Source organism: Sphingomonas phyllosphaerae, assembly GCF_029623345.1.
Classification (GTDB): domain Bacteria; phylum Pseudomonadota; class Alphaproteobacteria; order Sphingomonadales; family Sphingomonadaceae; genus Sphingomonas; species Sphingomonas phyllosphaerae_C.
Map to the genome: position 1 here is coordinate 1 of NZ_JAPYKH010000014.1, position 105,965 is coordinate 105,965.

102 protein-coding genes, 1 tRNA gene and 1 pseudogene are annotated in these 105,965 nt (G+C 70.1%); 50 read left to right on the forward strand and 54 right to left on the reverse strand.

The window, feature by feature from the left end:
- A partial coding sequence (locus QBJ89_RS13620; RefSeq protein WP_277981021.1) for a TonB-dependent receptor plug domain-containing protein occupies positions 1-1,607 on the reverse strand: 1,607 nt, incomplete at its 3' end.
- A 320-nt stretch (positions 1,608-1,927) separates the two neighbouring features.
- On the opposite strand from QBJ89_RS13620, the gene sppA reads away from it, so the two are divergent.
- From sppA to QBJ89_RS13655, 7 genes are all read left to right on the forward strand, one after another.
- Positions 1,928-3,805, forward strand: coding sequence for a signal peptide peptidase SppA (sppA, locus tag QBJ89_RS13625; protein ID WP_277981022.1), 1,878 nt, complete (start codon positions 1,928-1,930; stop codon positions 3,803-3,805).
- A complete protein-coding gene (locus QBJ89_RS13630) occupies positions 3,805-4,386 on the forward strand; it encodes a GNAT family N-acetyltransferase (RefSeq protein WP_277981023.1) in 582 nt (193 codons plus the stop codon). The genes sppA and QBJ89_RS13630 overlap by 1 nt, the downstream gene beginning before the upstream one ends.
- A gap of 290 nt (positions 4,387-4,676) precedes the next feature.
- Positions 4,677-5,102, forward strand: coding sequence for a DUF805 domain-containing protein (locus tag QBJ89_RS13635; protein WP_277981024.1), 426 nt, complete (start codon positions 4,677-4,679; stop codon positions 5,100-5,102).
- Positions 5,103-5,175: 73 nt separating this feature from the next.
- Positions 5,176-5,328 (forward strand): hypothetical protein, encoded by a 153-nt coding sequence (locus QBJ89_RS13640; RefSeq protein WP_277981025.1) that lies wholly within the window; start codon positions 5,176-5,178, stop codon positions 5,326-5,328.
- 70 nt (positions 5,329-5,398) lie between these two features.
- A complete protein-coding gene (locus QBJ89_RS13645) occupies positions 5,399-7,453 on the forward strand; it encodes a carbon starvation CstA family protein (protein WP_277981026.1) in 2,055 nt (684 codons plus the stop codon).
- The gene (locus QBJ89_RS13650) at positions 7,450-7,632 is read left to right on the forward strand and encodes a YbdD/YjiX family protein (RefSeq protein WP_277981027.1); all 183 of its coding nucleotides are present in this window, start codon (positions 7,450-7,452) and stop codon (positions 7,630-7,632) included. The genes QBJ89_RS13645 and QBJ89_RS13650 overlap by 4 nt, the downstream gene beginning before the upstream one ends.
- A gap of 149 nt (positions 7,633-7,781) precedes the next feature.
- The gene (locus tag QBJ89_RS13655; RefSeq protein ID WP_277981028.1) at positions 7,782-8,087 is read left to right on the forward strand and encodes a helix-turn-helix domain-containing protein; all 306 of its coding nucleotides are present in this window, start codon (positions 7,782-7,784) and stop codon (positions 8,085-8,087) included.
- A 78-nt stretch (positions 8,088-8,165) separates the two neighbouring features.
- On the opposite strand, the gene QBJ89_RS13660 is transcribed toward QBJ89_RS13655, so the two are convergent.
- From QBJ89_RS13660 to QBJ89_RS13680, 5 genes are all read right to left on the reverse strand, one after another.
- Positions 8,166-9,563: a Gfo/Idh/MocA family protein gene (locus QBJ89_RS13660; RefSeq protein WP_277981029.1), complete on the reverse strand. Its 1,398-nt coding sequence runs from the start codon at positions 9,561-9,563 to the stop codon at positions 8,166-8,168.
- Between the two features lie 334 nt (positions 9,564-9,897).
- On the reverse strand, positions 9,898-12,360 hold the full coding sequence (locus tag QBJ89_RS13665; protein WP_277981030.1) for a TonB-dependent receptor: 2,463 nt from the start codon (positions 12,358-12,360) through the stop codon (positions 9,898-9,900).
- 265 nt (positions 12,361-12,625) lie between these two features.
- Positions 12,626-13,645 carry an SMP-30/gluconolactonase/LRE family protein gene (locus tag QBJ89_RS13670; RefSeq protein WP_277981031.1) on the reverse strand — a complete coding sequence of 340 codons (1,020 nt, stop codon included), beginning with the start codon at positions 13,643-13,645 and terminating at the stop codon, positions 12,626-12,628.
- Positions 13,642-14,736, reverse strand: a complete 1,095-nt coding sequence (locus QBJ89_RS13675) for a Gfo/Idh/MocA family protein (protein ID WP_277981032.1) — start codon at positions 14,734-14,736, stop codon at positions 13,642-13,644. Before QBJ89_RS13675 ends, QBJ89_RS13670 begins: the two co-directional genes overlap by 4 nt.
- A gap of 57 nt (positions 14,737-14,793) precedes the next feature.
- Positions 14,794-15,228, reverse strand: a complete 435-nt coding sequence (locus tag QBJ89_RS13680) for a winged helix-turn-helix transcriptional regulator (RefSeq protein WP_277981033.1) — start codon at positions 15,226-15,228, stop codon at positions 14,794-14,796.
- A gap of 55 nt (positions 15,229-15,283) precedes the next feature.
- Between QBJ89_RS13680 and QBJ89_RS13685 the strand changes: the two genes are divergently transcribed.
- On the forward strand, positions 15,284-15,892 hold the full coding sequence (locus QBJ89_RS13685; RefSeq protein ID WP_277981034.1) for an NAD(P)-dependent oxidoreductase: 609 nt from the start codon (positions 15,284-15,286) through the stop codon (positions 15,890-15,892).
- A gap of 211 nt (positions 15,893-16,103) precedes the next feature.
- On the opposite strand, the gene QBJ89_RS13690 is transcribed toward QBJ89_RS13685, so the two are convergent.
- From QBJ89_RS13690 to QBJ89_RS13705, 4 genes are all read right to left on the reverse strand, one after another.
- Positions 16,104-16,415 carry a DUF6496 domain-containing protein gene (locus tag QBJ89_RS13690; protein WP_277981035.1) on the reverse strand — a complete coding sequence of 104 codons (312 nt, stop codon included), beginning with the start codon at positions 16,413-16,415 and terminating at the stop codon, positions 16,104-16,106.
- A 229-nt stretch (positions 16,416-16,644) separates the two neighbouring features.
- A complete protein-coding gene (locus tag QBJ89_RS13695; protein WP_277981036.1) occupies positions 16,645-17,829 on the reverse strand; it encodes an acyl-CoA dehydrogenase in 1,185 nt (394 codons plus the stop codon).
- A gap of 7 nt (positions 17,830-17,836) precedes the next feature.
- Positions 17,837-19,708, reverse strand: coding sequence for a PAS domain-containing sensor histidine kinase (locus QBJ89_RS13700; RefSeq protein ID WP_277981037.1), 1,872 nt, complete (start codon positions 19,706-19,708; stop codon positions 17,837-17,839).
- Between the two features lie 267 nt (positions 19,709-19,975).
- A complete protein-coding gene (locus tag QBJ89_RS13705) occupies positions 19,976-22,558 on the reverse strand; it encodes a TonB-dependent receptor (RefSeq protein WP_277981038.1) in 2,583 nt (860 codons plus the stop codon).
- A gap of 451 nt (positions 22,559-23,009) precedes the next feature.
- On the opposite strand from QBJ89_RS13705, the gene QBJ89_RS13710 reads away from it, so the two are divergent.
- The gene (locus QBJ89_RS13710; RefSeq protein WP_277981039.1) at positions 23,010-23,717 is read left to right on the forward strand and encodes a phosphatase PAP2 family protein; all 708 of its coding nucleotides are present in this window, start codon (positions 23,010-23,012) and stop codon (positions 23,715-23,717) included.
- A gap of 129 nt (positions 23,718-23,846) precedes the next feature.
- Here QBJ89_RS13710 and QBJ89_RS13715 read toward each other — a convergent pair whose 3' ends face one another.
- Together QBJ89_RS13715 and galE are read right to left on the reverse strand one after the other, a co-directional pair.
- Positions 23,847-24,680 carry an HpcH/HpaI aldolase/citrate lyase family protein gene (locus QBJ89_RS13715; protein WP_277981040.1) on the reverse strand — a complete coding sequence of 278 codons (834 nt, stop codon included), beginning with the start codon at positions 24,678-24,680 and terminating at the stop codon, positions 23,847-23,849.
- Entirely contained in the window at positions 24,677-25,687 is a 1,011-nt protein-coding gene (gene galE / locus QBJ89_RS13720) for a UDP-glucose 4-epimerase GalE (protein ID WP_277981041.1), read from the reverse strand. Before galE ends, QBJ89_RS13715 begins: the two co-directional genes overlap by 4 nt.
- A 67-nt stretch (positions 25,688-25,754) precedes the next feature.
- Between galE and msrA the strand changes: the two genes are divergently transcribed.
- Positions 25,755-26,300, forward strand: a complete 546-nt coding sequence (msrA, locus tag QBJ89_RS13725; protein ID WP_277981042.1) for a peptide-methionine (S)-S-oxide reductase MsrA — start codon at positions 25,755-25,757, stop codon at positions 26,298-26,300.
- 245 nt (positions 26,301-26,545) lie between these two features.
- On the opposite strand, the gene QBJ89_RS13730 is transcribed toward msrA, so the two are convergent.
- Positions 26,546-27,472, reverse strand: a complete 927-nt coding sequence (locus QBJ89_RS13730) for an L-threonylcarbamoyladenylate synthase (RefSeq protein WP_277981043.1) — start codon at positions 27,470-27,472, stop codon at positions 26,546-26,548.
- A gap of 36 nt (positions 27,473-27,508) precedes the next feature.
- Here QBJ89_RS13730 and QBJ89_RS13735 point away from each other — a divergent pair, with 36 nt between their 5' ends.
- Positions 27,509-29,179, forward strand: a complete 1,671-nt coding sequence (locus tag QBJ89_RS13735; protein WP_277981044.1) for an acyl-CoA dehydrogenase — start codon at positions 27,509-27,511, stop codon at positions 29,177-29,179.
- A gap of 171 nt (positions 29,180-29,350) precedes the next feature.
- Here QBJ89_RS13735 and QBJ89_RS13740 read toward each other — a convergent pair whose 3' ends face one another.
- From QBJ89_RS13740 to QBJ89_RS13755, 4 genes are read right to left on the reverse strand one after another with little or no spacing between them, the layout of a single operon-like run.
- Positions 29,351-29,839, reverse strand: coding sequence for a hypothetical protein (locus QBJ89_RS13740; RefSeq protein WP_277981045.1), 489 nt, complete (start codon positions 29,837-29,839; stop codon positions 29,351-29,353).
- A gap of 13 nt (positions 29,840-29,852) precedes the next feature.
- A complete protein-coding gene (locus tag QBJ89_RS13745; RefSeq protein WP_277981046.1) occupies positions 29,853-30,209 on the reverse strand; it encodes a GntR family transcriptional regulator in 357 nt (118 codons plus the stop codon).
- Positions 30,210-30,258: 49 nt separating this feature from the next.
- Positions 30,259-30,975 carry a SapC family protein gene (locus QBJ89_RS13750; protein ID WP_277981047.1) on the reverse strand — a complete coding sequence of 239 codons (717 nt, stop codon included), beginning with the start codon at positions 30,973-30,975 and terminating at the stop codon, positions 30,259-30,261.
- On the reverse strand, positions 30,972-32,543 hold the full coding sequence (locus QBJ89_RS13755; RefSeq protein WP_277981048.1) for a tryptophan halogenase family protein: 1,572 nt from the start codon (positions 32,541-32,543) through the stop codon (positions 30,972-30,974). The genes QBJ89_RS13750 and QBJ89_RS13755 overlap by 4 nt, the downstream gene beginning before the upstream one ends.
- Before the next feature lie 139 nt (positions 32,544-32,682).
- Here QBJ89_RS13755 and QBJ89_RS13760 point away from each other — a divergent pair, with 139 nt between their 5' ends.
- Positions 32,683-35,523 (forward strand): TonB-dependent receptor, encoded by a 2,841-nt coding sequence (locus QBJ89_RS13760; RefSeq protein ID WP_277981049.1) that lies wholly within the window; start codon positions 32,683-32,685, stop codon positions 35,521-35,523.
- 181 nt (positions 35,524-35,704) lie between these two features.
- On the opposite strand, the gene fghA is transcribed toward QBJ89_RS13760, so the two are convergent.
- The 3 genes from fghA to QBJ89_RS13775 form a co-directional block, all read right to left on the reverse strand.
- Entirely contained in the window at positions 35,705-36,535 is an 831-nt protein-coding gene (fghA, locus tag QBJ89_RS13765; protein ID WP_277981050.1) for an S-formylglutathione hydrolase, read from the reverse strand.
- Positions 36,536-36,548: 13 nt separating this feature from the next.
- On the reverse strand, positions 36,549-36,932 hold the full coding sequence (locus tag QBJ89_RS13770; RefSeq protein ID WP_277981051.1) for a VOC family protein: 384 nt from the start codon (positions 36,930-36,932) through the stop codon (positions 36,549-36,551).
- Positions 36,933-37,091: 159 nt separating this feature from the next.
- The gene (locus tag QBJ89_RS13775; RefSeq protein ID WP_277981052.1) at positions 37,092-38,198 is read right to left on the reverse strand and encodes an S-(hydroxymethyl)glutathione dehydrogenase/class III alcohol dehydrogenase; all 1,107 of its coding nucleotides are present in this window, start codon (positions 38,196-38,198) and stop codon (positions 37,092-37,094) included.
- Positions 38,199-38,310: 112 nt separating this feature from the next.
- Between QBJ89_RS13775 and QBJ89_RS13780 the strand changes: the two genes are divergently transcribed.
- Positions 38,311-39,456: a CaiB/BaiF CoA transferase family protein gene (locus QBJ89_RS13780; protein WP_277981053.1), complete on the forward strand. Its 1,146-nt coding sequence runs from the start codon at positions 38,311-38,313 to the stop codon at positions 39,454-39,456.
- Between the two features lie 152 nt (positions 39,457-39,608).
- Here QBJ89_RS13780 and QBJ89_RS13785 read toward each other — a convergent pair whose 3' ends face one another.
- From QBJ89_RS13785 to QBJ89_RS13845, 13 genes are all read right to left on the reverse strand, one after another.
- A complete protein-coding gene (locus tag QBJ89_RS13785; protein WP_183921815.1) occupies positions 39,609-39,821 on the reverse strand; it encodes a hypothetical protein in 213 nt (70 codons plus the stop codon).
- Entirely contained in the window at positions 39,818-40,030 is a 213-nt protein-coding gene (locus tag QBJ89_RS13790) for a hypothetical protein (RefSeq protein WP_277981054.1), read from the reverse strand. The genes QBJ89_RS13785 and QBJ89_RS13790 overlap by 4 nt, the downstream gene beginning before the upstream one ends.
- 165 nt (positions 40,031-40,195) lie before the next feature.
- Positions 40,196-41,095, reverse strand: coding sequence for a flagellin (locus QBJ89_RS13795; protein ID WP_277981055.1), 900 nt, complete (start codon positions 41,093-41,095; stop codon positions 40,196-40,198).
- A gap of 6 nt (positions 41,096-41,101) precedes the next feature.
- On the reverse strand, positions 41,102-42,439 hold the full coding sequence (gene flgK, locus QBJ89_RS13800) for a flagellar hook-associated protein FlgK (RefSeq protein ID WP_277981056.1): 1,338 nt from the start codon (positions 42,437-42,439) through the stop codon (positions 41,102-41,104).
- A complete protein-coding gene (locus QBJ89_RS13805) occupies positions 42,436-42,777 on the reverse strand; it encodes a rod-binding protein (protein WP_277981057.1) in 342 nt (113 codons plus the stop codon). Before QBJ89_RS13805 ends, flgK begins: the two co-directional genes overlap by 4 nt.
- Positions 42,777-43,877: a flagellar basal body P-ring protein FlgI gene (locus QBJ89_RS13810; protein ID WP_277981058.1), complete on the reverse strand. Its 1,101-nt coding sequence runs from the start codon at positions 43,875-43,877 to the stop codon at positions 42,777-42,779. The genes QBJ89_RS13805 and QBJ89_RS13810 overlap by 1 nt, the downstream gene beginning before the upstream one ends.
- Entirely contained in the window at positions 43,877-44,605 is a 729-nt protein-coding gene (locus tag QBJ89_RS13815; RefSeq protein WP_277981059.1) for a flagellar basal body L-ring protein FlgH, read from the reverse strand. The genes QBJ89_RS13810 and QBJ89_RS13815 overlap by 1 nt, the downstream gene beginning before the upstream one ends.
- A gap of 8 nt (positions 44,606-44,613) precedes the next feature.
- Positions 44,614-45,405, reverse strand: coding sequence for a flagellar basal-body rod protein FlgG (gene flgG, locus QBJ89_RS13820; RefSeq protein ID WP_277981060.1), 792 nt, complete (start codon positions 45,403-45,405; stop codon positions 44,614-44,616).
- Positions 45,406-45,419: 14 nt separating this feature from the next.
- On the reverse strand, positions 45,420-46,172 hold the full coding sequence (locus QBJ89_RS13825; protein ID WP_277981061.1) for a flagellar basal body rod protein FlgF: 753 nt from the start codon (positions 46,170-46,172) through the stop codon (positions 45,420-45,422).
- Between the two features lie 32 nt (positions 46,173-46,204).
- Positions 46,205-47,485 carry a flagellar hook protein FlgE gene (locus tag QBJ89_RS13830; RefSeq protein WP_277981062.1) on the reverse strand — a complete coding sequence of 427 codons (1,281 nt, stop codon included), beginning with the start codon at positions 47,483-47,485 and terminating at the stop codon, positions 46,205-46,207.
- 42 nt (positions 47,486-47,527) lie between these two features.
- Positions 47,528-48,250 (reverse strand): flagellar hook assembly protein FlgD, encoded by a 723-nt coding sequence (locus QBJ89_RS13835; RefSeq protein WP_277981063.1) that lies wholly within the window; start codon positions 48,248-48,250, stop codon positions 47,528-47,530.
- Positions 48,251-48,252: 2 nt separating this feature from the next.
- Positions 48,253-48,663: a flagellar basal body rod protein FlgC gene (gene flgC / locus QBJ89_RS13840; RefSeq protein ID WP_223011326.1), complete on the reverse strand. Its 411-nt coding sequence runs from the start codon at positions 48,661-48,663 to the stop codon at positions 48,253-48,255.
- A 4-nt stretch (positions 48,664-48,667) separates the two neighbouring features.
- The gene (locus tag QBJ89_RS13845; RefSeq protein ID WP_277981064.1) at positions 48,668-49,024 is read right to left on the reverse strand and encodes a flagellar basal body rod protein FlgB; all 357 of its coding nucleotides are present in this window, start codon (positions 49,022-49,024) and stop codon (positions 48,668-48,670) included.
- Positions 49,025-49,557: 533 nt separating this feature from the next.
- Here QBJ89_RS13845 and QBJ89_RS13850 point away from each other — a divergent pair.
- From QBJ89_RS13850 to QBJ89_RS13890, 9 genes are all read left to right on the forward strand, one after another.
- Positions 49,558-50,265: a motility protein A gene (locus QBJ89_RS13850; protein WP_277981065.1), complete on the forward strand. Its 708-nt coding sequence runs from the start codon at positions 49,558-49,560 to the stop codon at positions 50,263-50,265.
- A complete protein-coding gene (locus QBJ89_RS13855; protein ID WP_277981066.1) occupies positions 50,262-50,783 on the forward strand; it encodes a hypothetical protein in 522 nt (173 codons plus the stop codon). Before QBJ89_RS13850 ends, QBJ89_RS13855 begins: the two co-directional genes overlap by 4 nt.
- Positions 50,780-51,295: a flagella basal body P-ring formation protein FlgA gene (locus QBJ89_RS13860; protein WP_277981067.1), complete on the forward strand. Its 516-nt coding sequence runs from the start codon at positions 50,780-50,782 to the stop codon at positions 51,293-51,295. The genes QBJ89_RS13855 and QBJ89_RS13860 overlap by 4 nt, the downstream gene beginning before the upstream one ends.
- Positions 51,296-51,373: 78 nt before the next feature.
- Entirely contained in the window at positions 51,374-51,670 is a 297-nt protein-coding gene (gene flgM / locus QBJ89_RS13865; protein WP_277981068.1) for a flagellar biosynthesis anti-sigma factor FlgM, read from the forward strand.
- Positions 51,657-51,968, forward strand: coding sequence for a flagellar protein FlgN (locus QBJ89_RS13870; protein ID WP_223011331.1), 312 nt, complete (start codon positions 51,657-51,659; stop codon positions 51,966-51,968). The genes flgM and QBJ89_RS13870 overlap by 14 nt, the downstream gene beginning before the upstream one ends.
- 149 nt (positions 51,969-52,117) lie before the next feature.
- A complete protein-coding gene (locus QBJ89_RS13875) occupies positions 52,118-52,984 on the forward strand; it encodes a lytic transglycosylase domain-containing protein (protein WP_277981069.1) in 867 nt (288 codons plus the stop codon).
- A gap of 4 nt (positions 52,985-52,988) precedes the next feature.
- Complete coding sequence (flhA, locus tag QBJ89_RS13880) at positions 52,989-55,052, forward strand: flagellar biosynthesis protein FlhA (RefSeq protein WP_277981070.1); 2,064 nt, start codon at positions 52,989-52,991, stop codon at positions 55,050-55,052.
- Positions 55,049-55,828: a sigma-70 family RNA polymerase sigma factor gene (locus QBJ89_RS13885; RefSeq protein ID WP_277981071.1), complete on the forward strand. Its 780-nt coding sequence runs from the start codon at positions 55,049-55,051 to the stop codon at positions 55,826-55,828. Before flhA ends, QBJ89_RS13885 begins: the two co-directional genes overlap by 4 nt.
- A 62-nt stretch (positions 55,829-55,890) precedes the next feature.
- Positions 55,891-56,043 carry a hypothetical protein gene (locus QBJ89_RS13890; protein ID WP_277981072.1) on the forward strand — a complete coding sequence of 51 codons (153 nt, stop codon included), beginning with the start codon at positions 55,891-55,893 and terminating at the stop codon, positions 56,041-56,043.
- Positions 56,044-56,284: 241 nt separating this feature from the next.
- On the opposite strand, the gene QBJ89_RS13895 is transcribed toward QBJ89_RS13890, so the two are convergent.
- Complete coding sequence (locus QBJ89_RS13895) at positions 56,285-57,142, reverse strand: aspartyl/asparaginyl beta-hydroxylase domain-containing protein (RefSeq protein WP_277981073.1); 858 nt, start codon at positions 57,140-57,142, stop codon at positions 56,285-56,287.
- 176 nt (positions 57,143-57,318) lie between these two features.
- On the opposite strand from QBJ89_RS13895, the gene QBJ89_RS13900 reads away from it, so the two are divergent.
- A complete protein-coding gene (locus tag QBJ89_RS13900) occupies positions 57,319-60,267 on the forward strand; it encodes a M16 family metallopeptidase (RefSeq protein ID WP_277981074.1) in 2,949 nt (982 codons plus the stop codon).
- A gap of 210 nt (positions 60,268-60,477) precedes the next feature.
- Positions 60,478-61,995, forward strand: coding sequence for a fumarate hydratase (locus tag QBJ89_RS13905; RefSeq protein ID WP_277981075.1), 1,518 nt, complete (start codon positions 60,478-60,480; stop codon positions 61,993-61,995).
- 425 nt (positions 61,996-62,420) lie between these two features.
- Here the strand turns inward: QBJ89_RS13905 and QBJ89_RS13910 are convergent, their stop codons facing one another.
- Together QBJ89_RS13910 and QBJ89_RS13915 are read right to left on the reverse strand one after the other, a co-directional pair.
- A complete protein-coding gene (locus QBJ89_RS13910; protein ID WP_277981076.1) occupies positions 62,421-63,125 on the reverse strand; it encodes a class I SAM-dependent methyltransferase in 705 nt (234 codons plus the stop codon).
- Positions 63,126-63,737: 612 nt separating this feature from the next.
- Positions 63,738-64,277, reverse strand: coding sequence for a hypothetical protein (locus tag QBJ89_RS13915; RefSeq protein ID WP_277981077.1), 540 nt, complete (start codon positions 64,275-64,277; stop codon positions 63,738-63,740).
- Positions 64,278-64,380: 103 nt separating this feature from the next.
- On the opposite strand from QBJ89_RS13915, the gene QBJ89_RS13920 reads away from it, so the two are divergent.
- The gene (locus tag QBJ89_RS13920) at positions 64,381-64,749 is read left to right on the forward strand and encodes a PRC-barrel domain-containing protein (protein WP_277981078.1); all 369 of its coding nucleotides are present in this window, start codon (positions 64,381-64,383) and stop codon (positions 64,747-64,749) included.
- Between the two features lie 11 nt (positions 64,750-64,760).
- Entirely contained in the window at positions 64,761-64,898 is a 138-nt protein-coding gene (locus tag QBJ89_RS13925) for a hypothetical protein (protein WP_277981079.1), read from the forward strand.
- 186 nt (positions 64,899-65,084) lie between these two features.
- On the opposite strand, the gene rpmG is transcribed toward QBJ89_RS13925, so the two are convergent.
- Positions 65,085-65,252, reverse strand: coding sequence for a 50S ribosomal protein L33 (rpmG, locus tag QBJ89_RS13930; RefSeq protein ID WP_022687989.1), 168 nt, complete (start codon positions 65,250-65,252; stop codon positions 65,085-65,087).
- A gap of 175 nt (positions 65,253-65,427) precedes the next feature.
- Here rpmG and QBJ89_RS13935 point away from each other — a divergent pair, with 175 nt between their 5' ends.
- The 4 genes from QBJ89_RS13935 (at position 65,428) to QBJ89_RS13950 (ending at position 68,389) form a co-directional block, all read left to right on the forward strand.
- Positions 65,428-65,736 carry a hypothetical protein gene (locus QBJ89_RS13935; RefSeq protein WP_277981080.1) on the forward strand — a complete coding sequence of 103 codons (309 nt, stop codon included), beginning with the start codon at positions 65,428-65,430 and terminating at the stop codon, positions 65,734-65,736.
- A 307-nt stretch (positions 65,737-66,043) separates the two neighbouring features.
- A complete protein-coding gene (locus tag QBJ89_RS13940) occupies positions 66,044-66,541 on the forward strand; it encodes a Dps family protein (RefSeq protein ID WP_277981081.1) in 498 nt (165 codons plus the stop codon).
- Between the two features lie 28 nt (positions 66,542-66,569).
- A complete protein-coding gene (locus QBJ89_RS13945; RefSeq protein ID WP_277981082.1) occupies positions 66,570-66,755 on the forward strand; it encodes a DUF1328 family protein in 186 nt (61 codons plus the stop codon).
- Positions 66,756-66,787: 32 nt separating this feature from the next.
- Positions 66,788-68,389: a cisplatin damage response ATP-dependent DNA ligase gene (locus QBJ89_RS13950; protein WP_277981083.1), complete on the forward strand. Its 1,602-nt coding sequence runs from the start codon at positions 66,788-66,790 to the stop codon at positions 68,387-68,389.
- Positions 68,390-68,612: 223 nt separating this feature from the next.
- Here QBJ89_RS13950 and QBJ89_RS13955 read toward each other — a convergent pair whose 3' ends face one another.
- From QBJ89_RS13955 to QBJ89_RS13965, 3 genes are all read right to left on the reverse strand, one after another.
- Complete coding sequence (locus QBJ89_RS13955; protein WP_277981084.1) at positions 68,613-71,498, reverse strand: TonB-dependent receptor; 2,886 nt, start codon at positions 71,496-71,498, stop codon at positions 68,613-68,615.
- 253 nt (positions 71,499-71,751) lie between these two features.
- Positions 71,752-74,181 (reverse strand): ATP-dependent helicase HrpB, encoded by a 2,430-nt coding sequence (hrpB, locus tag QBJ89_RS13960; RefSeq protein WP_277981085.1) that lies wholly within the window; start codon positions 74,179-74,181, stop codon positions 71,752-71,754.
- A gap of 343 nt (positions 74,182-74,524) precedes the next feature.
- Positions 74,525-75,040, reverse strand: coding sequence for a ferritin-like domain-containing protein (locus QBJ89_RS13965; RefSeq protein WP_277981086.1), 516 nt, complete (start codon positions 75,038-75,040; stop codon positions 74,525-74,527).
- 153 nt (positions 75,041-75,193) lie between these two features.
- On the opposite strand from QBJ89_RS13965, the gene nusB reads away from it, so the two are divergent.
- Positions 75,194-75,649, forward strand: a complete 456-nt coding sequence (nusB, locus tag QBJ89_RS13970; protein ID WP_277981087.1) for a transcription antitermination factor NusB — start codon at positions 75,194-75,196, stop codon at positions 75,647-75,649.
- Between the two features lies 1 nt (position 75,650).
- Positions 75,651-75,860, forward strand: coding sequence for a DUF4169 family protein (locus QBJ89_RS13975; protein WP_277981088.1), 210 nt, complete (start codon positions 75,651-75,653; stop codon positions 75,858-75,860).
- Positions 75,861-76,047: 187 nt separating this feature from the next.
- On the opposite strand, the gene QBJ89_RS13980 is transcribed toward QBJ89_RS13975, so the two are convergent.
- On the reverse strand, positions 76,048-76,728 hold the full coding sequence (locus QBJ89_RS13980) for a M24 family metallopeptidase (protein ID WP_277981089.1): 681 nt from the start codon (positions 76,726-76,728) through the stop codon (positions 76,048-76,050).
- A gap of 41 nt (positions 76,729-76,769) precedes the next feature.
- Positions 76,770-77,144 (reverse strand): hypothetical protein, encoded by a 375-nt coding sequence (locus QBJ89_RS13985; protein ID WP_277981090.1) that lies wholly within the window; start codon positions 77,142-77,144, stop codon positions 76,770-76,772.
- A 96-nt stretch (positions 77,145-77,240) separates the two neighbouring features.
- Here QBJ89_RS13985 and thiL point away from each other — a divergent pair, with 96 nt between their 5' ends.
- The 3 genes from thiL to QBJ89_RS14000 all read left to right on the forward strand — a co-directional run bounded on the left by thiL (position 77,241) and on the right by QBJ89_RS14000 (position 81,984).
- A complete protein-coding gene (gene thiL / locus QBJ89_RS13990; protein ID WP_277981091.1) occupies positions 77,241-78,119 on the forward strand; it encodes a thiamine-phosphate kinase in 879 nt (292 codons plus the stop codon).
- A gap of 80 nt (positions 78,120-78,199) precedes the next feature.
- The gene (locus QBJ89_RS13995) at positions 78,200-80,380 is read left to right on the forward strand and encodes a sodium-translocating pyrophosphatase (protein ID WP_277981092.1); all 2,181 of its coding nucleotides are present in this window, start codon (positions 78,200-78,202) and stop codon (positions 80,378-80,380) included.
- A 164-nt stretch (positions 80,381-80,544) separates the two neighbouring features.
- Positions 80,545-81,984, forward strand: a complete 1,440-nt coding sequence (locus QBJ89_RS14000; RefSeq protein WP_277981093.1) for a DNA methyltransferase — start codon at positions 80,545-80,547, stop codon at positions 81,982-81,984.
- A gap of 350 nt (positions 81,985-82,334) precedes the next feature.
- On the opposite strand, the gene QBJ89_RS14005 is transcribed toward QBJ89_RS14000, so the two are convergent.
- Positions 82,335-82,847, reverse strand: coding sequence for a hypothetical protein (locus QBJ89_RS14005; protein WP_277981094.1), 513 nt, complete (start codon positions 82,845-82,847; stop codon positions 82,335-82,337).
- 165 nt (positions 82,848-83,012) lie between these two features.
- Between QBJ89_RS14005 and infA the strand changes: the two genes are divergently transcribed.
- From infA to QBJ89_RS20235, 6 genes and pseudogenes are all read left to right on the forward strand, one after another.
- Positions 83,013-83,258, forward strand: coding sequence for a translation initiation factor IF-1 (gene infA / locus QBJ89_RS14010; protein WP_022685627.1), 246 nt, complete (start codon positions 83,013-83,015; stop codon positions 83,256-83,258).
- A 44-nt stretch (positions 83,259-83,302) separates the two neighbouring features.
- Complete coding sequence (locus QBJ89_RS14015; protein WP_277981095.1) at positions 83,303-83,893, forward strand: Maf family protein; 591 nt, start codon at positions 83,303-83,305, stop codon at positions 83,891-83,893.
- Positions 83,886-84,809, forward strand: coding sequence for a ribonuclease (locus tag QBJ89_RS14020; protein ID WP_277981096.1), 924 nt, complete (start codon positions 83,886-83,888; stop codon positions 84,807-84,809). The genes QBJ89_RS14015 and QBJ89_RS14020 overlap by 8 nt, the downstream gene beginning before the upstream one ends.
- Positions 84,809-84,988 carry a DNA gyrase inhibitor YacG gene (locus QBJ89_RS14025; RefSeq protein ID WP_277981097.1) on the forward strand — a complete coding sequence of 60 codons (180 nt, stop codon included), beginning with the start codon at positions 84,809-84,811 and terminating at the stop codon, positions 84,986-84,988. The genes QBJ89_RS14020 and QBJ89_RS14025 overlap by 1 nt, the downstream gene beginning before the upstream one ends.
- Positions 84,989-85,019: 31 nt before the next feature.
- Positions 85,020-85,095: transfer RNA gene (locus QBJ89_RS14030), tRNA-Phe, on the forward strand.
- A gap of 284 nt (positions 85,096-85,379) precedes the next feature.
- Positions 85,380-85,616 (forward strand): annotated as a pseudogene (locus QBJ89_RS20235) (Arm DNA-binding domain-containing protein); the annotation flags it as partial.
- 39 nt (positions 85,617-85,655) lie between these two features.
- Here the strand turns inward: QBJ89_RS20235 and QBJ89_RS14035 are convergent.
- The 8 genes from QBJ89_RS14035 to QBJ89_RS14070 form a co-directional block, all read right to left on the reverse strand.
- On the reverse strand, positions 85,656-86,645 hold the full coding sequence (locus QBJ89_RS14035; protein ID WP_277981098.1) for an alpha/beta hydrolase: 990 nt from the start codon (positions 86,643-86,645) through the stop codon (positions 85,656-85,658).
- 302 nt (positions 86,646-86,947) lie between these two features.
- Positions 86,948-87,154 carry a hypothetical protein gene (locus QBJ89_RS14040; protein WP_277981099.1) on the reverse strand — a complete coding sequence of 69 codons (207 nt, stop codon included), beginning with the start codon at positions 87,152-87,154 and terminating at the stop codon, positions 86,948-86,950.
- A gap of 49 nt (positions 87,155-87,203) precedes the next feature.
- Entirely contained in the window at positions 87,204-87,542 is a 339-nt protein-coding gene (locus QBJ89_RS14045; RefSeq protein WP_277981100.1) for a hypothetical protein, read from the reverse strand.
- Complete coding sequence (locus QBJ89_RS14050) at positions 87,539-88,267, reverse strand: aspartate/glutamate racemase family protein (RefSeq protein ID WP_277981101.1); 729 nt, start codon at positions 88,265-88,267, stop codon at positions 87,539-87,541. Before QBJ89_RS14050 ends, QBJ89_RS14045 begins: the two co-directional genes overlap by 4 nt.
- Positions 88,267-89,649, reverse strand: coding sequence for an FAD-containing oxidoreductase (locus QBJ89_RS14055; RefSeq protein ID WP_277981102.1), 1,383 nt, complete (start codon positions 89,647-89,649; stop codon positions 88,267-88,269). Before QBJ89_RS14055 ends, QBJ89_RS14050 begins: the two co-directional genes overlap by 1 nt.
- A gap of 120 nt (positions 89,650-89,769) precedes the next feature.
- The gene (locus QBJ89_RS14060; RefSeq protein ID WP_277981103.1) at positions 89,770-90,351 is read right to left on the reverse strand and encodes a DUF308 domain-containing protein; all 582 of its coding nucleotides are present in this window, start codon (positions 90,349-90,351) and stop codon (positions 89,770-89,772) included.
- Positions 90,352-90,462: 111 nt separating this feature from the next.
- Positions 90,463-91,104, reverse strand: coding sequence for a DUF1109 domain-containing protein (locus QBJ89_RS14065; protein WP_277981104.1), 642 nt, complete (start codon positions 91,102-91,104; stop codon positions 90,463-90,465).
- Positions 91,094-91,597 (reverse strand): sigma-70 family RNA polymerase sigma factor, encoded by a 504-nt coding sequence (locus tag QBJ89_RS14070; RefSeq protein ID WP_277981115.1) that lies wholly within the window; start codon positions 91,595-91,597, stop codon positions 91,094-91,096. The genes QBJ89_RS14065 and QBJ89_RS14070 overlap by 11 nt, the downstream gene beginning before the upstream one ends.
- 254 nt (positions 91,598-91,851) lie before the next feature.
- Between QBJ89_RS14070 and QBJ89_RS14075 the strand changes: the two genes are divergently transcribed.
- A complete protein-coding gene (locus tag QBJ89_RS14075) occupies positions 91,852-92,289 on the forward strand; it encodes a LysR substrate-binding domain-containing protein (protein WP_277981105.1) in 438 nt (145 codons plus the stop codon).
- A gap of 134 nt (positions 92,290-92,423) precedes the next feature.
- Positions 92,424-92,885, forward strand: a complete 462-nt coding sequence (locus QBJ89_RS20240) for a hypothetical protein (RefSeq protein ID WP_431522541.1) — start codon at positions 92,424-92,426, stop codon at positions 92,883-92,885.
- 23 nt (positions 92,886-92,908) lie between these two features.
- Here QBJ89_RS20240 and QBJ89_RS14085 read toward each other — a convergent pair whose 3' ends face one another.
- A complete protein-coding gene (locus QBJ89_RS14085) occupies positions 92,909-94,144 on the reverse strand; it encodes a DUF1996 domain-containing protein (RefSeq protein ID WP_277981106.1) in 1,236 nt (411 codons plus the stop codon).
- A 480-nt stretch (positions 94,145-94,624) separates the two neighbouring features.
- On the reverse strand, positions 94,625-95,203 hold the full coding sequence (locus QBJ89_RS14090; protein WP_277981107.1) for a nitroreductase family protein: 579 nt from the start codon (positions 95,201-95,203) through the stop codon (positions 94,625-94,627).
- 118 nt (positions 95,204-95,321) lie between these two features.
- On the opposite strand from QBJ89_RS14090, the gene QBJ89_RS14095 reads away from it, so the two are divergent.
- Entirely contained in the window at positions 95,322-96,932 is a 1,611-nt protein-coding gene (locus QBJ89_RS14095) for a peptide MFS transporter (RefSeq protein ID WP_431522542.1), read from the forward strand.
- Between the two features lie 90 nt (positions 96,933-97,022).
- A complete protein-coding gene (locus QBJ89_RS14100; protein ID WP_277981108.1) occupies positions 97,023-98,717 on the forward strand; it encodes a long-chain-fatty-acid--CoA ligase in 1,695 nt (564 codons plus the stop codon).
- A gap of 145 nt (positions 98,718-98,862) precedes the next feature.
- Here the strand turns inward: QBJ89_RS14100 and QBJ89_RS14105 are convergent, their stop codons facing one another.
- Positions 98,863-99,957, reverse strand: coding sequence for a glycosyltransferase family 4 protein (locus tag QBJ89_RS14105; RefSeq protein ID WP_277981109.1), 1,095 nt, complete (start codon positions 99,955-99,957; stop codon positions 98,863-98,865).
- 133 nt (positions 99,958-100,090) lie between these two features.
- On the opposite strand from QBJ89_RS14105, the gene QBJ89_RS14110 reads away from it, so the two are divergent.
- From QBJ89_RS14110 to QBJ89_RS14130, 5 genes are read left to right on the forward strand one after another with little or no spacing between them, the layout of a single operon-like run.
- Positions 100,091-101,437 carry an oligosaccharide flippase family protein gene (locus tag QBJ89_RS14110; RefSeq protein ID WP_277981110.1) on the forward strand — a complete coding sequence of 449 codons (1,347 nt, stop codon included), beginning with the start codon at positions 100,091-100,093 and terminating at the stop codon, positions 101,435-101,437.
- Positions 101,428-102,417 (forward strand): glycosyltransferase family 2 protein, encoded by a 990-nt coding sequence (locus QBJ89_RS14115; RefSeq protein ID WP_277981111.1) that lies wholly within the window; start codon positions 101,428-101,430, stop codon positions 102,415-102,417. Before QBJ89_RS14110 ends, QBJ89_RS14115 begins: the two co-directional genes overlap by 10 nt.
- Entirely contained in the window at positions 102,414-103,625 is a 1,212-nt protein-coding gene (locus tag QBJ89_RS14120; RefSeq protein ID WP_277981112.1) for a glycosyltransferase family 4 protein, read from the forward strand. The genes QBJ89_RS14115 and QBJ89_RS14120 overlap by 4 nt, the downstream gene beginning before the upstream one ends.
- Positions 103,626-103,635: 10 nt before the next feature.
- Positions 103,636-104,361, forward strand: a complete 726-nt coding sequence (locus tag QBJ89_RS14125) for a hypothetical protein (RefSeq protein ID WP_277981113.1) — start codon at positions 103,636-103,638, stop codon at positions 104,359-104,361.
- Entirely contained in the window at positions 104,358-105,716 is a 1,359-nt protein-coding gene (locus QBJ89_RS14130; RefSeq protein ID WP_277981114.1) for an O-antigen ligase family protein, read from the forward strand. The genes QBJ89_RS14125 and QBJ89_RS14130 overlap by 4 nt, the downstream gene beginning before the upstream one ends.
- The last annotated feature ends 249 nt before the right edge of the window (positions 105,717-105,965 follow it).

Here is a 105,965-nt window from a genome sequence, read left to right on the forward strand (position 1 = left end):
TTCTGCTCGGGATGGACGAAGTCATAGGCGCCGGTGTTGATCGCCTGCAGCAGGCCGCCGATCTGGAGGAAGCCGTGCTGCGTGATGCTGAAATCGTCGCGCGCATAGACCCCGTTGAGCCGGAAGCTGAAACCCTCCCCCAACGTGCCCGAGATGCCCGCGGTGGCGCGGAACACGTCGACATAGCGCTCGGTCGACACCGGAATGTCCCCGAACAGATAATAGATGCGCGCTGCACCGGCGGCGGGAGCGTTGGCGTAAGCGGCGGCATAGGGATTGTTCGGGTTCAGCCTGCGGTCCGGCGCCGTGGCGCAGTTGACGCCGGTCGAGCAGACGTAGACGGGCAGCACGATCCCAGGATTGGCCGACGCGAGGTCGGGCGAGCCGCCGAACGGCTGCATCTGGCGGATTGGGGTCGGCGTGCTCGGGATGGTGAGATCGTCGTGCGAATAGCTGCCGCTCGCGAACATCTCGAGATGGTCACCCAGCCGCGCGGTGAGCCGCCCGGTCGTCGAGTAACGCTGCTGCCGCGGCTGGATGACCAGATACTCGTCGGGAAGGTCGTGCACGCACCCGATGCCGCGCGCGTCGCGCTCGGTCGAGGTGAAGGTGCCGCGGGGGCAGCCGTTCGGGTTGAGCAGCTGATATTGCTTGGTCGCCGGCGCACCGACCTGGCCGGCGAGCGGGATGTTGAGGTCGCTCTGGCTCACCCGCGTGACCACCGCCTCCGGGTTGGCGGTGGTCAGCGAATCATCGTTGCGGTTGTTGTCGAGCAGGCCGCTCCGCCGCAGATCGAGCGTGTTGACGGGGTAACCGCGCGAGTGATTGGTGATATAGCCGTCGGACGCATATTCGCCGTTGAGGTAGAAATTGAAGCCCTGGGTCTCATAATCGCCGACGCCCGCGGTCAGCGTGGCGCGGTAATGCGAACCGTCCCCATGCGCGGTGGTGCCGGCCTGGACCGAGCCGTCGATGCCCCGGACGTTCTTGCGGCTGATCAGATTGACCACGCCGCCGATCGCGTCCGCGCCATAAGTGGACGAGGCGCCGTCGGTCAGCACCTCGATATGGTCGACGACGCTGAGCGGGATCGAGTTGAGGTCGACATAGGCATTGTGGCCGTCGTCGTTGAGCGGAAAATTGGCCGAGCGAAGTCCGTCGATCAGCACCACCGTCGACGAGACGCCCAGGCCGCGCAGCGACACCGCGGCACCGCCGGCCGCGAGGCCGGTGCGGAAGCCGGTCGAGATCGAGCCGGCGCCATCGGCCGACACCGAACGGATCGCTTTCTCCGCCGTGGTGAAATTACCGCGCTGGAGCGTCTCCGACGTCAGCACGGTCGCGGGCGAGATCAGGTTCGTGTTCGAATCGCGGAACAAGGTGCCGGTGACGACGATCTCCTTGCGCGGTTCGGTTGTAGGCGCGGCCTGCGGCGACCCGGCCTCCTGCGGCGCGCCCTCCTGAGGCGTGACGGACGGCCCGGCAGCAGTCGTCACCGGGGTCGGCGCGAAGCTTTGCGCGTAAGCAGGGGCAGCGACCGCCGTCAGCAACGCAGCGGTCGAGATCCCGTAGCGCAGCGTTGCCCGCGCAGGATTGATCAACATCATCGAATATTTCCCTTTAACCCCCGCGCGACGTGCCGCTGTTGGTTCGCAGCTTGTCGTCACCCGCTTGCACGAGGCTCTGCCGTCCTCGGACAAAGCCATACCTTCAGGGCTACTTAGAAGCCGCGTGCGGCGCGGCGCCGATCGCTCACGGAATTTTTTTGAGCGGTGCGACCGCACGGTCGCGCAGTCTCGCCTCGGCGCGGACGAGGAAGGTCTGAGGCAAGGATCCGCCGCTACCCCCACCCAAAGCGTATTGCTCACTTGATACACGCCGGGCTACGCTCCACCCGCGAGACTCTCCCGCAGAAGGTATCGAGACGATGAAACTGGTGCGCGGCGCCTGGAAGCTGCTGGTGGGCATCAAGGACGCACTGGTCCTCGCGGCGATGCTGCTGTTCTTCGCTCTGCTGTTCGCGGCGCTCAACGCGCGCTCGCGCCCCGGCGCGATCAAGGACGGCGCGCTGCTGCTCGCGCTCGACGGTCCGATCGTCGAGCAGCCCGAGGAGATCCAGCCCACCGCGCTGCTCAGCGGCCAGCAGATCGGCAAGCAATATCGCCTGCGCGACCTGCTGCGCGCGATCGACTCGGCGGCCCAGGACGACCGCGTCAAGGCGATCGTGCTCGATCTCGACAAGTTCGGCGGCGGCTATCCCGCCGCGCTCGGCGAGGTGCAGGACGCGCTGCTGCGCGCGCGCAAGGCGGGCAAGCCGGTGCTGGCCTATGCCACCGCTTATACCGACGCGGGCTATCGCCTCGCCTCGGCGGCGAGCGAGATCTGGATGAACCCGCTGGGCGGCACGATCTTCGCCGGGCCAGGTGGCAGCCAGCTCTATTACAAGGGACTGCTCGACAAGATCGGGGTCAACGCGCACGTCTACCGCGTCGGCAAGTTCAAGTCGGCGGTGGAGCCCTATACCCGTACCGACCAGAGCCCCGAGGCGCGCGCCGCGAGCCAGGAACTGTACGGCACGCTCTTCCAGCAGTGGCGCGAGTCGATCGCGATCGCGCGGCCCAAGGCGCAGGTAGCGCCGTGGCTGGCGCAGCCGGCGCAGCTCGTCCAGCAGGCGCAGGGCGACGTCGCCCAGGCCAATGTCGCCACCGGACTGGTCGACAAGCTCGGCGACCGCGTCGCCTTCGGGCGCCGCGTCGCACAGCTCGCCGGCGGCGACGACAGCAAGCCAGCGGGCTGGTTCCGCACGATCAAATACCAGCCCTATGTCGACGCCGCGCCGCTGCCCAAGACCGGGCAGATCGGCGTGCTCACCGTCGCGGGCGAGATCGTCGACGGCGAGGCGCAGCCCGGCACCGCCGGCGGCGATACGATCGCCAAGCTGCTCTACCAGGGCATGATCGACAACAAGCTCAAGGCGCTGGTGCTGCGCGTCGACTCGCCGGGCGGTTCGGTGCTGGCGTCGGAGAAGATCCGGCTGGCGATCATGGAGGCCAAGCGCCGCGGGTTGCCGATCGTGGTGTCGATGGGCGGGCTCGCCGCCTCGGGCGGCTATTGGGTGTCGACCCCGGGCGACGTGATCTTCGCCGAGCCGGGCACGATCACCGGCTCGATCGGCATCTTCGGCATCATCCCCACCTTCGAGAACACGCTCGCCAAGATCGGGCTCTCGGCCGACGGGGTGAAGACCACACCTTTGTCGGGCCAGCCCGACCTGCTCGCCGGCACCACGCCGCAGCTCGACGCGGTGGTGCAGTCTGGCATCGAGCACGGCTATCGCGAGTTCCTGACGCGCGTGTCGCAGTCGCGCCAGCTGCCGGTCGAGCGAGTCAATGAGATCGGCCAGGGCCGCGTCTGGGTCGGCGGGATCGCGCACCAGCTCAAGCTGGTCGACCGCTTCGGCGGGCTCGACGCCGCGGTGCGCGAGGCGGCGCGTCGCGCCAAGCTCGACCAGGACAAGCCGCCGGTGGTCTATCTCGACAAGAAGCCGGGCTTCGCCGCGCAGATCGCGCAGCAGCTGGCCAGCCAGGAGGACGACGACGACGCCGGCGCCCCCGCCGACGCGATCGGCCAGCTGGCGTGGCAGCGCCAGCAGGCGTTCGCGGTCGCGCTCGGCGACGCGCAGCGGATGCTGACCGGCGCGACCGTGCGCGCGCAATGCCTCGAGTGCGCCGGGCTCGGCCCGGTGCGCGCCAGCGCGGCGGACCGGACGTTGCTGCAGCTCGTGCTCGCCAAGGTGGGGCTCTGATGCCCCCCGGTCCGATCGCGATCCGCGCCGCCACCGCCGACGACGCCGCCGCGATCGCCGCGATCTACGCGCCCTATGTGCTGCAGGGCACCGTCTCGTTCGAGAGCGAGGCGCCCGACGCCGCGGCGATGCGCGAGCGGATTCTCGAGTGGGATGGCTATTATCCCTGGATGGTCGCGGTCTCGCACGGCGAGGACGGCGGCGAGCGCGGACTGCTTGCCTACGCCTATGCCACGCGCTTCCGCGACCGTCCGGCCTATCGCTACGTTGTCGAGACCTCGATCTACGCCGCCGGCGCGACCCAGCGCCAGGGCGTCGGCCGGCTGTTGTACGAGGCGCTGGTCGACACGCTCCGCGCCCAGGGCTTCACTCAGGCGATCGGCGTGATCGCGCTGCCGAATGACGCCTCGATCACGCTGCACGAGGCAGTCGGCTTCCGTCGTGCCGGCGTGTACCGCGAGGTCGGCTACAAGCAGGGGCGCTGGATCGACGTCGGCCTGTGGCAGTGCGCGCTCAACGAGTCGGCGATCCCGCCGGTCGAGCCGCGCGCCTTTCGCGACGTAGGCGTGCGTCGCGACTGAGCGGCGGCGCGTGGCGGCGTGATTGATGGCGTGCGCGCGAGGCTGAACCAGCTCCGCTGAGCCACCATCGTGCTCCGGCGAACGCCGAAGCGTAGGGCCACCAACGTCGCCACCGGCGGGTCCGGGCTCCCGCGTGCGGGGGAGCACGGTTCGGCCTAAAGTAGTAAGTCAGTGAGGGTCGACCGGACCCCTCCGCCATAACGGGTCATCGCCCCGCTCGACTCCGCCGTTCTACCCCTTCTTCTCGCTAAGTCTCCCCTACGGCGCAGGCGCGTCGAGGGAGGCGAGCGATGGAGCATCTCACCCGGCCGTGGCGGCTCTATGGCGAGCTCGCCGGGCGCGCGACGCGGCGCGAACTCTTCGGCTTTGACCTCACGCTGCTCGCTGCGCTGGCGCTCGCCTGGCACGTGCCCGATCTCGCCGCGCCCTGGCTCGGCGCGCTCGACCTGCGCCCCGAGATGGCCAGAGGCGGCGTGCTGCTCGCGGCGCTGGGCTTCGTGCTGCTGTTCGGCGCCGCCCCCGGCGTCGCGGTGCACGCGCGCCGGTTGCACGACACCGGGCGCTCGGGCTGGTGGCTGCTCCTTCCGATCACCGCGCCGCTGCTGCTGCTGCCGGGCACGCGCGGCGCCAACCGCTACGGCACCGACCCGCGCGCGCCGGAGCACGCTGCCCCTGCCCCGGATAGCGCGCCCGAGCCGCTGCGGGTGGCGTGCTGAGCAAGGTCGGCCCAGCCGCGATGACGTGAGGACAAGTTCCTTGTGCCCTGGCGCAGGCCGGGGCTCAGGTACGATGACGGTCACGGGTGGATCGCTGCCGTTCCCACCTGGGCCCCGGCCGCCGCTGGGGCACCTGTTCTATCGCGAATATACCAGGCTGGTGGGGACTGGCGGCTTCTTCAACGAACGCCGCACGATCGGGCTCGAGCTGGGGCTGCGCTTCTGACGCTTGACCCGTTGATCGCGCCGGGCCTCAGCGCGCATAGCGGGAGGGTAAGGACGAGGAGCGAGCGACGATGACCAGGCACCTACCATGGATCCTGCTCGCGCTCGCCGGCGCCGCCTGCCTCGGCGTGGTGGCGTCAGTGCGCGGCGAGCCGGTCAACGCTTTGTGGATCGTCGCCGCGGCGCTCTGCGTCTACCTGGTCGCGTACCGCTATTATGCGCGCTACATCGCGCGCGTCGTGGTCGCGATCGATCCGGCGCGCGCCACGCCGGCGGTGCGACGCGCCGACGGGCTCGACTATGTCGCGACCGACCGGCGCGTGCTGTTCGGCCACCATTTCGCGGCCATCGCGGGCGCCGGGCCGCTGGTCGGCCCGGTGCTCGCCGCGCAGATGGGCTATCTGCCGGGCACCTTGTGGATCCTCGCCGGCGTGGTGCTGGCCGGCGCGGTGCAGGACTTCATGGTGCTGTTCATCTCGATGCGGCGCGACGGGCGCTCGCTCGGCGAGCTGATCCGCATGGAGATGGGCGCCGTGCCCGGCACAATCGCGCTGGTCGGCGCCTTCATGATCATGGTGATCATCCTCGCGGTACTCGCGCTGATCGTGGTGCGCGCGCTGGCGGAGAGCCCCTGGGGACTGTTCACCGTGATCGCGACCGTACCGCTGGCGATGGTGATGGGCGGCTACACGCGCTGGCTGCGGCCCGGCGCGATCGGCGAGGTGTCGGTGATCGGCGTGATCGGGCTGGTCGCGGCGATCCTGCTCGGCCAGTCGGTCGCGGCGAGCGCCACGCTGGCGCCGTGGTTCACGCTCACGCCCGTCGCGCTGTGCGTCGGGCTGATCACTTATGGTGCGGTGGCGTCGCTGCTGCCGGTGTGGCTGCTGCTGGCGCCGCGCGACTATCTCTCCACCTTCCTCAAGATCGGTGCGATCGCGGCGCTGGCGATCGGCATCGTGCTGCTGGCGCCGCCGCTGCGCATGCCCGCGCTGACCGACTTCGCCGCGACCGGGCGCGGGCCGGTCTGGGCCGGGCCGCTGTTCCCCTTCCTGTTCATCACCATCGCGTGCGGCGCGGTGTCGGGCTTCCACGCGTTGATCGCGAGCGGCACCACGCCCAAGCTGATCGCGAGCGAAAGTGACGCTGCCTTCATCGGTTATGGCGCAATGCTGATGGAGAGCGCGGTGGCGATCATGGCACTGGTGGCGGCGTGCATCCTCGACCCCGGCATCTATTTCGCGATGAACGCCCCCGCCGCGATCACCGCGGGCGATCCCGTCACCGCCGCCGCGGCGGTGAGCGCGATGGGCTTCCCCGTAGCGCCCGAGACGCTCACCGAAACCGCGCGCCAAGTCGGCGAGACCACGATCATCAGCCGTGCCGGCGGCGCGCCGACCTTGGCGGTGGCGATGGCGGAGATCTTCTCGCACGCGATCGGCGGCCCCGCGATGAAGGCCTTCTGGTACCATTTCGCTATCCTGTTCGAGGCGTTGTTCATCCTGACCGCGGTCGACGCGGGCACGCGCGCGGGGCGGTTCATGCTACAGGACCTGCTCGCGCTGGCGGTGCCGCGCTTCAAGGAAAGCCGCGGCCTCGTGCCGGGGCTGATCGCCACCCTGTTGTGCGTCGGCGCCTGGGGCTTCTTCCTCTACCAGGGGGTGACCGACCCGCTCGGCGGGGTGAACACCTTGTGGCCGCTGTTCGGCATTTCCAATCAGATGCTCGCCGCAGTGGCGTTGCTGCTCGCCACCGTCGTGCTGTTCCGGATGAAGCGTGCGCGCTACGTGGCAGTGACGGTGCTGCCGGCGACCTGGCTGGTGCTGTGCACCGGCACCGCCGGGGTGATGAAGCTGGCGCATCCCGATCCCGCGATCGGCTTCCTCGCGCACGCGCGCCGCTTCGCCGACGCCGCTGGGCGCGGCGAGGTGCTCAAACCCGCCAAGACGCTCGCCGAGATGCACCGGATCGTGCTCAACGACCGGATCGACGCGGCGCTGTGCGCGCTGTTCCTTGCGGTGGTGGCGGCGATCCTCGTCTATGCGGTGCGCACCTGCCTCGCGGTGCGGCGGCTCGACCGGCCGAGCGTCAGCGAGATCCCGCCGGCGGGCATGGGAGCGGCGGAGTGACCGCGCTGTGGCGGCGGCTGGCGCAGACCGCGCGGCTGATGGTGGGACAGCCCGATTATGACGCCTATCGCCGCCACCTCGCCGAGCATCATCCCGAGCGCGAGGCGATGACCCGCGTGCAATTCTTCCGCGAGCGCGAGGCCGCGCGCTATCGCGGCGGCGGCGGGCGTTGCTGCTGAGCGGCCGCCCGCCCCCCCCTGCCGAGACCTGAACTTCACGTGAAATGGTGATTAATAGTGCGTTGATCTGACCTATGGCACGGCTTAACCTGATGGCCGGTGATAGACGCGCCCCTCGGGGCCGTTCCGGTGCGGTGACAGGTGCTCGAATGAGTGTTCCGGACTGGCAGATCAGCGGCACGATGGCCGCGGCACAGCGCGATGCCATATTGGCGGCGCTGCTCGCTACGGACAATAATCTGACCCATGCGGCGCAGCGGCTGCGCATCGGGCGGACGACGCTATACCGGCTGATCAAGTCGTACGACATCATCATGACCGAGCGCGTGCCGCGCCGTCGCGTCGCCGTGGCGGGTGCGCCGCGTGCGATGGACGGTCACGACGGCGCGGCCTCGCGCGTGATCCTGGTGGACGGCGCGTGGTATCTCGTCCCCGGTGCGGCGCGGGCATCGTGAGGGGACGGGGCGTGAAAAGGTCCTCCCCTCGCGGGGAGGACGTTTCAGAACCCGTCGCCGTTATGCATCACCCGTGCGTCAGATCGTCCACCCGCTCCGATAGTCGCGCGTCAGCAGCGTGTTCGCGTCGGCGGCGTCGGTGATCCGCGCGGCGCTGCCATCATACGTGATCGGCCGCCCTGCACGTAGGGCGACCATGCCGAGCAGCATCGTCTCGTTGAGCGTCGTCGCATAAGCAAACGGGCACGACGCCTGCGTCTCGCCGCGGATCGCGGCGAGCCAGTTGCGTTCGTGCCCCTGCAACCCGCCCGCGATCCGCGGCAGCGAGCGTGGCACCGCCGCGGCGCGCTCGGCCGCGCCGGCGCCGAACACCACCGGCTTCTCGCCATAGGTTTCGTGCATCAGCATGCCCTGGTCGCCGACGTAGAGCACGCCGCCCTCGGGCGACATCACCGCCTCGGCGGGCAGGTCGCGCGGGCTCGGCGGCATCAGCCCGCCATCGTACCAGGTGAGCTTGACCGGACCGCCCTTGGCATTGCCGAACTCGAAGAAGGTCAGCCCCGCCAGTGGCCAGCTGCCCGGCTGCGCCGGCTGGTCGCGCGACGCCCAGCGCGAGTGGCGCGTCTCGACCCGCGTCGGCAGGCCGGGCTCGAGCGCCCACACCGGGAAGTCGAGCAAATGCGCGCCCATGTCGCCCAGCGCGCCGGTGCCGAACGGGGTCCAGCCGCGCCAGTTGAAGTGCGCATAATCGGGATGGTAGCCCCAGTCGACCGAGGCCGGCCCGAGCCACAGGTCCCAGTCCAGGCTGGCGGGCTTGGCCACCGGTTCGGGGCGCGCGATGCCCTGCGGCCAGATCGGGCGGTTGGTCCAGGCATGGACCTCGCGGACGGTGCCGATCGCGCCGCCGCGCAGCAGCTCCACGACGCGACGGCCGTCGTCGCCCGAGTGGCCCTGGTTGCCCATCTGCGTGACGAGCTTGGGGTTCTTCCGCGCCAGCTCGGCGAGCATGCGGCTCTCCGCCACCGTATAGGTCAGCGGCTTCTGGACATAGACGTGGAGCCCGCGCTCCATCGCCATCTTGGCCGCGACCGCGTGATGGTGGTCGGGGGTGGCGATCAGGACCGCCTCGATGTCCTTCCGCTTGTCGAACAGCTTGCGGTAATCGCTGAAATGCTCGGCCTTGTCATAGGCGGCGCGCAGCGCGATGCGCTCGGGGTTGGTGTTGCCGTCACGGCCGAGCAGCGACTTGGCGACATGATCGAAATCGACGTCGCAGGCGGCGACGATATTCTCGCCGGTCAGCCGCGAGGCGTTGGCGGCGCCCATGCCGCCCGCGCCGATTACCGCGACGTTGATCTTGTCGCCCGCCTTGCGCCGCCGCGCGGCCTGCGCGGCGCTTGGCAGCGCCCCCGCCATCGCCGTTGCCGCCGCGCCTGCCAGCCACGTGCGGCGGCTGATCCCCTCGCTGATCGTCATCGTCTCTCCTTCGCGTGCGTCGTTGCAGAGGCTTGCGCGCTCACCGCTTTCTTGCCGCGCTCCAAGCTGAGCTCCCGGCGTTGCGCCATTCGAAAGCAATTATCTTATTGTATGCGGCACGTAAGGAAGCCGGGCAAGCGGATACGTTAGCATCGCTGGCGTATACCGGGTGCAACTGCTCGACCGCCCCCCGCGACCGGCCGTCGCATCTTCCGCCGTCATCCCGGGCTTGACCCGGGATCCATGGTGCCGCGTAGGCCCGAGCCGTTGTCTCGGCGGCAACATCGATCCCGGCTCAAGGCCGGGATGACGGAAGGAAGAAGCGTCCCGCCCTTTAGAAGCTCAGCGCCGCACTGAAGCGCAGTGAGCGGCCGAGGATGGGGCGCGCCAGCACCGGCCCGGTCCCCTGCGAGCCGATGATGCGCGGATTGCCCTCGGTCAGCCCGATCTCGTTGGTGAGATTGTTGCCGGTCACCTGGAGCCGGATCCGCTCGGCGACTTCCACCGAGACGCCCGCGTCGAGCTGGTAGAAGCGCGGCAGCAGCTGCTGGTTCTCGGGATCGGAGAAACGGTCGCCGGTATATTGCAGCGTCGCGAACAGCGACGGGCGGAGGCTACCCACCGGCAGCTCGTAGGACGGCGTCACGCGCCACATCCAGCGCGGCTGGCGCTGCACGCGGTTGCCGGTGTTGTCGATCGCGCCGCCACCGGTGAAGAAGTCCTGGTAGGTGCCGTCGAGGAAGGTCCCCGCCGCCGCCAGGCTGAAGCCCGCGAACGGCCGCAGCGCGCCCTCCAGCTCGACGCCGGTCGCCTTGGCGCCGCCGACCTGGCTCAGCGCGACGTTGTTGATCAGCTGCGTCGTCGCCAGCCCGTCGAACTTGTTGTGGAACACGGTGGCGTAGAGGTTGAGCCACGGCATCGAGACCTTGAGCCCGCCCTCATAGGTGTCGACCTTGGCGACGATCGTCAGCCCCTCGCGCAGGTTGTCGAACTGCGGGAAGCTGTGGCCGCGGCTGTAGCGCGCGAACACGCCGACCTGCGAGGTGAAGTCGTAGTTGGCGCCCGCGGTCCACGACCAGCGCCCCTCGCGGAACGGGTCGAGCGCGCGGCGCTCACCGAACACGTTGACGGCATTGTCGTAGAGCGTGTTCGGATTGCCATCGAGGTTGACCTGGGTCGCCGCCGGGGTGCGTAGGTTACCGTCGACGATGTGCTTCTGATAGCGCAGGCCGCCGTCGACGCGCAGCTGTGAAGTGATCTGCAGCTCGTCGACCGCGTAGAAGGCGAGGTCCGATCCCTTGTAATAAGCGTCGACGAGGAAGCCGTCGCCGCTGGTGAAGCCGTTCTGCGTCGCGGTGCGCCCGCCGTTGAGCGTCAGGTTGAGCAGCCGCGTGCGCGGCTCGGCGGTGAGCAGCACCTGGTTGCCCAGCGCCCATTGGTCGCGCGTGGTGTAATCGGCGTAGTAGAAGCCGCCGGTCAGCTTGTTGCCGCCGACCTTCCACTCCAGCGCAGTGTCGGCGACGAAGGAGGTGATCTTCTTCTGCACGCTCCAGATGCCCGCGCGCATCACCTGCGTGTCCGCGCCCGAGGCGACCGCGCCCCCGCCGTTGACGTAGCTGAGCGCGGCGACCGTCGAGCCGGCGCCGCCGAGCGCGGTCGCGATGGCCGAGGCGGCGGTGGGCGGTCCGTCGGGGACGAGCCCGACCGTGTCGGCGCGCCCGCCGAGATAGCTCATCCGCTCGCGCACGCGCAGGCCGTCCGCCACCTCATAGTCGAAGGTGATGCCGGTGTTGATCACGTCGGCGCCGCGGCCGTTCTCGAGGTTGACGGTGTTGCCCTGGACGTTGCGCGTCAGCCGCGTCTCGGGCCCGAGCAGGGTGCCGGTGCCCGCGTCGAAGCCCGGATAGGCGCTGATCTTGCGCCCGTCCTGGATCACCGGGATCGGCAGCAGCCACTGGCCGCGGTCGTTGAGGTAGCGCGCGTAGACCTCGACCGAGCCGCGCCCCTCGAAATCATGGTGGACGTTGGCGGTGACCTGGCCGCCCTTCTCGGCGCGGAAGCCGGGGTCGCGGATGCCGTTGCCCTGCGCGTAGAAGCCGCCGATCATGAAGCCGGTGTTCTCGCCGAGCGGGCCCGACACCCAGGCGTCGCCGCGCGCCTCGTCATAGTCGGTGTAGGAGAATTTCGCGAGGCCGTGCAGCGCGCTGCCGCCCGTACGCGGCACGACGTTGACGGTCAGGCCGGGCTGGCCGTTGGAGAAGAGCGAGCCGGTGCCGCCGCGCACCGCCTCGACCCGCTGCACCGTCTCGTCGAGCCGGATCAGCTGCGAGTTCTCGAGGAACGACAGCGTCGAGGGCGGGAAGATCGGCACGCCGCCGAGCTGGAAGGTGACGAACTGCGCGTCGCCGCCCGAGGGGTAGCCGCGCACGAAGATGTTGGCGCCGTTCTGCCCACCCGAGCTCTCCGCCATCACGCCGGGAACGGTGCGGAGCAGATCGGCGGTGCTGTTCGGCGCGGCGCGCTCGATCGCGTCGTCGCTGAGCGTGGTGACCGCGAAGGCGGCGTCCTGCCGCCGCGTGCCGCCGCCCGCGGTGCCGACGACGATGATGTCGTCGCCGGTCGGCGCGGTCGTGTCGACGATGCCGGTGTCGGGCTGCGAGCGCTGCGCGGTGTTCTGGGCAGTGGTCTGGCTGGTGTCGGGCGCGATGTCGGACTGGGCGAGCGCGGGCGCGGCGAGCAGCGTCAGCGCGACGGTGGCGGCGCCGCTGAGCAGCCGCGTGGCGTGGGTGGACCGCATGCTTCTTCTCCCTCTGGTGCGGCGCTCGGGTGGCGCCGTTAACCGTAAATGTAAGGTGCGCACGGACTCGTGTCGACACGCGGCGGGCTGCGATGGATCGTTGATGTGGGATGGTTGCTTCTGCGCCACAGTGCGGAGGGCAAGCCCCTCGGCTTCAGGGGAGGGGTTGGGGTGGGGCGCTTCCGCGAGCGCCGCATGTGCGGCGAGGCCCCGCACCTGCCCCCCTCCTCCGGAACCAGAGCGTGGGCAACCCGCGCGTGCCTTCTTACCCCACCAGCGCGACGCGGCAGATCCGGTCCGAAGCGGTGAGGAACAGGCTGCGGCCACCCTCGCCCACGCAAGCGTTGGCGATCGGCCTGCCGTTGCCGATGATACCGAGCGGCTCCCCCGCCGGGCTGAGCACGTGCATGCCGCCCGGCCCGCTGACGAACAGATGCCCCGCCGCGGCCACGTCCATGCCGTCGGGCGCGCCCGCCCAGCCCTTCGCCTTGTCCGCGCGCATGTCGCTGAACACGCGCGAGCCGGTCGGCGAGCCGCGCGCGTCGAGCGTATAGGCCCACACCAGCGGCGCGGCGTCGTCCGAGCAGGACAGGTACAGCGTCCGCTCATCGGGCGAGAGGCCGACGCCATTGGGAAAGCGCCGCGCACCGTCGAGCAGCGTGACCGTGCCGTCGGGATCGAGCCGGTAGAGCCCCGTCACATCGAGCTCGCGCAGCGGCGAGTCGGGGCCGGCCGCGAAGCCATAGGTCGGGTCGGTGAAATAGATCGCGCCCGAGCGCGCCACCACCACGTCGTTGGGGCTGTTGAAGCGCTTGCCGCGATAGCGGTCGGCCAGCACGGTCCGCTTCCTGGTGGCGAGATCGACGCGGACGATCGCGCGCGTGCCGCTGTCGGCGACGATCAGCCGGCCGCGGTGATCGAGCGCGAGCCCGTTGGCGCCGGCCTCGCGGATCGCGGGCGGGATCGGCGTCTGCAGGCCCGAGGGATCGAGGAACGGCCGCGCGCCGTCGCGGCGCGACCAGCGATGGACGACGTTGGCGGGCACGTCGGAGAAGAGCAGATACTCGCCCTTGGCGACCCACACCGGCCCCTCGGCCCAGCGATAGCCGGTGGCGAGCGTCTCGATCGTCGCGCCGCGCGGGATGATCGAGTCGAGCCGCGGGTCGAGCCGCAGCACCCCCATCGGCGGCGGCTCGGCCGCGCGCGCGGCGCCGGCGAGCAGCGCCCCCGCGCCCAGCCCCGCCCCCAGTCCCGCCAGCGCGGCGCGGCGGGTGAGCGCGGTCATACCAGCCGCACGCGCTGGCCCTCGCGCGCCGAGCGGTAGATCGCCTCGATCACGCGCAGGTCCGCCAGTCCCTCCTCGCCGCCGGTCAGCGGCTCCTTGTCGTCGAGGATGCACTCGGCGAGATGGTCGAGCTGTCCGGCGTGCTGCGCCTTGCCCGCGGGCGGGTCGCGCGGCTCGGTGCGGCCGTCGCGGTTGATCCGCATCTTCTGCCCCTCGTACGAGGTGGCGGGCTCGAGCTCGATCCAGCCCTTGCTGCCGGTGACGCGATAGGCGTTGTGGTTCGAATTGTAGCTCGACACGCAGGTCGCCTCGATCCCCGAAGGGAAGCGCAGCAGGAAGGAGATCTTGTCCTCCACCGTGCGGAAGCGCGGGTCGGACCGGTCGGTCGACTCGATCGCGCTGACCTCGACCGGATTCTCGCCGGCGAGATAGCGCGCCGCGTTGAGGCTGTAGATGCCGATGTCCATCAGCGAGCCGCCGCCCGACAGCGGGCGGTCGAGCCGCCACTGGTTGGGCTGGATGGTAAAGCCGTGCTCGGAGGTGATGATCTGCGTCGGCCCGACGAAGCCGCTCTGCGCCAGCTGGATCGCGAGCTTGTTGTGCGGCTGGAAGCGCGAGCGATAGCCGATCATCAGCTTGCGCTTGGCGGCGCGGCAGGCATCGATCATCGTCTGGCATTCCGCTACCGAGACCGCCATCGGCTTCTCGCACATCACGTGCTTGCCCGCCTTGGCGGCGCGCACGACATATTCGGCGTGCATCGAGTTGGGCAGGATGACGTAGACCACGTCCACGTCGGGATTGTCGCGGATCGTGTCGAAATTGGCGTAGCTGTAGCGGTGGGTCTTGGGGATGTTGTACTGCGCGCCGAACTTCTCGAGCTTGGCCGGCGTGCCGCTGACCAGTGCGACCAGGCGCGAGTGGTCGCATTCGGCGAACTTGGACATGATCAGCTCGGCGTAGCGGCCCAGCCCGACCACGGCATAGCCGATCTTGCGATCGCGCGACGGCGCGGCGCAGGCGCCGCTCGCGGCGGCAGCAAGCCCCACCCCGAGCCCGGCGATGATGGTGCGGCGGTCGGCCTCGCGCATGTCCCTCTCCCTCTGCTGTCGACGCTTTCGGCGCCGTGGATCAGAGGGTTAACAGCATCACCCGGGGAGCGCTACCATCTCCGCCGCGGCCTCGTCGCGCGTGTCGTAGCGCGCCTGCGCGGCGGCGACCGCGACCATCCGCGTCTCTGCCCAGTCGATCATCTGGCGCAGCGCGCCGAGCAGCTCGCGCCCGAGCGGCGTGACGCGATAGACCACCTTGATCGGCACGCTGGCCTCGACCTCGCGAGTCACCAGCCCGTCGCGCTCGAGCGAGCGCAGCGTCTGGCTGAGCATCTTCTGCGACACGCCCGCGATGCGGCGCTTGAGTTCGCTGAAACGCCGCGGCGAGTCGCCGAGCAGCAGCAGGATCAACACGCTCCATTTGTCGCCGACACGGTCGAGCAGGCGCCGCGTCGGGCAGTCCGCGGCATAAACATCACCGCGCGCGGTATCGTCGAAGTAACCAGGTGAGATCGAAGTGCCGTCTTGCATGACGTCGCGCCCTAGCCAAGTAGGTCACCGTTGGAAACCACCCTCGGAGGGCGAGATGAAGGTAGCGGTGCTGGGCGCGAGCGGTCGCGCAGGCAAGGAGATCACGCAGGAGCTGGCGCGGCGCGGCCATCAGGTCACCGCGGTCGCGCGCCATCCGGAGGGCATCCCCGCGGACGACGGCGTCACCGCGATAGCGGGCGACGCGCATGACGCCGACGCTCTGGCCGGGCTGGTCCGCGGTCACGATGCGGTGATCAGCGCGCTCCACTTCGACGTTACCGCCGAGACGCTGCTGGGCGCTGTACGCGCCGCCGGCGTGCCGCGGCTGCTGGTCACCGGCGGCGCGGCGAGTCTTCGCAGCGCCGATGGCGGCCGGCTGATCGACTCGCCCGACTTCCCGGCGGCGTGGCGCGACATGGCGATGGGCGGGGTTCGCTTCCTCGACGCGCTGCGCGGGGTGGAGGACGTGGACTGGACCTTCTTCTCGCCCGCCGCGCTGATCGAGGAGGGGCCGCGCACCACGCAGTTCCGGCTCGGCAGTGACGAGCTGGTGGTCGATGCCGAGGGGCAGAGCCGCATCAGCTTTGCCGATTACGCGATCGCGATGGTCGACGAGCTGGAGCAGCACCGCCACCCGCGCGCGCGCTTCACGGCGGCCTATTGACGAGGCGGGCGGCAGGGTCGCGGCTTTGGTGGCGGTACGCGGGAGTGCTGTCGCCCCCCCACCCCCCGCCGTCACCCCGAACTTGGTCCGGGATCCACCGTGCCGCACATCCTGGCGCCGCTGCTCTCGCGGTGGGGTGAATTCCGGATCACGTCCGGGATGACGGCGGTGGATAGCGGAGCGGGGAAAAGGCCACTGCATCGCAGCACCCTCAACCGAGCGCTTTCTCCAGCTCGGCCTTGCTCATCGTCGAGCGGCCCGGCAGATCCGCCTTCTTCGCGCGCTCGTACAATTCGGCCTTGCTCGGCCCCTGCGCGCGCTCGCGCCGCTCGGCGTCATCCCTTCGGCGGCGATTCCGCGCGGGGCTCTGCTGGGTCGATGCGCCCGCCTCGCTCAGGCCGATCGCGATTGCCTGCTGGCGGCTGGTGACCTTGCGGCCCGCGCTGGTCTCCAGCTCGCCTTCCGCAAACTCGTGCATCACCCGCTCGACCGTCTCCTGCTGCGCCTTGCTCTGTTTGGCCATCTCGCACGCTCCTGAAGCGATGCGGCGAGAACCGGGGCGAAGCACGCCAGGTTCCCAGATCCTCCCCGTCACGGGGAGGGGGGCCATGCGCAGCATGGTGGAGGGGGTTCTCCGCAAGCGCTGCGGCACGTGGCGCGCGCCGCCACGAGCGTCGCGCCGAGCGGAGAGCCCCATCCACCACTCGCTTCGCGAGCGGTCCCCCTACCCGTGTCGGGGAGGATCTACAAGCTCAGAACGCCGCAATCCCCGTGATCGCGCGGCCGAGGATCAGCGCGTGAACGTCGTGCGCGCCCTCGTAGGTGTTGACCGTCTCGAGGTTCATCAGGTGGCGCATCACCTGATACTCGCCCGAGATGCCGTTGCCGCCGTGCATGTCGCGCGCCGCGCGCGCGACGTCGAGCGCCTTGCCGACGTTGTTGCGCTTGACCAGCGAGACCATCTCGGGCGCGAACCGGCCCTCGTCCATCAGCCGCCCCACGCGCAACGACGCCTGCAGCCCGAGCGCGATCTCGGTCTCCATGTCGGCCAGCTTCTTCTGGAACAGCTGCCGCCCGGCGAGCGGCGTGCCGAACTGCTTGCGATCGAGCCCGTATTGCCGCGCCGCGTGGAAGCAATATTCCGCCGCCCCCAGCGCACCCCAGCTGATGCCGTAGCGCGCGCGGTTGAGGCAGCCGAACGGCCCCTTCAGCCCCGCCACGTTGGGCAGCAACGCGTCCTCGCCGACCTCGACCTCGTCCATCATCACCATGCCGGTGATCGAGGCGCGCAACGAGAGCTTGCCCTCGATCTTGGGCGTGGCGAGCCCCTTGGCGCCTTTCTCCAGCACGAAGCCGCGGATCGCGCCGTCATGCGCGTCGCTCTTGGCCCAGATCACGAACACGTCCGCGATCGGGCTGTTCGAGATCCAGGTCTTGGCGCCCGAGAGCACGTAGCCGCCGTCGCTCTTGCGCGCGCGCGTCGTCATGCCGCCCGGGTCCGAGCCGGCGTCGGGCTCGGTCAGCCCGAAACAGCCGATCAGCTCGCCGCGCGCCAGCCCCGGCAGCCAGCGGTGGCGCTGCTCCTCCGAGCCGTACGCGTAGATCGGGTACATCACGAGGCTCGACTGCACGCTCATCATCGAGCGATAGCCCGAGTCGATCCGCTCCACCTCGCGCGCCACCAGCCCGTAGGCGACGTAGGAGGCGCCGACGCCGCCATATTCCTCCGGGATGGTCGGGCCGAGCAGCCCCAGCGCGCCCATCTCGCGGAAGATCGCGGGGTCGGTGTGCTCGTTGGCGAACGCCTCGACGATGCGCGGCGCGAGCTTGTCCTCGGCATAAGCGCGCGCGGTGTCGCGCACCATCCGCTCGTCCTCGCTCAGCTGATCGTCGAGCAGGAACGGGTCTGCCCAGTCGAACCGGCCCATCTGGGTCATGCGGTGATCAATCCTCTCCGATGTCGTGCCCGGCGCGGCCGGGTGCTGCCCCCGGCTCTAGCGCAGCGCGCGCGGTTTCGGAACCGCGCGAGGCGGGTAGCGCGATTTCGCAATGAACGCCGTCGTCGCGCAATGCGAAGCGCGTGCGCGCCCCAAGCTGATACGGCAGCGCATGCTCGATCAGCTCGCGCCCGTAGCCACCGCCCGGCGCCGGCGCGTCCGCGACCGGGTCGCGCGCCACGCCGCTCTCGTGCCAGGTGACGTGCAGCATCGGCACGCCGCCATCCTCCGAAACTCGCCAGTCGAGCGCGAGCCGCCCCCCGCGCTGCGACAGCGCGCCGTATTTGAGCGCGTTGGTGGCGAGCTCGTGGAGCGCGAGCGCGAAGGTCTGCACCGTGCTCGAGCGCAGCCGCACGCCGGTCGGCCCAGTCATGGTCACCCGCCCCGAGCCGAGCCAGTCGGCACCGCCGAGCGACTCGAGCTCGCTGCGCGCCAGCTCGTCGAAGGTGATGCGACTCCCCTCGCTCAGGCGCGCGAGCAACCCGTTGACCCGTGCCAGCGCGCGCAGCCGGTCATCGAATCGACCCGCGAAATCATCGAGCGAGGCGCTGCTCGCGATCAGCTGGTTCGACAGGCCGCGCACGACGCCGAGCAGGTTGCGCGTGCGGTGCTGCAGCTCGGCGACAAGCACCTCAAGCCGGTCCGAGCTCGCCTTGGTCGCGGTGGCGTCCTCACTGATCCCGCCGATGCGGTGGATCTGGCCCTCGCCGTCGCGGATCGGAAAAGCGGTGTCGCGCACCCAGCGCACCGCACCGTCAGCGGCACGGTGGATGCGGAACTCGGCGGTGACGGTCGCGCCCGCGCGGACGCGGCGCACCGCGTCGAGCGCGCCGGCGCGGTCGGCGGGCAGGATCAGCCGCGCCACGCGGCGCAGGTCGTCGCGGCCGTCGACGGTCGCGAGCGGCAGGCCGTACAGCCGCTCGAAGGCCGGGCTGGCATATTCGACGCGCAGGTCGCGCGCGTCGCGTACCCAGAGCGCGTCGGCCGACGCGGCGCCGAACTGCCGGAAGCGCGCCTCGCTCTCGCGCAGCGCCGCCTCGGCGCGCTTGCGCGCGGTGAGATCAATGGTGACGACGAGGAGCGAGCGCGTCGGCTCGCCCGGCCCGCCGAGCGGGGTGACGCTGCTGTTGGCCCAGACGTTGGCGCCGTCGCGGCGGCGGTAGCATTTGTCGAGCGTCGCGGTGCGCCCGCTCGCCAGCGCGCGCTCCACCGCGGCGAAGGAGGGCGCGAGATCGGCCGACTGAGTCACGTCGGCAACGCTGAGGCGCAGCAGCTCGGCCTCGTCGCGGCCGAGCAGGCGGCACAGCTCCTGGTTGACGCGCAGGAAGCGGCCCTGCTGATCGATCTCGGACAGGCCGACCGAGGCGGCGGAGAAGATCGCGCGCAGCCGCGCGTCGGTCGCGCCGCGCCGGGCGTCGCGTCGTCGTTCGGCGGTGACGTCGCGCAGCACGCCGATCCAGCCCTCGATCGCGCCCGCGTCGTCGCGGATCGGGTCGATTGTCCAGTCGACGACGTAGCGCGCGCCATCCTTGCGATAGTTGACCGTCTCGCCGGCATAGCCACGCCCGGCGCGGAGCGCGTCCTTGAGCGCGGCGAGCACCGCGCGATCGGTCTCCCGACCCTGCACAAGCCGTGGGGTGGCACCGAGCAGTTCGTGCTCGGCATAGCCGGTGAGCGCGCACATCGCCGCGTTGACGAAGCGGATCACCGGTCCCGGACGCTCGATCTCGGGCCCGGTGACGACGATGGCGTGCCCCGCCGCCATCATGGCGCGGCGGAACCAGCGGACGTCCTCCTCGTCGTGCGGCGATCCGGTCATCGCGCCGGCTTACCGAGCGTTATGCCCCACCGCCAGCGAGTTAACGGGCGGCGCGGTCGACGGTACGCGGCGAATACGGTCGCCGCGCCCGCACCACCGCACGCCGGATCCGCCGTGACGTGCGGGCGGCCCCTCTTACTGGCGGCACTCTGAACTTGTTTCAGGATCCACCGAACCCCTCCTCACGTGTGCGGTAAGTGAAGCGACGTGGATCCGAGAACGAGTTCAGGATGACGCTGCAGGGGATGACGGAAGCCGCGGCGACATTCAGAACTTCGCTCCCAGTCGCAGCCCGATCGTGCGCGGCGTGATCGGCACGGCATAGGGCCGCTGGTAGCAGGAGCCGCACTGGATGAAGCGCGCGATCTGACCGCGCTCGTCCCACAGGTTCCGCGCGAACAGCTCAAGCGTGTACTTGCCCCATTCCGCCCCCAGCGCGAGATTGCCCGTGGTGTAGGCGGGCAGCCGGCCGATCTCTTCCGACGGGTTGGCGAGGCGGCCGGTGCCGACCTCCACCACGCCGAGCCGGATGTCGGATGCGGCCGAACTCTGGTGCGCCACCAGCCCCTGGAGGTAGGCCTTCGCCGCCCCGATCGGGACGGTATAGCGGGCGGTGGCGCTCAGCTTGAAGCGCGGCGTGATCGGCAGGCGCCGGCCCGCCGCGGAGACCACGTCGCCGCCGTCCGGCGAGCAGGTCACCGCGCGGCACAGGTCGGTGCGCGTCTTGGCGTCGGTGTACGCGCCCGAGGCGGTGAAGGAGAGCGGCCCGGCGCTCACGTTGGCGTCCATCTCGATGCCGCGGATCCGCGCGTCGGGGCCGTTCTGGATGACGGTGAAGCTGTTCTCGCCCAGGAAGGCGAACTGGAACTGGTCCCAGTCCTGCTGGTACACCGCGCCGTTGATCCGCAGTCGACCGTCGAGCCACGTCGTCTTCCAGCCGAGCTCGTAGTTGGTGAGGAAGTCGGCGTTATAGTCGCCGACGTCGCCGCGCCGGTTGATCCCGCCCGGGCGGAATCCTTTCGACCAGGTGGCGTAGAGCAGCAGCAGATCGGTCGGCTTCCAGGTCGCGTTGAAGCGATAGGTCACGCCCTGACCGTCGGCGCGCTTGGGCACGACCTTGCCGTTGTCGACCACGCCAAGGTTGGCGCAGGGGATGCCGCCGACATCCTTGGTCGTCAGGAAGGCGCTGGTGTCGCCGCCGTTGAGATAGGCGTCGCGCAGCGTGCCGCCGCCCGCGAGATAACAGCTCGCCACGCCGGTGCGCGAGCTGCCCGCGGCGTTGAACGGCGACGCCGTATAGGGCCGACCGTCCTCGGGATCGACGCCGGGGTTGCGGCCGAAGCCGAAGAAACCGACGAGTGAATTGTCGTAGATGAAGGCGCGCGCGCCCGCGGTCAGCGTCAGCTTGGGCGTGAGGTCGTAGCTCGCCTCGCCGAACACCGCATAATCCTTGTCGACACGGTGCTGGCGGGTCAGCCACAGCGTGCCCGTATAGCCGTTGACCGACACGTCCGGTCCCAGGTTCGGGATCTGATAGTCCTGGAAGATCAGGTTGCTCTGCCGCTGGTAGAAGCCGCCGGCGACGATACGGAACGGCTGATCCGCGGGAGAGGCGACGCGCAGTTCCTGGCTGGTCTTCTTGAAATGGTCGCGCCCGACGACGCGCTGGCGCGGGTCGATCGTGTTCCCGGCGGCGTCCTGATAATAGAAATAGCCCGCCAGTCCGCCGACCGACGAGTAGAGCGAGTCATAGGCTTCCGAGTAGTCGGTATAGTCGGTCGACTGCTCGGCGCGGCGGTCGAGATAGGCGCCGGCATAGGTCACGTCCCAGTTGCCGAGCTGGCCTTCGATCGTCAGTGCCGCCTGAGCGAAACGGTCCTTGCGATATTCGGGGTAGAAATGCTGCACCTCGAGATCGCCGACCTTGGGATCATAGGCGTAGCTGCCGTGGCTGCGCTGCTCCTGGTAGAGCAGCGTCGGCGTCACGGTCCAATTGTCGTCGAGGTCGATCTTGAGCGCGGCGCGACCGCCGTAGGTCTCGGTGTCGTTATAGTCCTTCTCGACGAACTGGTCGTTGGTGACGGTGATGCCGCCGGGCTGCGGCAGGAAGCTGCGCGTGCCGGGCACGTTGTCGATGAAGCCGGCGTCGCGCTGGTAGAAGCCGACCACGCGCAGCGCCATCCGCTCGCTGAACGGGATGTTGAGCATCCCCTCGGTCGTGTAGCCGATTCCGCCCGAGCGGACGCTGTTCACCTCGCCGTCGACGCGGCCGTAGAAGCCGGCGGTGTCGGGCTTGTTGGTGATGATGCGGATTGTCCCCGCCTCGCTCGACGCGCCGTAGAGCGTACCCTGCGGACCGGCGAGGCTCTCGATGCGGGCGACGTCGTAGATATGGATGTCGAGCGTGCCGCCGATCGTGGTGACGGGCTGCTCGTCGAGATAGGTGCCCACCGAGGGCAGCGAGCCCGAGTGGTTGCCGTCCCCGCCCGAAGCGACGCCGCGCATGTAGACGGTGGTGACGCCGGGCTGCGACGACTGGAACGCCACCGACGGCAGCAGCTGAGTATATTCGTTGAAGTTCGAGACGTTGAGCTGATCCAGCCGGCGCGTGCCGATGGCCTGGATGCTGATCGGCACGTTCTGGATATTCTCGTCGCGCTTCTGCGCGGTGACGATGATGTCGCCGTCGGTGGTGCTGCTGTTCTGCGGCACGTCGGCCTGGGTGGTCTGGCCCGAGCTGGTCGGCGCGGCGGCGACCTGGTCCGGCGCGGCGCCCTGCGCCGCCGCCGGCGACGCGATGGCGGCCGACGCGAGAAGCTGCACCAGCATGCGACGCTTGAAGCTCACCACCACAATGCCCCCATTGTTTCTTATGTATGACGAGCATGCTGCGCTGCGGGGGGCTTCGTCAATCGCGGGTGCGCCGCGGCACGACATTTCGTTGCCGAGGCTGTGGCGTGGATGTCGCGTATGTGGCGATTGGTTCCAGCTTAGCGACACGAAAGGTCGGCGATGTGCGGGCGAATGATCTCGCGCCTTCCCCCTTCGCGTCATCCCTGCGAAGGCAGGCATCAAGACTTGCGGACCTTCGTAGGAGCCGCGACGTCCGCGTTTATGGATCCCCGCCTACGCGGGGATGACGGGGAGGGGAAGGCGAGGGCCAGAGGAGAGCAACGGGGCCGGCAATCACGCGTCCATCGCCGGTGACGCAGCCCCTCGCCAAGCTCGGACCGAGCTCCGCTCCCGAGGAATCTCACCACCCCGACGCAGCGCTCCCGCCACTCGCTCGTTGTCGCCGACCATGCAGACGATGATCGACCGCGCCGTCCCCGCCGAGGAGCCGCGCGATGCCCCGCCCGCCCCACCCGTCCTGTGGATCGCGCTCGGCCTCGCCGGGCTGGTCGGCGTGGGGCTGCTGGCGCTGCTGGTCGGGGGTGGCGCGCCGCTCGCATGGGACCGCGCGATCATGCTCGCGCTGCGTGTCCCCGGCGACCCGGCGCAGCCGATCGGCCCGGCCTGGCTCCACGCCGCGCTGGTCGACGTCACCGCGCTGGGAAGTGGCACGGTGCTGACCCTGGTGGTGGCGGGGACGATCGGCCTGCTGATGGTGCGGCGGCTGTGGCTCACCGCGGCGCTGTCCGCGGCGGCGACGATCAGCGGCTCGATCGTCGCGGCGCAGGCGAAACACTGGGTGGGTCGGCCGCGACCCGAGCTGGTCGACCATCTTGTCCAGGTCACCGGACTGAGCTTCCCGAGCGGGCACGCGACCAACAGCGCCTTGGTCTATCTCACGCTCGCCGGGCTGGTGGCGCAGGTCGCCGAGGGCCGTGCGGTGCGCAGCTACATCTTCGTGATCGCGATCCTGCTGACGGGGACGATCGGGGTGAGCCGCGTATATCTCGGCGTGCATTGGCCGTCGGACGTGCTGGCGGGCTGGTGTGCCGGGACGGGCTGGGCGGCCTTGTGGTGGTGGCTCGGCGCGACGCTGCGGCGCTCGCTGGCGCGCTAGCCTTTGATCCACCGACACGTGCTCGTGCTCCGGCGAACGCCGGAGCCAAGGCCACAAGGGTGACGGACGCGGCTCTGGGCTCCTGCGTCCGCAGGAGCACCGCGAGCCCAGGCGAGCTGGCCTAGCGCGCTAGTCCGCGCGCGCCGCCGCCAGCAGCCGCCGTGCCGCGGCGAGATGCGGCGCGTCGACCATGCGGCCGTCGAGCTGGAGGGCGCCCGCGCCAGGGTTGGCTTCGAACAGTGCGATCACGCGCCGAGCCGCGACGAGCTCCGCCTCCCCCGGCGTGAACGCGGCGTTGATCACCGCCACCTGCGCGGGGTGGATCGCCATCATGCCGGTGAAGCCGTCGCGCCGCCCGCGCGCGGCATAGGCGGCCAACCCGTCGAGGTCGCGGAAGTCGGGATAGACCGTCTCGATCGCGGGCACCCCGGCGGCGTGAGCGGCGAACAGCGCCAGCGCGCGCACCACCTTGTACGGGTCGGTATAGCCGCCGTCGGCCTCGCGCGACGACAGCGCGCCGATCGCGGCGGGCAAATCCTCGGCGCCCCAGGTCAGCCCCGCCAGCCCGCCGGTGTCATAGTCGCCGAGGGCGAAGACCGCGCGCGGCGTCTCGGTCGCGATCGGCAGCACCGCATAGTCGCCGGGCAGCGCGGCGCGCAGCGCGGCTACCGTGGCGCGCCCCTCCGCCTTGGGAAGCACGACCCCGGTCAGCGGCGCGCCCGCCAGCGCGGCCACATCGGCGGCGAACGCCTCGGTGGTGACAGGGTTGACCCGCACCAGCAGCGCCGGCCCGTCCGGCGCCCGCTCCACCAGCGCGCGCACCGCGTCGCGCGCGGCCGGCTTGGCGGCGGGCGCGACCGCATCCTCCAGGTCGAGGATCAGCGCGTCGGCGCCGAGCCCAAGCGCTTTCTCCATCCGCTCGGGCCGGTCACCCGGCACGAACAGGAGCGAGCGCCACGTCACCGCGCGCGTTCGGCGAGCCGGCGCTCCCACGCCAGCGCGTCGCGGACGATGCCCTCCAGGTCGTCGCGCTTCGGCGACCAGTCGATCGTGCGCAGGATCGCTTGATTATCGGCGACCAGCTCGGCCGGGTCGCCCGCCCGGCGCCCTTCGAGGCGGCGCTCGATCGGGTGGTTGGTCACGCGGTCGACCGCGTCGAGCACCTCGAGCACGGAGAAGCCGCGGCCATAGCCGCAGTTGAGCGTATGGCTCTCGCCCGGTTGCTCGATCAGCAGCTTGAGTGCGGCGACATGCGCCTCGGCGAGATCGCTGACGTGGATATAGTCGCGCACCCCGGTGCCGTCGTTGGTCGGAAAGTCGGTGCCGTAGACCGAGACCGCGGCGCGCTTGCCCGTCGCCGCCTCGACCGCGATCTTGATCAGGTGGGTCGCGCCGACGGTCGACTGGCCGCTGCGCCCGTGCGGGTCCGCGCCGGCGACGTTGAAGTAGCGCAGGCAGCAATGATTCATCGGGTGCGCCGCCGAGACGTCCTTGAGCATATGCTCGGTCATCAGCTTGGACATGCCATAGGGGTTGATCGGCACCTTGGGGTCGTCCTCGGCGACGGGGACCCGCTCGGGCGTGCCATAGGTCGCCGCGGTCGACGAGAAGATGAAGTGCGGCACGCCCTCGGCCACCGCGCTCTCGATCAGGCTGCGTGTCGCCGCGGTGTTGTTGCGGTAATATTTGAGCGGGTCGCTGACCGACTCGGGCACCACGACCGACCCTGCGAAATGCATGATCGCACGCACATTGTGCTCGCGGATGACGTCGCGGACGCGCGCGTCCTCGACCGCGACGTTGACGAAGGCGGCGCGCTCGTCGACCGCCCAGTCGAAACCGGTGACGAGATTGTCGATGACGACGACGTCATAGCCGGCGTCGAGCAGCGCGAGCACGGCGTGGCTACCGATATAGCCGGCACCGCCGGTTACCATTACCTTGCCGTCGAGCGTCGCGTCCTGCGTCATGCCTGTCTCCTGTGCCGTTGCCGCCGCCTAGCGGCTTCCTACATGACACGTAAAGGAGACGCTTTTCATGACGGACTATGCGACGCTGGCGGGTGGCTGTTTCTGGTGCACCGAGGCGGTGTTCAAGGACGTGATCGGGGTCGAGACCGTCGAGAGCGGCTATATCGGCGGCCACGTCCCCAACCCGACCTACAAGCAGGTGTGCGGCGGCGACACCGGCCACGCCGAGGCGATCCGCGTCGGCTTCGACCCCGCGCAGGTGAGCTATGCCGACCTGCTCGACATCTTCTTCGCGACGCACGACGCGACGCAGCTCAACCGTCAGGGCAACGACGTCGGCACGCAATATCGCTCGGCGATCTTCCCCGAGACGGTGATGCAGGAGGAGCAGGCCAACCAGGCGATCGCGCGGGCGCAGCAGGATGTGTCGGGCAAGATCGTGACGACGATCGAGGAGTTCGCCGACTGGTACCCGGCCGAGGGCTACCACCAGGATTATTGGGAGACCTCCGGCCGCTCAAACCCCTATTGCATGGCGGTGATCCCGCCCAAGCTGCAGAAGCTGCGCAAGAGCTTCGCCGCGCGCAGCAAGGCGAGCGCGCCGGCGGTGTGACGGGCTGGCGGCGCCACCTCCCTGACGGGGAGGGGATCGCACGCGCCGGCAGCGACGTGCCCGCCAAGCGACGGAGCGGGTGTCGTGGCCAGTCCACCCTGCCGTCAGCCGCACCGGCGAGTCCGCCTGAGCGACAGGCGGGACCTCTCGGGGGCAGTGACGCCGTGGCCCGCCTGGGGTGATGCCGACGGCGCGACCGGCGGCCTCGGCGAGGGAGCCGCCGCGCGCGAACACGTCGCGCGCGCCTACCGCCGCGCTGCGCGCCGCAGCCGGTCGTTGATCGCCACCCCCACGCCCGCCTCAGGCACCGGCGCCACCGCGATCCGCGCGCGGTCGCTCGCGTCGGCGCGGTGGAGCGAGTCGAACAGCCGCGCCGCCGCTTCGACTGGGTCGCCCGCCGCCGAGAGCGTATCATCGCCCGCCACCGCGCCGTAGCCGATGAGCCACTCGTCGGGCTCGGCGGTCACCGCCTCCAGCCGCAGCGGCTTGCGCGGCGCGTAATGGCTCGCGAGCTGGCCCGGCGCGCTGACGTGCGCGGTCGTGCCCGGCGCGACCGGCAGCACGTCGCGCAGCATCTCGGCGGTGACCGGGCCGGGGCGTAGGATCGTCCGCCCCGCGACGATCGTCGACTCCACCCCCGCCTCGGTCGCGCCGTCGTCGAGGATGAGCGGCACCGCTGCGCCGAGGCTCGCCGCGACATGCTCGGCGCGGGTCGGGCTGATTGCGTTGCTCGCATTGGCCGAGGGCGCCGCCAGCGGCGCGCCGCTCGCCGCCAGCAGCGCGCGCATCGCACGATGCGCCGGCACGCGCAGCGCGATCGTGTCGAGCCCGGCGGTGACCAGCGACGCCACCCCCGCTCCCGCACGCAGCGGCAGCACCAGCGTCAGCGGCCCCGGCCAGAAGCGCGCCGACAGCGCCCGCGCGTCGTCGTCGAAGATTGCCAGCGCCTCCGCCGCGGCGAGATCGAGCACGTGGACGATCAGCGGGTTGAAGCTGGGCCGCCCCTTCGCGGCGTAGATCCGCGCCACCGCGCGCGAATCACGCGCGTCGGCGGCGAGGCCGTAGACCGTCTCGGTCGGCACCGCGACGATCCCGCCGGCGCGGATCGCCGCCGCCGCGGCCTCGACCGCGGCCGTGCCGTAGCGTCTGATCTCGGGGAGTTGAGCACGCATCGTGGCGGGTATAGCGAGGGCGCACAGGAGAGAGAAATGACCTTCGTGCCCGCCATCGCCGACCAGCGCTTCGTCCTCGATCACGTCGTCGGACTGAACGAGATCGCGGCGCACGAGCGCTTCGCCGCCGCGAGCGCGGACACGGTCGAGGCGGTGCTCGAGGGCATCGGCGCGTTCGCGCAGGGCGAATGGGCGCCGCTCGCCCTTGCGGGCGACCGCGTCGGCGCGCGCTGGACCCCGGAGGGCGTGGTGATGCCCGAGGGCTATCGCGCCGCCTATCAGGCCTATGTCGCGGGCGGCTGGGGCACGATCGGGGTCGACGAGCGCTGGGGCGGCCAGGGGCTGCCCTTCGTGATCCAGGCCGCGGTGCTGGAGACGCTCGGCACCGCCAACATGGGCTTCGCGCTCGCGCCGATCCTCAGTGTCGGCGCGATCGAGGCGCTGGCGCATCACGGCACGCCCGAGCAGCAGGCGACCTATCTGCCCAAGCTGGCGACCGGCGAATGGACCGGCACGATGAACCTCACCGAGCCGCAGGCGGGCAGCGACGTCGGCGCGCTGCGCACCACCGCCACGCCGCGAGGCGACGGAACGTACCTGATCAGCGGCACCAAGATCTTCATCAGCTTCGGCGACCACGACCTCGCCGACAACATCGTCCATCTCGTGCTGGCGCGCACCCCCGACGCCCCCGCGGGGACGCGCGGCATCTCGCTGTTCCTCGTGCCCAAGGTGCGGCTCGACGGCACGCCCAACGACGTGCGCGCGATGTCGATCGAGCACAAGCTGGGGCTCCACGCCTCGCCCACCTGCGTGCTGTCGTTCGGCGATCACGGCGACTGCGTCGGCGAGCTGATCGGCCCCGAATATGGCGGGATCCGCGCCATGTTCACGATGATGAACAACGCGCGGCTCAACGTCGGCGTCCAGGGCGTGCAGGTGGCCGAGGGAGCGACGCAGAAGGCGGCGGCCTATGCGCGCGACCGCATCCAGGGCGCGCGCGACGGCGCCCCCGCGGCGATCGTCGAGCATGCTGACGTGCGCCGCATGCTGCTGCGGATGAAGGCGCAGACCATGGCGGCGCGCGCGCTCGTCTATTACTCCTGCGGCCAGGTCGATCGCGCCACGCTCGGCGACGCCAAGGCGCGCGAGCGGCTCGAGATGATGACCCCGCTCGCCAAGGCGCACGCCACCGATATCGGCAACGAGGTGGCGAGCCTGGGCGTGCAGGTCCACGGCGGGATGGGCTATGTCGAGGAGACCGGCGCGGCGCAGTTCTTCCGCGACGCGCGAATTACGCCGATCTACGAGGGCACCAACGGGATCCAGGCGGCCGACCTGGTCGGACGCAAGCTCGCGCTCGCCAACGGCGGCGCCTTCGCCGACCTGATCGCGGATCTGCGCCGCGACGCGCGCCATCCCGCGCTGGTGCGGCTGGTCGACGCCTGCGCGGCGGTCGGGCGGCGGCTCCAAGGGGCGAGCGCGGACGACCGCCAGGCGGCGAGCTATCCCTTCCTGACGATGCTGTCGGTGGCGTCGTGCGGCTGGCTGATGGAACGCCAGGCGGCGGTGCCCGCGGCCGACGCGGTGAAGCGCGCGGTCTGCGCCTTCTACCTCGACCAGATCGTGCCCGAGGCGCTGGGGCTGGAGGCCGCGGCGAGCGCGAGCGCCGCGGTGCTGTACGCGCTGCCGGCGGGGGCGTTCTAGGCCCAGACCGGAGGGTGACGGCGGCTACCCGGCGCTTCCCCGATAGCTCCACCCCGGCGCACGCCGGGGCGGTAGAAGGAAAACGCACCCGATGACCTCATCCGGGTGCCCCGGCGCAGGCCGGGGCACGAACGTGGCGGCAGCGGAGCACCTTAGCCTGCACTCGCCCGCTCACTCCCCCGACGGGCACCCGCCTGCCGGGTTCGGCCCCGCGCCATCAGGGTACCAGCGTGCCACCTTGCGGTCGGCGTCGAAATAGCAGGCCGCGCCGGTGCGCCCGTCCGGCGACATCGCGATCGCCCAATTGTGCGGCCCGCAATTGTGCGGCTCGCAGCCGTACGAAAGCACGCGCCCGTCCACCTCCGCGATCGGCGTGGCGGTGACGTCGCTGTCGAGCACGCGCGCGCGCACCGTCGCGTCGGGCACCGCCGCCGCGACCGCCGCCTGTACGGCCGGATCGGCGAGGAAGCTGCTGCCCCCCTCCACCGCGTCGGTCGGATAATGGCCGACGTACCGCGCCAGTGCCGCGACCGGAGTGGCGGCGACGCTGGGCGACGCGCTGGGCGTGGAGACAGGCGCCGTGTTGCCGGGCTGGTCGGGCTGCTGCTGGCAGGCGGCGAGCGCGGCGCAGGCCGCGAGGGAGATCAGGCGTCGCATCACGCCGGACAACGCCTCAGCCGGCGACTCGTTCGAGCAGGTCGGTCGCGTCGAGCCCGAGCAGCTCGATCCGCTCGCGGATGCGCGGCCATTGGTGCACGACGAAATCCTCGCGCTCGGCGCGGCGCAGCCGTTCCGCCGCCCCTGCCAGCACGAACATGCCGACGCCGCGGCGCACCTCGACATAGCCGTCGTCCTGGAAGCTCTGATAGGCCTTGGCGACGGTGAGCGGGTTGGCGCCGTGCTCGGCGGCGAGCGCGCGCACCGAGGGCAGCTGATCGCCCGCGGCATAGTCACCGCGCAGGATCGCCGCGGCGATCGTGCCGCGTAGCCGGAGGTAGACCGGCGAGTCGTCGCTGCTGAGCGCTGCCATGCTGCGTTAATACACTATGCAACGTGATTGTCGAGCCGAGCCGCGCGCGTCAGTCCTCCACTGGCAGCTCGTCCGCGACGATCCGGTCCTCCGGATGCGCCGCGTCATGGAGCTGGCGCAGCCGCTCGAGCTGGTGGCGCGAGGCGGCGATCACCGCCGCCGCGGCGAGCGCCCCGTCGCGGTGGAGCGCCACCACCGCGGCCTCGTCGAGCGCGGCGAGCGCCTCCTCGTCGATCGTGTAGAGTCCGTCGATGGCGTGCTCGCGCGCGTCGGCGCGGCGCAGCACCAGTCGCCACGGTCGCAGCAGCCGGTGCCGCGCGAGCGCCTTCGCCAACGCGTGCGCCGCGGCGACGTCCTCGACCAGCCGCCGCAGGGCACCGCGCAGCTCGTTCACCAGCGACGTCGCGGCGCCGCGCTCCATCAACGCCGCGCCGCGCGCGCCCAGCGACGCGTCGGCGGGATCAATCGCGAGCCCGGTCCCGCCCTCGGCGAGGCGGAAGGCGCCGAGCAGCACCGCCTGGGGCATGTAGGTGGCGTGGAAGCCGCCGGCACCGGCGAAGAGATTGTCGCCGCCCAGCGCCATCAGCGCGACCAGATTGAAGCGACCGGTGCCGCCGTCCTTGGCGAAGCACAGCGGCATGTCGCACGCCGCCAGCGCGATCTCGCCGCGCCCGAGCTGCGCGATCGCGCGCCCCCGCCCCGCCGCCGCCGCGTCGAAGCGCAGCGCCCCGTGGCGAGCCGGGTCGAGCGCGACCAGGCCGCTCAAACCGCCTGCAACCCGTGCTCGCGCACCGCACGGATCAGGTCGCGGTGGCGCGGCAGCCGCTGCACCGCCTCGGCGCGCGCGCGCTCGGCGCGGGCGAGATGGCGTCGTGCCAACGCACTCTCGGGCGCGGCCGGATCGATCGCGGCATAACGTGCGTCGAAGCGCATGCCGTGCAGTACATATTGGTAGCTCGGCCAGGAGAAGACCTCGCGCGCATGCTCGAAATCCTGCGGCGCGGGCGGCTGGGTGCGCCACAGCTCGAGCCGCTCGGCGAGCCCGTCGGGCCAGGTCGCGGGCGAGGCATTGTCGCGCCAGAAGTCAGTGTCGGTGCGCTTGGTGATCGCATAATGGAGCTTGAGGAACTCGATGATGCGCGCCCAATGGTGCGTGAAGGCGGCGTTGAACTGGCGCGCGGCGACATGCATTGCACCGCGCGTGCGCGGCAGCCGGTCGGCGATCGCATCCATCGACGCCTCGATCAGCATCAGCGCCGAGGCCTCGAGCGGCTCGATGAACCCCGCCGACAGGCCGACCGCGACGACGTTGTTCTGCCAGAAACGCTCGCGATGCCCGCCGTCGATCGTGATGCGGCGCGCGGAAAGCGCATCCGCGGCGGGCCCGACATAGCGGCGCAGCGCGGCCTCGGCCTCGTCGTCGCCGATATGCGCGCTGCTGTAGACATGGCCGACGCCGCGGCGCGTCCACAGCCCGATGTCCCAGATCCACCCCGCCGCCTGCGCGGTGGAGACGGTGTGGCAGGTGATCGGCGCGTCCTCGCTGTCGTACGGCACCTGCAGTGCGATCGCGCGGTCGGCGAACAGCACGTCGCCGCAGCGGCGGAACGGCACGCCATAGACGCCGCCGATCAGCAACGCCGCGAAGCCGGTGCAGTCGACGAACAGGTCGCCGGCGATCTGCTCACCGTCGGCGAGCACCAGCGCGGTGACGTCGCCGCCATCGGCTTGCTCGACCCGGGCGACGTCGCCGATCACGTGGCGCACGCCGAGCCGCTCGACCGCATGCTCGCGCAGCAGCGTCGCGAACTTGCCCGCGTCGAGATGGTAAGCGTAATTCGCCTGGCCGACCCACTCGGGCGTGGTGATCGACTTGGGCGCCAGCCCGGCGTCGCAGAGAGTTGCCTGGAAATCGACCCAGGTGGCGAAGTCCGCCGCCGCCGGCGCGTCCGACTGGGCGAGCCAGTGCGGCGCGAGGTCGAGCTCGGTCGCGCCCGCGGGCGGGTTGAGCGGATGATAATAGCCCTCGCCCGGCGAATCATCGGTCCAGCCAGCGAACCGCGCGCCCTGCTTGAACGCCGCGTCGCAGCCGCGGACGAAGTCGGTCTCGGAGATCCCGATCTTCGCCAGGGTGTTGCGCATCGTCGGCCAGGTGCCCTCACCGACCCCGACGGTGGGGATGCGGGCGGACTCCACCAGCGTCACCGCGACGCCGCTGCGCGTGCGCTGCGCCTGGGCGGCGAGTCGACAGGCCGCGATCCATCCCGCCGAGCCGCCGCCGACCACCACGACTTGGGTCACGGGCCCGTCGTCATGCCGTTGATTAGCCGACATTATCCTTCTCACACCTCTCCGCTGCGACGTCTTCGCGCCGTTTATGTAATCGATCCCACTTGTATTTGTCAGATATATCCGTGAGACTGTTTCAACAGCACACGCATAACAAGTGTGGCTGTGATAGGGGAGGATGACGGTGGCGACCAGCTTTCGGCAAGTGACGGCGCGTGCTTTTCTGTTTTCGGGGGGCATGGGATGTGCGATCGGCGCGTTGATCGCCGCGACTCCGGTGCTGGCGCAGGACGCGCCGCCTGCGGTGGCTGCCCCGCCGAGCCAGGCGGACGGCGACGCGGGCGAGATCGTCGTCACCGGCATCCGCGGCAGCATCGCCTCCTCCGCCGCGCAAAAGCGCGACGCGGTCGGCATCCTCGACGCGATCTCGTCGGAAGACCTCGGTAAATTCCCCGACGCCAACGTCGCCGAGTCGCTCCAGCGCATCCCCGGCGTCGCGATCGACCGCACCAACGGCGAGGGAGCGCAGGTCAGCGTCCGCGGCCTCGGGCCCGCCTTCAACACCGTGCTGTTCAACGGCCGCAGCTTCGCCAGCGACAATTACAACCGCGCCTTCTCGTTCGACCTGATCCCGGCCGAGCTGATCAGCGGCGCGCAGGTGTACAAGACCGCGCAGGCGCCGCTGCAGGGCGGCGGCATCGGCGCGACGATCAACGTGCAGACACCGCGGCCGCTCGCGCTCAAGGGCTTCAAGGTGATCGCCACCGGCAAGGCGCTGTACGAGAAGAACAGCGACAAGTTCACGCCGCAGGGCTTCGGGCTGATCAGCAACACCTTCGCCGACGGCAAGATCGGCCTGCTCGCCTCGGTGTCGTACCAGCGCCGCATCGCGCAGATCGCCTCGGTCAGCAACGACGGCTACCTGCCCAACAGCTCGGTCGGGCCGAACAGCAAGCCGATCGCGACGGGCGTCTATGCGCCGCGCAACTTCGACGTGAACACCGCACGCGACGACCGTACCCGCCTCGGCGCGACGGTGGTGGCGCAATATCAGCCCACGGACGAGCTGACCTTCACGCTCGACGGCCTGTACAACAAGTTCAAGAGCGATTCGAAGACGCGCGCGCTCGGCGCCTGGTTCGAGCCGACCAGCTACACCAATGCGGAGATCGACGAGAACCGCACCGTCACCTCGCTCAGCACCAACGGCAACGCCGACTTCATCTCGTCGGGCGCGCTGCGCGAGACCACCACCTGGGAGGGCGGCTTCAACGCCGAGTGGAACCCGGCCAACAATTTCAAGATGGTGATCGACGCGGCTTACTCACGCGCCAAGAACGCCGGCGGCGGCGGATCTTACTTCACCGTCATCGGCACGCCGACGCCTTATTCCTTCACCCAGGCGGACGGGAACGGCATCCCCACCGTCAACGGCTTCGCCGACGGCGTGCTGACCAATCCGGCGCTGGGCCGCACGCACATCGCCGGGATCAACGGCAATGACGTGACCGAGAAGGTCCAGGAATATCGCTGGAACAACGAGTGGAAACCGGCGCTCGGCATTCTCCAGACGGTGCGCTTCGGCTTGATGAGCACGACGCGCGACAAGACCAACGTTGCGGTCACCTCGGGCGACGACGTCGGCTGCGTCTACTGCGGCTATCCGACGCTGGCGGACTCCTCGCTGCTGTCGCCCTTCACGGTGAAGGGACTCGGCGCGCCGAGCGGGTCGGTGCCGACCACCTTCCTCACCTATGACGCGTTCCGCTACCTCAACTTCCTGGCGAGCCCGGCGGCGACCTCGGCGCTCGACGCCAAGTACAATCTCGCGCCCGGCACGACCGCGGCGCGCTATGCCGCGACCAACGGCTATGCCGTCGCGCCGCAGCCGGGCACGCGCGTCAAGGAGACGGTGTGGGCGAGCTACGCCGACGTCGACTTTTCCGGCGAGCTCGGCAGCATGCCGTGGCTGGTCAACGTCGGGGCGCGCTACGAATATACCGAGCTGACCTCGTCGGGCAGCCAGCGCCAGCTGGTCGACCTGACCCCGACCCAGGGCAACCCGCCGACCGATCCGACCATCTACGTCGGCGTCTTCGCCAGCCCGACCGGCACGCCGATCTCGCAGAAATCGTCGTACAGCAACTTCCTGCCCGCGCTGAACGCGCGGCTCAACTTCACGCAGGAGCTGCAGGTCCGCTTCGCCGCCTACAAGACGCTGACCCGCCCCGCGATCGGCGACCTGGCGCCGAGCCTCGACATCGGCACGCTGCGCCCGGCGACGCTCACCGCGAGTGGCGGCAACCCCAATCTCAGGCCCTATCAGGCGAAGAACCTGGACCTGTCGCTCGAATGGTATCCGACGCCCACCACCACGCTCTCGGCGGCGGTGTTCTACAAGAAGGTGGACGATTTCATCATCCAGCTGTTCGGCGATGAGCTGTTTCCGATCCGCAACGCGGGCAACGCGCAGGGCGTCGGGTTGCCGGTGGGTGGCCTGATCGTCGACCGGAACACCGCGCGCTTCAGCGTGCGGCGGCCGCGCAACGCCCAGTCGCTCGACATCAAGGGGCTCGAGCTCAACCTGGTGCACACGTTCGACTGGCTGCCGGGTGTGCTGAGCGGCTTAGGCGTCCAGGCCAATGCCACCTTCGTCAGCACCAACCGCGACTTCGACGTCAGTCAGGTGGGCCAGTCGTTCGCCGCGGAGGGCATCGGCAACTCGCAGAACGCCACCGTCTTCTACGAGAAATACGGCATCTCGGCCCGCATCGCCTACAACCGGCGCGAGCGCTTCCTGCGCGAGCTCGCCGGCGGCGCCGGCAACGAGCCGATTTTCGTGCGCGACTATGGCCAGTTCGACGGCAGCGTCGCGGTGAACGTCACGCCCTACGCCCAGGTGTTCCTGGAGGGCACCAACCTGTTCAACGCCAAATATTACACCACCGGCCGGTTCGACAACCAGCTGCTGCAATACCAGAACTTCGGCCCGCGCTACGACGCCGGCGTGCGCTTCTCGTTCTGATCGCGGCGGCCCCGCGTTGGTCGTCGCGAGGAGGCGGGCTTGCCTACCTTCTCGGAGTGAGCCCCTCCCCTTCGGGGGAGGGGTTGGGGTGGGGCTTCTCCGCAGACGCTACGTTCGTGGGAACGCCCGACCCCGACCCTCCCCTGACGGGGAGGAGGACGGCGTCCGGTGTCGGCGCCGCTCAGCGCTTCAGCCGTGCCGCGTGCCAGTCGAGCTGCTCGCCCATGAAGCTCGACACGAACAGATAGGAATGGTCGTAGCCCGCGCGCATTCGCAGCTCGAGCGGGATGCCCGCCGCCGCGCAGGCGCGCGCGAGCAGCTCGGGGCGGAGCTGCTCGGCGAGGAAGGCGTCGGCCTCGCCCTGGTCGACCAGCATCTCGGGCAGCCGCGCACCGTCCTCGATCAGCGCGACCGCGTCGTGCCGGCGCTTCGCCGCGTTGTCGGCGCCGAGATAGCGGTTGAGCGCCTCGCCCCAGGGCACCTGCGTCGGCGCCACGATCGGGGCGAAGGCGGAGACGGCGCGGAAGCGGCCGGGGTGGCGCAGCGCCACCGTCAGCGCGCCGTGGCCGCCCATCGAATGGCCCATGATCGATTGGCGCGCCGCATCGACCGGGAAGGCGGCCGCGACCAGCGCGGGCAACTCCTCCGTGACATAGGACCACATCCGGTAATGCGTCGACCACGGGGCCTCGGTGGCGTCGACGTAGAAGCCCGCGCCCTTGGCAAAGTCCCAGCGGTCCTCGTCGGGCACCTCCTCGCCGCGCGGGCTGGTGTCGGGCGCGACGAAGATCAGGCCGTGGCGCGCGCAGGCCGCGCGATACTCGCCCTTGTCGGTGACATTGGCATGGGTGCAGGTCAGCCCCGAGAGGTACCAGACGACCGGCAGCGTCGCGCCCGGCGCGTGATCGGGAACGTAGACCGAGAAGGTCATGTCGGTGCCGGTCGCATCACTGCGGTGGCGGTACACGCCCTGCGTGCCGCCGTGCGCGCGCGCGGTCGAGACGGTCTCCATGCTTGCTCCTCGCTCAGGCGACGCGGTACGTCGCGCAGACCTTGTTGCCCGCGGGGTCGCGCAGATAGGCGAGGTACAGCTCGCGGCCGCCGGTGACGTGGCGCACGCCCGGCGGTGCCTCGATGGCGGTGCCGCCGCTGGCCAAGCCCGCGGCGTGCCACGCCTCGACCTGCTCGGGCGAGGTCGCGCGGAAGCCGAGCGTGCCGCCGTTGGCGTGGCTGGCGGGCTGGCCGTCGATCGGGCGCGTGATCAGGAAGCGGCCGCCGTCGTGCGCATAGACCAGCCGGCCCCATTCATCGATCACGCCGGGTGAGCCGCCGAGCGCGCTAAGCGTCGCGTCGTAGAAGGTCTGGGCGGCGGCGATGTCGTCGGCGCCGAGCATAACGTGGCTGAACATGATCTCTCTCCCAAACTCCTCCCCGCTCGCGGGGAGGTGGACCGCCGACCGCAGGCCGGTGGTAGAGGGGGTTCATCACGCAGCGCAGCGCTCGCGGAAAACCCCCTCCACCAGCCTGCGGCTGGTCTCCCTCCCCGTTCCGGGGAGGATCGTTTTTCCTCAATACACCACCACGCTGCGGATGCTCTCGCCGGCGTGCATCAGGTCGAAGCCCTTGTTGATCTCGTCGAGGCTGAGCCGGTGCGTGATCATCGGGTCGATCTGGATCATCCCGTCCATGTACCAGTCGACGATCTTGGGCACGTCGGTGCGGCCGCGCGCGCCGCCGAACGCGGTGCCCTTCCACACGCGCCCGGTGACGAGCTGGAACGGGCGCGTCGCGATCTCCTTGCCCGCCTCGGCGACGCCGATGACGATCGACTCGCCCCAGCCGCGGTGCGCGCTCTCCAGCGCCTGGCGCATCACGGCGGTGTTGCCGGTGCAGTCGAAGGTATAATCGCCGCCGCCGTCGGTCAGCGCGACCAGGTGCGGGACGAGATCGCCGACGTCCCGTGGGTTGACGAAGTCGGTCATGCCGAAGCGGCGACCCCAGTCCTCACGGTCGGGGTTGATGTCGACGCCGATGATACGGTGCGCGCCCGCCAGCTTCGCGCCCTGAATGACGTTGAGCCCGATCCCGCCGAGCCCGAACACGATCACGGTCGCGCCCGGCTCGACCTTGGCGGTGTTGACCACCGCGCCCACCCCGGTGGTGACGCCGCAGCCGATGTAGCAGCTGGTGTCGAACGGCGCGTCGGGGCGAATCCTGGCGACCGCGATCTCGGGCAGCACGGTGAAGTTCGAGAAGGTCGAGCAGCCCATGTAATGGTAGATCGGCTGGCCCTTGTAGCTGAAGCGCGTGGTGCCGTCGGGCATCAGCCCCTTGCCCTGCGTCGCGCGGATGGCGGTGCACAGGTTGGTCTTGCCGCTCAGGCACGACTTACACTGGCGGCACTCGGGCGTGTAGAGCGGGATGACATGGTCGCCCGGCGCCACGCTGGTGACGCCCGCGCCCACCTCGCGCACCACGCCGCAACCCTCGTGGCCGAGCACGCTGGGGAACAGCCCCTCGCTGTCGAGCCCGTCGAGCGTATAGGCGTCGGTGTGGCAGATGCCGGTGGCCATGATCTCGACCAGCACCTCGCCGGCCTTGGGCCCCTCGAGGTCGAGCTCGACGATCTCGAGCGGCCGCTTGGCCTCGAACGCGACGGCGGCGCGGGTCTTCATGGGGCGGCCTCTCTATGTGTCAGGATCGGCTGCGTCTCTATGCCGCGGGCGCCGCGGCTTCAACCGTCGCGGGACCCTTCTGCACCGCGCCGCGCGCCGCTACACCGCTGCGATGACCGACACTCCCCGCCCCCTCGCCGGCCTGCGCGTGCTCGAGATGGCGCGCATCCTCGCAGGCCCCTGGGCCGGGCAGCTGCTCGCCGATCTCGGCGCCGACGTGATCAAGGTCGAGCGTCCCGGCGAGGGCGACGACACGCGCCACTGGGGGCCGCCCTTCGTCCGCGGCGCCGACGGCAGCGACTTGTCGGCGGCTTATTACCACGCCTGCAACCGCGGCAAGCGCTCGGTCGCGGTCGATATCGCCACGCACGCGGGCCAGGCGCGCGTCGCCGCGCTCGCCGCGGGTGCCGACGTCGTGATCGAGAATTTCAAGCTCGGCGGGCTGGTCAAATACGGGCTCGACGCGGCGACGCTGCGCGCGCGCCACCCGCGGCTGATCGTCTGCTCGATTACGGGCTTCGGCCAGACCGGCCCCTATGCGGCGCGCGCCGGCTACGACTTTATCGTCCAGGGCATGGGCGGGATGATGTCGATCACCGGCGAGCCCGACGGCCCGCCGCAGAAGACCGGGGTCGCCACCGCCGATCTGTTCACCGGCGTCTATGCCACGGTCGCGATCCTCGCCGCGCTGCACGCGCGCGCAAGCACGGGCGCGGGCACGCACATCGACATGGCGCTGCTCGACACGCAGGTGGGTGTGCTCGCCAACCAGGCGCTCAATTGGATGGTCGGCGGCACGGTGCCGCGGCGGATGGGCAACGGCCACGCCAATCTCGCGCCCTACCAGAGCTTCCCGACGAGCGACGGCGACCTGATCGTGGCGGTGGGCAACGACCGCCAGTTCGCGCGGCTGTGCGCGGTCCTCGCGGTCCCGGCGCTGGCGGCGGACGCGCGCTTCGCCACCAACCCGGCGCGCGTGGCGAACCGCGCGGCGCTGCTGCCGGTGCTGATCGGGCGCACGCTGACGTGGACAAGCGCCGCGCTGCTTGCCGCGCTGGAGGCGGCGGGGGTGCCGGTCGGTCCGGTCAACCGCATCGACGAGGTGTTCGCCGACCCGCAGGTGGTCGCGCGCGGGATGCGACTGCTCGTGGAGGGGCTGCCCGGGCTCGCGACGCCGATCGTCTACGACGGCGCGCGGGTGATCGCCGAACGCGCGAGCCCGCGGCTGGGCGAGCATGAGGAGGCCGAGTGGCGGTGAGCCTACATTCCTCCCCGCTTGTGGGCAGGCGGACCTCGCCTGAAGGGCGTGGTGGCGGGGGGGGGCACACACGACGTCGCCTGGGGAGAGCCCCCTCCACTACCAACCTACGTCCGGCGATACCCCTCCCCGCCAAGCGGGGAGGACTTACTTCAGGCCCGCGGCGGCACGCCCGCGCGAGTCGCGCGATGGCGGTCATAAGCCTTCTTGGCCACATAGGCGCCGCCCAGCGCCATGCCGAGCGGTCCCATCCTGGTGACCGCACGGGTTGCGAGTGCACCGACCATCGCGCCGCCGACGCCGCCGCGGCCGTCGCGCCGGTCGAGTTCGCGCCCGAGCAGCGCGCCAATGATGGTCCTGATCATGACTTTACCTTTTCCGAGATGGCGTCGCCGAGCGTCTCCACCCCCTTCAGCACGCCCCAGCCGATCGCGTAGGTGAACGCGACGGGCAGGACGAGCTTGAGGACATTGGCGGTAATCGCGCCGTAGAGCGCCCCGTCCGCCGCGCTGTCGTCGCCCGACATGGCGTCGATCGCGCCGCCGATCAGCGCGCCGATGGTGGTGGCACCCATGTGGATAAACCCTCGTCGTTGCGCTGCATCAATGCTGCGCGGCGACGCCGGTTCCTTGTGTCGCACACGAGCGCGCGCGCAGGCGGGAGCCCAGGGCCGCAAGCGGCGGCTCACGCGGGTCTCGGCCCCTGCGTCGGCAGGAGCACGAGGGCCGCGACCGCGCGATCAGCGCAGGTAGGTGAACAGCGACAGCTGCGACAGCTTGGAGAAGCTCGACTGGGTCGCCGACAGGATCGTCATCGTCTTGGACAGCTCGGTGTACGCCTGGGTGACGTCAGTGTCCTCCAGCGTCGAGCGCAGCTCGGCGCGGTCGACGCTGGCGTTGGTCAGCAGGTTCTGCTGCAGGTCGACCCGCGCCGCTCGGGCGCCGACCGAGGCCTGCACGGTCGAGACCTGGTCGCTCGCGGTCTTGAGCGAGTCGATCGCGGCGCGCGCCTTCTCGCCGGTCGGCTCGCCCGCCTGCAACGCGGTGGCCAGCGCCGACAGCATCGCCAGCGTGTCGCCCTTGCCGGAATTGAAGATGCGCGCCGAGGTCTCGGTCGGCTGGATCGACAGGCCGTTCTCGCCGATCGGCACCTCCGACAGGCTCGGCGCGGTATTGTAGGTGAAGGTGCCGTCCTTGTTGTCGATCACCGCGGCCGTGCCCGCCGCGCTGCCGAACAAGGGCTGGCCGCGCAGGTCGTTGGTGTTGCCGAGCGACACCAGCGTGGCGATCACCGACTGGAGCTGGTCGCCGATCACCTTGCGGTCCGACGCGCCGAGCGTGTCGGTGGCGGCGTTGTTGACCAGCTCGGTAGCGCGCTGCATCTGCTCGGTAATCGAGCCCAGCGTACCGTCGGCCTGCTTGAGCAGTGAACCGGCGAGATCGAGGTTGGTCTTGAACGCGCCCGCGTCGGCGTCCTTGCGGTCGAACTCGGCGAGCTGCTGCGCCACCGCGACATTCTCGGACGGCGAGTTGATCTTCTTGCCCGTCGCGATCTGCGTCTGCAGCTTGGTCGCGGTCATCATCAGCGCGCCCATCCGGGCGGCGGAGCGATCGTAGAGGAGGTTGCTGGAGATCTGCATGGCGGCTTACCTGATCTCGAGGATCGACTGGAAGGTCTCGCGCGCGACCTGGATCACGCGGCTGGACGCCTGATAGGCCTGCTGGAAGCGGACGAGGTCGACCGCCTCCGAGTCGAGGTTGACCCCCGAGGCCTCCGACCGCGCGGTCACCGCGCCGTCGTAGATCGCGGTCTGCGCGTCGCCCACCAGCCGGCGCTGCTTGAGCGTCGCGGCATTGTCGGTGGTGAGCGCCTGGACCTTGCTCTCGAACTTATTGCCGGTGCGCAGCTGCGCCAGCGCGGCGAGGTTGGACGAGTCGCGCACGCCGCCGCCGGTCTTGGCCGCGGCGATCTGGCTGCCGTCGGTCAGCGCCACCTTGAAGTCGGCGGGATCGCTGGTGTTGGCGAAGAAAGGCTGGCCCTGCGCGCCGGTGAGATCCTGGCCCTGCTTCTGCAAATCGTTGACGCTGGTGGTGAGGTCGGTGGCGATCGCGCCGAGCTGGTCACGCGTGGCGGCGATCCGCTGCGCGCCCTCGATCATCCCCGCCAGCGCGCCGCCCTCGGGGTTGGCCTGGATCGCGACGCCGCTCGGCTTGAGCACGTTGAGCACCGCATTGCCGCCGGTGCGCGCGTAGCTCATCTCACTGGCCTCGCGCGGGTCGACCAGGGTCGGACCGTTGCTCGCGCCGGCGCGCACCGTGGCGCGGCCGAAATCGTCGATCTGGACATCAACTTCGGTCAGCCCGCTCATCTGCGTGAGCAGGTCGTCGCGCTGGTCGGCCAGGCTCGCCGCCGCGGACGAGCCCGGCTGCGACTTGACGATGCCCTGGTTGACCTTGAGCAGCGCCTGGCTCAGGCGATTGAGCTCGCCAACGGTCTGCTGCGCCTTGGTGTCGAGCTCGGCCATGCCGTCGTCGAGCGCCTTGGCGGTGACCTTGAACGAATCGGCCAGCGTCGCCGCGCTGCCCAGCATGCCGGCGCGCAGCGCGCTCGAGGTCGGCTCGGCCTGGAGCGCGGTGCTCGCCGCGAAGAAGCCGGTGAGATTGTTCGACAGCGCGCCGCCGGTCATCGCGCCCTCGATCCGCTCGAGCCACACGGTGCTCGCCTCGGTCTTCTTGGCATCCGAGCTGGCGCTGCGCACCGAGGCTTCGAGATAAGGGCTGCCGTTGCGCGCGATCCCGTCGACCACCGCGCCCATGCCGTTGAGCGACGAGTTGAAACCGTTGCTCGCCTGCACCTCGCGGATCGTCGCGCTGCGCCGCACGTAGGACGCGTTGCCGGCGTTCGCGATGTTCTCCGACGTCGTCGTCAGCGCGGTCTGGTACGCGCGGACGCCCGAAGCGCCAATGGAGAGCAGATCACTCATTCCACCGGCGTGCCATGATTCCCGTTAAGATCCGGTTGAGATTGCGCGAGAAACTTGCTCATCGCCGCGCCGATGCCGATCGGTTTGTGTGTCGCCATCTCCTGCACCACCTTCTGGTCCGACATGTCGCGGAAGGTGGTGAGCGCCTTGCTGTCGAACAAAGGGTCGGCGAGTTTGGCCTGCCGCATCGACTTCAGCATCATGCCGGTGAAGACCGATTCGAACTGCTGCGCGGCCTTGTCGAGGTTGGTCTTGGTGGCGTCGCGGCTGAGGCCGGTGTCGAGCCCGGTCTTGCCGGTGATCGCGACGCCGACTCCGCTGGTGGGGGTGTCCGCCATCAGAGCACCACCAGCTCGGCCTTGAGCGCGCCGGCTTCCTTCAGCGCCTCGAGGATCGCCACGAGATCGGCCGGGCTCGCGCCGATCGCATTCACCGCCTTCACCACATCGGCCAGCTTGGGGCCGGGATTGAGCAGGAACATCGGCTTCTTCTCCTCCGAAACCTGAACGTTGGAGCGATTTTCCAGCGCGGTCTGGCCCTGGCTGAGCGGCGCGGGCTGGCTGACGCGCTGGTTCTCGTCGATGCGGACGGTGAGCTTGCCGTGCGTCACCGCCGCCGCGCCGACTCGCACCGCCGAGTTGATCACCACCGTGCCGGTGCGCGCGTTGACGATCACCTTGGCGGGCGGCTCTGCCGAGGCGACGTCGAGGTTCTCGATCTCGCTCATCAGCGTGGCACGGACATCCGCGCCGGTCGGCGCGCGCACCGCGACCGACACCGCGTCGATCGCCTGCGCCACGCCCGCGCCGAACTTGCGGTTGATCGAGGCGGCGACGTTCTGCGCGGTGGTGAAGTCGGCGCGCTGGAGATTATAGGTGACGAAGGGCGTGTCGGCGAAGCCGGTCGCGACCGCGCGCTCCACCGTCGCCCCCTCGGGGATGCGGCCGGTGGAGGGAATGTTGACGACGATCTTGGAGCCGTCCGCGCCCTCGGCGCCGAGCCCGCCGACCGCAAGATTGCCCTGCGCCATGGCGTAGACCTGCCCGTCGGCGCCCAGCAGCGGGGTCAGCACGAGGCTGCCGCCACGCAGCGACTTGGCCTTGCCCATCGAGGCGACGGTAATGTCGATCCGCTGGCCGGGCTTGGCGAAGGCGGGCAGCTCGGCGGTGATCAGCACCACCGCGGCGTTCTTCAGCCCCGGGTTGACGCCTGCGGGCAGCTGGAGGCCGAAGCGCGACGCGACTGCCTTCACCGACTGCACGGTATATTCGAGATTGTCGTCGCCGGTGCCGGGCAGGCCGACCACGACGCCATAGCCGGTCAGCTGGTTGGCGCGGATGCCCTGAAAGCCGCCGAGATCCTTGATCCGGTCGGCGTGGGCGGGGCCGGCGACGGCGGCGGCGAGCGCGGCGAGCGCAAGGAGCAGCTGGCGTATCATCAGAACGGGCTCACGACCTGGAAGAAGCGGGATAGCCAGCCCTGCCGGCTGGAACGCGCGACGTCGCCCTTGCCGGTATAGGCGATCTGCGCGTCGGCGACGCGGGTGGAGGGCACGCGGTTGTCGCGGTCGACGTCGGCGGTGCGGACGATACCCTTGATCTGGACGAACTCGTCGCCGCGGTTGAGCGTCACGCGCTTCTGCCCGCGCACCAGCATCGTGCCGTTGGGATAGACCTCGGCGACGGTGACGGAGACCTCGCCCGAGAGCGAATTGGCCTGGTCGGCGGTGCCGGTGCCGTTGAAGCCGCGCTTGCCGCTCGAGCCCACGTCGGTGCCGCTGACGATCCCGCCGAGCGGGCCGGTCGACGGCGGGGTGAGCGAGAAGCTGCCGTCCGAGGCGAGCTTGGACGAGGAGGATTTGGAAGCGGCGGTGCGCTCCACCAGCACGATCGTCAGCGGATCGCCGACCCGGCGCGCGCGCCAGCCCTCGTACAGCGCGGCATAGCCGTCGGCGACCTGGAAGATCGAACCGTTGGCGGCGGGCGGCGCGGGCGGCTGGGCCGGCGCGTGCACCGCGGAGAAATCCTCCGCCGGCTTCTTCTTGAGCACCTTGCCGAGCAGCCCGGCGTGCGCCGGGGCGGGCACCAGCGCCGCGGCGGCGAGCGCGCCGAGCGCGCTGCCCAGCACGACCCGCACGCGGCGGCGGAGAGGAGAGAGACGGTTCATGGCCGATTCTATGACATGTTTTGGTTAACGTATTTCAGCATGTCGTCGGTCGCCGAGATCATCTTCGAGTTGACCTCATAGGCGCGCTGGGTCTCGATCATGTCGACCAGCTCCTCCACAACGTTGACGTTGCTCGCCTCGAGCGTGCCCTGGCGAACGCGGCCGCGGCCGTCCTCGCCGGCGACGCCGAGGTTGGCGGCACCGCTGGCGGCGCTCTCGGTGAGGAAATTGTCGCCGGTCGCGGTGAGGCCCGCCGGGTTGGGGAAGCTGGCGACCTGGATCTGGCCGAGGTTCTGCGCCTGGTCCTGCCCCGGCACGGTGGCGGAGACGGTGCCGTCGAGCCCGATCGTGATCTGCGTCGCGTTGGCGGGCACGGTGATGCCCGGCATCACCTGATAGCCCTGGCTGGTGATCAGCAGGCCCTCGGGCGAGCGCGAGAAATTGCCCGCGCGCGTGTAGCCGAGCTGGCCGCCGGGCATCTGCACCTGGAAATAGCCGTCGCCGTCGAGCGCGAGGTCGAGGCTGTTGCCGGTCTGGTTCATCGAGCCCTGCGTCTCGGTGCGCGACGTGCCCTGCACGCGCACGCCGGTGCCGAGATTGAGCCCGGTGGCGTATTTGCTCTCCGCGGTCGATTGCGCGCCCGCGGCGGTGACGACCTGGTAGGACAAGGTCTCGAACGAGGCACGGTCGCGCTTGAAGCCGGTGGTGCTGACGTTGGCGAGATTGTTCGAGATGACGCGCATGCGCGTGTCCTGGGCGTCGAGCCCGGTACGCGCGATGTGCATGGCGGACGTGGTCATGGTCTAATCCTTCCTCAGCCCGGCAGGCGCATCACCGATGCGCTCGACTCGTCCATGGATTTGGCCTCCTTGAGCAGGTTGGCCTGGAGCTCGTAGCTGCGCTGGTTCTCGATCATGTCGACCAGCGCCTCGGTCATGTTGACGTTCGATCCCTCGAGCGCACCCGCGGTGACCTTGCCGTCGAGATTCTCGGGCAGCGAACCGCCGCCGCGTACGTGGAGCAGGTTGTCGAGCCCCTTCACCGTGTCGGAACCGGCGGAGGAGACCAATTTGAGCCGGTCGATCACCTGCGGCTGGCCGCTCTTGTCGCCCTGCGGCACGATCGAGACCGATCCGTCCGAGCCGATCGCCACCGTCTCGTACGGCGGCAGCGTGATCGGGCCGCTCGACCCCATCACCAGGAAGCCGTCGCCGGTCTGCAGCGTGCCCGATTCGGACACGGTGAAATCGCCGCGGCGGCTGTACGCCTCGCTGCCGTCGGCGCCCTGGACGGTGAGCCAGGTGTCGCGGTCGCCCAGCGCGACATCGAGCGGGCGACCGGTCTGCTGCATCGCGCCCGGCGCGCGATCGGCGTCGCGCACCTCTTCCGATGTGGGCGCGCGCGCCGACAGCTGCGACGAGCCGTCGGAGAGGATGATGCGGTCGAACGAGACGCGGTCGGCGCGGAAGCCGGTGGTCGATGCGTTCGCCATATTGTTGGCGATCGCGGCCTGCGCCTGCATGTGCGCGCGCAGTCCGGTCGCCGCGGTGTAGACCAGCTTGTCCACTTACATCCTCTCCTAGAACCTCAAGGCCGCGCTTACGCGCGGATGTTGAGGATCGACTGCGAGACCTGAGTCGCCGTATCGAGCGCCTTGGCGTTCGCCTGGAAGTTGCGCTGTGCCGCAATAAGGTTAACAAGCTCTTCGGTGATATCGACGTTGGAGCCCTCGAGCTGGCCCGACTTCAGGCTGCCGAAGCCTTCCGCCGCGGCGAAACCGAGCGTCGCCTTCCCCGAGATACCGGTCGCCTGCCAATAGTTGCTGCCAGCCTGGCGCAGCCCGGTCGGCGCCGAGAACTTGGCGATCGCCACCTTGCCCAGCGGCACGATGTCCGAGTTGGAGTAGCTCGCCTTGATGATGCCCGCGTCGTCGACGGTGATGCCGACCAGCTGGCCGACCGCGACGCCGTCCTGCGTGCGCGCGCTCACCGCGGCCGCCGCCGCGGTCTGGGTCGAGCCGGTGAGGTCAAGCGTGATCGACTGCGCCGCGGCGCCCGATGCCGGGATGAAATCCTCGAACTGGATGCTCTGCGCCCCGGTCAGCGCACCCTTGGTGTCATACACCTGGGTGATCGGGCCGGCCGACGTTTGGCCCTTGGGCGTCAGCATCTGGTCGCCGACATAGGTGAACACCTGCCACGTGCCGGTGTTCGGCGGCGTGGCGGCGGGCTGGCCCTCCGCGGTGCGAACGTAATAGCTCGTCATCGTCATCGGGTTGCCGTTGGCGTCGTAGATGCGGGTCGCGACCGAGTTGTTGTACGTGGTGGTGTCGGTGCGCTTGAACGCGGCCGGATCCTTCACCGTCGCGGTCGACGGGATCTGCACCTTGGTGGCGACGTTGTTGGTCATCTTCGGCGTGCCGCTGGTCGGCTGGATCTGCAGGTTGGTCAGCGACTTGTCGCCGGTCGCCGTGACGTTGCCGTCATTGTCGACCGGGTAGACCATCAAATAGCTGCCCTGCGCGTCGATCACGTTGCGGCTCTCGTCCACGGTGAAGGCGCCGGTGCGGGTGTAGTTGACCTGGTCCGACAGGCCGGTCGACTTCACCACGAAGAAGCCCTCGCCCAGGATCTGCATGTCGAGCGCGCTCTTCGTCTGGTTCGACGAGCCGTCGCTGAACTGCTGCACCGTGCCCTTCACCGACACGCCCGAGCCGACCATCTTGCGCGGGTCGGTCGAGACGTTCGACGAGATCACGTCGGCGAACGCGGTGCGGCTCTTCTTGAAGCCGTTGGTGGAGACGTTGGCGAGGTTGTGGCTGATGACCGACATGTCGGTCTGCATGGCCTGGAGACCGGAGAGCGAGGTGAAGAAGGACATGGCGAATACTCCTGGGGAAAGCGGGAAGAGGAGAAGTAGGGTTCAGGCGACCTTGCGGACCGCGGCGGGATCGACCGTGCCGAGCCCGGTGACGTTGAGGACGGGCGAGCCGCCGGCGGGCAGGCTGGCGCTCTCGACCGGGGCCCACACGAGGGAAGCGGCATCGACGATCACCGAACCCTTCGCCGCCTCGACCGTGACGGTGTAAGGGCCGTTCTCGATCTTGTTGCCGGCGTCGTCCTTGCCATCCCAGCTGTAGCTGGCCTCGCCCGCAGGCTGCGCGCCGAGCTGGATGTTCTTGACCGGGCGGCCGTCCTTGTCGGCGATCGAGACGTTGACGTCGGTCGCGTCGCCGGTCAGCTCGACCGCGCCCGCAATCCCGCCCGAGGTGCGCTCGTACGCGGTCTTGCCCTCGGTCAGCACGGTGCGGCCGACGAAGCCCATCGCGTCGGTGGCGGTGGTGGAATTGAGCCGCCCGCTGATGCCCGACAGCGTCTGGTTCATCTCGCTGATGCCGGCGACCGACGAGAACTGCGCCATCTGTGCGACCATCTGGGTGTTGTCGACCGGGTTGAACGGGTCCTGATAGGCCAGCTGCGCGGTCATCAGAGCGATGAAGTCCTTCTGCCCCAGCGTCGACTTGCCGGTGGTGGCGCTGACGCCGCTCGCAGTGGTGGTGTTCGACCGCGCGACGCCCGCAGCGGCGAAGATCGCGTCCTGCGAGGATTTGTCGATGGCGGAGGTGTTGGCGGTGATGCTGGTCATGATCAGCGGCCCATCTTGAGGGTGTCGAGGATCAGCGTCTTGGCGGTCTGCATGACCTCGACGTTGTTCTGGTAGGTGCGCGCGGTCTCCATCATGTCGACCAGCTCACGCGATTCATCGACGGCGGCGTCGAAGACGTAGCCGTCCTTGTTCGCCATCGGGCTGCCGGGATCGTAGCGCTTGGTCGGCGCCTCACCCGCGGTGACGATCTGCTGCACGTCGGTGGTGGAAAGCCCGCTGGCTTCGTCGAAGCTGGTGCGGAACACCGGCTTCATCGTCTTGTACGCGGCCTCTTCCGAGCCCGCGACGCCGCCCGCGTTGGCGAGGTTGGACGCGGTGGTGTTCATCCGCGTCAGCTGCGCCGACATGGCGCGGCCAGCGACCTGGAAGATGGTGAGCGGCGAGCCGGACATCGTCTTACTCCCCCTTCAGCGCGCGCGTGATCTGGCCGATGCGCCCGTTGAGGAACGAGAGCGTCGTCTGATACTGCACCGCGTTTTCGGCGAAGGCGGTCTGCTCGGTGGAAAGCTCCACCGTGTTGCCGTCCATCGAGGGCTGGGTCGGCACGCGATATTTCAGCGCGTCGCCGACACCGTCAGCGCCCTGCCGCTCGACCGCGCCGAGCGCGGTCTTGAAGTCGATGTCGCGGGCCTTGAAATTGGGCGTGGACGCGTTGGCGATGTTCGACGCGAGCACGCCCATGCGCTGGCTGCGCACCTCCAGGGCTGCTCCGTGAACTCCGAACAAACTCTCAGCCACTGGCCGAACCTCCATGCGAGACGGGGATCGCCCGTCGCCTTCGCGGAGAGTGGAGCAAGCGGCGTGCCAAATGCTGTCAGGACGGTGATGGAGCGCAAGGGAAGCGTGAGGCGGCAAAGGCTTGCCGCTTGCCGGCCGGATTTGCCGGCAAGCGGCGCTGCCGGTGGTTGCCGGATGGCTGCCGAGCGCGGTTGCCGGGAGCTCGCATGGCCGCGAAGCTATCGTGCTCCGGCGAGGGCCGGAGCCTAAATGGGATGGCCGCGGTGAGGCGCACGAAGGCCCACCCCTGCCCTCTCTTTCCGTCATCCTGAGCTCGTCTCAGGATGACGCTAGTGGAGAGGGGGTCTCACCCCCGCTCGCCTCCGCCCCGGCGGCCGTCGGGTCCAACTGGAGGACGGTGGTGGATCACACCACGGCTATCCCACCTGGACCCCGGCGTTCGCCGGGGTGGTCCCAAAGAGCCGGTGCGTCGCAGAGGAAAAACGATCCCATCGACGGCCATCCCCAACTGGCCCGCGCCTTGCACTGACGCAGGCATGACTCCCGGCATGTTCCTCGACCCCGCCGCGCTCGCGATCGTGTTCGGCGGCACCGCGCTCGCCGCGGCGCTGCGTACCCCGGCGCGCGACCTCGGCCGCGCGCTGCTCGCGCTGCGCGTGCTGCCCCGCCGCCGCTTCCGCGCCGACACGCGGCTCGACCAGATCGCCGCGCTCAGCCGCATCGCCGCGCGCCACGGCGTCCATGCGCTCGACCGCAGCATAATCCACGATACCGACGTCGCCGCCGCCGTAGCACTGATCGTCGACGGCGCGCAGCCGCAGGCGGTGGTCGACTCGCTCGACACCGCACGTCGCGCCCGCATCGAGCGCCACCGCCTCGTCATCGACTGCTGGAACGGGGCGGCGGAGGCCGCCCCCGCACTTGGCATGGTCGGTACTTTGGTCGGACTGGTGGCGATGTTCACGCGGATGAGCGATCCGAGCGCGATCGGCGCCGCGATGGCGGTGGCGCTGCTCGCCACCCTATATGGTGCGCTGCTCGCCAACCTCGTCGCCATGCCGATCGCCACCCGGCTGCGCGCCGCCGCCCGCGCCGAGGCGATCGAGCGCGCCCGCCTCGTCGCAGCGCTGGCTGAACTCGCCGCGCGCGAGGCGCCGCGCGTGCGCGCGGGCGGGCGGTTCCCGTCCGAGCCGGTCGCCATCGCAGACGACGAGGCCGAGGACGCCGAGCACGCGCCGCGCGAGCGAGCGGCATGAGCGACGACGAGCTGCTCGCCGACGACGCGCCCGCGCGCGCGCTGTGGCTGATGACGCTGGCCGATCTCGCGCTGCTGCTGGTCGGCTTCTTCGTGCTGCTCCAGGCCAACCAGCAGCTCGACCCGCGAGCGCTCGCGGCCGGACTGGCGGAGGGCTTCGGCGCCGAGGCGCCCGCGGCGATGCCGGTGGCGAGCTACGGGGTGAGCGGCTTCGCGCCCGGCAGTGCGACGCCGCCCGGCACCCCCGCCGGCCTCGCCGCCTGGGCACGCGCCGAGCTGCGCGATCCGCGCGTGAGCCTGACCGTCACCGGAGCGACCGACGGCACCATCGCGGATGTCGACCCGCACTCACGCAGCGCCACCCTCCTCGCCGCCGATCGCGCGCGCGCGGTCGCCGCGGCGCTCGCCGCCGCGGGCGTGCCCGACACGCGGCTCGGCCTCGCCACCGCGGTGCGCCCCGGCCGCCGCCAGGTACTCGTCACGCTCGCCTTCGCGGGCGAACAAGGAAAGAAGCCATGATCGCCGCCCTCCTCCTCGCCGCCGCCGCGACCGGCGCCGGCTTCCAGGACACCGCCGCACTCGACCGCGCGGTTGCCGCCTTCACCGCACGCCCGATCGGTAGCGAGGGCGGCGCGCGCGCGCCGGTCGACGCGCGGCTGCGCCTCGCCGCCTGCCCGATGGTGACGATGTCGTGGCGCACCGAGGTGCATGACGCGGTCGTGATCGCCTGCGCCGGTCCGGCGTGGCGCCTGTTCGTCCCCGTGATCGCGCCGCCGCGCCCCAGCGGCGTGGTGGCCTCGCGCGCCGCCGCCGCCGCGGTGCCGGTGCGCGCCGACCCGGTGATCCGCCGCGGCGACGCGGTGACGATCGAGGCGGGCAGCGACGGCTTTGCGATCACGCGCGAGGGCGTGGCGATCGCCGACGCCGCTCCCGGCGCGCGCGTGATGATCAAGGTCGACGACGCGCCGCGCCCGGTGCAGGCAGTGGCGGTCGAGGCGGGGCGCGCGACGCTGCCCGGCTGGCCCGAATGAGCGGCGATAAAAAAGTCCTAAAGTTGCGCCACGGCCTGTCGTTTTTCCCGATGTCCACGGGGACCGACAGGTGCAGAGATGGTGGAAGCGGTAGGAACATCGACGATCAAGGCGAACGACCTGCGGGTCGCCAGCGTGTCGCGCGTCAGCGCGCTGACGCCGGCCGCCCCGCTGGCCGCGAACAACGCGACGACCGCGACCGCGGCGCCGCAGACGCTCGCCAAGTCGCTCGCGGCCGAGCCGCCGGTCGACGGGGATCGGGTGCAGCAGATCAAGACCGCGATCGCCAACGGCACCTTCCCGCTCTCGCCCGCGACCATCGCGGACCAGTTCATCGCACTTCGTTTCGACTGGATGGCCAATGAACAGGCGTGACGCACTGGTGCGCGTGATCGACATGCTCCACGCCGAGATCGCGGCGCTCAAGGCGAACGACATGACCGGGCTGGAGCGCGCCACCGGCAACAAGCTGCGCGCAATCGAGACGCTCAAGGCGCTCGGCGACGGCCCGGCGGATGCGGAGCTGCGCGGGCTGGTCGAGGAGGCCGACCGGCTCAACGACACGTGCCGGATCTACGTCAACCTGATGGCGGCAAATGTCCGCCGCCGCCTGCAACTTCTTTCCGGCCAGAACGGCGGCGCCTATGGCCGCGCGGGCCTCGCCTACGCCTGAAGGGCGCGCCTTCATCTCACACGCTGTTCCCCGGTACAGGCCGGGGCCCAGTTGGGGGACGTCTAGCAGGTACTCCCCCTCCCCTTCAGGGGAGGGACCAAAGCACAACTCGCGCCCCCATCTGGCACGCCTCTTGCTGCACGCAAGACATGACCGTTTCCGCGCTCACCCAGGCCACCGGCCGCGTTACCTCCGCGATCCAGCGCGCGGCGCAGCGCACCGGCGTCGACTTCAACTATCTCCTCGGCCAGGCCAAGATCGAGAGCGGGCTCAACGCCAGCGCGCGCGCCAGCACCTCGTCGGCCTCGGGCCTGTACCAGTTCGTCGAGCAGAGCTGGCTCGCGGTGGTCAAGAAGCACGGCAGCGAGCATGGCCTCGGCTGGGCGGCGGACAGCATCCAGCAGTCGGGCGGACGCTTCACCGTCAGCGGCGGCAACCGCGCCGCGGTGCTGGGGCTGCGCAACGATCCCGAGGTCGCCTCGCTGATGGCGGCCGAGCATGCCAGCGACAACAAGGACGCGATCGAGGCGTCGACCGGGCGCGCGGCGACCGGCACCGACCTTTATATGGCGCACTTCCTCGGGCTGGGCGGCGCGCGCACCTTCCTCTCGGCGATGCAGAGCAACCCGGAGCGCAGCGCCGCGTCGCTCTTCCCCGCCGCCGCGCGCGCCAACCGTGGCGTCTTCTTCGACAGCGACGGCAGCGCGCGCTCGCTCGGCGAGGTGTACCAGCGCTTCGCCGGCAAGCTCGGCGACGGCGCCGCGTCGGTCGGCGGGACCACCCCGTCCGACCGGCTGCAGTTCGCCGCACAGGCGCTGGCGATGGGCGACGAGAACACCGTCGTCACCGGCGCGGGCGAGAGCGCGACCGATGCGCTCGCCTGGGCCCGATCGACGCTGGGCCAATCGACGCTCGGCCAAATCAAGGGCAACCAGGCGCAGCAGGCCAGCCTGCTCCGCCCCACCCCCGCCAATGCGCGGCTCGCCTACATGATGCTCGCGCGGATGGGGAACTGATCCGATGAAGTTGCTCAGCCATGCGCGCCAGGCCGCGCTGCCCTTCGCGATCCTGCTGCTCGTCGTCCTCATGGTGGTGCCGATCCCGGCCTTCATGCTCGACGTGTTCTTCATCATGAACATCACGATCAGCCTCGCGGTGCTGATGGTCGCGCTCAACGCCGAGAAGCCGCTCGACTTCTCGTCCTTCCCGACGGTGCTGCTGTTCGCGACCCTGTTCCGGCTCGGCCTCAACGTCGCGTCGACGCGCATCGTGCTGGTCCATGGCCATACCGGCTCGGCCGCGGCGGGGCATGTGATCGAGGCGTTCGGCTCGTTCGTGATCGGCGGCGACTATGTCGTCGGCCTGTTCGTCTTCGCGATCATCGTCATCATCAACCTGATCGTGGTCACCAAGGGCGCCGGCCGCGTCTCCGAAGTGTCGGCGCGCTTCACGCTCGACGCGTTGCCCGGCAAGCAGATGGCGATCGACGCCGACCTCAACGCCGGCCTGATCACTCCCGACGACGCCAAGAAGCGCCGCGTCGAGGTCGCCACCGAGGCCGACTTCTACGGCTCGATGGACGGTTCGTCCAAGTTCGTGAAGGGCGACGCGGTCGCCGGCCTGCTGATCCTTGCCGCCAACATCGTCGGCGGGCTGATCCTCGGCCCGGTCAGCCACGGGCTGACCATCGCCAAGGCGGCGCAGGCGTACACGATGCTGGCGATCGGTGACGCGCTGGTGGCGCAGGTGCCCGCGCTGCTGCTGTCGATCGCCGCCGCCTCGATCGTCACCCGAGTCAGCTCGGACAAGGACCTCGCCGGCCAGATCGGCGGCCAGTTCGGCTCGGCGCGCACCTGGGCGCCGGTGGCGGTGATCCTGACGCTGCTGGGGCTGCTGCCCGGCATGCCGCACTTCGTCATCCTGCCGCTCGCCGCCCTCGCCGGCTTCGCCGCGTGGAAGCTGCACCAGATCGCCAAGCGCCCCAAGTTCGTCGAGGCTCCCGCCGCGGTCGAGCAGCCCGATCCGTCCAAGATCGGCTGGGACGAAGTGACCGAGGCGATGATGGTCAACCTCGACGTCGGCTACGGCCTGGTGCCGCTGGTCGACGAGCGCCGCGGCGCGCCGCTGATGAGCCGCCTCACCGGCGTGCGCCGCCAGCTGAGCAAGGAGCTGGGCTTCGTCGTGCCGCAGGTGCGCGTGCGCGACGACATCAACCTGGCGCCCTACACCTATCGCGTGATGCTGGGCGGCGTGTGCGTCGGCGAGGACCAGGTCTCGCCCGACGAGATGCTGGCGCTCGACACCGGCCAGGGCTTCGGCGAGCTGATCGGCAAGAAGGCCAAGGACCCGACCTTCGGGCTCGACGCGACCTGGATCTCGCCGGGCGACGCCGATGCCGCGACCGGCCAGGGCTATCTGGTCGTCGACGCCGGCACCGTCATGGCGACCCACCTCAATCACGCGCTCGGCGCCAATGCCGCCGACCTGCTCGGTGCCGACGAGGTGCAGTCGCTGCTCGACGGGCTCAAGGAGCGCGCGCCGCAGCTGGCCGCCGCCCTCGCCCCGCTGCCGCAGACCGCCCTGGTGGCGGTGCTCAAGGGGCTGCTGTCCGAGGGCATCCAGCTGCGCGAGTTCCGCCGCATCGCCGCCGCCATCTCGATGGCCGCGCAGAAGACGCACGACCCGGTCGAGCTGATCGAGCTGATCCGCCCCGAGCTCGGCCCGCTGATCATCGCCAAGCTGGCCGGTGTGCGCGAGCCGCTGCGCGTCATGACGCTGGAGGGCGGGCTGGAGCAATTGCTCGGCCAGGGGCTGCGCAGCGATCCCAGCCGCCAGGTGATCGAGCCCGAGCTCGGCCGCCGTATCGTCGACGCGCTCCAGGATGCGGCGCAGCCGCTGATGGCGGAGGCCAAGCCGTTCGCGCTCGTCGTGCAGCCCGCGATCCGAGTCGCGGTCCGCAAACTCATCCGCACCGTTCTTCCGGATACCCCTGTCATGAGCTTCTTCGAAGTGCCCGAGGACAAGGCCGTCGAGGTCGTTGCGATCATCGGCGGCCAGCACCAGCCGCAGGCGCTGGCGGCATGAGCGCCGAGCCGATGCGCGGCGCCTTCGCCGCCGCCCAACCCGCAACTGCCGCCGCCCCCGCAGCCATGACAGCGCCGCTGACCTACTCGCGCCCGCGCAAGCGCGACGAGAACGCGCTGGTGCAGCAGCATCTGCCGCTCGTCCGCCGGCTGGCGTGGCACGTCCACGGCTCGGTCTCGACCGCGATCGAGGTAGAGGATCTGGTCCAGGTCGGGTTGGTCGCCTTGGTCGAGGCGGTCACCGCCTTCGAGGACCGCGGCCAGGTGACGCTCAAGCAATATCTCGTGACGCGGCTGCGCGGCGCGATGATCGACGAGCTGCGCCGCCACGCCGCGATGACGCGCGGCGCGATCCGCCGCAAGCGCGAGTACGCCCGCGCGGTCAACCAGCTCAGCCACGAATTCGGCCGAGCCCCGAGCGACCGCGAGCTCGCCGCCAGGCTCGAGGTGACGCCCGAGAAGCTGCGCACCGACTATGCCGCCGCCGAGGCGGTGCGCTACGAGTCGATCGACGAGGTCTATGCTGACGACCAGCCGTGGTTCGCCAGCGACACGCCCGACGCGTTCGAGCAGCTGTCCGAGGCGCAGACGCGCGACCGGCTGATCGCCGCGATTGCCTCCTTGCCCGAGCGCGAGCAAATGGTGATCCAGCTCTATCACGTCGAGGAACTCAACCTCGAGGAGATCGGCCAGGTGCTCGGCGTTGGCGCCGCGCGCGTCTGCCAGATCAAATCGAGCGCACACGCGCGATTGAAGAAGGCGATGACGCGCGGCTGAGCCGGCGGATCGCGGCGCGGTCACGGGCGTTGCCCCGCGACCATGTTCGCGAGGAGTCGTCGATGACCGATCCACGCCAGCCCGACCCCGCCGCCGCGCCGCTCACCGAGCCGGAGCGCGACCGTGATGCTCCGGCCGATCCGAACGGCGACCAGCTCCCGGATGGCGAGCCCGATGACAATCCCGACGACCTCACGGTACAGGGCGGGGAGTGACAGGGCGCAAAGACGCCGGAGGGCCGCCGGCGCTGCTCTCGCGAAGGAATAGATCCCGGCTCACGGCCGGATGACGGAAGAGGCTCACATAGATACCCTTCTCCGCACGGCCAAAGGCGGATTGCGCCTCGGCATGGTATAGGGTGGAGCACATGGTGAGCTGGGGGCGCGGGTCACCGGGATAACGCTGACGACGCTTTTCCTGCCACTAGGCGCGCCGGCTTCCCCTCGCCGACGCGATCTACCCGTCCAGCTGCTGCACCGCCGCATTCCACTTGGCGACGTTGGCGCGCGCTTCCTGCACGAAGGCGGAGCGCTTGACGGCACCGAGGAACAGGTCGGCGAACCACTTGCCGGGATTGCGCAAGGGGCGCTCGAACTGGATCAGCAGCACCACCCGGGTGCCAGCGGTGTCGTTCCACACCTCGTGGCGGTAGGTGTCGTCGAACACCAGGGTCTCGCCCTCAGCCCAGCGCACGACGCGATCGTCCACGCGCATCCGCACGTCACCGTCGCGTGGCACGATCAGACCGAGATGGCAGGTGATCAGCCCTTTGGTGACGCCGCGATGGTCGGGGATGTGAGTCCCCGGCGCGAGGATCGAGAAGAAGGCCGAGTTGAGCCCCGGGATCTGCTCGATCACCTTCTGCGTGCGCGGGCAGCGCGCCAGATTGTCGTGGATGGGATAGCCGTAGCCGTAGAGGAAAAAGGAGCGCCACTTGTTGACCTCGGCGATGGCGCGATGATCGGGCGAAATCGTCGCCAGGCTGGGCGCCGCGTTGCCGAATAGCGCGACGGCGCGGGCCTCGTCGCGAATCACTTCCCAATGCTCGCGCAGCAGCGCGGTCCAGGCGAAGTCGCGCACGTCGAGCACGGGATCGTTTGGTACCAGCGACGAACCCGCGATCAGCCGGTCGAACACGCCGCGCAGATGCTTGCCAAGGCGGATCAGCAGAGGGCGGTTGGCGTCGGCCACCATCGCCGCGCCGGATACGGGCGCCCCCGAGATCACGTTGAGATCGGGCACCAGCACCGCATCGGCGGCATCGTCGCTGTCCTGCCACATCCGCGCCTGTGCCAACCGGCTGTCGTGCTTCATCAAACCGTCCTCGTCGCGGTCGCGCACGGGCAACCGCTTGTCCTTCACGCAAAAGCTAAACCCGCATCAAGACGAAAACGTGGCATTCGCTTGGCAAAGGCTTGCTCGGGCACGGGAAAGGATCGTTTCACTGGCGTGAGTTGCCGCCAGCTCGCGGCCGCCCTACAAGCGAGGTTATGAAGTCGTATGCGCGCGTGCTCGCGAAGCCGCTCGTCGCCCTCCTGCTCGTCTCCGTGTCGCTGCCGCTGCCTGCGCAGCAGCGCGCGCGCCGGGCACCGGCGGCTCCCGCCACGCCCGCCGCGGCGCCCGCGCCGGCTGTCCGCGTCGACACCTCGCCGTGGCTGTTCAAGGGATCGGACATTCCGCCCGATCCGGAGTGGCATTTCGGTGCGCTGCCGACCGGGCTGCGCTATGCGGTGCGCAAGAACGGCGTGCCGCCGGGCCAGGTGGCGGTGCGCGTGCGGATCGACGCGGGCTCGCTGTACGAGAGCGACGCCGAGCAGGGCTTCGCGCACCTGATCGAGCATCTGTCGTTCCGCGGCTCCCGCTACGTGCCGGACGGCGAGGCCAAGCGGGTGTGGCAGCGCTTCGGCGCCACCTTCGGCTCGGACTCGAACGCTTCCACCACGCCGACGCAGACGGTCTACAAGCTCGACCTGCCCGGTGCGACCGACGTCAAGCTCGACGAGAGCCTCAAGATCTTCGCCGGCATGATGGCCGAGCCCGCGATCACCGACGCGGGCCTCGCCGCCGAGCGCCCCGCGGTGCTGGCCGAACAGCGCGAGGCGCCGGGCGCGCAGGTGCGTTACGGCGACGCGATCCGTCAGACCTTCTTCGCCGGCCAGCCGCTCGCCGAGCGCTCGCCGATCGGCACGATCAAGACGCTGGAGGCGGCCACGCCGGCGACGGTGCAGGCGTTCCACAACAAATGGTACCGCCCCGCGCGCGCGGTGGTGATCATCTCGGGCGACATCGACCCCGACGTCGCCGCCAAGCTGGTGGTGAAGAATTTCGGCAGCTGGACCGGCAAGGGCGCGGACCCCGCCGACCCTGATTTTGGCAAGCCGGACCCCAAGGCGCCCGCGACCAAGACGATTGCCGAGCCCTCGCTGCCGCCAGTGGTCGCCACCGCGACGCTGCGGCCGTGGGAGTATCGCGACGACACGATCATCTTCAACCAGAAGCGGCTCGTCGACTTCCTCGCGATCCGGCTGATCAACCGCCGGCTCGAATCGCGCGCGCGCGCAGGGGGCAGCTTCCTCCAGGCCTCGGTCAGCCTCGACGATGTGTCGCGCTCGGCCAACGGCACCTTCACCAACGTCATACCGATCGGCGACGACTGGGAAGCCGCGCTCAAGGACGTGCGCGCAGTGGTGGCGGACGCGATGGCGACGCCGCCGACCCAGGCCGAGGTCGACCGCGAGCTCGCCGAGTTCGACGCCGCGATGAAGAACGACGTCGACACCGCGCGCGTCGAGGCCGGTGCGAAGCAGGCCGACGACATGGTCAACGCGCTCGACATCCGCGAAACGGTGGCGGGGCCGAAGACCAGCTACGACATCCTGCAGGAGGCGCGCACCAAGGGGATGTTCACGCCCGCGGCGATGATCGAGTCGACCAACCGGCTGTTCAAGGGCGATGTCCAGCGCGCGTTGCTCAACACGCGCGCGCCCGACGCCAGCGCCGCAACCAAGCTGGCCGCGGCGCTCACCGCCGACGTCTCGAAGCTGGCGGGCAAGCGCGCCGAACAGCGCTCGGTCGACTTCTCTAAGGTGCCCAAGCTCGGCACGCCCGGCCAGGCGACCGCACGCACCACGGTGGGCGATCCGCCGATGGAGCAGGTGACCTTCGCCAACGGCGTCCGCGCTTTGATCTACGCCAACCCGTCCGAGACCGGACGCGTCTACCTGCGCGTGCGCTTCGGGCGCGGCTATCAGGCGCTGCCCGGCGACCGGCCGACCCCGGCCTGGGCGGGCGAGACCGCGCTGATCGCTAGCGGCATCGGCGGGCTCGACCAGGGCGCGCTCGATTCGCTCACCACCGGGCGCCGCATGGGGCTCGACTTCGACATCGGCGACGACGCCTTCCTGCTGGGTGCGCAGACGACACCGAGCGACTATGCCGACAATCTCACGCTGATGGCGGCCAAGCTCGCCGCGCCACGCTGGGACGCGGCGCCGGTGGCGCGCGCGCGCGCGGCGATGCTGACGGGCTATGCCGGGCTCAACTCCTCGCCCGACGGCGTACTGGCGCGCGACCTCGAGGGGCTGCTGCGCGACGGCGACCCGCGCTGGGGCATGCCGACACTGGCACAGATCCAGGCGCTCAACGCGCGTGACTTCAAGAAGCTGTGGCAGCCACTGCTGGCGACCGGGCCGATCGAGGTGGACGTATTCGGCGACGTCAAGGCCGACGAGGCGATCGCCGCCATCGCCAAGAGCTTCGGCGCGCTCAAGCCGCGCCGCGCCGACGAGGGGACGGGGGCGCCGGTACGCTTCCCCGCGCACAACGCGACCCCGGTGATGCGCACCCACGACGGCGACGACAACCAGGCCGCGGCGTTGATAGCCTGGCCGACTGGCGGCGGCTCGGCCGATCATGCCGAGCAGCGCCGGCTCGACGTGCTCGCCGCGGTGTTCGCGGACCGGCTGTTCGACCGGCTGCGCTCGGTGGCGGGGGCGAGCTATTCGCCGACCGCGCAGAGCCAGTGGCCGGTGGGGCTGCCCGGCGGCGGGCGGCTGATCGCGGTGGGCAAGGTAGCGCCCGACAAGGTGCCCTTGTTCTTCCAGCTGTCGCGCCAGATCGCGGCCGAGCTGGTGTCGACCAAGATCAGCGCCGACGAGCTGCGCCGCACGATCGTGCCGATGCTGCAATATATGGCGCGCGCCTCGTCGGGGAACCAGTTCTGGCTGATCCAGACCTCGGGCGGCACCTTCGACTCCAAGCGGATCGAGGCGAGCCAGAGCCTGATCGGGGACATGACCGGCATCACCCCCGAGGCACTCCAGGCCAGCGCGGCCAAGTACCTGCGGCCCGACAAGGACTGGACGATGGCGGTGGTGCCCAAGGCGGCCGCGGGTGGAACGAAGGCCGCCTCCGCCGCCGGGGCGGCGGCGGCCAAGTAGCGAGTCCTTACCCTTCGGCGTTCCCCGACTCGTATCGGGGAACGCTTCGCCTGAGCGTCAGGCCGGACGCGCACGGACACCATCTGGGGATAGCGCGCCACGCGGGGGATCACTCGATCAACTCGCAATCGTCGGCACGGCCGCGGGCCTTGGTGTGCGCCAAGGCCCGGACGGTTGCCCCGCTACCAGCGGCGTCGTAGAGCCACGCGCATGACGACGATCCGCGAAGCCGACCTGATCGAGAGCGTGGCCGACGCGCTCCAGTTCATCAGTTACTATCACCCGATGGATTACATCCGCGCGCTGGGCGAGGCCTATGCCGCGGAGCAAAGCCCCGCCGCCAAGGATGCGATGGCGCAGATCCTCACCAACAGCCGGATGTGCGCCGAGGGCCACCGCCCGATCTGCCAGGACACCGGGATTGTCACTGTCTTCGTCAAATGGGGGCAGGACTGCCGGCTGGAGAGCGAGTGCTCGCTCCAGGAAGTCGTCGACGAGGGCGTACGCCGCGCCTACCTCCACCCCGAGAACAAGCTGCGCGCCTCGATCCTGGCCGACCCGGCCTTCACCCGCCGCAACACGCGCGACAACACGCCGAGCGTGCTCCACGTCGAGATGGTGCCGGGGGACAAGGTGCACATCGACGTCGCCGCCAAGGGCGGCGGCAGCGAGAACAAGTCCAAGTTCAAGATGATGAACCCGAGCGACTCGATCGTTGACTGGGTGCTGGAGATGCTGCCCCAGATGGGCGCGGGCTGGTGCCCACCGGGGATGCTCGGCATCGGCATCGGCGGCTCCGCGGAGAAGGCGATGGTGCTCGCCAAGGAATCGCTGATGGGCCAGATCGACATGGCCCAGCTCAAGGCGCGCGGGCCGAAGAACGACCTGGAGGCGCTGCGCATTGAGCTGTTCGACAAGGTCAACGCGCTCGGTATCGGCGCGCAGGGGCTGGGCGGCCTCTCGACCATCCTCGACGTCAAGATTCTCGACTGGCCGACCCACGCCGCGTCCAAGCCGGTGGCGATGATCCCGAATTGCGCTGCGACGCGCCACGCGCATTTCACGCTCGACGGCTCGGGCCCGGTGTACCTGGAGGCGCCGAAGCTTTCCGACTGGCCGCAGGTCGACTGGCAGCCCGATAGCGCCGCGATCCGCGTCGACCTCGACACGCTGACCCCCGAGGTGGTGCAGACGTGGAAGCACGGCGACCGGCTGCTGCTCAACGGCAAGATGCTCACCGGCCGCGACGCCGCGCACAAGCGCATCGCCGACATGCTGGCGAAGGGCGAGCCCCTGCCGGTCGAGTTCAAGGGCCGCGTGATCTATTATGTCGGGCCGGTCGACCCGGTCGGCGAGGAAGTGGTCGGGCCGGCGGGGCCGACCACGGCGACGCGGATGGACAAGTTCACGCGCATGATGCTCGATCAGGGGCTGCTCGCGATGGTCGGCAAGGCCGAGCGCGGCCCGGCCGCGACCGAGGCGATCCGCGATCACAAATCGGCCTATCTGATGGCCGTCGGCGGCGCGGCCTATCTGGTCGCGCGCGCGATCAAGGGCAGCACGGTCGTCGGCTTCGCGGACCTCGGGATGGAGGCGATCTACGAGTTTGAGGTGAGCGACTTCCCCGTCACCGTCGCGGTCGACGCCGAGGGGCAGAACGTCCACCAGCTCGCGCCGCTGGTGTGGCGCGACAAGATCGCGCGTGAAGGATTGCTCCAGCCCGCGTGAGCGGGGCGGGCGCTACGGTCACAGTCCGCGCCGGTAGCTGATCTGCCGCTGCACACATCGTCCCGGCGGTCAGCCGGTATCCACCGAACCGCGCAGGCGTCAGGGGTTGCTCTCGCGGCATTGGCCCACAGACGAAAGCGACCCTTTCCGAGAGAGGGCGTGGGAGGCGGCGGCTGCGCATTGACGCAGGAGCACGCGTCCTGCGCGTAGAGCCCGAACTGGCGGTCCGCCTCTGATTGCAGCAGCGGGCGCACCCGCGCCGCGGGACGGATCGCCGGGCGGTCGAGCGCGTACAGGTCGATTCACCTGCGTCCCCAGGCCGAAGCGGCGAAGGGCGTCGTGTCAGAGGATAGCGTTCGTGTCACTGGGCCCCTGGCTGGCGCAGGAGCACGCTCGTGTGTCGAACGTGGCGTATGATGCAGTCGTCAGTCGCGGCGGAACAGCACCGCCTCGCCCGCCGCGGCGGCGACGCGCCAGCTCTCCGCCGTCAGCACGTCGCGGTGGCGCGGGTTGACGTACAGCAACCGCACGTTGCGCTCGGGCGGCAGCGCCGCCAGCCGGCGCGCCACCGCGCGGATGATCGCCTCCTCGAACGGGTTGAAGAGGTAGACGAGCAGGTCTCCCTCGGGGAGCGCGACCGCGGTGGCGTCGCCCAGCAGCGCGGTCGCGCGCGGGTCGCCGCGACGCGCGAGGTTGCGCGTCGCGACGGCATGCAGCTCGGCGGCGAACTCCACGCCGGTGATGGCGCGGAACGGATAGTCGCAAGCGAGCAGCAGCGCGCGCCCCTTCCCCGAGCCGAGGTCGAGGAAATGGAAACGCGACAGGTCGCCGTCGATCAGCGCCACCGCCGCCGCGAACACGTCAGGATCGGTGGCAACATGGTCGATGCCGTAGCGCGCGTTGGGGCTGTCGATCGCGAGCGTGTAGAGCCGCTGGACGCCCCCGGTGTCGCTGTCGTGCGTCAAATCGAAGGCGGCGTCACGCGCGGCCTTGGCGGCGAGATAGTCACCGAGCCCGCGATCGGGACGCGCGCGCCGCAGCAGCCGCCGCGCCGCTTCGAGCGGCCCCTCGTCGGCGACGATCGCGCTAAGGCGCCGCGCCGCTTGGCCGATCCGTGCGAACCTGCCCAACTTCGCCCCCCCCTCACTTACGCCAGATATGAGAAGAGGTTGCCGGACCCCGCCGAAGCGGCGCCCGACAACCCCTAAACATGGTCAGCGGCCGGAGAGCTCCAGCCCGGGAGACCATGCAGGCCTCCGACAGAATGACCTACCTCGCTGTCTGGGAGAGGATACCCCCCGAGGCAGACCGTACCGTCAGAAGCGCGTCCCCCGAACGAACTGAACCGACCCCATTGCTGAACCATGAGACATCGGATCACCTCCTTTCGCTGGTTGATAACGAGCGCGGCTCTCGCGAGCCGCACGATCAATGTGAGCCGCGCGCGACTCGGATACAAGTCTTGTCTTGCGGGGCGGAATGTACGATTCTCGCACGCTCGATTTGCACCATCGCCTGCCCCTTGCTCGCGACCAAGAGGATGGCCTGGTGCCGGCGTCGCACAGGATCATCCGTCATCCCGGGCTTGACCCGCAATCCATCGTGCCGCGGATGCTCAGATCGTTGCTCTCGTAGCTTGATCCCGGTGCGGAGCCGCGATGACGGGTATGGACGGCGCGGCACCTCCTCCCGCCGGCTGCGGGCGACAACCCTGACGGCGGGGAAGAAGGCGATTCAGCCTCTCACCCGCGGCAATCCTCGATCACGCGCGCCAGCTCGGCCCAGGGTGGGAGCACCAGCGGCGCGCTGCCCGGCTGCTCCAGCGTGAAGCGGCCGCGGCTGAACACCATCGCATCAAGCAGCCGGTCGCTTGCCGCGAGAGACACCGCCGCGCCGCCCGCCACCGCGGTGGTGGGCAACGTGCGCGTCGTCGCGCTGGTGCGCACCGTGAAGGGCGCGGCGACGCCGCCGATCCGGGTCAGCGTGACCGCGCGCGCGGCGCGGTCGCAGCGCGCGGTGGCGACTGCCGTCGCGCCGGTGCCGAAGCTGGCGACCGTGCCGGCAGCTTCGCGTGCGTAGCGCCACGTCCCCGGTGTGCGCTGCCAATCCTGCCAGTCCGCGGCGAGCGGTGCGGGCGCGGGCGCCGAGGGGACGGGCACGGGCGCGGGAGCCGGAGTCGGGGCGGGCGGCGGCGGGGTCACCTGCGGCACGCAGCCGGCAGCGAGCACCAGCGCAGCGGTGAGCGGCGCGAGGCGCGCGCGGGAGGGAATGTATCGAGCCACGACCGGGGCCTATGCCGGAAGCCGCGGGCGCGCTCAACCGCGCGCGGAACCGCGGCGCGGACGGGCGGTTCTCGACTGATAACGTTTGTTGATGGAGTCACCGATGGCCGACGACGCGCCCACCCAGATCCTCGTCCAGTCGAACCTGGGGGAGACGATGAAGGTGGACAGCCGTGACGGCGACCATCTCGGCGCGGTCCACGCCTTCATGGTGCACAAGGGTTCGGGGCGGGCGACCCACGCGGTGCTCAGCCTCGGCGGCTTCCTCGGCATGGGCAAGAGCTTCTACCCTTTGCCGTTCGCGCTGCTGCAGTTCGATCCGGTGCGCGACCGCTATGTGGTGACGATCGACCGCCGTCTGCTCGAGGGCGGGCCGAGCTGGGCCAATAACGCGCCTGTGTTCGACCAGGCCTACGCCGATCGTGTCGCCAGTTACTATCAGGTGCGCGGCGAGAATCTCGCCGCCGAGTGAGGAGAGATGCAATGGGCGAGCATGAGCGCGACGACGCCATGGAAGAGACCGTCGAGGAACTGCTGACCGACCCGGACGCACCGGAGCATGGCAGGCATCCGCGGCCGCCGCAGACGATCGATGCCGAGCCGAGCGGGGAGCAGCGCTGAGGATTAGCGCGTCCCAGCCCGTGCTTCTGCGAAGACAGGAGCCAAGGCTAGGCGCCTGCTTGCAAGGCTTCACGAACGTAAGCGGAGCGATCGCCACACCGCGCACACGCGAAAGGAGCCGCCGGCGCAAGGCCCGCGGCTCCCGCGATCAGCCGGCGGCGGGGCGGCCCAGCCACCCCGCGACGCTTACTTGATCTTGGCTTCCTTGAACGCGACGTGCTTGCGCACGACGGGATCGTACTTGTTGAAGCTCAGCTTCTCGGTCTTGGTGCGCGGATTCTTCTTGGTGACGTAGAAGAAGCCGGTGTCAGCCGAGCTGACGAGCTTGATCTTGACGGTGGTCGGCTTGGCCATGACCGGTTCCTAAGCGAATGAAACAACAAAGCGGCGAAGCTCGCCTCGCCGCGTCAGACGCGGGCGCTTGGCGCAAGTGACGCGCGGAGTCAAGCGCGGGGCGGCATTAAGCACCAGGTAAGGGACGTGGGCGCAGGGTAAGCGGATCGGGACTCACCCGACCAGGATCACGCGCATGGACGACATGGATATCCTCGCGATCAAGGCGCATCTGGCACGACGCGTCGCCGCGATCGACTGGCGCGCCGGGCCGGCGCGGCTCGCGCCCGAGCTGGAGGGAATCCGGATTGCCGCCGAGCAGCACCAGCTGCTGCCGGTGGTGACGGTGGTCCAGTCGCTCGGCTGCGCGATCGGGCGCGGCGAGCGCGGCGTGCTCGTACACGACTGGCTCGGCCTGCTCGGCGAGGCGGTGGCGAGCGGTGCGCAGGACGAGGCGACGTCGCGCGCCTTCGCCGCGGCCTGCGCGGTGCGGCTGGCGGCGTAAGGCGCAGGCAGGCTTATCTCCTCCTAAGTCCTCCCCGCGCGGCGGGGAGGGGGACCGCGCCCGCAGGGCGTTGTGGAGGGGGCTCTCCACCCAGCGCAGCGTTTGCGGACACTCCCCTCCACCACGCCGCTGCGCGGCGCGTGCGGGCTTTGGCTTGCTCCCCGGCAGGCCAAGATCGTGTCCGGCGGACACGATCTCGCCCCCCAAGCCCCCTTCCCGTGCCGGAGAGGATCTAGTGACGCCTTGACCGGACCCAATCGCGCCCCACACCGTTTCGCTCTGGATCAGTCAAACGACGGAGCCGATCGTGGCCGACACCAACCCAGCCCTCGACACCCCCACCGACCTGCAACGCAACGACACGCGCAGCGTCGCCGACGCGCTCAACGCCGCGCTCGCCGACAGCTATGCGCTGTATCTCAAGACCAAGAACTTCCACTGGCACGTCTCGGGGCCGCACTTCCGCGACTATCATTTGCTGCTCGACGACCAGGCAGCGCAGATCCTCGGCGCCACCGATGCGATCGCCGAGCGCGTGCGCAAGACCGGCAACACCACGCTGCGTTCGATCGGCGACATTGCGCGACACCAGTCAATCCGCGACAATGACGCCGATTTCGTTGCGCCCGAGCAGATGCTGGCCGAGCTGCGCGACGACAATCTCACGCTGGTCCAGCGCTTCCGCGACGTGAAGGACGCCGCCGAGGCGGCCAAGGACAATGCCACCAGCGGCATCGTCGACGATTGGACCGACGAGGCGGAAGAGCGCGCCTGGTTCCTGTTCGAGGCCAGCCGCAAGGCCTGACCACGCCAGCCGCAGAAGGAGCCGAGCGATGCTGAAATGGGCCGTAATCTTCCTCGTCGTCGGGCTGGTGCTGGGTGCGCTCGGCTTCGGCGGCATCGGCGGCGCCTTTGTCGGGATCGCCAAGATCCTGTTCTTCATCGCGCTGGCGCTGTTCCTGATCTTCCTCGCGCTCGGGGTCATGGCGGGCAAGAAGGTGAAGGACAGGCTCGACTGAGGCGCGAGGCGGGGGTCGCGCGTTAGCGTCGCATGCACGCCTTCGCCGCGCTCCTCGACTCGCTGATCTACACCCGCGGTCGCAACGCCAAGCTGAAGCTGATCGGCGATTATCTCCGCGCCACACCCGACCCCGATCGCGGCTGGGCGATGGCGGCGCTGACCGGCGATCTCGACCTGCCCGCGGTCAAGCCGGCGCTGATCCGCGCGCTGATCGAGTCGCGCGTCGACCCCGTGCTGTTCCGAATGAGCCGCGACTATGTCGGCGACACTGCGGAGACCGTCGCGCTGCTCTGGCCCGTGCCCGACGTGCCGCCCACCGACGTGACGCCGCTGACTGTCGGCGCGGTGGTCGACCAGTTGATGCACCTGTCGCGCTCGGACGCGCCCGCCGCGCTCGCGGGCATGCTCGACCGGCTCGACGCTGAGGAGCGGTTCGCGTTGCTTAAGCTCGCCACCGGCGCGCTGCGCGTCGGCGTGTCGGCGCGGCTGGCGAAACAGGCGCTGGCCGATGCCTTCGGCCTCGACGTCGAGGCGGTGGAGGAAGTGTGGCACGGGCTCGCACCGCCCTACCCCACATTGTTCGCGTGGGCCGAGGGCACCGGCGAGCAGCCGACCCCGGCGGACGTACCCGTGTTCCGCCCCTTCATGTTGGCGCATCCGCTCGAGGACATGCGCGTCGACCTCGCCGATTACGCCGCGGAGTGGAAGTGGGACGGCATTCGCGTCCAGCTCGTCCATGTCGCGGGCGCGACTCGGCTCTACAGCCGCACCGGTGACGACGTCACCGCCGCTTTCCCCGACGTGGCGGCGGCGTTCGCGACGAACGGCGTGGTCGACGGCGAGCTGATGGTGCGCGGCGACGCGCAAGGCGCGCGGCTCAGCGAGAGCGAGGGAGAGGGCGCGGGCAGCTTCAACGCGTTGCAGCAGCGGCTCGGGCGCAAGGTCGTCTCGGCCAAGATGTTGGAGGAGGCGCCCGCCTTCGTCCGGCTCTACGATATTCTGTTCGACGGCGACGAGGACCTGCGCACGCTGCCGTGGACCGAGCGGCGCCAGCGGCTGGAGGCGTACGCCGCGCGGCTCGACCCGACCCGCTTCGACGTCAGCAGCGTGATCGCGGCGGACGATTTCACCGCGCTGGAGGGGATCCGCGCCGGCGCGCGCGACGCCGCCATCGAAGGGGTGATGCTCAAGCGCCGCGACTCGCCTTACGTGGCAGGGCGCCGTGCCGGCCTGTGGTACAAGTGGAAGCGCGACCCGCTCACCGCCGATTGCGTGATGATGTACGCGCAACGCGGCAACGGCCGGCGTTCGAGCTGGTACAGCGACTATACCTTCGGCTGCTGGACCGACGACGGCGAGCTGCTCCCGGTGGGCAAGGCCTATCAGGGCATCACCGACCAGGAGATCACACAGCTCGACCGCTTCGTGCGCCAGCATACGCTCAACCGCTTCGGCCCCGTCCGCGAGGTGGAGAAGTCGTTGGTGCTGGAAGTGGCGTTCGACTCGATCCACGAGTCGAAGCGCCACAAATCCGGGCTGGCGATGCGCTTCCCGCGGATCGCACGAATCCGCACCGACAAGCCCGCCGCCGAGGCGGATACGCTGGCGGGGCTGCGCAAGCTGGTGACGTGAGGGAGGGAAAGCCCCTCCCCTTCAGGGGATGGGTTGGGTGGGGCCTTTCCCCGGGCGCGCCGTTCGCGGACGCGCCCCACCCCCGCTCAGTTCAGGGTGAACAGCGCCCGCGCTGTTCAGGCCATGCTGGGAGCATGGCCGGCCCCGAGCTCCCGAGGGGAGGGGCGGGCCTTCACGCTGTTGCTTGCTTTAGCTCGACGCCGTTCACCACTCGCCCTCAACTTCACAGCTTGACGCGCAGGCCGACGTTGTAGCGCGCGCCGGTCTCCTGCTGGAGCAGATAGCGCTCCTTGATCGCCGACCATTCGTCGATGAACTCGTTGGTCACGTTCACGCCTTGCATATAGACCTGGAAATTCGGCGTGAGGTCGTACGACACGTTGAAGTCGAGCTGGCCGTAAGAGGAGCGGTTGCGCGGGCGCGACTGGCTGTCGCGGCAGTTGCGCAGATAGTCGGAGCGCCAATTGTACGAGACACGCGCCGAGATGCCGTATTTCTCGTAGAATACGCTGCCATTCGCGGAGTGCGGCGACAGGCCGTTATAGCCGCACTGGAAGTCCGCCAGCACCTGGTCGCGCTCGGCGCTGCTCGCGACATAGGTGTAATTGCCGGTGAGGCCGAACCCGCCGACGAAGCCACCCAGCGCGTCGAACGAATATTGCCCGCCGACCTCGATGCCCTTGATCGTGCCGCTCTGCCCGTTGCGCGTGCGGGTGTCCTGATAGACCCGGCCGAAGCGCTCGACCGGCAGGGTCTGCAATTCGAGGAAGTCCGACAGGTCCTTATAGAAGCCGCCGACGCTGATGTAGCTGACGCGCGAGAGATACCATTCCAGCGACAGGTCGTAGTTGGTCGAGCGGAACGGCAGCAGGTTGGGGTTGCCGCCCGACGACAGCGGCACCGCGATACGACCGCCGTAATCGTTGTTGACGCCGAGGTCGGTCAGCGTCGGCCGCGTGATCGTCTGCGAGAAAGCGGCGCGCGCGATCAGCTTCTCGGTCAGGTTATACTTCACGTTCGCGGACGGCAACGCGTTGACGTAGCTGCTGCGCACCGCGATCGCGGTGGCGGGGCCGTAGGTATATTGCAGCGTGTCGTCGCCCGGCGTGTTGGCGATCCCGGTGACGGGCGTGTCGAAGCCCGAGGAGAGCACCTGGGTGCGGATCACGCGCACGCCGGCGTTACCGGTCCAGCGATCGTTGCCGAACTGCATGCTGATATAGCCCGCGGTCAGCCGCTCCTGCACGTTGACGGTGCCGCGCAGCTGCTCGCGCACGCCGAACGGCCCGCCCTCCAGCGCCTGCACCTGCGCAGCATAGGCCGCCTGCTGCTCGGGCGTGCGCCCGTTCGAGGGGATGTTGAGCGTGGCGGGATCGTTGAGATAGGCGAGGAACGCCTGCGGATCGACCTGGAACAGCGAGGGCGGGATGTTCTGCCCGCCGCCGAGCAGATCGCCCCACTCATAGGGCTGGAGCAGGCCCGAGGCGATCGGCACCTGATAGCCGCAATAGGTGCAGTTGGAGTCGCTGTTGTTGAACTGGCGGTTGATCTTGCGCCGCTCGGTGTACGACCCGCCGAGCGTCACGTTGCGCAGGATCGAGCCATCGACGGTCCACTTAGTGTCGAAGTGATATTCCGAGCCGCGGTCGCGCGAGCGGTTGGCGTCGATCCCCATATAATGGAGCCGCATCAGGTCGGCGTTGTTGATGATGTTGTTGTCGTAGGAGATCGACGGGATACCCTTCCCGCCGTCGAGCGAGAATTGATAGCTGTACGGCAGCAGCGCGCCGTAGACGTAATAAGCATTGGGCGAGTTGCGGTTCGCCCCGGTTTTGGAGGCGTCGAAGCGCAGCTCGACATTCTCTGCCGGGTTCCACTTGACGTTGGCGCCGACCTGATAGCTGTCCGACTTGCGGTTGGTCGTGTTGTAGACGTGATCGACCTTGGCGTTGACGCCGTTGTTCGTCAGCGTCGGGTTGGCCGCCAAGAACTGCGGGTTGGCGGCAATGAAGTCGCGCCCCAGCATGGTCAGGCCGGTGGCGGTGTTGGTGTCGTCGAAGGTCGGCTGGTAATAAGGCGCCGCCATGAAGTTATCGAGCCGGCGCGTCACGCCCGAGATGTTGAAGCGCGAATAGATGCCGTCGACGGTGATCTCGAGATTGTCCGCCGGCCTGAACTGCACCGCGCCCGAGACGTTGATCCGCTCGCGCTCCTCCTGCGCGCGCTGGTAGTAGACGCTCTGCGGCAGGTTGGCGTTGCCCGTGACGGGGTAGCGCGGATCCGATCCGGTGATCAGCGTCGGCACGCCGCCGATCGTCTCGACGATGTCGGGACGGCCGTTGATCCAGCCGTCGATCGCGATCGTGTCGGTCTGGCTCTTGCGCTTGGTGTAGGAGCCCGCCAGCAGCACGCCGAAGGTCTTGTCGGGATTGGCATAGGAGACGGTGGCGGCGAGATCGGGGGTGATCCGCTCGCGCGAGCGGTCGTAGATGCCGCCGATCTGCGCCGCGGCGCGGAAGCCGCTGCGGCCCTCCAGCGGACGCGCGGTGACGATGTTGACCGTCGCGCCGATGCCGCCTTCCTGCAGCTCGGGCACCGGCGATTTAAACACGTCGGTGCGCTGGATCATGTTCGAGGAGAGCACGTCGAAGGAGAATTCGCGCCCCGCGTTGTCGGTCGCCATGACGCGGCCGTTGACGAGGACAGTGTTGAACTCGGGCCCGAGCCCGCGGACGGTGATGAACTGGCCCTCGCCGCCCGAGCGGTCGATCGCCACGCCGGTGATGCGCTGGAGCGACTCCGCGATGTTGGCGTCCGGAAACTTGCCGACATCGACCGCGCTGATCGAATCGACGATCTGGTTGGCGTCGCGCTTCGTCTGCGCCGAGGAACTGAGGCTGGCGCGGATGCCGGTGACGACGATCTCGTCGCCCGCGGCAGCGGCGTCGGGGATGACGGCCTGGCTGTCCTGGCCCACCGCGGCAGCCGGCGGCGTCTGCTCCTGCGGCATCGTCGCGGGCGCGTCGGGCGCCGAGCCGGTCTGCGCCAGCGCGGGCGCGCCGTTCAGGATGCTGCCCAGCAGCAGGCATAGCTTAATCGACGTTTGCATGACCCGTTCTCTCCCGTGAAAACACTGCCGCTTGACCGCGGCTATTTTTATGATTTTTGCGCCTATGGGAAAAACAACAGGGGAGATCAAGACGAGAATGTAACCGGTTTAGCCGTGAGCGCTAACATCGCCCTATTGTTGCTCGATTGTATTGATGTTCGGCTTATACGAGATTGCTGATGTTAATGTTCACAACAAAGTGGCGCATCTTCGCCTGAACTGCGCGGGCAGCACTTAGCGCGCGACTGCCGCCTCATCCCCGGCGCGCGTCGGCGTTCTTGGTGCGCAGCGTCGCCGCGGCGCCGGCGGGATCGTCGGGCCAGGGGTGGCGCGGGTAGCGGCCGCGCATCTCCTTGGCCACCGCATGCCAGCTGCCGCGCCAGAAGCCGGGTAGGTCGCGCGTTGTCTGGATTGGGCGGCCCGCGGGCGAGGTCAGCGACAGCACCAGCGGCACACGCTCGGCCCCGACCACCGGATGCTGGTCGAGCCCGAATAGCGCCTGGACGCGCAGCTCCACCGTCGGCCCCGCCTCCGCGCCATAATCGATCGCGTGGGTCGAGCCCGCCGGACTGGTGAAGTCCGCCGGCGCGACGCGATCGATCGCGCGCAGCGAGTCCCAGCCGAGCAGCCCGCGCAACGCCTCCACCAGCAGGCCCGGCGCGATCGCGTCGAGCCGGCGCTTGCCCTCGACCAGCGTGGGCAGCCACTCGTCGAGCCGTTCCAGCAGCAGGGCATCGTCGAGCGGCACCCCGGCGTAAGCCGCGCGCGTGCGCAGCGCCTCGGCGGCGCGCGACCAGGGCAGCAGCGTGAGGCCGTGCACGCGCACGCCCTCGACCAGGGCCGCCGCGATCGTCGCCGCCTCCGCGCCGCTGTCGGGGCCACTCGACACCCGGATCGCGCCGAGCCGGCGCTCGCGCAGCGGCTGCACCGCACCGGTCGCGGCGTCAAAGTCGGCGGTGCGGCGCGTCTCGATCCGATCCGCGAACAGCGCCTCCACCTCGTCCGCGGCGATTGGCGCGGCGGCGAGGATGCGCGCGCCCGCCGCCATCCCCTGCGTCTCCGCCACCGCGAGCCACTCGGCGCTGGCGAGCGGTGACGTCGGATCGAGCTTGAACCCGCGCCCGCCAGCGGACACCCATCTTTCGCCGCCCGCGTCGCGCCGCCGCGCCACCCGATCAGGGAAGCCGAGCGCGACACAGGCGCCGATCGAGTCGGGCGTGCCCTCGCGCCCGCCGCGCTTCACCAGCCCCGCCCAGCGCGTCGCCAGCCCGCGCGCGCTTTCCGCCTTGGGCGAGCGGTCACCGCGCCAGCGTCGCCACCGCAGCTCGAGGTCGGCGTCCGGGCCGCCGAGCCCGCGCTCCTGCAGCAGCACCGCCACCTCCGCGGCGCGGCGCGGGTCCGGTGCGGCGAGCAGCATGTGCGCGAGCCGCGGCGGCATCGGCAGCGCCGCGATGGCGCGGCCGTGCGCGGTCGGTCGCGAATCGCCGTCGAGCGCGCCCAGAGCGGTGAGCCGCGCGCGCGCCTCCGCTACCGCGGCCTCGGGTGGCGCGTCGAGCCAGCGCAGGTCGCGCGGATCGCTGACGCCCCACAGCGCGCAGGCGAGCACCAGCGCGGAGAGGTCCGCCTCGAGGATTTCGGGCGGGTCGAAGCGCGGCATGCCCGCGGTCGCCGCCGCCTCCCACAGCCGATAGGCCACGCCCGGCCCTTGGCGCGCGGCGCGGCCGGCGCGTTGCGTCGCCGCGGCCTGGCTGGCGCGCTCGGTGACCAGCCGAGTCATCCCCGCGGCGCGGTCGTAGCGCGGGCGCCGCGCCACGCCGCTGTCGACCACCACGCGGATGCCGTCGAGCGTCAGGCTGGTCTCGGCGATGCTGGTGGCGAGCACCAGCTTGCGCGCGCCGTCCGGCTCGGCGCGGATCGCGGCGCGCTGCGCCGCCGGATCGAGGCTGCCGTGGAGGCGGTGGAGCCGCGCCCCGGGCACTTCGCCGACGCGCTCGGCGGTGCGCTCGATCTCGGCGACACCGGGGAGGAAGGCGAGCACCCCGCCCTCCTCCTCGCGCAAGGCCTGGCGGATCGCGGCCGTCATCGAGTCCTCGAGCCGCGCTTCGGCGGCGCGGCCGAGATGGCGCAGCGCGAGCGGGTAGCTGCGCCCCTCGCTCTCCACCACCGGCGCGCCGTCGAGCAAGGCGGCGAAGCGCGCGCCGTCGAGCGTCGCCGACATGGCGACGACGCGCAGGTCGGGGCGCAGCGCGGCGCGTGCGTCGAGCGCGAGCGCGAGACCGAAGTCGCCGTCGAGGCTGCGCTCGTGCACCTCGTCGAACAGCAGCGCGGAGACGCCGGTCAGCTCGGGATCGCTCTGGAGCCGCGCGGTGAGGATCCCCTCGGTGACGACGGTGACGCGCGTCGCGGCGGAGCGCTTGGTGTCGAGCCGGGTGGCATAGCCGAAGGTGCGGCCGACCGGCTCGCCGGCGAGCTGCGCCATCCGCTCGGCCGCGGCGCGCGCGGCGAGACGGCGCGGCGAGGTGACGATGATCTCGCCGTCGCACCACGGCTCGGCGAGGAGCGCGGGGGCGACCGCGGTGGTCTTGCCCGCGCCGGGCGGCGCGACCAGCACCGCGGCGCCGGCGTCGCGCAGCGCGGCGAGCAGCGCAGGGAGGACGGCGTGGATCGGCAGCGGCGGGGTCACGCGGCTCGCCCTAGCGGGCGGAGCGGGCGGGATGAAGGGGGTGGCGCCGCCGGCGGCACCACGACGCCAGCTATCTCACCAAACGTTTACAGCCTGTGCCCCGGCGGAGGCCGGCGCCCAGTTGCGAAGGCCGTGGTGGTGACGCGCGCCTTTCGTTACGCGCCAACATTGGCTCACGCGGCGACGTAAAGGTAAGTCCGGTCACGCGCCTCAGCGGCGTCCCCCGCCTGGCCCCCGGCTTTCACCGGGGAACAAAAAGATGGGAAGGGTGCCCGACGTATGTCCGCCCGGACGCCCTACCCTACCGTCTCGAGGGAGCCGCCCGGTTTCGAGCGGCTCCCCCTCACGCCGTCGCCAGATCCGCCTTGGCGTTGGCCTTGCTCTCGGCCAGCGTGGTGAGCTTCTCGTCGGTCGACTTCTCTTCGTCGAGCGTCGCCTGGAGCAACGTCACGACCTGGTCGTGGCCCATCTGCTTGGCCCAGGCGATCAGCGTGCCGTAGCGCGTGATCTCATAATGTTCGACCGCCTGCGCCGAGGCGATCAGCGCGGCGTCGAGCACCGCTTTGTCGGCGATGTCGCCCGCGACCTCATTGGCCTCCTTGATGATGCCGTCGATCGCAGGGCAGGTGACGGCCTTGGCCTTCTCGCCCAGCGCGTCGAACGCCTGCTCCAGCCGCGCGATCTGGCCCTCGGTCTCGCGCAGGTGAGTCTCGAAGCCCTGCTTGAGTTCGGGCGCGGTCGCCTTCTCGATCATCTTGGGCAGCGCCTTGGTGATCTGGTGCTCGGCATAATAGATGTCCTGCAGTGTGTGCAGGAACAGGTCGTGCAGCGTCGCGATGTCTTTGGTGAACAGGCCCATGGTGATGCTCCTTCGATACGGGTCGGGGATGCTGCACGAACGACCGGGGGACCGGGGGCGTTGCGCCAGATCAGTGCGCGAACACACTGATCAGGATCAACGGCAAGGGGGAGGGGTGACGCGGCGCGCGCAGCGGCGTACAGGGCGCCGCTTATGTCCCGCACCGCTGCCCGCACCAAGGCTCGCGCCGCCGCCCGCCTCGCCGCCGTCCAGGCTTTGTACCAGCATGAGATGGAGGGCACCGCGATGCCGGCGCTGCTGCACGAGTTCCATCACCATCGTCTCGGTGCCGAGATCGAGGAGGCGCAATATGCCGAGGCCGACGTCGACTTCTTCGACGATCTTGTCACCGGCACGCACGCGCGGCAGGGCGAGATCGACCGGCTGATCGAGGCCAAGCTGAGCACGGGCTGGACGCTGGAGCGGCTCGACAAGCCGATGAAGGCGATCCTGCGCGCCGGCTGCTACGAGCTGCTTGCGCGCGAGGACGTGCCGGTGGGCGCGGCGATCAGCTCCTATGTCGACGTCGCGCACGCTTTCTACCAGAAGCGCGAGGCCGGCTTCGTCAACGGGCTGCTCGACAATATCGCCAAGGACGTGCGCGGCTGAGATGGGCGAGCTGGTCTCGCTGAGCCGCGCGCGCAAGGCCAAGCGGCGCGCGGAGGACGCGGCGCAGGCGGCGGCCAATCGCGCCGCGCACGGCCGTACCAAGGCGGAGAAACAGGCCGAGCGGCAGGAGCGCGAACGGCAGACGGCGGCGCTCGACGGGGCGGCGTTGGAGCGGGTGGCCGCGGACGGGGCCGCGGCGGGCGAGGCGTGATGAGGCTGTTGGGGCGGGATAGTCGCCCTGCCCGCTTCCCCTGTTCCTGCCGTCATCCTGAACTCGTTTAAGGATCCACGGTGCTGCATGCGCCGCCACCGCCTGGTATGCGGCCCGGTGGATCCCGGACCAAGCCCGGGATGACGGCAATGGGGAAGAGAGGTCGCGCGCGCCTTGCGCCCGCCCCTCACCCCAGCGGGATCAGCCGCTCGTAGAAGCCAGCGAACTGCCCCTCGGGCTCGACCAGATGGATCTCGCAGATCCAGTGGCGCTCGGCGCCGTTGGCATCGGGGTCGCGCAGCCGCGTCGGGTTCTCGGCGCTGATGTGGTGGACCTGCTTGGCGCCGGGCAGCCGCGCGTGCGGGAATTCCGCGACGATATGCCCGGCGATCCGTCCGCCGAAGCGCCACCCCGCCGCCGCGGCCGACTCGCACGCGAACGCGTAGAGCGCCGCGCCGGTGAGGTCGGGCTCGGCATGGAGGCGCGCGCAGACCAGCGCGAACTGCGCCTCGAGGTCGCGACACAGCGCATGCTTCACCGGATCGTCGCCCAGCGCGTAGCTCTTGCCGACATCGGCCTCCCAGGTGCCGAACACCGGGCCGAGATCGAGGAAGACCATGTCGTCGGCGGCGATCTCGCGCACCGGCGGGTTGTCCGCCGCGATCGCCAGCGTGTTGGCGCCGGCGCGCACGATCCGTTTGTGCCAATGTCGCTCGACTCCGAAGTCGCGCTCGGCCAGCGCGTAGATGTCGCGCTCGACGTCACGCTCGCTGCGCCCGGGCGCGATCAGTCCGCGCGCCTCGATCGCCGCGAGCAGGTCGAGCGCGCGCCGCTCCGCCGCTTCCAGTGCCGCCCGCCGCTGCGTCATCCCGTGCCTCCCGCTCCTATCATAGCGGGGAAGCGCGCCGATCACAGCAGATGCCGCTCCTCCCAGGCGAGCAGGTCGTGGAAGCGGCGCTGCAAGCTCACCACCGCGGCGCGATAGCCGGCGGCATCGTCGCGGATCGCGGCGGGCGGCCAGTGCGCGATATGCGCGCTATAATCCGCGCGCAGGCGGTCGAGCTGCTCGCGATAGACTGCCGCGGTGGGGGCGAAGCCCGGTTCGGCCGCGGCGCGCGCGGCGACGGCGCGCTGCTCCTCCTGGCTGTGCGTCTGGAAGATACGCGAGAACTCGAGCCGCTCGCGCAGCAGCACGCCGCTGGCATGGCCGGTCGAATCCATCAGGGGGAGGAAACGCGCCATCCGCCGGCGCAGGTCATCGTGTTCGGCCGGTACGCCCGACATCGTTAGCTCCTGTCTATCGAGCGACGATAGGGGCAGCGTGTTAACGAGCGGTTCGCCACGCACGACAACCCTGCACGCCGCGGCTATGCCGCGCGCATGACCGAGGCCGATCTCCTCGCCCGCCTGCGCCGCCTGCCGCTCCACCCCGGCGCGCGCGGGCTGAGCGACGACACCGCGACATTGGGCGGCTACACGCTCACCACCGACACGCTGGTGGAGGGGGTCCATTTCCTCCCCGACGACCCCGCCGGCGACGTCGCGTGGAAGCTGCTCGCGACCAATTATTCCGACCTCGCCGCCAAGGGCGCGCTGGTCGAGGGCGTGCTGCTCAACTACCCGCTGCGTGACGCCGCGTGGGACGCCGCCTTCCTGGACGGGCTCGACGCCGCGCTGCGCAACCTCGGCGGCGCCCTACTCGGCGGCGACATGGTGACGCTGCCCGCGGGCGCACCGCGCGTGCTGACGCTCACCGCGATCGGGCGCGACGCGGCGGCGCCGCCGCGGTCCGGCGCGCGCGCGGGCGACTCGCTCTGGGTCACCGGCACGATCGGCGACGCCGGCGCGGGGCTGGCGATCGCGCGGGCGGGCCACGGCGAGCCTGCGCTGCTGGCGCGTTACCGCCGCCCGGTGCCGCGGCTGTCCGAGGGGCGCGCGCTCGCGCCGCTGGTCGCCGCGATGATGGACGTCTCCGACGGGCTGCTGATCGACGCCGCGCGAATGGCATCGGCGAGCGGCGTGGCGGTGACGATTGAGCTCGCCGACGTGCCGCTGGCGGCGGGCGTCACCGACGCGCTCGGCGCCGCGGCCGCAGGCGACGATTACGAGCTGCTGTTCGCCGCCGCGCCCGACTTCGCCCCGCCGGTGCCCGCGACCCGCGTCGGGCGCTTCGAGCCCGGCGCGGGGCTGCGGCTGACCCATGTCGGGGAACCGCTGCCGACCCCTCGCCGGCTCGGGTATGAGCACGGGTTGCGCTGACGTTGCAGCATGTTAGCCTCCGCTTCCCGCGCGACATCTCCCGGCGACAGACCGGGCGCGCAACAGGAGGGATGTGAGGCATGACGATCGTCTACCTTGCCATCGTCTGCGGCGTGATCGCCGTACTCTATGGCTTCGTCACCAGCCGTCAGGTGCTCGCCGCGTCGCCGGGCAATGAGCGGATGCAGGATATCGCCAGCGCGATCCAGGAGGGGGCCAAGGCCTATCTTGGGCGCCAATACACCACCATCGCCGTGGTCGGCGCGATCGTCGCGGTCGTGCTCGCGGTCACGCTCGGGCTGCTGTCGACGGTCGGCTTCGTCATCGGCGCGCTGCTCTCCGGCCTCGCCGGCTTCGTCGGCATGACGATCTCGGTGCGCGCCAACGTCCGCACTGCCGAGGCGGCGCGCCACACGCTCCAGCGCGGGCTGACGATGGCGTTCCGCTCGGGCGCGGTGACGGGGATGCTCGTCGCCGGGCTGGGGCTGCTCTCCATCGCCTTCTTCTTCTGGTATCTCACCGGCCCCGCGGGGCTGCTGCCCAACGATCGCGCGATCGTCGAGGCACTCACCGCGCTGGCGTTCGGCGCCTCGTTGATCTCGATCTTCGCGCGGCTGGGCGGCGGCATCTTCACCAAGGCCGCCGACGTCGGCGCCGATCTCGTCGGCAAGGTCGAGGCCGGCATCCCCGAGGACGACCCGCGCAACCCCGCGGTGATCGCGGACAATGTCGGCGACAACGTCGGCGACTGCGCCGGCATGGCGGCCGACCTGTTCGAGACCTATGTCGTCACGCTCGGCGTCACGATGGTGTCGATCGCGCTGCTGATCCAGGCCGACGCGGCCGAGCTGATGCGGCTGATGAGCCTGCCGCTCGCGGTCGGTGGCGTGTGCATCATCACCTCGATCATCGGGACGTATATGGTGCGGCTCGGCGGTGGCTCGATCATGGGCGCGCTGTACAAGGGCTTCTGGACCTCGGCGCTGCTGTCGATCCCCGCGATCTGGGCGGTGACGCAGTGGACGCTCGGCGACCTGCACCGCGTGATCGGCGGCGCGGGCTACCTCGACGCCGGCAGCGGCGCGATGCCCGACGCGGGCGCGACCTCGCAGGCGGCGAGCAGCGTCGCGGGGGTGCCCGCGGCGAGCGCCTTCACCGGCTACGACCTGTTCTTCTCCATGCTGATCGGGCTGGCGGTGACCGGGCTGATCGTGTGGATCACCGAATATTACACCGGGACCAACTACCGCCCGGTCAAGTCGATCGCCAAGGCGAGTGAGACCGGCCACGGCACCAACGTGATCCAGGGCCTCGCGATCAGCCTGGAGGCGACCGCGCTGCCGACCTTGGTGATCGTGATCGCGGTGGTCGCCGCCTATAAGCTCGCCGGGATCATCGGCATCGCCTTCGCCGCCACCGCGATGCTGTCGCAGGCGGGCATGGTGGTCGCGCTCGACGCTTATGGCCCGGTGACCGACAATGCCGGCGGCATCGCCGAGATGGCGGGGCTGGAGGACGAGGTGCGCGAGCGTACCGATGCGCTCGACGCGGTCGGCAACACCACCAAGGCGGTGACCAAGGGCTATGCGATCGGCTCGGCCGGGCTCGCCGCGCTGGTGCTGTTCGGCGCCTATACGACCGACCTGCAGACCTATTTTCCCGACCTGTCGGTCAACTTCTCGCTCAGCAACCCGTACGTGATCGTCGGACTGCTGCTCGGCGCGCTGCTTCCCTATCTGTTCGGCGCCTTCGGCATGACCGCGGTGGGGCGCGCGGCGGGCGCGGTGGTCGAGGAAGTGCGCCAGCAGTTCCGCGACAATCCCGGCATCATGGAAGGGACCAGCCGGCCGAATTACGGCCGCACCGTCGACCTCGTCACGCGCGCCGCGATCCGCGAGATGATCATCCCCTCGCTGCTGCCGGTGCTGTCGCCGATCGCGCTCTATTACATCGTCACTTTGGTCGACGGCCAGGCGAGCGGCTTTGCGGCGCTGGGCGCGATGCTGCTGGGGGTGATCGTCTCGGGGCTCTTCGTCGCGCTCTCGATGACGTCGGGCGGCGGCGCCTGGGACAATGCCAAGAAGTATATCGAGGACGGCAACCATGGCGGCAAGGGATCGGAGGCGCACAAGGCCGCGGTGACCGGCGACACCGTGGGTGACCCGTACAAGGACACCGCGGGGCCGGCGGTGAACCCGATGATCAAGATTACCAACATCGTCGCGCTGTTGCTGCTCGCCGCGCTGGCGGGGGGTGGCTGAGGCGGGCGAGTCCTCGATCCTCCCCGCTTACGGGGAGGATCTTCTTCCTCTCGACCCGAATTGATCCACTTCGGACCGCCCGCCGCTCGCGCCGCCCGGCTCCGCTCCATTCCGGACAAACCATGTCGTGACGTCACCGTGACAACCACGCTCCGTTCGCGCGCATGGGTACGAACCGGCCGACGAACCACCTCTACTATGGCGACAATCTCGACGTGCTGCGGCGCGAGATCGCGGACGCCAGCGTCGACCTGATCTACCTCGATCCACCCTTCAACTCGAACGCCAGCTACAACATCCTCTTCCGCGCGCCCGACGGCGCGGGCACCGCGGCGCAGGTCGAGGCCTTCCACGACAGCTGGCACTGGAACGACGCCGCCGCCGATGCTTTCGATCAGGTCGCGCGCAGCGGCCACCCGCACGCCTTCCAGCTGCTCGATTCGCTGCGTCGTTTCCTCGGCGAGAACGACATGCTCGCCTATCTCGCGATGATGACGATCCGGCTGATCGAGCTGCGCCGCGTGCTCAAGCCCAGCGGCAGCCTCTATCTCCACTGCGACCCGACCGCGGGCCATTACCTCAAGCTGCTGCTCGACGGCGTGTTCGCGCCGCGCGCCTTCCGCCGCGAGATCGTGTGGCGCTCGGGCTGGGTGAGCGGCTTCAAGACTCGCACCGGCAACTGGGTGCGCAACCACGACACGATCTTCTACTACGTCCGCGATCCCGCCGCCGATTGGACCTTCAACAAGCAATATGTCGCGCACGCCGCGGGCTACGAGCGCCGCGGCGGGGGCGCCAACCCGCTCGGCAAGCCGATCGACGACGTGTGGGACGATCCCGCGCTCTACTCGCCCAACATCAAGTCCTTCTCGGTCGAGAAGCTGGGCTATCCGACACAGAAACCGGTCGCGCTGCTGGAGCGGATCATCGCCGCCTCGTCGCGGCCGGGCGACCTGGTGCTCGATCCCTTCTGCGGCTGCGGCACCGCGGTGCATGCCGCGCAGAAGCTCGAGCGGCGCTGGGTCGGGATCGACGTGACGCACCTTGCCATCGCGCTGATCGAGAAACGCCTGCACGCCGCCTTTCCCGAGGCGCGCTTCACCGTCGAGGGCACGCCGCGCGACCTCGCCTCGGCCGAGGACCTGGCGCGGCGCGACCGCTACCAGTTTCAATGGTGGGTCGTCTTCCTGATCGGCGCGATGCCGCATGGCGGGCGGCGCAAGGGAGCGGACGGCGGGGTCGACGGGCTGCTCTACTGCCGGCCCGACGGGCGCACGATCGAGCGCGCGTTGGTGTCGGTGAAGAGCGGCGAGCAGGTCGGCGTGGCGATGGTACGCGAGCTCCACTCGGCGATGGTGCGCGACCGCGCGATCGCGGGCGTGTTCGTCACTCGCGCTGCGCCGACCGAGCCGATGATCCGCGAGGCCGCCGCCGTAGGGCGGTTCGCCAGCAGCGCGACCGGCCGGAGCTACGCGCGGTTGCAGATCCTGACGCTCGCCGAACTGATGGCGGGCAAGCGCCCCGACCTTCCGCACGTCGACCCACATGCCGCTTTCCGCCAGGCCGTGCGCGAGGATCGTGGCGGCCAGGGCTCGCTGCTCTGAGGCGAAGGCGGCATGAGCGGGGGCGGAGGGAGGGTCGGAGGACTAGCGCGGTCCTTCTGCGATCTATCTTCCGGTGCCGCGAGATGCTCGCAAGAGAAGACGATATCTCCCCCACACGCCACCCCGGCGCACGCCGGAGTCCAGTTGGGTGAAGCTTGGCGATGACGTACGCAGGTCCCCCACCCGGGCCCCGGCGTCCGCCGGGGCGGTCCATCGTTGTTTATCAGAGCTCACGAACGCGCGCGGGCCCAGCGCTAGACGGACGGGGACCGGCAGCGCCTGCGACGCCGGAGCCCACGCGGTACACGAGGGAGTTGACGACCATTTCACCGCTGCAACCACCTTAGCCGCTACCCCACTCCATCCGCCAGCGCGAGCAGCTCGGCGCGCTGCGCCGGCGTCAGCAGCACGAGCGGCACGAACGGCGGCACCCCGCCGTCGCGCCGGCGGAACAGCAGCAGCGCGCCCTGCTCCACAGCCGCCACCTCGTCCCAGCCGAGCCGCAGCGTGCCGCGCGGCGAAGCCAGCACCAGCCCGCTCTCGCGCCACGCCAGCGTGGTGAGCAGCGCGGTCTCGGGCTGGCGCGCGAAGCGGCGCCGGACACGTCGCATCAGCCGACGTCGTGCCACGAGCGGCGCCACCAGCAGCATCGCCGCGCTCCAGCCCAGCGCGGCGAGCACCAGCGCCACCTCCATCGCGACCCTTTCGCCCGCGCCGAGATCGCCCGTGCCGAGCGCGACCGCGAGCCCCGCCCAGGGCAGCGCAATGGAGGCGACGCGACGCCGCCAGCCGCGCCCCGCGGCGTCCGCGCGCGTTGCCGCCAGTAGGTCCTCGTAGCGCAGCGTGAAGGTGGTAGCCCCCATGCCCCACTATAGGCGGCTGCTCGTGCCGGCTTGCCGAACCGCCCGACACTGTCCATATACGAAGCGCGCCGCACCTTCGGGTCGCCGCGCGATCCACGCGCTCGCCTTTCCTTTCTCCGCCGTCTCGGCTAAGGGCGCGCGCATTCAGCGCGAAAGAGACACCGTTTGGCGAAAGAAGAACTCCTCGAGATGCGCGGGCAGGTGGTGGAGCTGCTGCCCAACGCGATGTTCCGCGTCCGGCTCGAGAACGACCATGAGATCCTCGGCCACACCGCGGGCAAGATGCGCAAGAACCGCATCCGCGTCCTCGTCGGCGACGAGGTGCTGGTCGAGCTGACCCCATACGACCTCACCAAGGGTCGCATCACCTATCGCTTCATGCCCGGCCGCGGCGGCCCCGGCCCGTCCTGAGCCGCGCGCCGGACGAGCTCTCCCATGACGATGACGGTGAGAGCGTGACGCCGTCCAACGGCGCCGCGCCGCTGGTGCTCGCCTCCTCCTCGCCGCGCCGCCGCGACCTGCTCGCGCGGCTCGGCGTGGTGCCCGCGCGGACCGAATCCCCCGACATCGACGAGTCGCCGCGCCCGCGCGAGCTGCCGCGCGCCTATGCGCTGCGTCTCGCCGAAGAGAAAGCGCGCGCGGTGACGCGCGACGCGGGCGAGGCGGTGCTCGCCGGTGACACCACGATCGCGCTCGGCCGCCGTATCCTGCCGCCCGCGACCGACGAGGAAGTGCAGCGTACCCTGCTGCGGCTGCTAGCCGGGCGGCGCCACCACGCGCTCTCGGCGGTGTGCGTGATCGCTCCCGATGGTCGCGCGCGCACCCGGCTGGCCGACACGGTGGTCGCATTCAAGCCGCTGAGCGAGAAAGAAATCGACTCATACGTCGCGTGCGGCGAGGGGCTCGGCAAGGCGGGCGGTTATGCCATCCAGGGCCGCGCCGAGGCGTTCGTACGCTTCCTCGCCGGGAGCCATTCGGGGGTGATCGGCCTGCCGCTATTCGAGACGCGCGCGCTGCTCGCCACCGCGGGCGTCGTCCTTGGCTGAGTGGCTGTTCGAGGAGGGCATCGGCGAGGCGCGGGCCGCGCTGGTGGAGGGCGAGCGCATCCTCGCCGCGCGGATCGAGCTGCCCGACAGCCTGCGCGTCGGCACGATCGCGCCCGCGCGGCTGCGCGAGCGCCAGGTCGCGGTGCTGGAGGACGGTAGCGAACTGCTGCTCGACCGCGCGCCACCGAGGGTGACGCTGGGCGCGCGGCTGACGGTGGAGGTGACGCGCGAGGCGATCCCGGAGCAAGGCCGCGCCAAGCGCGCGCGTGGCCGTGTCACCGACGCGCCCGCCGTCGCGGGCGCGAGCCTGCGCGAACGGATCGCGGCGACCGGGCTACCCGTGATCGAGCCACGCGCGCATGAGGCCGACGTGCTCGAGGCGGCGGGCTGGTCCGAGGTGCTGGAGGAGGCGCGCACCGGCGAGATCGCCTTCGCCGGCGGCGCGCTGCGGATGTCCCCCACCCCGGCGATGACGCTGTTCGACGTCGACGGCGACGACGCGCCCGACTCGCTCGCGCTGCGCGCCGCGACCGCGGTGGCACTGGCGATCCGGCGCCACGGCATCGGCGGCTCGATCGGGATCGACTTTCCCAGCGTTACCGGCAAGGCGGCGCGCCAGGCGGTCGCCGCCGCGCTCGACGCCGCGCTGCCGCCGCCGTTCGAGCGCACCGCGGTCAACGGCTTCGGTTTCCTGCAAGTGGTGCGTCCGCGCCCGCGCGCCTCTTTGCCCGAGCGGCTGCGCGAGGATCCCGTCGGTGCCGAGGCGCGCGCCGCGCTACGCCGGATCGAGCGCGAGCCGCCGAGCGCCTCGCCGCGCCACCGCCTGCCCGAGCCGGTGCGCGCGCGTGTGCTGGCCACCCCCGATTGGCAGGACGCGCTGCTGCGCCGCACCGGCCGGTTGCTGATCTTCGAGTGATGACCCAGCGCTGCCCGATCTGCGCCGCCCCGGCGCACCCCGACCATGGTCCCTTCTGCGGCCGCGGCTGCAAGGACCGTGACCTGCTGCGCTGGCTCGGCGACGGCTATCGCCTGCCCGGGCCCGCGATCGACGACGACATGCAGGAGGGGCTGGACAAGCCGCGCGACACCGCCTAGGGACCGCGCCTCACCGCTCGGCGAGCGGTGCGCCCAAGTAGCTCAGTTGGTAGAGCATACGACTGAAAATCGTAGTGTCGGTGGTTCGATCCCGCCCTTGGGCACCATTCCCCTATTTTACAGCAGCTCGACTATCCGCAAAACGGACGAGGCCCGCTCAGCTTAGGGTGTCGTGGCGAGTGCCAGCCCGACCCACTGCCAGCCGGGACAACGCGGATGCTGTCGGGGTGTCGATCGCGACACTTGGGGGTACCGGTTGTTCCTCGAGCTCGCCTGCCGCCGCGCTGCCGGCCGCACCGCGCCATACAAGCTGAGCGACGCCCACGGCCTCTTCCTCTACGTCACGCTGAGTGGCTATCGCTCTTGGCGGAGATAGTATCACGTCGCTGGCAAGGAAAAGCGTTTTAATTTCGGCTCTTGTCCGACGATCTCGCTGGCGCGGGCGCGCGAGCAGCGGGAGGCAGCGGCACGCGCGCTGAGCGACGGCATCGTCCCTGTGGTCGACACGCGCCAGCGCGCGACAGTGCCCGCCCCCATCGATGCACCGGTCGCTTGTTCGACGGCTCTCCAGTTATACCGCGCCGGTGTCATAGCCACTCGGTCCTGGCCACGTGCATCGCGCCACTGATCGCGGGCAGCGACCTTTCCCGCGGCGCAGGCGAACGCGTCAGGCCAGTGAGAGCCGCTCGTGCACGAAGCGGGTGACCTCGCGGGAGGCGGCGCGATCCTCGGGCGCTCCGCCGAACCCACCGTGCGGCATGGCCTCGAACACGTGGAGCTCGGCGGACACCTGCGCGGCGAGAAGCGAGCGGTGCATGCGCACCGTGTTCGACAGGAACAGGTCGCGCGTGCCCGTCAGGAGTAGCGCGGGCGGGAAACCAGTCACGTCGCCGAAGAGCGGAGAGAGATAGGGATCTTCCAGATCGGTTCCGCCGGCATACAGAAGGTTACTCGCCATCAGCGACCCCGGCAGCACCACATCAACCCCGGCATTGACCGCGAAGCTGTCGCCGCTTTCCGTCAGGTCGACCTCGGGCGACAGCAGCACCAGCGCGGCGGGCATCGGGAGGCCCTCGTCTCTGGCGCGCAACAGCATCGCGGCGGCCAGGTTGCCGCCTGCCGAGCGTCCCCCGACGACGATACGATGGGCCGGGCGACGGTCGAGCGCCGCGCGATAGGCCGCGACGCAATCATCGAGCGCCGCCGGATAGCGATGCTCGGGTGCCAGGCGATAATCGATGCTCCAGACCGTCAGGCCGAGCTGGTCGGCCTGTACGCGCGCGCCGTGCCGACAGGCTTCGCCCCCGCCAAAGACCAAGGCACCGCCGTGCAGCTCCAGGTAAATCGCGTCTGCCGCGATCGGTGCCGCGGGCGTGGCGACGTGGACCAACGCGCCCTCGAGGCGGGTAGTCGCAATGGCCGCCGTGGGCGCGTCGGCTGCGGCCGCGAGGATGCGCGCGTAATTCGTATCGACCGCCGCTTTGATCTTCTCCCAGCCTGCCCCGTCGTCGTGCGCCGGCAGCTCGAAAAGCGCGTTGAGCGGCACGCCGTCTGTCCCGATCAGGCGCTCCAGCGCGGCGCGCGCCTCCACGCTGATCGAGATGGGAGCCGGTATCGTGCGTGCCTTCAGCCGTAGCGATCGTTCATCCGTGCTCATCTGCTGCTCCCTTCCTCTTCCGCCAGCGCTTTGCAGCATCAAACCCGCGCATCCGCGTCGCGGCGTGAGCTATCTTCCCGACCGCCTCGCGTCCGGTCTCGTCAACCATCCGTCCGGCGGGTGCTTAGTGTCGGAGCCTCTTCTCCGATCAAGAGTCGCGTCGAGCGAGAGTCGAAGGTGTAGTTACATCCCGCGGGAAGCCCCGATTGTCCCAGATTGCCGAGGATCGGTGACGCCTTATCGCCGCCACGCGCGACGGAGACGGCATGTTTCGTGGCCCTCGCCGCGCCCATGCCGATCGTCTAATCGGGCTCGACCGCGGCCTCGGCGTCGCTGCCGTCATCCACCCCCAGCGTGGCGTCTCGCTTCCTCGACCAGAGCCGCGCGCGATCGGTCAAGCGAGCGGCATGGCTTGCGTAGAGTGTGGTCCTGTTCGCGCGCGTGTCGACGCTCATCAGACCTCTGCACCCGACAATCTCCACCTCGGCCAGCGGCATCAGCTCGTCCATGAAGAGGAATGACCTCGGACAGGAGCTCGCCGGGCCGCGGAGCGCGAAATTATAGTAGCCGTCGCGGTCGCACCGCCTGCACGCGGTAGCTGCCGGGCGGCAGCGTTGCGAGGCTCGCGAGGGAGGCGTCTGTCGCCGCGTTGATCGTCACGTCGGGGCCGAACTTCGGCACGTCGCGCCCGGCCACCCAGACTTGGCGACCGCGCTCCGGGTCGACCGCCTCGCCGTGCGCGTCCGCGCCGCTCGCTGGCGCGGCGAACACCAGCCGCTTGCCACGCGCGTCCGCGGCGAGGTCGTGTCGGAGCGTCACGATTAGGCGCGGCTCCGGGTCGGCCCCGCCGATGAGCAGCGCGTGCCGCGCGGCGGCGGTCGTGATGCCGACGCTCATCCGACGGTCTGGCCCGCATCGTCGTCGCGCTCGACCGACAGCGCGCGGTCGAGCGCGGCGGCGGCGTGGAGCGCCGTGGTGTCGAAGATTGGTACCGGGCTGTCGTCCTCTCCCACCAGCATCATGATTTCGGTGCAGCCGAGGATCACCGCCTCGGCGCCGGACGCGACGAGCCGCCCGATCACCGCGCGATAGGCCTCGCGCGACGCGGCCTCGACACGCCCGGCGACCAGTTCGTCGTAGATGATCCGGTGCACGGTCGCGCGGTCCGTCGCTTCGGGGACGATCACCTCCAGGCCGAAGGCGTCGCGCAGCCGCCCCTTGTAGAAGTCCTGCTCCATCGTGAACGCGGTGCCGAGCAGGCCGACCCTGCGCAGGCCGGCGGCGACGATCCGCTCCGCGGTGGCGTCGGCGATATGGACCAGCGGGACGCCGACAGCTTTTTGTACCTCCGGCGCCATCCGGTGCATCGTGTTGGTGCAGATCAACAGCAGCTCCGCGCCGGCCGCCTCAAGCCGCCGGGCGGCGCCCACCATCCGGGCGGTGAGGCCATCCCAGTCGCCTGCGTGTTGCAGCGCCTCGATTTCGGCAAAGTCGAACGACCACAAGAGGCAGCGCGCCGAGGCGGTCGGCCCCAGGCGTGCGCGGGCGCCCTCGTTGAGTAGGCGGTAATAGACCGCCGAACTCTCCCAACTCATGCCGCCGATCAGGCCGATCATGCGCATCATGCCGCTCCGTTCCAGGATTCGAGGTCGAGCAACAGCGTCGGGATCAGTTCCGATATCGTCGGGTGGATCGGCACCGCCCAGCGGAGCTGCTCGATCGGCTGATCGGCGTTCATCATGTCGAGCACGCCGTGGATCGCCTCGTCGCCGCCGGTGCCGAGGATCGCCGCGCCGAGCACGCGGCGCGTCTCCGCATCGGCGACGATTCTCATAAAGCCCTGCGTCTCGCCTTTCTCGACCGCGCGACCGACGCGCGTCATCGGCCGCGTCGCGCGCAGCAGCGGCCGACCCGTCGCGAGCGCCTGTGCGTCGGTCAGGCCGACGCGGGCGAGCGGGGGATCGATGTAGAGCGCAAAGCCGGGCAGACGTTGGCTGACGCGCCGGTCCTCGCCGTCGAGCAGGTTGGCCGCGACGATCTCGAAATCATTGTACGCCGTGTGGGTAAAGGCGCCGCGGCCGTTGCAGTCACCGAGCGCCCAGATGCCGGGGACGCTGCTCTTCAGGTGGTCGTCGACGATGATGTAGCCGCGCGGGTCGACCGCGACGCCGGCCGCCTCGAGCCCGAGGTCGTCCGTGTTCGGCCGCCGGCCCACCGCCACCAGCACGTGGCTGGCGAGCAATCGCGACGCCTCGGCGTCGCAGTCGACCCGCACCGTGATCTCGTCATCCTGGCGCGCGAAGCCGATGCAGTCCGCGCCAGTCCGCACTGCGACGCCCTCGGCCTCAAGGATCGTGCGCACCGCCGCGGAAACGTCCTCGTCCTCGCGCGCGATCAGACGGTCCATGCGCTCGACGATCGTGACCGCCGCGCCGAAGCGACGGTACATCTGCGCGAACTCCAGCCCGATGTAGCTGCCGCCGATTATCACAAGGTGGCGCGGCAACGTGTCGAGCGCGACCATGCCGGTGTTGGTCAGGATCGGAACCTCGTCGATGCCCGGCAGGTCCGGGATGGTTGCACGACCGCCCACGTTTAGGAAAATACGCGGTGCGGTCAGCCGCTCGCCCGCCACGGTGACGACGGTCGCGGACTCAAGCCGGGCGTGGCCGCGGATCAGCTCGACGCCGGTCAGGCCGGACAGCCACGCCTCGTTGCCGCGGCGGCCGTTCCGGATGACGGCGTTCGCGCGCGCGGCTACCGCGGCCATGTCGACGGCGACGGAGGCGGCGGTGAAGCCATAGTCCGCCCCGCGTCGCGCGGTATGGAGCGCGTAGGCACTGGCCACCAGAGTCTTCGTCGGGCGGCAGCCGGTGTTGACGCAGGTGCCGCCGACCCAATGTCGCTCGATAATGGCGACGGTCTGGCCCGCGGCGCTGAGCCTGGCGGCGAGTGCCGGCCCCGCCTGGCCGGCACCGATGATGATGGCGTCGAAGCTCCGCATGCTAGGCATACCTTGATCGTGTGAGGCGCTGGGCCTTGTGGCAGAGGTGGTGAGCCCGCGCGAGGCGGGCCCGCGTGCGATCAGACAAGGCTGAGGCGCACGTGATGGAGGGAAGACCGCTCAGGCGGCGGCAACCTTGGCGCGGCGGCGTGCGGCGCTGACCGTCAGCGACACCGCCGAGACGAGGAAGTAGAAGGCGCCGAAGGCGGCATAGGGCACGATGTCGGCGATGCCGACCGCGGCCAGGCCAGCGGCCTTGCTCAGCATATGCGCACCGGCGAGGCCCGACTGCGCGCCGCTCAGGATCATCGCCCATTGCGCACCATAGGCCTTCCAGCGTCGCACGCCGGTGGCGAGCTGGAAGAGACCGGACAGCATGGCCCAGACGCCGAAGACCTGCAGGACCGCGTGCGGCCCCTGCGGCAGGGTCGCCGCGACCGCGACCGCGGTGACGGTGCTCACCGCCAAGTTGAGCATCTGGCTTTTGTTACGCGCGAGCCCGCCGCTGCGCGCAGCGTCGAGATAGTTCGCCAGCGCGTCCCAGGCCGGATAGACGACCAGCATCGCGGCGGCGAGCGCCGGCATCGTGCCGGCGATCGTGAAAGCGACCGCGACCCAGGCCGCAGCCACCGCGAAGCGCAGGTAGTAATAGGTCGTGAGCCAGCTCAGGTCGGGCGCTTTCGCGGCGGCGGTGGTCGTCATGGCAGGATCCTTTCTGGGTGGAGGGCGCACGCCTTCCTTCCCGGCGAGCCGGGTTGATCGGTGTCGGTCGGGTGGATCGAGGCGCGGCGTGGCTGGCCGCGGCAGCTCAGGTCAAAGGCGGAAGCGGCGCGGCAGGCACCATCGCGCCGTGGCGGCGACGGCGCCGCACCCGATGCTGTACCATACGATCGCGTAGAGAGGGTCGTTGTAGGGGCAGCAGAAGGCGAAGACGAACGCGCCGCAGGTACCCGCGGCGAGGCCGGCGGCGAGCGCGCTGAGCCGCGGCTCGGTCGGCGCGGCGCGTCGCATCAGCGCGCCGAGCAACGCCATGACGGGCAGCGAGAGCACGACGATCGACGTAGCGCACACGATCCCGCTCGCCGGGTCGATACGGTCGAGCAGCGGGCGGTGTGCCGCTCCCGAAGGGGTGACGAAGATGCCCGCGACGATCGCCGCGGCTGCGAGCGCGCCGGCGAGGGTCAGGCCCGGTCGCGTCCGCGCCGCGGGCGAGAAGGAGCGGATCGCCACCGCGCAGGCCGTAACGGCGAGGAGGGCGAGGCCGCCCACCCGCCACATCAGATAGGGCGAGTCCGCCGTGTGGTGCATGTCCGGCCGCATCGCGCCCATGGCCAGGAACAGCGCGAGCTCCATCCCGCACAGCGCGAGCAGGAGCGCGCCCTCGCGCACGACGCTGCGGCGCTGAACGGGCGCGAGGCGGGACGAGAGCTCGGCGATCAAGGCGTCATTCGACATCAGAGGTCTTCTCGATCAGGGCCGTGAGCCGGGCGAGGCCACGGTGGATGTTCATCTTCACGGCCGAGGGCGACAGGCCGATCCGCGACGAGGCCTCCTCGACGCTATAGCCCTGCACCTTCACCAGCAGGATCGCCTGCGCCTGCGCCGGGCGCAGCGCCTTGAGCAGGGTGGCGAGCACCGAACTGCTGACCACCGTGACCTCGTGGTCGCCGACCGCGACGTCGTCGGGCAGCTCGCCGTCCGGGCGCCGGGCCAGGCTACGCAGCTGGTCGACCCACTTGTTCTTGGCGATCGCTGCGAGCCACGGGCCGAACGGGTAGCGCGGATCGTAGGTATGACGGCGCCGGTGCACCGCCATGAGCGTCTCCTGGACGGCATCGTCCACCTCGCCAGCGGGCAGGCGCCGGGTGAAATAGCGCGTGAGCCATGCCGACGTCTCCGCGAGCAGCCGGCGGTACGCGCCGCCATGTCCGTCCTGGGCGGCTTCCATCAGCTTGCCCCACTCGTCCGGTGCGGTGCGCGCCGGTCGCTCGCGGCTGACCCGCGTCGCATCAGGCGCCGACCGGGGGATCAGCCTCGAGAGGAATTCGGTTCGCATGGTCTGTTATTCGCTCGTCGCGTGCTCACGGTCACCCACCTCGATCTTTCTTTTCCAACCATTCGTTTGAGCGGCCCGTCGTCGCGCTGGCGGAGCAGATCGAGGAGGGCGCGCTGGCGCTCGAGCGGCGGCTCGGGCAGGAGCAGGTGCTCCGCGGCGTGCTGCGCGTATCCTCGGACGACTGGTTCGGCGCCTATGTCCTGCCCCCGATCGTCGGCGATTATACGAGCGCCTATCCCGGCATGAATGTCGAGATACGCACGAGCACGCGTCTGTTCAGCGTCGCGCAGCGCGAGCCGGACATCGCCTTCAGCATCGTCCCCTTCGCCATCTTGGGAATCGAGCAGCGACGTCTCAGCCGGTTGACCTATGGCGTATACGTCGCGGCGGCGCCCGAGCCTGTGTTCGGCGAGGGCACGGGCTTTCGTCTGATCACCCACGACACCGTCACAGGGCAGCTTTCCGACATCAACTGGGTCAAGGCGAGCTTCCCCGATGCGGCGCCGATTGGAACCGCGCTGGTGGTGAACCTCTCGCTGCGCAGCTTCCTCGAGCGGGCCGGATCAGGCCGACGACGGGTGTGACATGACGCTTCTCAACCACCTGCTATTCGTGCCCGTCGTCATCCCTGTGGTGACAGCGCCTGCCGCGATGCGGCCGGCGCGCCGGCGGCCGACCGCGGCCCTGTACCCGTCGGTCGGCGAGCGCCGCGCTGGTCATGGCGCTGCGCCGCGTGCGGGTAGGTGCGATGCGCCAACTCTACTGCGTCGCCGGCTCACCGCCGCGACCGAGCGCCGATCTCGCGGCGCACGGCGGGCGCGTCGCGCTCCACCAGCGCGAGGTGACGGCAGACGAGGTGAGCAAGCCGCTTTGGGCGCTCACCTCGGGGCTCGGCGTCCGCATCCATCGCGGCGCTGCTATTCGCCTTCACGCGCGAGGCGGCGCCACGGAGACGCCGCACGTCACGGCGGACGCGCGGCGTGCCCAGTGGTCACGTGCGATGGAAGGTCGGCCCGAGGCGGAGGCGGCGCAAGATCGTTCCGCGGCCGCGATGTCGGCCGGAACCAACCCGCGACACGCCGACCCTTGCGGCCGCATGAGTCCTGTTGACGCGACACTGCGCCGCGCCGGCTTCTGCAAGCCAGACGCGACGCAGTGGTGGCGGGCGGCGCGGACGTGAGCTTCCGCGCTGCCGATTGTCGCTTACTTCGGCATGTCGACCAGGCGCGGCGTGGCGTTCCAGGTGAAATCGTCGCGCATCTTCAACTGCAGGCCGTTGCCGAGGTCGCCGCCCGAGCAGTTGAGCAGCTTGTTGATGCAGTTCTCGGTCCACATCGCGAGCACCTTGTCGTCCCAGGCGCCGATCCAGTCGGCGTGGAAGGTGGTGCCGGGGCGCTGCGTCGCCATGCCGGGCATCGAGTCCGAGGCGAGCGTCCAGGTGCTCTTTCCCTCGCTCCACTCGCCCGAGGTGTCGAGGTCCTCGTCCACCGTGTACCAGGCGCCCAGCGTGAAGGTCGGCACGATATAGGGATGGGTCGCGGGGCACTTCAGGATGCCGTCCCAGCCGTAACTCGGGAAGGCCATGTGGCTGCGGTGATCGCCCGAGTTGAGCTGGCGCCCGTTCCAGCAGCTCGGTGCCTGGATCACCGCCCCGATGCGGTTGCCGACCGGACAGAACTTCGCCGCGGTGACGAGATCCGGGTAATGGCCAGGCGTCGCCGTCGGGCCGTCGCAGTTGAAGTAGAAGTCGTTATCGCTCTTGCCGTTGCCCATGTTGTACCCGAACACGAACCGTAGGCCGCGCGGCATGTCGACGCAGGCTTTGCCTTCGATCTTGCAGGCCGGGCTGCTATCCGGAATGCGCTTGTAGTAAATCGAGACATAATCCGGGCGAACGACCTTGCCCTTGCCGTTCAGCATCGCCGGGACCCAATAGGCCGAGCGGTTCAGCTTGTTGTTGCAGGTGCTATCACCGCTGAAGCGCAGCTTACCGTAATCGGAATAAGCGTTGGCGCCGGTGTTCCCGAAGAATTGGTGCGCGTGCGACTTGCCGGGCTGGCCCGGGAAGACGATGGGGTCGTCCTTGAGCACCTGACCGGGCATGCAGATGAAGCGGAAGGCGCCGACCACGTCCGGCGCGCCCGACTGCGGAATCGCGCCCGTCCCCCAGGAGGGGACCAGCAGGTCCTCCGTCTTGAAGTTACTGGCGTAGGACGGCTGCTGGACGACGCCGAACGGCCCGGTCTTGCGGATCGCGTCGACGGGGAGTCCGTCGGCGGCGAGCTTCACCGTCGCGGCGGGCTTCGCCGCTGGAGTGGCGGGCGCGGCGACCACCGCGACCAGGCTGGTGGCGGCCTGAGCAACGTTGGTGGTGTTCGTCGCCGCATAAGCACTCGACGCGGCGACCACGGCCGCGCCCACGATCCAAAGCTTCTTCATGAAACCCCCGAAGAGATAGACGTTGGACGGAGCCACTGCGACGATGCATTAGATCGCGCGCCTTCCGACTAAAGCCTTCTTACTCCGGCATTCCATTCGGATCGTTTAAACAACAAGGTTTCATAATCTTAACCGATGCGCTGATCAGGGTGGTGTTAACTTGCACTTAACTGCCACCCCGGGTGAGCTTGGATCATCGGGCGCGAGCGCCGATCAACTACGCCGACGAGCCCCCGCCGCGGCGTTCACCGGGAGCAGCACGCCGCGTTACTGAACGACCATCGATCACGGTCGGCGATGGCGCCACCTCACGCGGCGGGGCGAGGGCTCACGGCGACCGCCGGGCACAGCCGCGGCCGAACCGAGCCGGGGCGTGACGCGACTATTCGCCGCAACCGTCCGAGCCGCGCGACGGCACAGCGCGCTAGGTCGGCATCGGACATGGAGCCGCCATCACGGCTGGCACCATCGCGCGAGTCGTCAGCCCGCCCATTCGCTCCACAGCGCGGCGGGATCGGGACGCGGGCGTTCCTCCAGCGCGCGGCCCGGGGTGCCGATGAACATGAAGCCGGCGATCCGCTCGGGCGCGGCGCCGAACAGGTCGCGCACCGCGTCGGAGAAGGCGGGCCAGCCGGTCAGCCAGCCCGCCGCGAAGCCGTGCGCGTGCGCGGCGTGGAGCAGGTTCATGCACGCCGCACCCGCGGACAGCTCCTGCTCCCACAGAGGGATGTGGCTCTCCAGCCGCGGCGAGGAGAACGCTACCACCAGCGCGGGCGCCTGACGGGCGAACTGGTCCATCGCGTCGAGTTCGAGTCGCGCCGCCGCCGGCCGTTCGGCGCGGTAGGCCCCGACCAGCCGCGCGGCGAAAGCGTCACGGCGCTCGTCCGGGACGATGACGAAGCGCCACGGCGCGAGCTTGCCGTGATCGGGGGTGCGCCCGGCGAGCTGGATCATGGCGACGAGCTGGTCGCGCGTCGGTCCGGGGGCGACGAGGTCGCGCGGCTTGCCCGAGCGGCGCGTGGCGAGCAGCGCGAGCGGCGAGGAGAGGTCGTTGAACATCGCCCGGGCAGATAGCGCGTCCGGGGGATATTTACAGCCGCGGCCAAGCCGCTAGTCTCGTGCGCAACCAATCGGCGCCGCCCGCCCGCGCCTCGCCCCTCACCGGAGCCGCTCTCCCTTGCCCATCATCCCCTCGATCGCGTTCGGTTTTCTCACATTGCTGCTGGGTGGCGGGATCGCTGCCGCGGTGAAGCCCGGCGACGAGTTCGCCGGCCACCCCAAGGGCCTCTACGTCCTGTTCTTCGCCGAAATGTGGGAGCGCTTCTCCTATTACGGCATGCGCGCGCTGCTGATCTTCTACCTGACCAAGCACTGGCTGTTCGACGACGGCAAGGCGAACCTGATCTACGGCGCCTATACGTCGTTGGTGTTCGTCACCCCGGTGCTGGGCGGCTATCTGGCGGACCGCTACCTCGGCCAGCGCCGCGCCGTGGTCTATGGCGCGGTGCTGCTCACGCTCGGCCACCTGCTGATGGCCGTGGAGGGCGACGGCGGGCAGGCCTCGGCCGCGATCAACGTCTTCTGGCTCGCGCTCGGCTTCATCATCGTCGGCTCGGGCTTCCTAAAAGCCAACATCTCGGTGATCGTGGGCCAGCTCTACCCGCTCACCGACATCCGCCGCGATGGCGCGTATACGATCTTCTACATCGGCATCAACACCGGCGCCGCGCTCGGCACGATCCTGGCGGGCTGGCTCGGCGAGACCTACGGCTGGTCCTACGGCTTCGGTGCGGCCGGCGTCGGCATGCTGCTCGGGCTGCTGGTGTTCGTGCTCGGCAAGCCGCTGCTCAAGGGCCAGGGCGAGGCCCCGGGCACGCTGACCCGACGGCGCGAGTGGACGCTCTACGCGATCGGCATCGCGGCGGTCGGTGTGATCTGGCTGCTGATCCAGTATCAGGACGTGATCGAGACGCTGCTGATGGTCTCGGGCGTGGCGCTGCTCGGCTACGTGCTGTTCGCCTCGTTCAAGCTGGAGCCGCACGCGCGCGACCGGATGTTCGCGGTGCTCTTCCTGATCGCGCTCAACCCCTTGTTTTGGGGACTTTACGAGCAGGCCGGCGGCAGCCTCAACCTGTACACCGACCGCTTCGTCGACCGCGGCGGCGTGCCCGCCTCGCTGTTCCAGTCGGTCAACCCGATCTACATCGTGCTGCTCGGGCCGATCTTCGCGAGCCTCTGGGTGTTCCTCGGCCGGCGCGGCTGGGAGCCCTCGGCGCCCGCCAAGTTCGGGCTGGCGCTGGTGCAGGTGGCGCTGAGCTTCCTTCTCTTCGTCTGGGGCGCGCGCCTGTACGGCGCGGCGCTGACCCCGGTGTACCTCGTATTCATGATCTACTTCTTCCAGACGTCGGGCGAATTGTGCCTGTCGCCGGTCGGCCTCTCGGCGATGAACCGGCTGGCGCCGCGCCACCTTGCCAGCCTGATCATGGGCGCGTGGTTCTACATGACCGCGGTGGGCAATTTCGTCGCGGGCAAGATCGGCGAGGCGACCGGCGGCGGCGAGGGCGGGACGATGACGCGCGACGGCACGCTGGGGGTGTACGAGACGATCGGCTGGTGGGCGATGGGGATCGCGGTGCTGGTGCTGCTGGCGAGCCCGCTGGTGCGCCGCTGGATGCACCTGGACACGCTGCGCGACCACGACGAGGCGCATGCGATGGCGGGCGAGGCCGAGCTGGCCGAGCCGCAGGCGGCGGGGTTCGACAGCGCCAGCGCGACGCGGCGGGGGTGAGTTGAGCCGACACCAATCGACACGCGACAGCCGCGCGCGGCTGCGCCATCATGTTCCCTTGGCGCGACCCGCGATCCACGCGGCGCGCCGATGGGAGAGACGATGCCGCTGCTCGGGCTGATGCAGGACATGCCGCTGACGGTCGACCGCTTCCTCGACCATGCGGCGACATGGCACCCGCGCCGCGAGATCGTCTCGCGCGACGCCGCCGGCGCGGTCAGCCGCACCGACTACGCCGGGCTGCATCGCACCGCCAAGCAGGTGTCGGCCGCGCTCGCCGCGCTCGGCATCGCGCCCGGCGACCGCGTCGCCACGCTGGGGTGGAACGGCTTCCGCCATCTCGCCGCCTGGTACGGCGCCACCAACATGGGCGCGGTGCTCCACACGCTCAACCCGCGGCTGTTCCCCGAGCAGATCCGCTACATCGCCGACCATGCCGGCGACCGGCTGCTCTTCGCCGATCCCGCCTGCGCCGCGCTGGCGCAGCGGCTGCTGCGCGAGGTGCCCTCGCTCGAGCGGGTCGTCTATCTGTGCGGCGCGGACGCCCTGCCCGAGCCCGGCGCGCTCGCCTTCGACGAGCTGGTCGCGGCGCAGCCGCTCGATCATCCCTGGGGCGGGTTCGACGAGCGTACCGCGTGCGGCCTATGCTACACCTCGGGCACCACCGGCCTGCCCAAGGGGGTGCTCTACTCGCACCGCTCCAACTGGCTGCACACGATGATGGCGCTCCAGCACGACGCGATGGGGCTGTCCGCGCGCGACACGTTGCTGCTGGTGGTGCCGATGTACCATGCCAACAGCTGGGGCGTGGTCTATTCGGCGCCCGCGGCGGGCGCGAAGCTGGTGCTGCCGGGCCAACGCATGGACGGCGCCTCGCTGTACGAGCTGATCGAGCAGGAGCAGGTCACCTTCTCCGCCGCGGTGCCGACGGTGTGGCAAGGGCTCCTCCAGCACCTGCGCGGCACCGGGCGTGGATTTACCTCGCTCGAGCGGGTGATCATCGGCGGCGCCGCCCCGCCCGAGGCGCTGATCCGCGCCTTCCAGGACGATTACGGCATCGAGGTGGTGCAGGGCTGGGGCATGACCGAGACCTCGCCGCTGGCGACGCTCTCCTCCCCCACCGCGAACGTGCTCGCGCAGCCCTATGACGAGCAGGTGCGGCGCAAGGCGATGCAGGGACGGCCGGTGTGCGGGCTGGAGCTGCGGCTGGTCGACGATGCCGGCGCCGTGCTGCCCCACGACGGCGCCACCGCGGGACGGCTGCTGATCCGCGGACCGACGATCGCGCGAGCTTATTACGGCGAGGCGGAGGAGGCGGTCGACGCCGAGGGCTGGTTCGACACCGGCGACATCGCGGTGATCGACCACGCGGGCTATATGCGCATCACCGATCGCGCCAAGGACATCGTCAAGTCGGGCGGCGAGTGGATCAGTTCGATCGAGATCGAGAATCTCGCGGTGGCGCACCCCTCCGTGGCGATCGCGGCGGTGATCGGCGTGGCGCACCCGGTGTGGGGCGAGCGGCCGGTGCTGCTGATCCAGCCCGCGCCGGGCGCGACCTGCAATAAGGTGGAGCTGCTCGCCTACCTCGACGGCAAGATCGCGCGCTGGTGGATGCCCGACGACGTGCTGGTGGTCGAGTCGATCCCGCTCGGCGCCACGGGCAAGATCGACAAGAAGCTGCTGCGCGAACGGCTACGCGACTACCAGCTGATGGGCGTGCAGAGGCAGCCCGACGTGTCGACACATCAATCCTCCCCTGCAAAGGGATGTGTCAGCACGTAGCGCTGACGGAGGGATGTCGACGCTGGTGAGTGTCGCGCGCGTCGCCGGCCGGGTTACCCCTCCGACACGCCTTCGGCGTACCACCTCCCCCTTGCAGGGAAGGATTGCACGGCGTCCCACACCATCGGCACAGGCACGCCCTGCGCTATTTTCCCGCCGCCGCGACCACCTCGCCGAGGAAGCTGCGATACTGCGCCGCCACGCGTGGCCAGGCGTAGCGCAGCGCGCGGACGCGGCCGCGCGGGGCGAGCTCGGAGCGCGCCGCGATCGCGTGCGCCAGCGCCGCCGCCACCGCCGCGGGGTCGCTCGTGTCGAGCAGCACCGCGTCGTCGCCGACGATCCAGCGCAGCCGCGGCGAATCGTGCGCCACCACCGGCGCGCCGCACGCCAGCGCCTCGATATAGACGTTGCCGAACGATTCCTCGCGCGAGAGGTGGAGGAACACGTCGGCCGAGCGGTACAGCAGCGGCATCTCCGCCGCTCCCACCGTCAGCCGCTTGAACCGCCCGGGCAGCAGCTCGGCGGCGAGCCGGTCGACCGTCTCGCGCTCGGGCCCGTCGCCCGCGACCACCAAGTGCGCGTCGGGCAGCTGTGCCACCGCGCGCACGCCGTCGGCGACTCGCTTGGTCGGGATCAGCGCGCTCACCATCAGCACCACCGTGCCGCGCGCGGGCAGGCCGAAGCGCGCGCGCTCGGGCGAGCCCGGGGTGAAGCGCTCGGCGTCCATGCCGTTGGGGATCAGCGCGCAGCGCCACTTCTCCTGATTGCGCTCGAGATAATCGGGGTTGGTGCAGACCAGCCCGTCGCAGCCGAAGGTGCGATATTCGGCGTCGTTCGAGAACGCCGGCCAGTCGCCATTCTGCGTGACGAAGACGTGCGGCGGCCGATGGCCGAACAGCACCGGGCGGCGCAGCACCCAGTTGGTGAAGGGGAAGGAGCAGGTGACCGTCACGTCGTGGTCGCGCGGGCGGTACGCGCGCAGCAGCCCGGGGACGAAGCTCGCCTCTTCCCAGCCGGTCTCGCTGCGCAGCGCGGGGACTCGCGGCATCCGCTCCAGCCGCTCGCGTCGCAGCGCACCGGCGTGGCGGAAGCGATAGGGCGTGCCCTCGCGCGCCTCGCCCGCGCCGATCACCGTCACCGCGTCGCCGCCGCGCGCCAGCTCGGTCGCGAGCGACAGCAGCGCTACCTCGGCGCCGCGCTCGAAACGGTGGAAGCCCGGCAGGGCGAACAGGATCCGCATCACTTTTCCTCAAACGCCTTGATGTCGTGTGCCTCGATTTTAAGGCTTCGGCTGCTAGAGACCGCGCAACCGCACCGGCACGCGTCGATTCGACCGCGCCGGCCGGTACCTTCCTGGGATCGTCCGCCCGCGCATGAAGTTGCTATCCCGATCGATCCTGACGCGGCTGGGCTGGTCCACCGCGGGCTATGGCGTGGTGCAAGCATTGCGCCTCGTCAACAACGTCGTGCTCGCGCGGCTGCTCGCGCCCGAGCTGTTCGGCATCATGATCATCGTCAACACGGTGCGCACCGGCATCGAACTGGCCTCCGATATCGGCATCGGCCAGAACATCATCAGCAACCCGCGCGCCGAGCAGCCCGACTTCTACGACACCGCCTGGACGCTCCAGCTGGTGCGCGGCCTCGCGCTGGGAATGGTCTGCGCTGCGCTCGCCTGGCCGGTGGCGTGGTTCTACCGCAAGCCCGAACTCGCCGGCATTTTCGCGGTGGCGTCGCTGTTCTTCGTCTTCGCCGGGTTCGAGTCGACCGGGCGCTTCATCGCGCAGAAGCACCTGCGGCTGGCCGCGCTGACCGCATTCGAGGTCGGGTACACCGCGATCTCGACCCTGGCGCACATCCTGTTTGCGCTGGCGACGCCGACGATCTGGGCGCTGGTGTTCGGCGGCATCACCTCCAGCGCGGCGGTGATGGTGGCGAGCTATCTGCTGATCCCCGGCATGCGCCACCGCTTCCTGATCGATCGCGGCGCGATGCGCGAGATCCTGTCGTTCGGCCGCTGGGTGGCGCTGTCGTCGATCGTCTACTTCCTGGCGATGAATTTCGACCGGCTGTACATGGCGCGCGCGGTGTCGCTGGCGGTGCTGGGCACCTATGGCATCGCGCGCTCGCTCGCCGACATCCTCAACCTGCTGGTGGCGCGCTTCGGCAACATGATCGTCTTCCCGATGGTGGCGGCCTCGTTCGACACCACCGCCGAACTGCGCGCTCGGCTGGCGCGGCACCGCCCGCTGCTGCTCCTCGGCGCGGCCGCGGCGGTGGCGGGGTTCATCGCGATCTCGGATCTGCTCACCGCGTTGCTCTACGACCAGCGCTATCAGGCCGCCGGGCAGATGCTGCCGGCATTGTCGTTCGGCGTGTGGTTCGCGATCTTGTCGACGATCAACGAATCGGTGCTGCTCGGCATCGGCAAGCCGGTCTATGGCGCCAGCGCCAATATCGGGAAGTTCGCGTGGCTGCTGGTGGGGCTGCCGCTCGCGGTCAATTTCTACGGGATCAGCGGTGCGGTGCTGGTGATCGCCAGCGCCGAGCTGGTCCGCTACGTGCCGCTCTGGGTCGCGCAGCGTCGCGAGGGCCTGTCGTTCGCGCGGCAGGACCTTGCTATGACGCTCGTCATGCTGGGTCTGGCCGTGCTCTTCCGCGAGGCGCTGTACGGCGTCGGCCTGACCGGCGACGTGACGAGTCTGCTGCCGTGGAAGTAAGCGCGCCCCTTTTTCCCCCGCATCGCATCGGCATCGTCGCGATTGGCCGCAACGAAGGCGAGCGGCTGGTGCGCTGCCTGCGCTCGCTCGAGGGTAGCGGTGCGGCGGTGGTGGTCTATGTCGACTCGGCCTCGACCGACGGCAGCCCGGCGCGCGCGCGCGACCTCGGCGCGCAGGTGGTCGACCTCGACATGGCGCTGCCCTTCACCGCGGCGCGCGCGCGCAACGCCGGCTTCGCCGCCCTGCCCGCCGACTGCGATCTCGTCCAGTTCATCGACGGCGACTGCGAGCTGGCGCCGGACTGGCTCGCCATCGCCACCGCTTTCCTCGTCGCGCACGATGACGTCGCGGTGGTGTGCGGGCGCCGGCGCGAGCGCGCCCCCGAGGCCTCGGTCTACAACCGCTTGTGTGACCTGGAGTGGGACACGCCGATCGGCGAGGCCGGGGCGTGCGGCGGCGACTCGCTGATGCGCGCCGACGTCGTCCGCGCGGCGGGCGGCTTTCGCGACGATCTCACCGCGGGCGAGGAGCCCGAACTGTGCGCGCGGCTGCGCGCCGCCGGCTGGCGCATATGGCGGATCGACGCGGCGATGACGCTGCATGACGCCGCGATGCTGCGCTTCGGCCAATGGTGGTGGCGCGCGGTGCGCGGCGGCTTCGGCTATGCCCAGGCCGGCGAGGCGACCCGCGCGCTGCCGCACCCGCTCTACCGCGCCGAGCGCCGCCGCGCGCTGCTGTGGGCGGGCGCGCTGCCGCTCGCGGGCGGGGTGCTGGCGTTGCTGGTCCACCCTGCGCTGCTGCTGCTGCCGCTGCTGCTGCTGGCGCTCCAGGTGGCGCGGGTGGCGCGGCGCGACCGCCACGGGGCGATGGCCTGGCCCAACGCCTTCTACACGATGCTGGCGAAATTCCCCGAGCTGCAAGGCATGCTGCGCTACGCGCGGCGGCGCCGCGCCGCCGGATCGGCGATCACCTACAAATGACTGACCCGCGCACCCGCCGCATCGCTTATGTGGTGAGCCAATATCCCGCCTCGTCGCACACCTTCATCCGCCGCGAGGTGGAAAGCCTGCGCCGCCACGGCGTCGACGTGCGCACCTACAGCATCCGCCGCCCCGGCGCGGCCGAGCTGGTCGCGCCGGAGGACCGCGCCTCGGCCGAGACCACGCGCTTCGTGCTGCCGCTCGGTGCGGGCGCGCTGCTCGGCGCGCATCTGGGCGCGCTGACGCGCCGGCCCGGCGGCTATCTCGCGCTGCTGCGGCTCGCGCTGCGCCACCGCGCGCCGGGTCTGCGCGCCGCGCTCTGGGCCTTGTTCCACTTCGCCGAGGCGGTGGTGCTGGCGCGGATGTTCGCGGAGGACCGGGTCAGCCACGTCCACAATCATTTCGCCAATGCGGGCGCGACCGTCGGCATGATGGCGGCGCGCTTCGCCGGGCTGCCATGGAGCCTGACGCTGCACGGCATCTCCGAGACCGACTATCCCGCCGGGCTGACGCTCGGCGCCAAGCTGGAGCGGGCCGAGTTCGCCGCCTGCGTCTCCTGGTTCGGCCGCGCCCAGGCGATGCGAGTCACCGCGCCGGCGCACTGGCACAAGTTCGCGGTGGTGCGCTGCGGGCTCGACCTCGCCGCCCCCGCGCTCGCCGCGCCGGTCGCGCGCCTGGCGGGCGCGCGGCGTCGGCTGGTGTGCGTCGCCCGGCTGTCGGCGGAAAAGGGCCATCTCGGGCTGCTCGAGGCGATCGCGCCGCTCGACGTCGAGCTCACGTTGGTGGGCGACGGCCCGCTGCGCGGCGAGATCGACGCCGCGGTGGCGCGGCTCGGGCTCGGCGCGCGGGTCCAATTCGCCGGGCGGCTCGACGAGGCCGCGACGCTGGCCGAGATCGCGCGCCACGACATGCTGGTGCTGCCGAGCTTCATGGAAGGGCTGCCGATCGTGCTGATGGAGGCGATGGCGCTCGGCCTGCCCGTGATCGGCAGCCGCGTCGCGGGCGTGCCCGAGCTGATCGAGGACGGCCAGGAGGGCCTGCTGTTCCGCCCCGGCGACTGGGACGACCTGCGCCGCCAGATCGCGCGGCTGCGCGACGACGTTGCGCTGGGCGACCGGCTCGCCACCGCCGGTCGCGCCAAGGTCGAGCGCGAGTTCGACATCGCCACCGCGGTCGCCCCGCTCGTCTCCCGCTTCGCCGTTCGATAGGCTGACCCTCATGCTGTTCGACCTCGTCGACCGAGTCCGCATCATCAACCTCGCGCACCGCACCGACCGGCGCGCGCAGATGCTGGGCGAGCTGCGCCGGCTCGGCGCCGAGCACGACCCCAAGGTCGCCTTCTTCGACGCGTGCCGCTTCGACGACGCGGGCAGCTTCACCTCGCGTGGCGCGCGCGGCGTGTACCACAGCCACCTCGCCATTCTCGAGGAGGCCGCGGCGGCGGGCGAGAGCGTGCTGATCCTCGAGGACGACGCCGACTTCACCCCGGCCGCGCGCGACGTGACGATGGCGCCGGACTGGCAGATCCTCTATGGCGGCTATTACGCCGCGACCCCTGACGACCTGCCCGCCAGCGACATCATCGGCGCGCATTGCATGGCGTTCAGCGCCGACACGGTCGAGCCGCTCGCGGCCTATCTGCGCCACCTGCTCACGCTCGACGACCACCCGCCGGTCGACGGCGCCTATGTGTGGTACCGCCGCGCCCACCCCGCGGTGCGCACGGCCTTCGCCGAGCCGGTGCTGGCCGAGCAGCGCCCGTCGCGCACCGATATCGCGTCGCTGCGCTTCTTCGATCGTTTGCCGTTGTTGCGCGAGGGCGCTGGCGCGGCGCGCGCGTTCAAGCGCGCGGCGGCGCGGCGCAGCTTCGGACTGGGCGAGTCGATTGTGATCGCGGTAATAGGAATCGGCGGCGCGGCGGCGCTGGTGGCGGTGTTCGCATGAAGTGGATCGCGCTCCTCGCGGTGTTGGGCATGCTGCCGGTGCTGATCGGCTGGCTCCGTACCAACCGCCGCTACCTGCCGCGCGTGATGATGGTGTTCGGCGCGCTGCCGTTCGTCACCAGCACCTGGCACCTGCTGATCGCGCCGATCTCCTGGGCCTATTGGCCGGGCTTCGTGAAGGGCGCCGAGGTTACGCTGATCGACGGGCTGGCGATCGCGCTGATCTTCTCGACGCCGCGCAAGTTCCGCCAGGTCCACCTGCGCTGGCCGCTGATCGCATATACCGTGCTGGTGCTGCTGAGCATGCTCCAGAACGACGTGCCGATGTCGACCTTCTTCTACGTCTGGCAGCTGGCGCGCATGGTGCTGGTGCTCACCGCGGTGGCGATGGCCTGCCGCGATCCGAAGGCGGTGCGCGGGCTGATCCTCGGGCTGATCATCGGCATCTGCTTCCAGGCGGTGATGTCGCTCAAGGCGCATGCGCAGGGCGCGATCCAGGCGGCGGGTACGCTGGGGCACCAGAACCTGCTGGGCATGCTCACCCATTTCGTCATCTTCCCGTCGCTGGCGATGCTGCTGGCGACCAAGAAGTCGCGCTGGCTGTGGCTCGGGCCCGTCGCCGGGCTCGTCGCGGTGGTGCTGACCGCCTCGCGCGCGACGATCGCCTTCTCCGCGGCGGGCGTGGTGCTGACGCTGCTGCTGTCGATGATGCGCAAACCGAGCGGGCGCAAGACCACGGTCGCGCTGACGGGCGTGCTGTCGCTCGTCGTCGCCGCGCCGGTGGCCTATGCCACGCTGGGGGCGCGCTTCAGCAAGCCCTCCGACACCGGCGACTATGACGAGCGCGCCGCGTTCGAGCGCGCCGCCAAGGCGATCGTCCACGATCATCCGCTCGGCGTCGGCGGCAACCACTACGTCATCGTCGCCAACACCCAGGGCTATTCCGACCGCGCCGGCGTCGCCGCGGTGTTCGGCAGCCGCAGCGCACACGTCCACAACGCCTATCTGCTCTCCGCCGCAGAGACGGGCTATGTCGGCATGATCGCCTTCGTGCTGATGCTGGTATGGCCCGTGATCGTGGCGCTGCGCTGCGCCTGGCGGTTCCGCCGCGACCCGCGCGGCGACGTGCTGCTGGGCCTCGCGGTGGCGCTGGTGATGGTGAGCCTGCACTCGCTCTACGAGTGGATCTTCGTGCTCTATGTCACCCAATATATGTACGCGATCGCGGTCGGGCTGATCGCGGGGATCGCCGCGGAGATGGGCTATTGGGCGCCGCGGCGGAAGCGCGCGGCGTCCGCGCCGGATCGCGACGAGGCGGCGGAAAGCTCCGCCGAAGCAATCCCTAACGCCGCTTAAGCACCCTCTTCTACGTCGATTTAACCCAGCCTCCCTAAAGTCGCCTGAACGGCTGCCGGGCTCGAGCCTGCCCGCGGCGACTGGGAGTTACTCGGATGATGACGCTGCTGGGCGCGTGCGCGCGCCCTGCGCTGATGCGCGCCCCTGCAACCACGCTGACGCGCGCCGCTCGGATCATGCCTCCCCTTCTGCTCGCACTGGCGCTCGCCGGCTGCGGGGGCGGAGGCGGTGGCAGCGGCGCGACCGCCG

What these genes read in the sequence shown, in the direction of transcription:
- sppA (WP_277981022.1), top strand. Translation starts at nt 1,928, where the DNA reads ATGAAACTGGTGCGCGGCGCCTGGAAGCTGCTGGTGGGCATCAAGGAC.
- QBJ89_RS13630 (WP_277981023.1), top strand. Translation starts at nt 3,805, where the DNA reads ATGCCCCCCGGTCCGATCGCGATCCGCGCCGCCACCGCCGACGACGCC.
- QBJ89_RS13635 (WP_277981024.1), top strand. Translation starts at nt 4,677, where the DNA reads ATGGAGCATCTCACCCGGCCGTGGCGGCTCTATGGCGAGCTCGCCGGG.
- QBJ89_RS13640 (WP_277981025.1), top strand. Translation starts at nt 5,176, where the DNA reads ATGACGGTCACGGGTGGATCGCTGCCGTTCCCACCTGGGCCCCGGCCG.
- QBJ89_RS13645 (WP_277981026.1), top strand. Translation starts at nt 5,399, where the DNA reads ATGACCAGGCACCTACCATGGATCCTGCTCGCGCTCGCCGGCGCCGCC.
- QBJ89_RS13655 (WP_277981028.1), top strand. Translation starts at nt 7,782, where the DNA reads ATGAGTGTTCCGGACTGGCAGATCAGCGGCACGATGGCCGCGGCACAG.
- QBJ89_RS13660 (WP_277981029.1), bottom strand. Translation starts at nt 9,563, where the DNA reads ATGACGATCAGCGAGGGGATCAGCCGCCGCACGTGGCTGGCAGGCGCG.
- QBJ89_RS13665 (WP_277981030.1), bottom strand. Translation starts at nt 12,360, where the DNA reads ATGCGGTCCACCCACGCCACGCGGCTGCTCAGCGGCGCCGCCACCGTC.
- QBJ89_RS13670 (WP_277981031.1), bottom strand. Translation starts at nt 13,645, where the DNA reads ATGACCGCGCTCACCCGCCGCGCCGCGCTGGCGGGACTGGGGGCGGGG.
- QBJ89_RS13675 (WP_277981032.1), bottom strand. Translation starts at nt 14,736, where the DNA reads ATGCGCGAGGCCGACCGCCGCACCATCATCGCCGGGCTCGGGGTGGGG.
- QBJ89_RS13680 (WP_277981033.1), bottom strand. Translation starts at nt 15,228, where the DNA reads ATGCAAGACGGCACTTCGATCTCACCTGGTTACTTCGACGATACCGCG.
- QBJ89_RS13685 (WP_277981034.1), top strand. Translation starts at nt 15,284, where the DNA reads ATGAAGGTAGCGGTGCTGGGCGCGAGCGGTCGCGCAGGCAAGGAGATC.
- QBJ89_RS13690 (WP_277981035.1), bottom strand. Translation starts at nt 16,415, where the DNA reads ATGGCCAAACAGAGCAAGGCGCAGCAGGAGACGGTCGAGCGGGTGATG.
- QBJ89_RS13695 (WP_277981036.1), bottom strand. Translation starts at nt 17,829, where the DNA reads ATGACCCAGATGGGCCGGTTCGACTGGGCAGACCCGTTCCTGCTCGAC.
- QBJ89_RS13700 (WP_277981037.1), bottom strand. Translation starts at nt 19,708, where the DNA reads ATGACCGGATCGCCGCACGACGAGGAGGACGTCCGCTGGTTCCGCCGC.
- QBJ89_RS13710 (WP_277981039.1), top strand. Translation starts at nt 23,010, where the DNA reads ATGCAGACGATGATCGACCGCGCCGTCCCCGCCGAGGAGCCGCGCGAT.
- galE (WP_277981041.1), bottom strand. Translation starts at nt 25,687, where the DNA reads ATGACGCAGGACGCGACGCTCGACGGCAAGGTAATGGTAACCGGCGGT.
- msrA (WP_277981042.1), top strand. Translation starts at nt 25,755, where the DNA reads ATGACGGACTATGCGACGCTGGCGGGTGGCTGTTTCTGGTGCACCGAG.
- QBJ89_RS13730 (WP_277981043.1), bottom strand. Translation starts at nt 27,472, where the DNA reads ATGCGTGCTCAACTCCCCGAGATCAGACGCTACGGCACGGCCGCGGTC.
- QBJ89_RS13735 (WP_277981044.1), top strand. Translation starts at nt 27,509, where the DNA reads ATGACCTTCGTGCCCGCCATCGCCGACCAGCGCTTCGTCCTCGATCAC.
- QBJ89_RS13745 (WP_277981046.1), bottom strand. Translation starts at nt 30,209, where the DNA reads ATGGCAGCGCTCAGCAGCGACGACTCGCCGGTCTACCTCCGGCTACGC.
- QBJ89_RS13755 (WP_277981048.1), bottom strand. Translation starts at nt 32,543, where the DNA reads ATGTCGGCTAATCAACGGCATGACGACGGGCCCGTGACCCAAGTCGTG.
- fghA (WP_277981050.1), bottom strand. Translation starts at nt 36,535, where the DNA reads ATGGAGACCGTCTCGACCGCGCGCGCGCACGGCGGCACGCAGGGCGTG.
- QBJ89_RS13770 (WP_277981051.1), bottom strand. Translation starts at nt 36,932, where the DNA reads ATGTTCAGCCACGTTATGCTCGGCGCCGACGACATCGCCGCCGCCCAG.
- QBJ89_RS13775 (WP_277981052.1), bottom strand. Translation starts at nt 38,198, where the DNA reads ATGAAGACCCGCGCCGCCGTCGCGTTCGAGGCCAAGCGGCCGCTCGAG.
- QBJ89_RS13780 (WP_277981053.1), top strand. Translation starts at nt 38,311, where the DNA reads ATGACCGACACTCCCCGCCCCCTCGCCGGCCTGCGCGTGCTCGAGATG.
- QBJ89_RS13785 (WP_183921815.1), bottom strand. Translation starts at nt 39,821, where the DNA reads ATGATCAGGACCATCATTGGCGCGCTGCTCGGGCGCGAACTCGACCGG.
- QBJ89_RS13790 (WP_277981054.1), bottom strand. Translation starts at nt 40,030, where the DNA reads ATGGGTGCCACCACCATCGGCGCGCTGATCGGCGGCGCGATCGACGCC.
- QBJ89_RS13795 (WP_277981055.1), bottom strand. Translation starts at nt 41,095, where the DNA reads ATGCAGATCTCCAGCAACCTCCTCTACGATCGCTCCGCCGCCCGGATG.
- flgK (WP_277981056.1), bottom strand. Translation starts at nt 42,439, where the DNA reads ATGAGTGATCTGCTCTCCATTGGCGCTTCGGGCGTCCGCGCGTACCAG.
- QBJ89_RS13805 (WP_277981057.1), bottom strand. Translation starts at nt 42,777, where the DNA reads ATGGCGGACACCCCCACCAGCGGAGTCGGCGTCGCGATCACCGGCAAG.
- QBJ89_RS13810 (WP_277981058.1), bottom strand. Translation starts at nt 43,877, where the DNA reads ATGATACGCCAGCTGCTCCTTGCGCTCGCCGCGCTCGCCGCCGCCGTC.
- QBJ89_RS13815 (WP_277981059.1), bottom strand. Translation starts at nt 44,605, where the DNA reads ATGAACCGTCTCTCTCCTCTCCGCCGCCGCGTGCGGGTCGTGCTGGGC.
- flgG (WP_277981060.1), bottom strand. Translation starts at nt 45,405, where the DNA reads ATGACCACGTCCGCCATGCACATCGCGCGTACCGGGCTCGACGCCCAG.
- QBJ89_RS13830 (WP_277981062.1), bottom strand. Translation starts at nt 47,485, where the DNA reads ATGTCCTTCTTCACCTCGCTCTCCGGTCTCCAGGCCATGCAGACCGAC.
- QBJ89_RS13835 (WP_277981063.1), bottom strand. Translation starts at nt 48,250, where the DNA reads ATGACCAGCATCACCGCCAACACCTCCGCCATCGACAAATCCTCGCAG.
- flgC (WP_223011326.1), bottom strand. Translation starts at nt 48,663, where the DNA reads ATGTCCGGCTCGCCGCTCACCATCTTCCAGGTCGCTGGCCGCGCCATG.
- QBJ89_RS13845 (WP_277981064.1), bottom strand. Translation starts at nt 49,024, where the DNA reads ATGGAGGTTCGGCCAGTGGCTGAGAGTTTGTTCGGAGTTCACGGAGCA.
- QBJ89_RS13850 (WP_277981065.1), top strand. Translation starts at nt 49,558, where the DNA reads ATGTTCCTCGACCCCGCCGCGCTCGCGATCGTGTTCGGCGGCACCGCG.
- QBJ89_RS13855 (WP_277981066.1), top strand. Translation starts at nt 50,262, where the DNA reads ATGAGCGACGACGAGCTGCTCGCCGACGACGCGCCCGCGCGCGCGCTG.
- QBJ89_RS13860 (WP_277981067.1), top strand. Translation starts at nt 50,780, where the DNA reads ATGATCGCCGCCCTCCTCCTCGCCGCCGCCGCGACCGGCGCCGGCTTC.
- flgM (WP_277981068.1), top strand. Translation starts at nt 51,374, where the DNA reads ATGGTGGAAGCGGTAGGAACATCGACGATCAAGGCGAACGACCTGCGG.
- QBJ89_RS13870 (WP_223011331.1), top strand. Translation starts at nt 51,657, where the DNA reads ATGAACAGGCGTGACGCACTGGTGCGCGTGATCGACATGCTCCACGCC.
- QBJ89_RS13875 (WP_277981069.1), top strand. Translation starts at nt 52,118, where the DNA reads ATGACCGTTTCCGCGCTCACCCAGGCCACCGGCCGCGTTACCTCCGCG.
- flhA (WP_277981070.1), top strand. Translation starts at nt 52,989, where the DNA reads ATGAAGTTGCTCAGCCATGCGCGCCAGGCCGCGCTGCCCTTCGCGATC.
- QBJ89_RS13885 (WP_277981071.1), top strand. Translation starts at nt 55,049, where the DNA reads ATGAGCGCCGAGCCGATGCGCGGCGCCTTCGCCGCCGCCCAACCCGCA.
- QBJ89_RS13890 (WP_277981072.1), top strand. Translation starts at nt 55,891, where the DNA reads ATGACCGATCCACGCCAGCCCGACCCCGCCGCCGCGCCGCTCACCGAG.
- QBJ89_RS13895 (WP_277981073.1), bottom strand. Translation starts at nt 57,142, where the DNA reads ATGAAGCACGACAGCCGGTTGGCACAGGCGCGGATGTGGCAGGACAGC.
- QBJ89_RS13900 (WP_277981074.1), top strand. Translation starts at nt 57,319, where the DNA reads ATGAAGTCGTATGCGCGCGTGCTCGCGAAGCCGCTCGTCGCCCTCCTG.
- QBJ89_RS13905 (WP_277981075.1), top strand. Translation starts at nt 60,478, where the DNA reads ATGACGACGATCCGCGAAGCCGACCTGATCGAGAGCGTGGCCGACGCG.
- QBJ89_RS13920 (WP_277981078.1), top strand. Translation starts at nt 64,381, where the DNA reads ATGGCCGACGACGCGCCCACCCAGATCCTCGTCCAGTCGAACCTGGGG.
- QBJ89_RS13925 (WP_277981079.1), top strand. Translation starts at nt 64,761, where the DNA reads ATGGGCGAGCATGAGCGCGACGACGCCATGGAAGAGACCGTCGAGGAA.
- rpmG (WP_022687989.1), bottom strand. Translation starts at nt 65,252, where the DNA reads ATGGCCAAGCCGACCACCGTCAAGATCAAGCTCGTCAGCTCGGCTGAC.
- QBJ89_RS13935 (WP_277981080.1), top strand. Translation starts at nt 65,428, where the DNA reads ATGGACGACATGGATATCCTCGCGATCAAGGCGCATCTGGCACGACGC.
- QBJ89_RS13945 (WP_277981082.1), top strand. Translation starts at nt 66,570, where the DNA reads ATGCTGAAATGGGCCGTAATCTTCCTCGTCGTCGGGCTGGTGCTGGGT.
- QBJ89_RS13950 (WP_277981083.1), top strand. Translation starts at nt 66,788, where the DNA reads ATGCACGCCTTCGCCGCGCTCCTCGACTCGCTGATCTACACCCGCGGT.
- QBJ89_RS13955 (WP_277981084.1), bottom strand. Translation starts at nt 71,498, where the DNA reads ATGCAAACGTCGATTAAGCTATGCCTGCTGCTGGGCAGCATCCTGAAC.
- QBJ89_RS13965 (WP_277981086.1), bottom strand. Translation starts at nt 75,040, where the DNA reads ATGGGCCTGTTCACCAAAGACATCGCGACGCTGCACGACCTGTTCCTG.
- nusB (WP_277981087.1), top strand. Translation starts at nt 75,194, where the DNA reads ATGTCCCGCACCGCTGCCCGCACCAAGGCTCGCGCCGCCGCCCGCCTC.
- QBJ89_RS13975 (WP_277981088.1), top strand. Translation starts at nt 75,651, where the DNA reads ATGGGCGAGCTGGTCTCGCTGAGCCGCGCGCGCAAGGCCAAGCGGCGC.
- QBJ89_RS13980 (WP_277981089.1), bottom strand. Translation starts at nt 76,728, where the DNA reads ATGACGCAGCGGCGGGCGGCACTGGAAGCGGCGGAGCGGCGCGCGCTC.
- QBJ89_RS13985 (WP_277981090.1), bottom strand. Translation starts at nt 77,144, where the DNA reads ATGTCGGGCGTACCGGCCGAACACGATGACCTGCGCCGGCGGATGGCG.
- thiL (WP_277981091.1), top strand. Translation starts at nt 77,241, where the DNA reads ATGACCGAGGCCGATCTCCTCGCCCGCCTGCGCCGCCTGCCGCTCCAC.
- QBJ89_RS13995 (WP_277981092.1), top strand. Translation starts at nt 78,200, where the DNA reads ATGACGATCGTCTACCTTGCCATCGTCTGCGGCGTGATCGCCGTACTC.
- QBJ89_RS14000 (WP_277981093.1), top strand. Translation starts at nt 80,545, where the DNA reads ATGGGTACGAACCGGCCGACGAACCACCTCTACTATGGCGACAATCTC.
- QBJ89_RS14005 (WP_277981094.1), bottom strand. Translation starts at nt 82,847, where the DNA reads ATGGGGGCTACCACCTTCACGCTGCGCTACGAGGACCTACTGGCGGCA.
- QBJ89_RS14025 (WP_277981097.1), top strand. Translation starts at nt 84,809, where the DNA reads ATGACCCAGCGCTGCCCGATCTGCGCCGCCCCGGCGCACCCCGACCAT.
- QBJ89_RS14035 (WP_277981098.1), bottom strand. Translation starts at nt 86,645, where the DNA reads ATGAGCACGGATGAACGATCGCTACGGCTGAAGGCACGCACGATACCG.
- QBJ89_RS14040 (WP_277981099.1), bottom strand. Translation starts at nt 87,154, where the DNA reads ATGGACGAGCTGATGCCGCTGGCCGAGGTGGAGATTGTCGGGTGCAGA.
- QBJ89_RS14045 (WP_277981100.1), bottom strand. Translation starts at nt 87,542, where the DNA reads ATGAGCGTCGGCATCACGACCGCCGCCGCGCGGCACGCGCTGCTCATC.
- QBJ89_RS14050 (WP_277981101.1), bottom strand. Translation starts at nt 88,267, where the DNA reads ATGCGCATGATCGGCCTGATCGGCGGCATGAGTTGGGAGAGTTCGGCG.
- QBJ89_RS14055 (WP_277981102.1), bottom strand. Translation starts at nt 89,649, where the DNA reads ATGCGGAGCTTCGACGCCATCATCATCGGTGCCGGCCAGGCGGGGCCG.
- QBJ89_RS14060 (WP_277981103.1), bottom strand. Translation starts at nt 90,351, where the DNA reads ATGACGACCACCGCCGCCGCGAAAGCGCCCGACCTGAGCTGGCTCACG.
- QBJ89_RS14065 (WP_277981104.1), bottom strand. Translation starts at nt 91,104, where the DNA reads ATGTCGAATGACGCCTTGATCGCCGAGCTCTCGTCCCGCCTCGCGCCC.
- QBJ89_RS14070 (WP_277981115.1), bottom strand. Translation starts at nt 91,597, where the DNA reads ATGGAAGCCGCCCAGGACGGACATGGCGGCGCGTACCGCCGGCTGCTC.
- QBJ89_RS20240 (WP_431522541.1), top strand. Translation starts at nt 92,424, where the DNA reads ATGGCGCTGCGCCGCGTGCGGGTAGGTGCGATGCGCCAACTCTACTGC.
- QBJ89_RS14085 (WP_277981106.1), bottom strand. Translation starts at nt 94,144, where the DNA reads ATGAAGAAGCTTTGGATCGTGGGCGCGGCCGTGGTCGCCGCGTCGAGT.
- QBJ89_RS14090 (WP_277981107.1), bottom strand. Translation starts at nt 95,203, where the DNA reads ATGTTCAACGACCTCTCCTCGCCGCTCGCGCTGCTCGCCACGCGCCGC.
- QBJ89_RS14100 (WP_277981108.1), top strand. Translation starts at nt 97,023, where the DNA reads ATGGGAGAGACGATGCCGCTGCTCGGGCTGATGCAGGACATGCCGCTG.
- QBJ89_RS14105 (WP_277981109.1), bottom strand. Translation starts at nt 99,957, where the DNA reads ATGCGGATCCTGTTCGCCCTGCCGGGCTTCCACCGTTTCGAGCGCGGC.
- QBJ89_RS14110 (WP_277981110.1), top strand. Translation starts at nt 100,091, where the DNA reads ATGAAGTTGCTATCCCGATCGATCCTGACGCGGCTGGGCTGGTCCACC.
- QBJ89_RS14120 (WP_277981112.1), top strand. Translation starts at nt 102,414, where the DNA reads ATGACTGACCCGCGCACCCGCCGCATCGCTTATGTGGTGAGCCAATAT.
- QBJ89_RS14125 (WP_277981113.1), top strand. Translation starts at nt 103,636, where the DNA reads ATGCTGTTCGACCTCGTCGACCGAGTCCGCATCATCAACCTCGCGCAC.
- QBJ89_RS14130 (WP_277981114.1), top strand. Translation starts at nt 104,358, where the DNA reads ATGAAGTGGATCGCGCTCCTCGCGGTGTTGGGCATGCTGCCGGTGCTG.